At 71.4% G+C, this 115,343-nt stretch carries 92 protein-coding genes and 1 pseudogene (2 of these 93 cut by a window edge); 42 read left to right on the forward strand and 51 right to left on the reverse strand.

Features of this window, described 5'->3' with window-relative positions; genetic code table 11:
• On the forward strand, positions 1-77 hold the final stretch of the coding sequence (locus CcI49_RS25380) for a bifunctional lytic transglycosylase/C40 family peptidase (RefSeq protein ID WP_054568799.1). Its footprint begins 922 nt before the window's first position; only the last 77 of its 999 coding nucleotides appear in the window; its start codon lies beyond the left edge, outside the window; the stop codon is at positions 75-77.
• A gap of 64 nt (positions 78-141) precedes the next feature.
• On the opposite strand, the gene CcI49_RS42675 is transcribed toward CcI49_RS25380, so the two are convergent.
• From CcI49_RS42675 to CcI49_RS25395, 4 genes are all read right to left on the reverse strand, one after another.
• A complete protein-coding gene (locus CcI49_RS42675) occupies positions 142-300 on the reverse strand; it encodes a hypothetical protein (protein WP_165615683.1) in 159 nt (52 codons plus the stop codon).
• Positions 301-787: 487 nt separating this feature from the next.
• Positions 788-2,545, reverse strand: coding sequence for an FAD-binding oxidoreductase (locus CcI49_RS25385; protein WP_054568798.1), 1,758 nt, complete (start codon positions 2,543-2,545; stop codon positions 788-790).
• A 31-nt stretch (positions 2,546-2,576) separates the two neighbouring features.
• A complete protein-coding gene (locus tag CcI49_RS25390) occupies positions 2,577-4,991 on the reverse strand; it encodes a serine/threonine-protein kinase (protein ID WP_076829979.1) in 2,415 nt (804 codons plus the stop codon).
• A gap of 57 nt (positions 4,992-5,048) precedes the next feature.
• Positions 5,049-7,715, reverse strand: a complete 2,667-nt coding sequence (locus CcI49_RS25395; protein WP_076829983.1) for a serine/threonine-protein kinase — start codon at positions 7,713-7,715, stop codon at positions 5,049-5,051.
• Positions 7,716-8,099: 384 nt separating this feature from the next.
• On the opposite strand from CcI49_RS25395, the gene pgi reads away from it, so the two are divergent.
• The 3 genes from pgi (at position 8,100) to CcI49_RS25415 (ending at position 11,106) form a co-directional block, all read left to right on the forward strand.
• Entirely contained in the window at positions 8,100-9,752 is a 1,653-nt protein-coding gene (gene pgi / locus CcI49_RS25400; RefSeq protein WP_054568795.1) for a glucose-6-phosphate isomerase, read from the forward strand.
• 163 nt (positions 9,753-9,915) lie between these two features.
• Complete coding sequence (locus tag CcI49_RS25405; protein ID WP_076829986.1) at positions 9,916-10,263, forward strand: STAS domain-containing protein; 348 nt, start codon at positions 9,916-9,918, stop codon at positions 10,261-10,263.
• Positions 10,264-10,863: 600 nt separating this feature from the next.
• The gene (locus CcI49_RS25415) at positions 10,864-11,106 is read left to right on the forward strand and encodes a hypothetical protein (RefSeq protein WP_054568793.1); all 243 of its coding nucleotides are present in this window, start codon (positions 10,864-10,866) and stop codon (positions 11,104-11,106) included.
• Positions 11,107-11,168: 62 nt separating this feature from the next.
• Here the strand turns inward: CcI49_RS25415 and CcI49_RS25420 are convergent, their stop codons facing one another.
• Genes CcI49_RS25420 through CcI49_RS25430 form a run of 3 tightly spaced genes read right to left on the reverse strand, consistent with a single transcriptional unit; the run spans position 11,169 to position 15,453 of the window.
• Positions 11,169-12,284, reverse strand: a complete 1,116-nt coding sequence (locus tag CcI49_RS25420; RefSeq protein WP_076830223.1) for a hypothetical protein — start codon at positions 12,282-12,284, stop codon at positions 11,169-11,171.
• Positions 12,285-12,331: 47 nt separating this feature from the next.
• A complete protein-coding gene (locus CcI49_RS25425; RefSeq protein WP_054568791.1) occupies positions 12,332-14,182 on the reverse strand; it encodes a right-handed parallel beta-helix repeat-containing protein in 1,851 nt (616 codons plus the stop codon).
• Positions 14,179-15,453: a glycosyltransferase gene (locus CcI49_RS25430; protein ID WP_054568790.1), complete on the reverse strand. Its 1,275-nt coding sequence runs from the start codon at positions 15,451-15,453 to the stop codon at positions 14,179-14,181. The genes CcI49_RS25425 and CcI49_RS25430 overlap by 4 nt, the downstream gene beginning before the upstream one ends.
• Positions 15,454-15,834: 381 nt before the next feature.
• Between CcI49_RS25430 and CcI49_RS25435 the strand changes: the two genes are divergently transcribed.
• Together CcI49_RS25435 and CcI49_RS25440 are read left to right on the forward strand one after the other, a co-directional pair.
• Positions 15,835-17,247, forward strand: coding sequence for a UDP-glucose/GDP-mannose dehydrogenase family protein (locus CcI49_RS25435; RefSeq protein ID WP_054568789.1), 1,413 nt, complete (start codon positions 15,835-15,837; stop codon positions 17,245-17,247).
• Complete coding sequence (locus CcI49_RS25440) at positions 17,244-18,188, forward strand: polysaccharide lyase (protein ID WP_054568788.1); 945 nt, start codon at positions 17,244-17,246, stop codon at positions 18,186-18,188. The genes CcI49_RS25435 and CcI49_RS25440 overlap by 4 nt, the downstream gene beginning before the upstream one ends.
• A 60-nt stretch (positions 18,189-18,248) precedes the next feature.
• On the opposite strand, the gene CcI49_RS25445 is transcribed toward CcI49_RS25440, so the two are convergent.
• The 4 genes from CcI49_RS25445 to CcI49_RS25460 form a co-directional block, all read right to left on the reverse strand.
• Positions 18,249-21,452: an adenylate/guanylate cyclase domain-containing protein gene (locus tag CcI49_RS25445; RefSeq protein WP_054568787.1), complete on the reverse strand. Its 3,204-nt coding sequence runs from the start codon at positions 21,450-21,452 to the stop codon at positions 18,249-18,251.
• A 104-nt stretch (positions 21,453-21,556) separates the two neighbouring features.
• Positions 21,557-22,282, reverse strand: coding sequence for an ABC transporter permease (locus tag CcI49_RS25450; protein ID WP_076829992.1), 726 nt, complete (start codon positions 22,280-22,282; stop codon positions 21,557-21,559).
• Positions 22,279-23,214: an ATP-binding cassette domain-containing protein gene (locus CcI49_RS25455; RefSeq protein WP_076829995.1), complete on the reverse strand. Its 936-nt coding sequence runs from the start codon at positions 23,212-23,214 to the stop codon at positions 22,279-22,281. The genes CcI49_RS25450 and CcI49_RS25455 overlap by 4 nt, the downstream gene beginning before the upstream one ends.
• Before the next feature lie 52 nt (positions 23,215-23,266).
• Positions 23,267-23,722 (reverse strand): MarR family winged helix-turn-helix transcriptional regulator, encoded by a 456-nt coding sequence (locus tag CcI49_RS25460; protein ID WP_076829997.1) that lies wholly within the window; start codon positions 23,720-23,722, stop codon positions 23,267-23,269.
• Between the two features lie 167 nt (positions 23,723-23,889).
• Between CcI49_RS25460 and CcI49_RS25465 the strand changes: the two genes are divergently transcribed.
• Together CcI49_RS25465 and CcI49_RS25470 are read left to right on the forward strand one after the other, a co-directional pair.
• Positions 23,890-24,516 (forward strand): nitroreductase, encoded by a 627-nt coding sequence (locus CcI49_RS25465; protein WP_076830000.1) that lies wholly within the window; start codon positions 23,890-23,892, stop codon positions 24,514-24,516.
• Positions 24,517-24,808: 292 nt separating this feature from the next.
• On the forward strand, positions 24,809-25,423 hold the full coding sequence (locus tag CcI49_RS25470) for a hypothetical protein (protein ID WP_076830003.1): 615 nt from the start codon (positions 24,809-24,811) through the stop codon (positions 25,421-25,423).
• A 27-nt stretch (positions 25,424-25,450) separates the two neighbouring features.
• Here the strand turns inward: CcI49_RS25470 and CcI49_RS25475 are convergent, their stop codons facing one another.
• Positions 25,451-28,597 (reverse strand): patatin-like protein, encoded by a 3,147-nt coding sequence (locus CcI49_RS25475; RefSeq protein ID WP_076830006.1) that lies wholly within the window; start codon positions 28,595-28,597, stop codon positions 25,451-25,453.
• Between the two features lie 204 nt (positions 28,598-28,801).
• Here CcI49_RS25475 and CcI49_RS25480 point away from each other — a divergent pair, with 204 nt between their 5' ends.
• Positions 28,802-30,631 (forward strand): acyl-CoA dehydrogenase, encoded by a 1,830-nt coding sequence (locus CcI49_RS25480; RefSeq protein ID WP_054568780.1) that lies wholly within the window; start codon positions 28,802-28,804, stop codon positions 30,629-30,631.
• Positions 30,632-30,911: 280 nt separating this feature from the next.
• Positions 30,912-32,426, forward strand: a complete 1,515-nt coding sequence (locus CcI49_RS25485; protein WP_076830009.1) for an HNH endonuclease signature motif containing protein — start codon at positions 30,912-30,914, stop codon at positions 32,424-32,426.
• A gap of 13 nt (positions 32,427-32,439) precedes the next feature.
• Here the strand turns inward: CcI49_RS25485 and CcI49_RS25490 are convergent, their stop codons facing one another.
• The 4 genes from CcI49_RS25490 to CcI49_RS25505 form a co-directional block, all read right to left on the reverse strand.
• On the reverse strand, positions 32,440-32,676 hold the full coding sequence (locus CcI49_RS25490; protein ID WP_006541825.1) for a hypothetical protein: 237 nt from the start codon (positions 32,674-32,676) through the stop codon (positions 32,440-32,442).
• A gap of 147 nt (positions 32,677-32,823) precedes the next feature.
• Positions 32,824-34,359: a dihydrolipoamide acetyltransferase family protein gene (locus CcI49_RS25495; protein ID WP_076830012.1), complete on the reverse strand. Its 1,536-nt coding sequence runs from the start codon at positions 34,357-34,359 to the stop codon at positions 32,824-32,826.
• 12 nt (positions 34,360-34,371) lie between these two features.
• The gene (locus CcI49_RS25500; RefSeq protein ID WP_076830226.1) at positions 34,372-35,397 is read right to left on the reverse strand and encodes an alpha-ketoacid dehydrogenase subunit beta; all 1,026 of its coding nucleotides are present in this window, start codon (positions 35,395-35,397) and stop codon (positions 34,372-34,374) included.
• Positions 35,398-35,474: 77 nt separating this feature from the next.
• Positions 35,475-36,554 carry a thiamine pyrophosphate-dependent dehydrogenase E1 component subunit alpha gene (locus tag CcI49_RS25505; RefSeq protein ID WP_054568778.1) on the reverse strand — a complete coding sequence of 360 codons (1,080 nt, stop codon included), beginning with the start codon at positions 36,552-36,554 and terminating at the stop codon, positions 35,475-35,477.
• 108 nt (positions 36,555-36,662) lie between these two features.
• Here CcI49_RS25505 and CcI49_RS25510 point away from each other — a divergent pair, with 108 nt between their 5' ends.
• The 3 genes from CcI49_RS25510 to CcI49_RS25520 all read left to right on the forward strand — a co-directional run bounded on the left by CcI49_RS25510 (position 36,663) and on the right by CcI49_RS25520 (position 40,135).
• Positions 36,663-37,622 carry an LLM class F420-dependent oxidoreductase gene (locus CcI49_RS25510; RefSeq protein WP_076830015.1) on the forward strand — a complete coding sequence of 320 codons (960 nt, stop codon included), beginning with the start codon at positions 36,663-36,665 and terminating at the stop codon, positions 37,620-37,622.
• 145 nt (positions 37,623-37,767) lie between these two features.
• Positions 37,768-38,928 carry a CapA family protein gene (locus CcI49_RS25515; protein WP_235498177.1) on the forward strand — a complete coding sequence of 387 codons (1,161 nt, stop codon included), beginning with the start codon at positions 37,768-37,770 and terminating at the stop codon, positions 38,926-38,928.
• A gap of 232 nt (positions 38,929-39,160) precedes the next feature.
• The gene (locus CcI49_RS25520; protein ID WP_054568775.1) at positions 39,161-40,135 is read left to right on the forward strand and encodes a hypothetical protein; all 975 of its coding nucleotides are present in this window, start codon (positions 39,161-39,163) and stop codon (positions 40,133-40,135) included.
• Between the two features lie 45 nt (positions 40,136-40,180).
• Here CcI49_RS25520 and CcI49_RS44530 read toward each other — a convergent pair.
• Positions 40,181-40,594, reverse strand: a pseudogene (locus CcI49_RS44530) (Fur family transcriptional regulator); the annotation flags it as partial.
• A 359-nt stretch (positions 40,595-40,953) separates the two neighbouring features.
• Here CcI49_RS44530 and CcI49_RS25530 point away from each other — a divergent pair.
• Together CcI49_RS25530 and CcI49_RS25535 are read left to right on the forward strand one after the other, a co-directional pair.
• A complete protein-coding gene (locus tag CcI49_RS25530; protein ID WP_054568774.1) occupies positions 40,954-41,388 on the forward strand; it encodes an SCO5389 family protein in 435 nt (144 codons plus the stop codon).
• A gap of 161 nt (positions 41,389-41,549) precedes the next feature.
• Positions 41,550-42,182 carry a hypothetical protein gene (locus CcI49_RS25535; protein WP_054568773.1) on the forward strand — a complete coding sequence of 211 codons (633 nt, stop codon included), beginning with the start codon at positions 41,550-41,552 and terminating at the stop codon, positions 42,180-42,182.
• On the opposite strand, the gene CcI49_RS25540 is transcribed toward CcI49_RS25535, so the two are convergent.
• The 11 genes from CcI49_RS25540 to CcI49_RS25590 form a co-directional block, all read right to left on the reverse strand.
• The gene (locus tag CcI49_RS25540; RefSeq protein WP_054568772.1) at positions 42,179-42,826 is read right to left on the reverse strand and encodes a dihydrofolate reductase family protein; all 648 of its coding nucleotides are present in this window, start codon (positions 42,824-42,826) and stop codon (positions 42,179-42,181) included. The two genes, CcI49_RS25535 and CcI49_RS25540, sit on opposite strands and share 4 nt — an antisense overlap.
• 30 nt (positions 42,827-42,856) lie before the next feature.
• Positions 42,857-44,575, reverse strand: a complete 1,719-nt coding sequence (locus CcI49_RS25545; protein ID WP_083473553.1) for a hypothetical protein — start codon at positions 44,573-44,575, stop codon at positions 42,857-42,859.
• A gap of 296 nt (positions 44,576-44,871) precedes the next feature.
• Complete coding sequence (locus tag CcI49_RS25550; protein ID WP_054568771.1) at positions 44,872-46,086, reverse strand: pyridoxal phosphate-dependent aminotransferase; 1,215 nt, start codon at positions 46,084-46,086, stop codon at positions 44,872-44,874.
• Positions 46,087-46,119: 33 nt separating this feature from the next.
• On the reverse strand, positions 46,120-47,112 hold the full coding sequence (locus CcI49_RS25555) for a metal ABC transporter permease (protein ID WP_076830018.1): 993 nt from the start codon (positions 47,110-47,112) through the stop codon (positions 46,120-46,122).
• Entirely contained in the window at positions 47,112-48,077 is a 966-nt protein-coding gene (locus CcI49_RS25560) for a metal ABC transporter permease (RefSeq protein WP_076830021.1), read from the reverse strand. The genes CcI49_RS25555 and CcI49_RS25560 overlap by 1 nt, the downstream gene beginning before the upstream one ends.
• Positions 48,078-48,093: 16 nt before the next feature.
• Complete coding sequence (locus tag CcI49_RS25565) at positions 48,094-49,005, reverse strand: ATP-binding cassette domain-containing protein (RefSeq protein WP_054568768.1); 912 nt, start codon at positions 49,003-49,005, stop codon at positions 48,094-48,096.
• On the reverse strand, positions 49,002-50,036 hold the full coding sequence (locus CcI49_RS25570; protein WP_076830024.1) for a metal ABC transporter substrate-binding protein: 1,035 nt from the start codon (positions 50,034-50,036) through the stop codon (positions 49,002-49,004). Before CcI49_RS25570 ends, CcI49_RS25565 begins: the two co-directional genes overlap by 4 nt.
• A 315-nt stretch (positions 50,037-50,351) precedes the next feature.
• Positions 50,352-50,987: an OmpA family protein gene (locus CcI49_RS25575; RefSeq protein ID WP_076830027.1), complete on the reverse strand. Its 636-nt coding sequence runs from the start codon at positions 50,985-50,987 to the stop codon at positions 50,352-50,354.
• Entirely contained in the window at positions 50,968-51,648 is a 681-nt protein-coding gene (locus tag CcI49_RS40810; protein WP_076830030.1) for a hypothetical protein, read from the reverse strand. The genes CcI49_RS25575 and CcI49_RS40810 overlap by 20 nt, the downstream gene beginning before the upstream one ends.
• Positions 51,649-51,688: 40 nt before the next feature.
• Positions 51,689-51,898: a hypothetical protein gene (locus CcI49_RS25585; protein ID WP_158230811.1), complete on the reverse strand. Its 210-nt coding sequence runs from the start codon at positions 51,896-51,898 to the stop codon at positions 51,689-51,691.
• A gap of 52 nt (positions 51,899-51,950) precedes the next feature.
• Positions 51,951-52,922 carry a DUF2470 domain-containing protein gene (locus tag CcI49_RS25590; protein WP_076830033.1) on the reverse strand — a complete coding sequence of 324 codons (972 nt, stop codon included), beginning with the start codon at positions 52,920-52,922 and terminating at the stop codon, positions 51,951-51,953.
• Positions 52,923-53,144: 222 nt separating this feature from the next.
• On the opposite strand from CcI49_RS25590, the gene CcI49_RS25595 reads away from it, so the two are divergent.
• Entirely contained in the window at positions 53,145-53,471 is a 327-nt protein-coding gene (locus CcI49_RS25595; protein WP_006541846.1) for a type II toxin-antitoxin system VapB family antitoxin, read from the forward strand.
• A gap of 85 nt (positions 53,472-53,556) precedes the next feature.
• Here the strand turns inward: CcI49_RS25595 and CcI49_RS25600 are convergent, their stop codons facing one another.
• From CcI49_RS25600 to CcI49_RS25615, 4 genes are all read right to left on the reverse strand, one after another.
• Positions 53,557-53,913 (reverse strand): hypothetical protein, encoded by a 357-nt coding sequence (locus CcI49_RS25600; RefSeq protein ID WP_006541847.1) that lies wholly within the window; start codon positions 53,911-53,913, stop codon positions 53,557-53,559.
• A gap of 98 nt (positions 53,914-54,011) precedes the next feature.
• Positions 54,012-56,177, reverse strand: a complete 2,166-nt coding sequence (locus CcI49_RS25605; RefSeq protein ID WP_076830232.1) for a primary-amine oxidase — start codon at positions 56,175-56,177, stop codon at positions 54,012-54,014.
• Positions 56,178-56,202: 25 nt separating this feature from the next.
• Complete coding sequence (locus CcI49_RS25610; protein ID WP_006541849.1) at positions 56,203-56,850, reverse strand: response regulator transcription factor; 648 nt, start codon at positions 56,848-56,850, stop codon at positions 56,203-56,205.
• The gene (locus CcI49_RS25615) at positions 56,838-57,722 is read right to left on the reverse strand and encodes an MOSC domain-containing protein (protein WP_076830036.1); all 885 of its coding nucleotides are present in this window, start codon (positions 57,720-57,722) and stop codon (positions 56,838-56,840) included. The genes CcI49_RS25610 and CcI49_RS25615 overlap by 13 nt, the downstream gene beginning before the upstream one ends.
• A 332-nt stretch (positions 57,723-58,054) precedes the next feature.
• Between CcI49_RS25615 and CcI49_RS42680 the strand changes: the two genes are divergently transcribed.
• The 3 genes from CcI49_RS42680 to CcI49_RS25630 all read left to right on the forward strand — a co-directional run bounded on the left by CcI49_RS42680 (position 58,055) and on the right by CcI49_RS25630 (position 61,902).
• The gene (locus CcI49_RS42680) at positions 58,055-58,771 is read left to right on the forward strand and encodes a hypothetical protein (protein ID WP_241840239.1); all 717 of its coding nucleotides are present in this window, start codon (positions 58,055-58,057) and stop codon (positions 58,769-58,771) included.
• Positions 58,772-58,952: 181 nt separating this feature from the next.
• Entirely contained in the window at positions 58,953-59,717 is a 765-nt protein-coding gene (locus tag CcI49_RS25625) for a YcnI family protein (protein WP_054568760.1), read from the forward strand.
• A gap of 85 nt (positions 59,718-59,802) precedes the next feature.
• Positions 59,803-61,902 (forward strand): copper resistance protein CopC, encoded by a 2,100-nt coding sequence (locus tag CcI49_RS25630; protein WP_054568759.1) that lies wholly within the window; start codon positions 59,803-59,805, stop codon positions 61,900-61,902.
• A gap of 450 nt (positions 61,903-62,352) precedes the next feature.
• On the opposite strand, the gene CcI49_RS25635 is transcribed toward CcI49_RS25630, so the two are convergent.
• The 3 genes from CcI49_RS25635 to CcI49_RS41640 form a co-directional block, all read right to left on the reverse strand.
• Complete coding sequence (locus CcI49_RS25635) at positions 62,353-63,804, reverse strand: hypothetical protein (RefSeq protein WP_054568758.1); 1,452 nt, start codon at positions 63,802-63,804, stop codon at positions 62,353-62,355.
• A 338-nt stretch (positions 63,805-64,142) separates the two neighbouring features.
• A complete protein-coding gene (locus CcI49_RS25640; protein WP_235498175.1) occupies positions 64,143-65,888 on the reverse strand; it encodes a trypsin-like peptidase domain-containing protein in 1,746 nt (581 codons plus the stop codon).
• Between the two features lie 966 nt (positions 65,889-66,854).
• Positions 66,855-67,244, reverse strand: coding sequence for a hypothetical protein (locus CcI49_RS41640; RefSeq protein ID WP_131831180.1), 390 nt, complete (start codon positions 67,242-67,244; stop codon positions 66,855-66,857).
• A 51-nt stretch (positions 67,245-67,295) separates the two neighbouring features.
• Here CcI49_RS41640 and CcI49_RS25645 point away from each other — a divergent pair, with 51 nt between their 5' ends.
• Positions 67,296-68,678 (forward strand): hypothetical protein, encoded by a 1,383-nt coding sequence (locus CcI49_RS25645; RefSeq protein ID WP_076830042.1) that lies wholly within the window; start codon positions 67,296-67,298, stop codon positions 68,676-68,678.
• Positions 68,679-68,940: 262 nt separating this feature from the next.
• On the opposite strand, the gene CcI49_RS25650 is transcribed toward CcI49_RS25645, so the two are convergent.
• The 3 genes from CcI49_RS25650 to CcI49_RS25660 all read right to left on the reverse strand — a co-directional run bounded on the left by CcI49_RS25650 (position 68,941) and on the right by CcI49_RS25660 (position 72,156).
• Positions 68,941-70,128: a PHB depolymerase family esterase gene (locus CcI49_RS25650; RefSeq protein ID WP_076830045.1), complete on the reverse strand. Its 1,188-nt coding sequence runs from the start codon at positions 70,126-70,128 to the stop codon at positions 68,941-68,943.
• Between the two features lie 37 nt (positions 70,129-70,165).
• Complete coding sequence (locus CcI49_RS25655; RefSeq protein WP_076830048.1) at positions 70,166-70,828, reverse strand: hypothetical protein; 663 nt, start codon at positions 70,826-70,828, stop codon at positions 70,166-70,168.
• 248 nt (positions 70,829-71,076) lie between these two features.
• Positions 71,077-72,156 carry a hypothetical protein gene (locus tag CcI49_RS25660; protein ID WP_235498173.1) on the reverse strand — a complete coding sequence of 360 codons (1,080 nt, stop codon included), beginning with the start codon at positions 72,154-72,156 and terminating at the stop codon, positions 71,077-71,079.
• A 152-nt stretch (positions 72,157-72,308) separates the two neighbouring features.
• Here CcI49_RS25660 and CcI49_RS25665 point away from each other — a divergent pair, with 152 nt between their 5' ends.
• A complete protein-coding gene (locus CcI49_RS25665) occupies positions 72,309-73,727 on the forward strand; it encodes a deoxyribodipyrimidine photo-lyase (protein WP_198955627.1) in 1,419 nt (472 codons plus the stop codon).
• Between the two features lie 535 nt (positions 73,728-74,262).
• Here CcI49_RS25665 and CcI49_RS25670 read toward each other — a convergent pair.
• From CcI49_RS25670 to pdxH, 3 genes are all read right to left on the reverse strand, one after another.
• Positions 74,263-75,060, reverse strand: a complete 798-nt coding sequence (locus tag CcI49_RS25670; RefSeq protein ID WP_054568752.1) for a L,D-transpeptidase family protein — start codon at positions 75,058-75,060, stop codon at positions 74,263-74,265.
• Complete coding sequence (locus CcI49_RS25675) at positions 75,057-75,821, reverse strand: hypothetical protein (protein ID WP_076830054.1); 765 nt, start codon at positions 75,819-75,821, stop codon at positions 75,057-75,059. The genes CcI49_RS25670 and CcI49_RS25675 overlap by 4 nt, the downstream gene beginning before the upstream one ends.
• 358 nt (positions 75,822-76,179) lie before the next feature.
• A complete protein-coding gene (gene pdxH, locus CcI49_RS25680; protein WP_076830058.1) occupies positions 76,180-76,923 on the reverse strand; it encodes a pyridoxamine 5'-phosphate oxidase in 744 nt (247 codons plus the stop codon).
• Between the two features lie 569 nt (positions 76,924-77,492).
• Between pdxH and CcI49_RS25685 the strand changes: the two genes are divergently transcribed.
• Positions 77,493-78,587, forward strand: coding sequence for a citrate synthase 2 (locus CcI49_RS25685; protein ID WP_076830238.1), 1,095 nt, complete (start codon positions 77,493-77,495; stop codon positions 78,585-78,587).
• Positions 78,580-79,704: a phosphoserine transaminase gene (gene serC / locus CcI49_RS25690; protein ID WP_076830235.1), complete on the forward strand. Its 1,125-nt coding sequence runs from the start codon at positions 78,580-78,582 to the stop codon at positions 79,702-79,704. The genes CcI49_RS25685 and serC overlap by 8 nt, the downstream gene beginning before the upstream one ends.
• 262 nt (positions 79,705-79,966) lie before the next feature.
• On the opposite strand, the gene CcI49_RS25695 is transcribed toward serC, so the two are convergent.
• The 3 genes from CcI49_RS25695 to CcI49_RS25705 form a co-directional block, all read right to left on the reverse strand.
• A complete protein-coding gene (locus CcI49_RS25695) occupies positions 79,967-81,334 on the reverse strand; it encodes a citrate synthase (RefSeq protein WP_076830061.1) in 1,368 nt (455 codons plus the stop codon).
• Positions 81,335-82,007: 673 nt separating this feature from the next.
• Positions 82,008-82,715 (reverse strand): response regulator transcription factor, encoded by a 708-nt coding sequence (locus CcI49_RS25700; RefSeq protein ID WP_054569137.1) that lies wholly within the window; start codon positions 82,713-82,715, stop codon positions 82,008-82,010.
• Positions 82,716-82,824: 109 nt separating this feature from the next.
• Entirely contained in the window at positions 82,825-84,660 is a 1,836-nt protein-coding gene (locus tag CcI49_RS25705) for a histidine kinase (RefSeq protein ID WP_116437498.1), read from the reverse strand.
• A gap of 331 nt (positions 84,661-84,991) precedes the next feature.
• Between CcI49_RS25705 and CcI49_RS25710 the strand changes: the two genes are divergently transcribed.
• Complete coding sequence (locus CcI49_RS25710; RefSeq protein WP_006543719.1) at positions 84,992-85,417, forward strand: MarR family transcriptional regulator; 426 nt, start codon at positions 84,992-84,994, stop codon at positions 85,415-85,417.
• A gap of 6 nt (positions 85,418-85,423) precedes the next feature.
• Here the strand turns inward: CcI49_RS25710 and CcI49_RS25715 are convergent, their stop codons facing one another.
• A complete protein-coding gene (locus CcI49_RS25715) occupies positions 85,424-86,437 on the reverse strand; it encodes a Gfo/Idh/MocA family oxidoreductase (protein WP_054568749.1) in 1,014 nt (337 codons plus the stop codon).
• A gap of 214 nt (positions 86,438-86,651) precedes the next feature.
• Here CcI49_RS25715 and thpR point away from each other — a divergent pair, with 214 nt between their 5' ends.
• Positions 86,652-87,209 carry an RNA 2',3'-cyclic phosphodiesterase gene (thpR, locus tag CcI49_RS25720; RefSeq protein WP_054569135.1) on the forward strand — a complete coding sequence of 186 codons (558 nt, stop codon included), beginning with the start codon at positions 86,652-86,654 and terminating at the stop codon, positions 87,207-87,209.
• On the opposite strand, the gene CcI49_RS25725 is transcribed toward thpR, so the two are convergent.
• Positions 87,158-87,529: a winged helix-turn-helix domain-containing protein gene (locus CcI49_RS25725; RefSeq protein ID WP_054569134.1), complete on the reverse strand. Its 372-nt coding sequence runs from the start codon at positions 87,527-87,529 to the stop codon at positions 87,158-87,160. The genes thpR and CcI49_RS25725 overlap by 52 nt on opposite strands.
• A 934-nt stretch (positions 87,530-88,463) precedes the next feature.
• Here CcI49_RS25725 and CcI49_RS39925 point away from each other — a divergent pair.
• The 4 genes from CcI49_RS39925 to CcI49_RS43565 all read left to right on the forward strand — a co-directional run bounded on the left by CcI49_RS39925 (position 88,464) and on the right by CcI49_RS43565 (position 91,729).
• Positions 88,464-89,366: an NAD(P)H-dependent oxidoreductase gene (locus CcI49_RS39925; protein ID WP_083749702.1), complete on the forward strand. Its 903-nt coding sequence runs from the start codon at positions 88,464-88,466 to the stop codon at positions 89,364-89,366.
• Positions 89,363-89,896 (forward strand): flavin reductase family protein, encoded by a 534-nt coding sequence (locus CcI49_RS25735; RefSeq protein WP_054568748.1) that lies wholly within the window; start codon positions 89,363-89,365, stop codon positions 89,894-89,896. Before CcI49_RS39925 ends, CcI49_RS25735 begins: the two co-directional genes overlap by 4 nt.
• Before the next feature lie 399 nt (positions 89,897-90,295).
• Positions 90,296-91,219 carry a sulfotransferase gene (locus tag CcI49_RS25740; protein ID WP_076830064.1) on the forward strand — a complete coding sequence of 308 codons (924 nt, stop codon included), beginning with the start codon at positions 90,296-90,298 and terminating at the stop codon, positions 91,217-91,219.
• Positions 91,220-91,336: 117 nt separating this feature from the next.
• Complete coding sequence (locus CcI49_RS43565) at positions 91,337-91,729, forward strand: DUF2530 domain-containing protein (RefSeq protein ID WP_235498172.1); 393 nt, start codon at positions 91,337-91,339, stop codon at positions 91,727-91,729.
• Between the two features lie 203 nt (positions 91,730-91,932).
• Here the strand turns inward: CcI49_RS43565 and CcI49_RS25750 are convergent, their stop codons facing one another.
• Complete coding sequence (locus CcI49_RS25750; RefSeq protein ID WP_076830068.1) at positions 91,933-95,667, reverse strand: molecular chaperone Hsp90; 3,735 nt, start codon at positions 95,665-95,667, stop codon at positions 91,933-91,935.
• 174 nt (positions 95,668-95,841) lie between these two features.
• Between CcI49_RS25750 and CcI49_RS25755 the strand changes: the two genes are divergently transcribed.
• The 3 genes from CcI49_RS25755 (at position 95,842) to purM (ending at position 99,887) form a co-directional block, all read left to right on the forward strand.
• Positions 95,842-96,615 carry a sterol carrier family protein gene (locus tag CcI49_RS25755; protein WP_076830071.1) on the forward strand — a complete coding sequence of 258 codons (774 nt, stop codon included), beginning with the start codon at positions 95,842-95,844 and terminating at the stop codon, positions 96,613-96,615.
• 375 nt (positions 96,616-96,990) lie between these two features.
• Complete coding sequence (gene purF, locus CcI49_RS25760; RefSeq protein WP_054568744.1) at positions 96,991-98,754, forward strand: amidophosphoribosyltransferase; 1,764 nt, start codon at positions 96,991-96,993, stop codon at positions 98,752-98,754.
• Positions 98,751-99,887: a phosphoribosylformylglycinamidine cyclo-ligase gene (purM, locus tag CcI49_RS25765; RefSeq protein ID WP_054568743.1), complete on the forward strand. Its 1,137-nt coding sequence runs from the start codon at positions 98,751-98,753 to the stop codon at positions 99,885-99,887. Before purF ends, purM begins: the two co-directional genes overlap by 4 nt.
• A 672-nt stretch (positions 99,888-100,559) precedes the next feature.
• Here the strand turns inward: purM and CcI49_RS25770 are convergent.
• Both CcI49_RS25770 and CcI49_RS25775 read right to left on the reverse strand, forming a co-directional pair.
• Complete coding sequence (locus CcI49_RS25770) at positions 100,560-100,754, reverse strand: DUF3073 domain-containing protein (protein ID WP_006540947.1); 195 nt, start codon at positions 100,752-100,754, stop codon at positions 100,560-100,562.
• 370 nt (positions 100,755-101,124) lie between these two features.
• Positions 101,125-102,252, reverse strand: coding sequence for a Glu/Leu/Phe/Val dehydrogenase dimerization domain-containing protein (locus CcI49_RS25775; RefSeq protein WP_054568742.1), 1,128 nt, complete (start codon positions 102,250-102,252; stop codon positions 101,125-101,127).
• Between the two features lie 528 nt (positions 102,253-102,780).
• Between CcI49_RS25775 and CcI49_RS25780 the strand changes: the two genes are divergently transcribed.
• The 3 genes from CcI49_RS25780 (at position 102,781) to CcI49_RS25790 (ending at position 106,085) form a co-directional block, all read left to right on the forward strand.
• A complete protein-coding gene (locus tag CcI49_RS25780) occupies positions 102,781-103,617 on the forward strand; it encodes a hypothetical protein (protein WP_054568741.1) in 837 nt (278 codons plus the stop codon).
• Positions 103,618-103,769: 152 nt separating this feature from the next.
• Positions 103,770-103,976: a developmental transcriptional regulator BldC gene (gene bldC, locus CcI49_RS25785; RefSeq protein ID WP_006540950.1), complete on the forward strand. Its 207-nt coding sequence runs from the start codon at positions 103,770-103,772 to the stop codon at positions 103,974-103,976.
• A gap of 291 nt (positions 103,977-104,267) precedes the next feature.
• Positions 104,268-106,085, forward strand: a complete 1,818-nt coding sequence (locus CcI49_RS25790) for a carboxylesterase family protein (protein WP_054569132.1) — start codon at positions 104,268-104,270, stop codon at positions 106,083-106,085.
• Positions 106,086-106,134: 49 nt separating this feature from the next.
• Here the strand turns inward: CcI49_RS25790 and CcI49_RS25795 are convergent, their stop codons facing one another.
• Together CcI49_RS25795 and CcI49_RS25800 are read right to left on the reverse strand one after the other, a co-directional pair.
• Positions 106,135-106,560: a VOC family protein gene (locus CcI49_RS25795; RefSeq protein ID WP_054568740.1), complete on the reverse strand. Its 426-nt coding sequence runs from the start codon at positions 106,558-106,560 to the stop codon at positions 106,135-106,137.
• Between the two features lie 34 nt (positions 106,561-106,594).
• A complete protein-coding gene (locus tag CcI49_RS25800) occupies positions 106,595-107,551 on the reverse strand; it encodes a helix-turn-helix domain-containing protein (RefSeq protein ID WP_235498171.1) in 957 nt (318 codons plus the stop codon).
• A gap of 144 nt (positions 107,552-107,695) precedes the next feature.
• Here CcI49_RS25800 and CcI49_RS25805 point away from each other — a divergent pair, with 144 nt between their 5' ends.
• The 7 genes from CcI49_RS25805 to CcI49_RS25835 form a co-directional block, all read left to right on the forward strand.
• Positions 107,696-108,850: an acyl-CoA dehydrogenase family protein gene (locus CcI49_RS25805; protein WP_054569131.1), complete on the forward strand. Its 1,155-nt coding sequence runs from the start codon at positions 107,696-107,698 to the stop codon at positions 108,848-108,850.
• Positions 108,851-109,173: 323 nt separating this feature from the next.
• Positions 109,174-110,322, forward strand: coding sequence for a thiolase family protein (locus CcI49_RS25810; protein ID WP_054568738.1), 1,149 nt, complete (start codon positions 109,174-109,176; stop codon positions 110,320-110,322).
• Between the two features lie 50 nt (positions 110,323-110,372).
• The gene (gene bluB / locus CcI49_RS25815; protein WP_235498170.1) at positions 110,373-111,104 is read left to right on the forward strand and encodes a 5,6-dimethylbenzimidazole synthase; all 732 of its coding nucleotides are present in this window, start codon (positions 110,373-110,375) and stop codon (positions 111,102-111,104) included.
• A gap of 523 nt (positions 111,105-111,627) precedes the next feature.
• Positions 111,628-111,969: a 4Fe-4S binding protein gene (locus CcI49_RS25820; RefSeq protein ID WP_054568737.1), complete on the forward strand. Its 342-nt coding sequence runs from the start codon at positions 111,628-111,630 to the stop codon at positions 111,967-111,969.
• Between the two features lie 503 nt (positions 111,970-112,472).
• The gene (locus CcI49_RS25825) at positions 112,473-113,186 is read left to right on the forward strand and encodes a TetR family transcriptional regulator (RefSeq protein WP_241840240.1); all 714 of its coding nucleotides are present in this window, start codon (positions 112,473-112,475) and stop codon (positions 113,184-113,186) included.
• Between the two features lie 85 nt (positions 113,187-113,271).
• On the forward strand, positions 113,272-114,477 hold the full coding sequence (locus CcI49_RS25830) for an amidohydrolase family protein (RefSeq protein ID WP_076830074.1): 1,206 nt from the start codon (positions 113,272-113,274) through the stop codon (positions 114,475-114,477).
• 163 nt (positions 114,478-114,640) lie between these two features.
• On the forward strand, positions 114,641-115,343 hold the 5' portion of the coding sequence (locus tag CcI49_RS25835) for a Rieske 2Fe-2S domain-containing protein (RefSeq protein WP_083749705.1). 383 nt of this gene lie beyond the right edge of the window; the window shows 703 of its 1,086 coding nt (coding positions 1-703); the start codon lies at positions 114,641-114,643; its stop codon lies off the right edge, out of view.

Raw genomic sequence — 115,343 nt, forward strand, 5'->3', positions numbered from 1 at the left:
GGGGGGTCGTGCTCTCGGAGCTCTCCGACTGGACGACTGTCGTCGCGGTGACCCGACCGCTGGCTCGAAGCTTCTGATCGATGATTGTCGGTGTCGGTGTCGGTGTCGGTGCCGTTGGCGGTGTCGGTCGTCGCGCCGCTGTCAGACGGCGACGTCGGAGACGAAGCTGCTGAGCCCGTCGGCCACCGTGCCCAGCGCACCGAAGGCGCTGTGGACCACATCGGCGGCGTCTCCCGGCGAGGTGACCATGAAGAAGATGATGAAGATGGTCACTCCCCACGGCCAGATCAACTGCTTCATGTGGACCTCCTGAACTGCGATTGGCGAGCCGGTGCCTGCCGGGACCGGCGCCGGTGGTGACTGTCGGTGGTTGCCGACAGCACGTGTGTACTGACTTTGAGTAGTGGTCGCAAGGGGAACCGCCGTGCCACAACCGGGTCCACGCGCGGCCTTCCGGTGGTCCTCGTGATGCCGCAGGGAACCACGCGGCCGCGCTGTCGCCTCCCTGACCGGCCAGCGCGGGGAGGTGTTCGCCCTCGCCGGGCGATCAGTGCCGCTCGGGCCGGGAACGCCTGCTATCGCGGAGACATCGCCAGGTGTCGGCGGACATGGAACGGACAGTGGTTGGACTAGAAGCAGCCAGTAGTCGGAGGTGGGGATCAACCGATGTACTGATCCACACCGCTCCGGGCAGGTGACGTCGACTCCCTGTCCGGAGCGGCGACAGCCTGTAGTTGTCGCTACTGTCGGTGATTTCGATCTGTGCTGGCGGGCGGGTGAGAATGCGTCACGCGGGGCGGATGCTCTGGGCGAAGGCGAAGACGTTGTCCGGGTCGTAGGCGCGCTTCACCGAGCGCAGGCGCGCCAGATTCGAGCCGTAGTAGGCCTTCTCCCAGCTTCTGAGCTCCGGGTCGATGTAGTTCTGGTACGCCGACTCCGCCACGTACGGGCTCATCCGGACTGTGGTCGCCCGCAGCCACTCGGCGTTGCGGGCCTTGAGCTCCGCGCTGTCCCCGATGTCGTAGCCGGCGACGTACTGGGCGCTCGCCAGCACGTCGCGGTGCACGAACGCGGTGTCCTGCGGGCCGACCTGCCCGATGGCACCGCCCCAGCTGTCGAGAATGACACCGCCGGACCGAAGCCCGGTCTCGCGTTGCCTGGCCTCGACGGCGGCGAGCACGGCCTCGGTCCCGGCGGCCGGCAGCCGCGCGGTGAGGAAGTTCGAGGCCGCCAGCTGGGCGGCCCGCTGCAGGGTTCCGTCTGGATGGCGCCCGGCGAGGTGGCACTGCGCCACGCTCCGCCCCGAGCAGCCGCCTTCGATCAGCATGGCCTCCAGCGGCCCACGCTGGGCCGCGAAGGTGGACGCCGGCCGGCTGCCCACCGCGTCGACCAGGTGGGCGAGCAGGTCCCGCGCCGGCGCGGCCACGGTGCTGCCCGCGCTGCCGCCGAGCGCGGTCCGCGAACCGGCCCCGCCGCCGGTGCCGGTGGCGCCACTGCTGGTGCCGGTGCCGGTGGTCGAGCCGCCCGGCTCGCTGAGCACCCCGCTGACCCGGATCGCGGGTGTGCCCTTCCCATCGGAGCCGGTGGTCGTCGTGACGACACACGTGGACCACAGCTCGTCAGGCGCGTCGGCGCCGAGATTCCAGTCCTGCCAGGCGGCCACCACCTCGGCGGCGACGTCCCAGGGCCAGCGGTAGCTGAACACCGTCAGCGGTGTGGCCGGATGCGTGGCGAACGTGAAGGAGGTGACGACCCCGAAGTTGCCGCCGCCACCACCACGCAGCGCCCAGAAGAGGTCGGCGTCCCGTTCGGCGTCCACCTGGACGATCTCCCCCGACGCCAGGACGACCTCGGCGGCCAGCAGCTGGTCGCAGGTCAGCCCGTGGCGCCGGCCGAGGACGCCGATGCCGCCGCCGAGGGTCAGCCCGGCGATGCCGACGGTCGGGCAGGAGCCGGCCGCGATCATCGCGCCGGCCTGGATGAGCTGGTCGTAGACATCGACGAGCGGGGCCCCGGCGCCGACGGTGGCGACCCCCGATCCCGCGGTGGCCCCGCCGCTCGCGGCGACACCGAGGCCCGACCGGTTGCCCGGACGCACCTCGTTCAGCGTCGAGACGTCGATGACCAGGCCGGTCGTCGTCGAATAGCCGCCATAGCTGTGCCCGCCGGAGCGAGCGGCGAGGGCGATGCCCGCGGAACGCGCGAAGCCCACGGCGAGGGCCACATCCGAGGCAGACGCGCAGTAGGCGACCGCCTGCGGCTGGATCCTGTCGAAGGCGGGGTCGAACAGCTGGAGCGCGGTGCTGTACTCGTCGGATCCAGGCCGGACCAGGCGGCCCGAGAGCTGCTCCGACAGCCGCTGCCAGTCGCGCTCGCTCGGCGTTCCCTCGTCGACTCCGCCCGGCCGGCCGGGGCCGTCGTCGTCATCGCCACCGCAGCCGGCGAGACCACCGGCGGCGAGCCCGCCGGCACCGAGCACGGCCAGCCCCCTGCCGGCCAGGCGAAGCACCTCGCGACGGTCGAAGGACTCCCGCCGATCGAACATGCAGCTCCTCGCTCGGTGCCTGCGGTGTGATCTAGTCGGCCGCCTTTCGCAGGACGGTCGTCACGAACTTGTCCGGACCAATCCGTCGGACGGTACCCCGGTCGGGCTCACTCACGTACACCGCGCCGGAGGCGTCGATCGCGAGCCCGGAGGGATAACTGAACTCGGTCTCGGTCGCGATGGCACCGTCAGCGGTGTTCGCGTTGACGTCATCCGTGCCGGCGAACGTGTTGATCTTACCGTCCGTGGTGACCACGCGAATCACGTCGTTGTAGGTGTCGGCGATGTAGAGCTCGCCCTCCGGCCCGACCGCGAGGCCGTGCGGGTTGTAGAGCTTCGCCGACGTCGCGGCGCCACCGTCACCGGAGTAGCCGTAGGCGCCGGGCGTACCGGCGACCAGCGTGATCTTCCCGTCGGTCGAGATCTTGCGAACCGTGTGCGCGCTGCTGTCCGCGACATAGAGAGTTCCGTCGTCGGCGAGAGCAAGCCCGGACGGGCTGGTGAGCGTCGCCTCCACCGCCGGGCCGTTGTCGCCGGTGGTGCCGGAGTCGCTGGTGCCGGCGATCACCCTGATGATGCCGTCCGACGTCACCTTGCGGACGCGGTAGCCGGAGGCGATGTAGAGGTCGCCCTCATCGGAGACGGCCAATGCTCGGGGGTCGGAAAGCTTGGCACCGACGGCCTTGCCGGAGGTTCCGCTGAACCCCTCACCCGGCCCGGCGCCGGCGGCGGTGGTGATCTTCCCGTTGGCGACGCGGCGGATCCGGCCGTCGTCGCTGTCCGCGACGTAGACGTCGTCGTCGGGGCCAACGGCGACCGCGACCGGGGCGATCAGGTCCGCACGTGTGGCCGGCCCCCCCTCGCCGAGCACCGGCGTCGGTGACGGGGTCGGTGACGGTGAGCTCGACGGGGACGAGGCCGCTGCGTCTGTGCTTTCGGCGGTGGGGCTCGGCGTGGTCGCGGGCGGGCCGACCCCGGCGAGGTGGGTGAGCGTCCCGTCGGGGCTCAGTCGCAGGACCTGGCCCTGCCATTGCCCGGACGAGCCGCTGTCGGCGAGGTACAGCGAACCGTCGGGGCCGATGCCGATCCCGTCCGCTCTGTAGAGGCCGCTGACCTCGACCGCCTCACTGCCCGCATAGGCCGGTCCCTCGGGGTCGGAGCCGCCGGCGGTGAGCCAGATCCCCAGCCCGAGTGCCACCGCGAGCACGGCCGCGGCCGTCGCCGACGCAGTGATGATCTTCGCGCGCCGCGAACGGCCTCCCGGGCCGGTCGACTGGCGATGCCCGTGGGGGCCGCTGGGCCCGTTGGGCCCGCGGTGCCCGGTCGATGGGCCGACGGTCTCATCCGCGTAGCCCTCGACCCTGGTCGGGGCTAACCCCGCGGTACCCGCGTACGGAGCGGTACCCGCGTACGGAGCGGCACCCGCGTACGGAGCGGCACCCGCGTATGGAACGGCGCCCGCGTACGGCGGGCGGCCGGCGGATCCGTCGCCCCCGAGCTGCCTGGCGATCTCGGCGGGCCTCGGCGTGGTGCCCTGGGTGTGGCCGGCGGCGGCGAGCACGTCGTCGGCCAACCGCACCGGGACGCCGCTGGCGGCGAGCCAGCCGGGTCCGAACACGGAGGTGGCCGCGGAGGCGAGGGACAGGGCGAAGTCGTGCGCCGTCGGCGGGCGCCAGGCCGGCTCCTTCGCGAGCGCGGTGAGGAGCACCGCCGCCAGCGGCGGCGGAGCCTCGTCGAGCGGCAGCGGCGGCACCGACATGTGGTGGTGCAGCAGCGCCGGGACGGTCAGGCCGGCGGGGAACGGGGTCCGCCCCGCGAGCAGCTCGTACAGGACGACACCGAGGGAGTACAGGTCGGTGCCCGGCCCGAGCCGGGAGCCGGTGATCTGCTCCGGGGCCATGTACCGCGGAGTGCCGACGAGGCCGGTGGTGGTCGCCGCCGTCGTCTCAAGGATCTTGGCGATGCCGAAGTCGGTGACCTTGGGCATGCCGTCTCCGGCGAACATCAGGTTGTCGGGCTTGACGTCCCGGTGCAGGACACCGCGATCATGGGCGGCGGCCAGCGCCGCCGCGGCGGCCAGCCCGACGGCGCAGGCGGCGCGCGGGTCGCGCAGGCCCGGCCCGCGCGTCTTCAGGCTGCCGCCGGTGAGCTGCTCCATGACCAGCAGGCACAGGCCGTCCTGCTCGACGTAGTCGTAGATGCGCACGACATGCGGGTGGTCCAGGCCGGCCAGGACGCGGGCCTCGGAGAGGAACCGGTCCCGCAGGTCGCTGTCGCCCCCGCCGTGGGCGCCGGCCGGCTCCAGCAGGACCTTGACCGCGACATCCCGGTCAATCAGGCGATGGCGCCCGGCCAGCACGGCGCCGAAACCGCCGCGCCCGAGCTCCGCTCCGAGCTCGTAGCCGGTCAGCGCGCCGGCGACTCGCCCCAGGTCGATGGAAGTCACCGGGCCATTCTCCGCACGCTGCTGTTCCGATTCGTTCGGGGCATGTCCTTTTCCGGCTTACTCGGCGATCGTCGTGATCGTGCCGTCGGGGGCTATGCGTCGGATCCGGTTGTTGCCCGAATCGGCGATGTAGAGCGCCCCGGTGGAGTCCTCGACCACCGAGCTCGGATCGGTGAACTTGGCCTCCGTCGCCGGGCCGCCGTCACCGGAGCTGCCTTCGGATCCGGTGCCGGCGATGGTGGTGATCGTGCCGTTCGCGTCCACCTTGCGGATCCGGTTGTTGCCGTAGTCGGCGATGTAGAGCGTGCCGTTGCTGCCGAGGGAGACCGACGGAATGGAGAGCTGGGCCTTGGTCGCCGGGCCGCCGTCGCCGGAATAGCCCTGCTCGCCGGTTCCGGCCACGGTGTGGATGGTTCCGTCCGTGTTGATCTTCTGGACGGTGTCGCTGCCGAGATTGGCGATGTAGAGGGTGCCGTCGCTGGCCACCTCGACATCGTTCGGGCCGTTCAGCGTGGCGGCCGTGGCCAGGCCACCCTCTCCGGAGTAGCCGTCGACGCCCGTGCCGGCGATCGTGGTGATGATTCCGTCCGTGCCGATCTTCCGGATGCGGTGGTTCTCGTAGTCCGCGACGTAGATCGATCCGTCCGGGGCGACAGCCAGCTTTTCCGCGCTTTTGAGCTGCGCGGCGGTCGCCGGGCCGCCGTCACCCGAATAGCCGGCGACGCCGGTGCCCGCGATCGTGCTGATGGTCCCGTCCGAGGCGATCTTCCGGATGCGGTAGTTCCGCGCGTCGGGAATGTAGATGTTGCCTTTCCCGTCGGTCACCGCGGAACCCGGACCGTCGAGTTTCGCGGCGGTCGCGGGCCCGCCGTCGCCGCTGAACCCGCCCGAGCCGGTGCCGGCGAGGTCGGACACCGCACCGGTGGCGGAGATCTTCTGCAGCCGGTCGGTCGCGAGGCTGGTGATCAGCAGCGCGCCCTGGTCGTCGATCGAGAGGCTGTAGGGGCTCAGACCCTGCACCGTGACAGCCGCTCCGCTGTAGGCGACTGCGTTCGCCGGGCTGGAGCGGACCTCGTCGCCGCCGTCGTCCTTGCCGCCGCCGGACAGGGCCACGACGAGGCCAACCGTCAGCGCGACGACCAGAACGAAGACGACCGCCGCGATGATCAGGGTACGGCTGTTGTCGTTGCTGTCCTGGTTGCGGTGGCCGGGCGGCCGCTGGCTCCCCGGCGGAACGTTCTGCGCCGGGGGGCGGTGAGTCGGCGCTGCGTTCGCGCCGCCCCAGCCCTGGCCGCCGAAGTTCGACCCGCCCTGGCCCGGCTGGCCGGGGAAGGGACGGGTCGGCCCGGGACGCCCCAGCGGCGCCGGCTGTGGTGTCGAGCCTGGTGGCGGCCCCACCGGGCGTGGCTGTGGTGTCGAGCCTGGCGGCGTGAGCGGGCCGGGCGCGGGCGTCGTGCTCGGTGGGCCCTGCAGTGGCCGTGGGTGCGGAGTGCTGCCGCCGGGCTGGCCGTAACCCGGCTGGCCGTAGCCCGGCTGGTTATGGCCCGGCTGGTTGTAGCCGGGCTGGTTGAAGCCGGTCTGGCTGTAGCCGGGCTGGCCGGGGCGGCTCATACCGGGCAGCTGGGAGCCTGTGCCCGGGTAGCCCGGGTGCGGCTGGCCCGGTGGCCCGCCCTGCGGCTGGCCGCGGTAGCCGCCGCCCGCGGGCTGGCCGGGTCCCTGCTGGCCCGGTCCCGGCGGGTAGCTCGGGCCGCCCACGCCGCCGGGGCCACCGGCCGGGAAGCCGCCACTGGCGCGAACCGTCGGGGCGGCGCCCGACTGCATGCCCGTGCCGGAGCCGCCCAGCGCGGCGCGGATGTCGTCATCCACCCGCACCTTCACCTCGGAGCGGGCGAACCAGCCTGGGCCGAACGAGCGGGTGCCCGCGGCGGCGAGCTCCTGGGCGAGCTCCGACGCGTCCGAGAAGCGGGCGCCGGGCTCCTTGGCGAGGGTTCGCATGATGACCGCGGAGATCGGCGCGGGCACCATGGTGAGCGGTTCGGGCATCACGCTCAGGTGGTGATGTGTCAGTGGCTGCACGGCCATCTGCCGGCCGAACAGCGGCCTGTCGGCGAGCATCTCGTAGAGGACGCCGGCCAGCGCGTACAGGTCGGTGGCGGGGAACAGCCGCCCGCCCATGATCTGCTCGGGGGCCATGTAACGCGGCGTGCCGAGAATGGCGCTGGCGGTCGTCTCGGCGCCGTCGAAGATCTTCGCGATGCCGAAGTCGGTGACCTTGAGCAGGCCGGCGCCGTCGAACATCATGTTGTCGGGCTTGACGTCCCGGTGGAGCACGCCGTGGCTGTGCGCGGTCGCGAGTGCGGCTGACGCGGCGATGCCGATGGCGCAGATGGTCTCCGGGGAGAGCTTCCCGGTGGCCATCCGCTGCTTCAGCGTGCCGCCGGAGAGCAGCTCCATCACCAGCAGGCAGGTTCCCTGGTGCTCGACGTAGTCGTGGATGCGCACGATGTGCGGATGGTCGAGCTCGGCGAGGACGCGGGCTTCGGAAAGGAAACGCGCACGTAGATCGGGGTCGTCGCTCGTGTCAAGGAGGATCTTGATGGCGACCTTGCGGCCGATGAGCCGGTGCTGGCCGGCGAGCACGAGGCCGTAGCCTCCCTTGCCGAGGTCCCCCTCGACCGCGTAGCCAGGGAGCGCCGCCTCTACGAGAGATCTGTCGATAAGCAAGGTCGGTTCCGTCCGTCACCGGCTGCCGGGTCGTCACCATGATCACCACACGGTGGTGACACCCGAGGGCCACATCGTGCGGGATTGTGCCTGCGCAGCCCCGCGGTTGGTTCGCATCTGTTGCCGTGTTGGATGGTGCTGGTTCCGCCTCGGTCGCCCGCGTCACGCGCGACCGCGGGACGCCTGCTGCCAATGCGGGGCCATCAGCGCTTTCCCGGCGATACTACGGCCTCATACCCCCCATTCCGCCCCTGGTAGCGACCCGGCGGGCGCGTCAGATGGGCGACTGCAGCATGCTGGTCATCGTCGACAGGTGTTCGGCCGTGCGGGCGCGCGGGGACGCGGCCGTACGGGAGCACTGCCATCGAGGAAGGGCCCCACGTCATGGCGAACACCGAGACCACCGCCCGCGCGGCGGGAACGGCCGTGGAACGGACCCCCCAGTGGGCGGCGCTCGCCGCGCACCACACGGAGATCTCCGGGGTGACGCTGCGCCAGCTTTTTGCCGATGACCAGAAGCGGGCCGAGTCATTCACCGTGCAGGCGGATGGCCTTTATCTGGACTATTCCAAGAACATCGTCACATCTCGGACGATCGAGCTGCTCGTGGCGCTCGCCGAAGCGGCCGGGCTGCGGTCGGGCATCGAGGCGATGTTCGGCGGCGAGCGGATCAACGTGACCGAGAACCGGCCGGTCCTGCACGTCGCGCTGCGTGCCCCGGCGGGCGTCAGCATCCGGGTGGACGGGGTCGACGTCGTGCCCGAGGTGCACGCGGTGCTCGACCGGATGTCGGCCTTCGCGGACCGGGTCCGATCCGGGGTGTGGACGGGTGCGACCGGCGAGCACATCACCACCATCGTGAACATCGGCATCGGTGGTTCCGACCTCGGCCCGGCCATGGCCTACGAGGCGCTGAGGGACTACACCGACCGCTCGATCGCGGTCCGGTTCGTCTCCAACGTCGATCCGACCGACGTCTGGGAGGCGACCCACGATCTGGACCCGGCGAAGACCCTCTTCATCGTCGCGTCCAAGACCTTCACGACCCTGGAGACCCTCGCGAACGCCCGGGCCGCCCGTTCCTGGCTGACCGCGGCGCTCGGGGAGAAGGCCGTCTCGGCCCATTTCGTCGCGGTCTCGACCAACGCGGAGAAGGTCGCCGAGTTCGGTATCGACACCGCCAACATGTTCGAGTTCTGGGACTGGGTGGGCGGGCGTTACTCCATGGACTCCGCGATCGGCCTGTCGCTGATGGTCGCGATCGGCCCGGCGCACTTCCGGGAGATGCTCGCCGGTTTCCACGCGATGGACGTCCATTTTCGGACCGCTCCGTTCGAACGGAACATTCCGGTTCTGCTCGGCCTGCTCGGCCTGTGGTACCGGGACTTCTTCGGCGCCCAGACGCACGCGGTGCTGCCCTACAGCCAGTACCTGGCCCGTTTCCCGGCGTACCTGCAGCAGCTCGACATGGAGAGTAACGGCAAGTCAGTTGATCTCGAGGGACGGCCCGTACAGGTGCCCACCGGCCCGGTGGTGTGGGGCACTCCCGGAACCAACGGTCAGCATGCCTATTTCCAGCTCCTGCATCAGGGAACGACCGTGGTCCCGGCCGACTTCATCGGCTTTGTGCGGCCGAACCACCCCGGTGTCGGCGAGGTCGACCAGCACATCCTGCTGATGGCCAACTTCCTGGCCCAGACCGAGGCGCTCGCGTTCGGCAAACCGGCCGCGGAGGTGGCCGCCGAGGGGGTCGCGCCGGAGCTCGTGGCGCACCGCACGTTCGCCGGGAACCGGCCGACGAACACGTTGCTGGCGTCCAGGCTGGATCCGTTCACGCTGGGGCAGCTGGTGGCCCTCTATGAACACAAGGTCTTCACCCAGGGCGTGATCTGGGGGGTGAACAGCTTCGACCAGTGGGGTGTGGAGCTGGGCAAGGTGCTCGCCGGGCGGATCATCCCCGAGCTGACCGATCACTCGGTTCCGCTGCGCCACGACAGCTCCACCAACGCGCTGATCAGTCTGCTCCGCTCCGCCTGAGGCTGATCCCGCTCCGGTCCGATCCGCGTCGGGCCGGCACGGCCCCGCGGTGGCGGCAATCAGTAACAGTAGTTCAACGATTACCGCGCTCATGTTACTCTCTGTGACCAGCCCACGGGATGGTTGCCCGTGCTGCGACGGACGGACATCCCGGGGGCCACAGGTGCGGGTCGACGCGACAGCGACGCGAATGACGGTGCGGCGGACCGGCGACGAGGTCGTCATCGAGCTCGGTGGCGAGTTCGACACCGTCGGCAGGCTACGTTTCCGCGAGCAGATCGGCGAGCTGCTGGGCCGGGGCGGCGGTGTGGTGACGGTGGATGTCGGCGATCYTGCGTCGGTGGACATCGCGGGCCTTGCCGCCCTCCTCCGGGCGGAGCTTCTGCTGCGCCGGGTCCACACCGAGCTGCGCATCCGTGCGGCCCTGCCCGCCTTCGCCGAACTTGTCCGCGAGACCGGTCTCGCCGGTCGCCTGCGGGTCGAGGAGGCCGCTCGACGGCCCGCCGGGTGAGCCCTCGACCAGCTCGACCACCTCGATCCCGGCCTGGCTGAGCCCGGTCTGGCTCACCGGGTCCCGACCTGGTTCGTTGCCGGCTTCGTGGGGCGCGCCGTCCGCCGAACCTGCCGAAGCCGAGCGGGTTGGAGCCGGTTCGTCCGCGATCGACCGTTTGCGTGGTCCTACCGCCGAAAGGCTCCTTTCGATCCTGCTCATCATCAGCATTCCGATCATCGCGATGAGCGGAAAGCTGAGCATGATCAGGATTACTGGTGACGTCAGATCCACCGGTCCCCCCCTGGTGATCGGGCTGGAAGGGTGCCGGTTTGGCCCCCGCAGGTCCGCTTACCCGACCTGGAGGTCACCTCACATACTCACCGGCCCGGGCCCCTCGCTCACCCCCGTCGGGTAATCACCCACCCGGTGCCGGCTCGCCGAAGTGTGGGCAATCCCGTGCTGTGCGCGCCGCCCGAATGCTCGTACGATTCCGGAGAGGATGTCCGGCGGCCCATGATGATTTCGGCCCCGCCGAACTCCTGATCCCCTGATCTCCCAGGGTGGTCGACGGTAGGGAGGTTTCCCATCAGCGCCGAGGACCTGCGTGCCCGCCTCGCGATGGTGACCGAGCAGGTCGACTTCGCGCTGGCCGAGGTCGCCCTGCTCGGGGCTGCCTACCGGCGCGCGGCTCATGATGACGCCGACTGGCGTTGGCCGCCCGAGTCGTTGCAGAATCTCACCCGGCCCGAGGTCGCCCGGGCGCTGGCGGCGCAGCTGGCGGCGGTGGCCCGACTGCGCCTGTGGGCGCAGGAGCTGTACTGGCTGCAGGAGCAGGTACGGCTGCGCGCCATGGTCCCCTGAGAGACATGGTCCCCTGAGAGTCGTGGTCCCCTGAGCGCACACCCGCCCTGACCCGAGCCGTGTCAGCTGTCTGTGCAGTCGATGTTCGACGGCCCGGACTGCGCACCGGTGACCTGGTTGTCACATCCCACGACGTTCTGGGTCTTGTCGCCGTCGTGGATGTAAACGCCGAAGCCCTTCGCGTTAACAGTCAGCGTGTTATGGCGGATGGTGTTCTGCCGCCCCCAGTCCTTTTTGATGACGTGGGTCTGGATTCCGTCCTCCAGGGTTCCGCCACCCGTACCGATGTTGTCCTCGACGAGCCAGCCGTTGCCCTTCACGTCGATCCAGGAGTCGGCCTCGACCAGAGCGTCCGAGGAGAGGGTGTTCCCGCGGACCACGCCTCCGGTCGTGCCCTCCTTGATATCGATGTTCTCGGAGGTCGTACCGGCGATGTCGTTGCCGATGACGGAGTTGCGGTCGCTGCGGTCGGGCTCACAGTCCGTATAGGTGCACCAGTTGCTCTCGGCGCTGCCGATGTAGACGCCCTCGCCGAACTTCTCCCGCCGGTTTCCGGTGTCCCGGATGACGTTGCCGACGACCGTGTTGTCGGAGCTTGCGGTCCGCAGGTGGATCGCCTCGTCGCCGATGGTGTTGACCCTGAGCTGGGCGATGATCGAATGCTGGAGACGGTCCCCGATCACTCCCTTCTGCCCGTTGCGCACGGTGAAGCCGACCACCCGGACCCAGGATGCGCCGTCCAGATGCAGGACGTAGTTCACCTGGTCGTCGTCCTCGGTGCCGTCGAGGATCGCGTCCTTCGAGCCGCACAGCCAGATCGGCGCGGCCTCGGTGCCTGTCGCGCTGAGCTTGAACTTCCCCTTGTAGACGCCGTCGGCGATCCGGATGACGGTGCCCGGTTTCGCCGTGGCCAGCGCGCTGCGCAGGTCGCCCGCGTCACTGACGGTGGTGCCACCGGCCGGGCAGGTGATGCCGCCGGCGGTGGACGACGTGGCGGTGGCCGTCGCGAACGGGTCCGGGCCGGGGCTGACCCACGCCGTGGCGGTGTCTGTGGGCTCCGCTCGCGGACGAGCGGTCGATCCCGGTGTCTCTTTGTCCGTGGCGGGGCTCGACCCGTTCTCCGACCCGCAGGAGGTCACTGCGACCGCGACTCCGGCGAGAATGCTGGTCGCGGCCATGCTCATGGTCCGCCGGCGGCGGTGTGAACGGACCGGGCGACGGCTCATCACGCGCTGGACTCTCCCTCGGACCGTTGGCTGCGAAGCTTGTGCGGGTCGTCGCTCGGCGGACCGACGGTCTCCAGTTGTCTGGTCTCCGGCTGTCCGGTTCCCGGCTGCCCGGCGTGGCCGGTGACATCATCCGCCGGCTCGGCGGTGCCGAACAGGTCGAACGGGGCATCGCGCTGCCCGGGGATGCCGGAGAAGGCGGGGGCGGGGCGCATCGTGCCGCCGGTCAGCCGCCGGACCAGCAGTTCCGACTCCGGGTATGGATGGCTTGGCGGCCGGCGGCGGGCCCGATGGCGGGTCCAGGCGCCGGCGATCGGGAACAGCGCCACGGCACCCCACACCACGAGCGCCGGGTGCCGGCGGATCAGCGTGTACCAGTGCTGCGGCTCACGCTCCACCCAGGCCTGCGTGTCGTTGTTGTGGACGTCGTGCCCGTCGACCCCGGTGGACTGCCGGGTGTCGACCGCACGCCAGCCCTCACCGCCCAGGTTGTTCCACTGGATGACCGAGTCGTCCGCCATCCCGCGGACGGTGATCGCGAAATCGGTGGCCCCGCGTACCAGGTTGCGGCTGATGATGGTCGTCGTGGCGTCCTGGGTGATCACACCCAGCCGGCCGTCCGCCATCGAGTTCTCGGTGATCGCGGTGCGGCGCGCGTCCGGGCCGATCTGGATGCCGGCCTCCGCGGCGCCGTTGATCGAGTTGGCCGTGACCTGGGTTCCGTTGGCGCCGCTCTTGACCAGGATGCCGAGCTGCCCTCCGCTGATCTTGTTCTTCCGGACGATGGTGTTCTCACCGCCGACGACCCGGATCCCGTACCGGCCGTTGCCGGAGATGGTGTTCTCCTCGATGAGGGTGTCCTTGATCTGGTTGACCGTCACACCGGTCGCCGTGGCGACCACACCGAGGCCACGGCCGTCCAGGGAGATGCCGTCACCGCTGTTGTCGGTCACCGTGCTGCGCATGACCCGGGAGGAGGACGCCCGGTCGATGGTCATGCCGTCGCCGTGGTTGCGCGACGACGTGACCCCGGACACCAGGGTGGTGATGGCGTCCCGGTGGACGGCCAGGCCGGAGCGCTCGTTGTCGACCAGCCGCACGCCGACCATCTGGATGCCCTCGCTGCCCGAGATGTAGGCACCGTAGATGTTGTCGCTGAACGTCGAGTTGGCCGCGCCGCCGGTGCTCGGCTCGCCCTTGCTTCCCGTCCAGGCGATCCCACCGGTCCGGCCGTTCCAGAAGCCCAGGTGGTTGGCACTGGTGTTGCGCACGATCAGCTCACCGCCCATGGTGCGCAGGTAGGCCCGCCCATCGTTGGTGAGGGAGTCCGGCTCGAGGTTCTGGACGTCCCAGCCGACGATCGTGAGCGGGTCCTGCGGTGAGGCGCCGGCGAACTCCAGCCCCCCGCGCCAGGCTGCGACGGAGGCGAATCCGGACGCCCCGCTGGCCAGCCGCAGGGTGTGCACACTGGCGTCGATCACGAGCCTGGCCTGCGGGCCGACCAGCACGTGGGTGGTGAACATCACCGCCCCGTCCACCTCGTGCCGCCCGCCGCCGGCCGCGATGACGTCCTCCGCGCTGTAGGGCTCCTTGCGCGCCGGCAACAGCAGCGTGGGCAGGCTGCCGGTGGTCTCGACCAGTGTCGGCTCGGTGAGCACGCCGAACCGCGCGAACATGGACCGCAGCCGGATGTCCTCCGCGTCGACCAGCTCGGACTGCTTCTTCGCGTCCGCGGAGCTGACTGGCGGCAGGGGCGCCACGGGGGAAGCCTGGGCGGGCGCCGCCGGCAGCAGGATCGCGCCGGTGACGACGGCGAGGACGGCGAAGACGAAGGAGACGGCGGCCTTCACCGGGCACCGCCCGCTGCCGGAGCGGCCGCCGGGCGTGCCGCGGCTCCGGTGCGGGTCGAGGCGTCGGTCTGCCCCTCCCCGCCGATGAGGTCGGATCTCCGGGTGAGCCAGCCCTGCTTGTTCATCGACACCAAGGCCCAGGTCTTGATCGGCAGAGCGACCACGATGATCATCAGTACGGTCAGCGGGAGGATGAAGATGTCGCGCGGGTGCTCCCGTAGGTGTGAGAGCCCGCGGATGAGACGGCCGAGCAGCAGCCAGCAGATCGCGATGATGGGTGCGTTGGCCTCGGGCCGGAACATCCACAGCACGAAGTAGGTCATCGCGACGCCCATCGTCACGGGCGTGAGGACGATCTGCAGCACACTGACCTGGGTGACCAGCGGCTGCCGCCACAGCCATCCCTTGTAGATGGCCGTGAGGTAGGTGCGGTAGGAGTTCCGGCTCCAGCGCACCCGCTGCTTGATGAAGGCCCGGAGGTTGTCGGGGAACATCGACATCGCATGGGCTGTGTGCTGGTGCATCGTCTTGTAGCCGGACGCGAGCACCAGCCAGGTGAGCCGGCCGTCGTCGCCGGCGATACACCGCCGGCCGAGGAAGAACTCGTGCTCCAGGTTGTGCAGCACCGGCAGGATCGCGGAGCGCCGGTAGGCCGCGGTTCGCCCGGAAAGGCAGGCGACGGCGCCGACCCGTCCCTGGGCGGGCACGTAGTCCAGGTAGCGGATGTCGACCAGCCAGTTCGCGACCCGTCGCCAGACGCTGCTGCGTGGCTCGTAGACGTTCTGCCGGGTGCCCACCCCACCGACCTGCGGATCGATGAAGGGCATCTGGACCGCGGCGAGGAGCCCGGGCTCCCACGCGGTGTCGGAGTCGCAGAGGACGACGATCTCCATCGTCGCCGCGGACAGGCCGACGCCGAGCGCGGACCGCTTGCCCTCGTGGACGAAGGGGATCACCCGAACGGTCGGATCGGCGCGCATCGCGAGCCGGGCGATGAGCTCCGCGTCCTCGATGTCGGGGATGATGATGATCTCGTCCGGCTCCTGGGCGAGCCACGTTTCCAGGCACCGCATCAGGACGTCTGGATCCTCCCGGAAGGAGGGAACCACAACGGACGTCGTCGTCCGGAAATTATTTCGTATAGGTCGGTATCTGGTCGAGAGTATCCGGCGTGTGAGCCAGACCACCCAGGACACGACGCCGGCGATTCCGAGCGGTACCAGAGAGCGATGATCGCGGATGAACTGCACCGCATCGCCGAGCCACTCCATGCGAAATTCCGCTCCCCCCGAGCGTGGGTAACCGAGATCACAGAGTTCGTCGGCGAGGAGCTGGAGAGTGTGCGTGAACCGTCGGGCGCGCCAGCCCTTGGGTTACCCCCTGCAACCCGCCGCTTCCCTTTGTGGGTGGCGTTGTCAATACCTTGACCTGAAGCAACGCGACGGCACGCAGGACGGTAGCAGTCGCCACAACCTTCCTGAATGGGTGTCACTCATTTGTAACCCGGACGTACCCAACTACTACTGTTGGTAGTTGACTAGTCGCGGGCCGGGGTGCGCCCTTCTCTCCGGTACCCCGCTCACCCCAACGAAACGTGGACGAGTCACAATGCGCTCCGCGGCCTGACGGCAGAACTAGGTGGGGGGAACACCATGGGGACCGATACGGCGGGCACCGAGCCGGTGACTGCACCACTTCGGATCAGCGTCATTGGCACCGGGTATCTGGGCGCCACGCACGCGATCTGCATGAGCGAGCTCGGTTTCGACGTGGTGGGTGTCGACGTCGATCCCGACAAGGCGCGCCGGCTGTCCGAAGGCGAGGTGCCCTTCTTCGAGCCCGGCCTGGAAGCGCTGCTGCGCAAGAACCTGGAGACCGGCCGGCTGGCGTTCACCACGTCGTTCGCCGACGCGGCCGACGCCGACGTGCACTTCCTGTGCGTGGGCACCCCGCAGCGTCCGGACTCGGGCGCCGCCGACATGACCTACGTGGACGGTGCGGTCGAGGCGCTGCTCGCCGCCGGGCCGAAGGCCGGCTCCCTGCTGGTGGGCAAGTCGACGGTCCCGGCCGGCACGGCGGTGCGCCTCGCCGGCTGGCTGGCCCGTGAGGCCCCCGAGGTCGATCTCGCGTGGAACCCGGAGTTCCTGCGGGAGGGTTTCGCGGTCGAGGACACGCTGCGCCCGGACCGCCTGGTCTTCGGCCTGCCCGCCGACGACGAGTGGTACGGCGTGGCGGACCGCACCGACCTCGGGGTCCAGACCGGGCGCCGGGAGCGGGTGGAGGCCACGCTGCGGGCGGTCTACGCCACCGCGCTGGCCGCGGGCACGCCTGCCGTCGTCGCCGACTTCGCCACGGCCGAGCTGGTGAAGGTCGCCGCGAACGCCTTCCTCGCCACGAAGATCTCCTTCATCAACGCGATGTCCGAGGTCTGCGAGGTCGCCGGTGCCGATGTGAAGACCCTCGCCTCGGCCCTGTCGTACGACACCCGGATCGGCGGGCGTTTCCTCGGGGCCGGCCTCGGCTTCGGTGGCGGCTGCCTGCCCAAGGACATCCGCGCGTTCCAGGCCCGGGCGGCGGAGATCGGCGCCGGTGACGCGCTGCGCTTCCTGGACGAGGTCGACACCGTCAACCTGCGTCGCCGCACGCGGACGGTGGAGCTCGCCATCCATCTGCTCGGTGGTGGCGCGGCCGGGCGGCGGGTCGCCGTGCTCGGCGCCGCGTTCAAGCCGAACAGCGACGACATCCGCGACTCGCCCGCGCTCGACGTGGCCGACACGCTGCGTCGCTCCGGTGCCCGGGTGACGGTCTACGACCCGGCCGCCATGGTGAACGCCGCCCGCAAGTTTCCCGACCTGCGTTACGCCGCTGGGGTCTCGGAGGCCGTCGCCGACGCCGACATCGTCCTGCACCTGACCGAGTGGGCGGACTTCCGGGAGATCGAGCCGTCCCTGCTGACCTCGCTCGTGCGCCGGCCAGTGATCATCGATGGCCGTAACACCCTCGACCCGCAGCGGTGGCGTGACGCGGGCTGGATCTACCACGCGCTCGGTCGTCCGAACGTATGAGCAGCGGCGGGTCGAGGCGGGCGCTGCTCGCCTCGACCGTCGGCTCGCTGGCCCTGGCGGCGGCCACCGGATGCGGGATCCTCCCGGCTGATCGCCGCTTCGACCCGGCGAGTGAGGTGCTTCCGCCCGACACCACCGCGAGCCCGGCTGCGGCCGCGGCACCCGTGGCGGCGCGCGGGCGGACCCTCGCCGACCCGGCGGCGTCGCGTGAGTTCTTCGGCAAGGCGCTGGTCCCCACCAACCGGATGACCTTCGGGCTGGACCGAGCCGAGATCATGCGCTCGGACGACCCCCGCTTTCCGTCGTTCCTGCGTGTCTCGCTTCCGGTGGACGCCGCGAACCCGGACGACCGGCGGATCTACCGCGACGGGACGACCTACGGCGGGACGCAGCTGTTCGTCGACCACACGCTGCGGTCGCCGTACGAGCTGTACCTGCGCTACTACCTCCGGTTTCCGGAGGCGTTCGACTTCGGCAAGGGCGGCCGGCTGCCCGGCTTCTTCGGCACCATCGTGAAGAACCGTGAGCGCACCGAGACCCTGCGCAGCGGGCTGGCGACGAGATTCGCCTGGCGGGAGGGCGGCGCGGGCCTGGTCTACGCGAACACCGCCCGCCCGGACCATCCGTTGAACGTGATCGGGAAGGCCTCCTGGTACTGGCCCACCGGCCGGTGGGTGTGCGTCGAACAGGGGGTGAAGCTCAACTTCGAGGGCTTCGCCGACGGGGTGATCCTGATCTGGCTGGACGGTGCGCTGGCCCACAAGGAGAAGTTCAACCCGCGGATCTCGAACGATCTGCGGATCGGTGGGTTCCTCCTGCAGGCGGCCTTCGGCGACGGTGGGTCGGCGTTCGCGCCGACCGCACCTCAGACGCTCGATCTGGCCGGCTTCACCTACGGCACCGCCCGGCTCAACCCACTGCCCCGGCCGGAGAAGACCTAGCCAGGTGCTGTCCAGCTGAGGTGCTGGGCCAGCCGAGGTGCTGTTCAGCTGAGGTGCTCTTCAGCCGAGATGCTCCGCGTTGAGGCGTTCGAACAGCCGCCGCCCCATCGTCGCGGCGGCGCGGTTCCCCCGACGGAGGAAGCGCGCCGCGGCGGCCTCCAGGCACTCCGCGGCGTCCTCCTTGCGCCCGGCCCGGTAGAGCACCTCGGCGCGGGCCAGCAGGGCGGTGCCCTGCCCGTCGATGTCATCGGTGCGGCTGGCGAGATCGCAGGCCGTGTCGGCGAACCGCAGGGCCTCGGCGTCCCGGCCGGAGATCGCCAGCAGCCGGGCGTGCACCGAGCACCAGCCGGCCTGGGCCGGCAGCTGGTCACCCGCGGCGGCGTCCCGGCAGCGGTTCACGTACTTGGTCGCCTCCTCCAGCTTGCCCAGCCGGACCAGGACGTCGGCGAGCAGGGCGGCCCGGGTCGCCAGATGCGCGCGCTCGCCCATCCGCGACAGCTGGCGGCAGCTGCGGCGGAGCTCGCGCTCGGCGATCTCCGGCTCGTCGGCGAGCAGCGCGACCCGGGCGACGACGAAACCGCTGTGGAACGGGTCCGTCCGGGCGCCGCGGATGTCCCCGATCAGCTCGTCGGCGTCCTTGAGGTGGGTGCGGGCGGCCTCCATGTCGCCGGACATGGCGTTGAGCAGCGCGAGCTGGGCGAGAACCGCCCGGCGCAGGCCGCGGTCGTCACCGGCCGCCTCCAGCATCGCGGTGCCCTTCACGATCGAGAAGGGCACCGGGCTCGGCACGAGGCTCAGCAGGAGGACGAGCTCGCGGCGCAACGAGTGCGCGGCCCTCGGCACCCCGGACTCCTCGGCGTGCCGCACCGCGTTCTCCAGGGCCTTCTCGGCGGCGGCGAACTGCCCGGCGGCGCCGTACGCGGCACTCTGGCTGCGGCAGGCGAGCGCCGCCCCGACGTCGTCGCCGTCGCGGACGAAGGAGGCGAGTGCCGCCGTGGCCTCGGTGAGGGTGCTCGCCACCAGGCCCTCCGGATCGGTGGCGAACAGCACGCGCAGGTGCGCGAGCCGGGCGTGGGCGCGCAGCCCGTCCTCGCCGGCGCGCCGGGCCCGCTCACTGACCTGGCGCAGGATGCGCTCGGCATCGGAGAGCCGGCCGAACGAGTACAGCGCCCAGCCGAGGTCGATCTCCGCGCGCAGCCGCAGCGGGTCGGTCTCCGGCAGGAGCGTGATCGCGCGCTTCAGCAGCTGCGCGGCGCCCGTCTCGTCACCCTGGCGAACTCGGTCGGCAGCCTCGATCAGGCAGGTGGCGGCGGACCGGCCGAGCTCCACCATCTCGCTGTCGCGCTGGCCGAGCTCCACCCGGTAGCGGTACGCCTGCTCCAGGTGGTAGCCGACCAGCTCGTCGTGCTCACCCGGGCCGCCGACCATCCGGGCCTGCAGCCAGCCGGCGAACCGCTGGTGCAGGTCGGCGCGCTGACGCTTGGACGTCGTCTGGTAGGCGCAGTCACGCAGCAGGACGTGCAGGAACCGGTACGCCTCCACTCCCGGCAGGTCCGAGCGGTCGGGATGCACCAGCTCCTTGCGGACGAGTGACAGGCAGTGATCCAGAACGTAGGGCCGCTCCGCCGGCTCGGAGAGCTCCACCACGGCGTCCAGGTAGAAGCGCTCGCCGACGACCGCGGCCCGTTCGAGGACCTGGCGCTCCGCCGGCTCGAGCCGGTCGAGACGGGCCGCGAGCAGGGCCGAGATGGTCGGCGGCACGGTGACGCCGCGCAGGTTGCCGGCGGCGATCCACCGGTTGCCCTCCCGGCGCAGCAGGCCGTCGTCGACGAGGGCGGCGACCATCTGCTCGACGAACAGCGGGTTGCCCGCCGCCGAGGTGGTGATCCGGGAGACCAGGGCTGGATCCAGGTCGTCCGAACCCATCAGGGTACGGATCAGCCGGTGGCAGCGGTCCTCCGTGAGCGGCGCCAGCAGCATCGAGGTGGCGTTGAGCTTGCCGCCGCCCCACTGGCGCCGGTCCTCCAGCAGCTCGGGCCGGGACAGGCACAGCAGCAGGATGGGAGCGTCGCGGGACCAGTCGGCGACGTGCTCGATCAGATCCAGCAGGGTCGGCTCGGCCCAGTGGACGTCGTCGAACCACAGCACCAGCGGCCGCTGCTCGGCCAGCGCCTGGAAGAAGGTGCGCACCGCCCAGAAGCTCTCCTGGGTTCCCAGCTCCGCGCCACCCAGCCCGACCAGCGGGGCGAGTGCGTCCACCACCTCGGCGGCCTGCGGGACGCCGGCGAGCAGCCTCTTGAGGCGCAGGCGGCCGTCCGGCGCGCTCTCGTCGGCGGACATGCCGGTGGCCTGGCGCACCATCTCCATCAGCGGCCAGTAGGCGATGCCCTCGCCATAGGACAGGCAACGGCCGGAGAGCACGGTCGCGCGGCCGGTGATGGACTGGCAGAACTCGCCGACCATCCGGGACTTGCCGATGCCGGCGGGCCCCAGCACGGTGAACAGGTGGCAGGTCCGCTCCTCCACGACCGCCTCGAAGGCGTCCTGGATGCGGCGGCGCTCGCGGTTGCGGCCGATCACCGGCGCCGCGAACCCCTGCACGGGCTCCCGCAGGCCGGGGCCGGCCGTCGGGTTGCGCAGCCCGATCAGCCGGTGCGCCCGCACCGGTTCCCGCTTGCCCTGCACCACCAGCGGCCCGACCGGGTTGACCGTGACACTGTGGCGGACGAACCGGTAGGTGCTGTCGCCGATGAAGATCTCGTCCGGCGGGGCGGCCTCCTCCAGCCGGGAGGCCACGTTGACCGGGTCACCCGTCGCGCCGCCACCGGCGACGGTCACCTCGCCGGTGTTGATACCGATCCGCACCCGCAGCCGAAGGCCCAGATCACGATGGAACTCGGCGTTGAGCTCCTCCATCGCGGTGCGGATGTCCAGCGCGGCCCGGACGGCGCGCAGCGCGTCGTCCTCGTGCAGCACCGGGATGCCGAAGACGGCGAACACCGCGTCCCCGATGAACTTCTCGACGGATCCGCCGTGGGCGTAGATGACCTCGCGGACGGTGGTGAAGAACCGCCACATGACCTGCTGCAGCTGTTCGGAGTCGATCTTCTCGCCCATGTCCGTCGACCCGGTGATGTCGACGAACATGATTGTGACGATCTTGCGTGCGCCGCTGCCGGCGACGGGCAGCGGGTTCCCGCACTCGGAGCAGAAGCGCGCTCGATCGGGGTTCCCCTGCTCCCCGCATGTCGGGCACAGCGCCATGTGCGGGATCGTAGGCCGATCGTGGTGCCGAGCGGAAAGGGATGTGGAGACGCGCCGTGCCGGCAGTGACCTATGCCACATCACGGAATCGGGCGGAGGGCTGTTCAGGATGGCAGATCCCGTCGCAGTGAGGCGCTCGCGACGGCGGTCAGAATGACGGCCCACGCGATCGCGGCGGACAGGGAGGTGGCGTTCGTCTCGGTGGTGGGCCAGAGCAGAACACCTGATGGTGCCGTGACCGGACCGTGGAACCGGCCCCCGTCGGACACGGCCTCGACCAGGCCGCACATGGCGATGGTCGCGGCGGCGAGGCCGAGGCTGCGGGTGATGGCGCCCAGCGCCGCGCCGGTGACCCCTGTCGCGCACACGACGACGACCACGATGAGATACGCCGACAGCACCTCGGCCGGACGGCCCGCGCGCATCGCGGCCGCACCGTGCCGGCCGGCGCCGCGTAGCCACCAGGCCGTGAAGACGGCGGTGGTGAGGAGCGCTCCGATCAGGGCCACGACCGTGACCTGGGCGACCAGCACCCGCACCCGGCCGGGGGTGATGAGCCAGGAGTGGGTGACCGTGCGGAACCGGAACTCGCTGGAGGTCAGGACCACACCGAAGAACATCATCGCGTAGGCGAGCAGCCAGCCCGAGCGGGAACGCAGGCCGTTCCACTCGAGCGCCGGCTCCGCCTGGGCACCCCACAGCAACAGTGGCAGGGCGTGGACGGCGAGGACCGCCATGAGCCCGACGAGCTGCCACYGGCCAGTGAGGATCTTGAGGAGCTCGGTGGCCACCAGGTGCTGCCGCGTTTTCGCGGTGCCGCCGGCTCTCATGCGGCGCCACCGGCTGCCCGACCGGTCAGCTCGAAGAAGGCCCGCTCAAGGTCCGGCCCGGTGGTGTGCAGCTCGACCAGGGGGATCCCGTGCAGCGCGCACAGCTGCCCCACCCGCTCGGCCCAGCCGTACGGCAGCCGCAGCGAGTCATGACCGGTGCGCACCGCACCTGCGCCGCCGAGCAGCTCGGCGAGCTGGTCCGCCTGCGGCGTGCGGACCTCGACCCGGCCCGCGCCCACCGCGGCGGCCTCCGCGGCCAGCACCACCCGGCCCCGGTCGATGATCACGACGTGGTCGACCGTCTGTGCGACCTCCGCCAGCACATGGCTGGACACCAGCGCGCTGCGCCCCTGCGCGGCCCAGTCCCGCAGGAAGCGCCGCAGCCAGCGGATTCCCTCCGGGTCGAGGCCGTTCGCGGGCTCGTCGAGGACGAGCAGCTCGGGATCGCCGAGCAGGGCACACGCGATGGCGAGGCGCCCGCGCATGCCCAGTGAGTAGGCCCCCACCGGCCGAGCCGCCGCCGCGGTGAGCTCGACCGTGCCGAGCACCTCGTCGRCGGCGTGCCGGCGGCTCCGGCGCGGCAGGCCTAGCGCGAGCGCGAGGCAGCGCAGATGATCCAGCCCGCTGCGGGCAGGGTGAGCGGTCGGTTCCAGCACGGCGCCCACTGTCCTCGCCGGGTCCGACATTTCCCGGTAGGGGCGGCCATGGATCAGGGCGCTTCCGCTGGTGGGCGCGACCAGACCGAGCAGGATGCGCAGGGTCGTGGTCTTGCCCGACCCGTTCGCGCCGAGGAAACCCGTCACCGCCCCCGCGGGGACGGCGAACGAGACGTCCTGCAGGGCCGCCACCCGCCCGTACCGCTTGGTGAGGCCGCGCACATCGACGATCGCGGCAGCGGTTTCGCGGCCGGATCGGGTGCGCTCACCCACCATGGCGGAGCTGGATACGGTGGCCTCCTCGGTCGGAACGGCCCCTGTGATCGTCTCACGGTAACGGTCGTGTGTTACCAGCGGACGCGTTGTCGAGCAGGAGCCGGAGCAAACGGCCCAGAGTGGCCCGTTCGTCCGCGGACAGCGCGCCGGTGAAGTGCGCGACGGCACCCGCGGCGTGCGTCTGCGCGCGGTCGAGCGTGGTGCGGCCCAGCGGCGTCAGCTCCAGCAGGATCGCCCGCCGGTCGGTGGGATCCACCCGGCGGCACACCAGGCCGTCGGCCTCCAGCCCGTCGACGGTCTCGGTCATCGTCCGCGGCGCGACGGCGACGGCCTGGGCCAGGTCGCGAGGTCGGACGGGCCCCCGATCCGCGACGAGGCGCAGCACCTTCAGGCGGGCGAGCGTGAGGCCGGCGCCCGTGCGCAGGGCCTCGTTGACCGCGCGCCTGACCTGATGGCCCACGGCGAGGACAAGGTCGATGACCGGGTCGCCGGTGTCGGGTGGGGGCATCGCCCGAGGTCCGCCTTTCGCTGCGATCTGTGAAGTAGCTGCGATCTGTGAAGCAAGGGACTCTTGCGAGGCACGAAGCATGGAGCCTGCCATATTATGAGGGAACCTCATTGAAATGGGAAGCGCGAGCCTCGCCAGTGCTCGGATCCCGAGTCGAACGGAGCAACGTGGACGCCCTGACCTGCCTGATGACCCGCCGCACCGCCACCCGCCTGGTGGAGCCGGGCCCGACCACCGAACAGCTCGCGGTCATGCTTGCGGCCGCGACCACCGCACCCGATCACAAGACGCTGCGCCCGTGGCGGTTTGTCGTGGTACGCGGCGAGGCGCGCGCCGCGCTCGCCGACGCGATCCGCCAGGCGGCCGAGGCCGTCGGCGATCTGGCCGAGCCGGTGGTCCGCAAGGCCGCCGGCAAGGCGACCCGCTCGCCGGCCCTCATCGCCGTGATCGCCTCACGGGTGCCGGGCGCCCGGGTTCCCCGCGCCGAACAGGACGCCTCCGCAGCCGCGGCGGCGCAGAACATCTGCCTCGCCGCCCACGCCCAGGGTGTCGCGTCCGCGTGGAAGTCCGTGCCGCTACCCGAAAGCGACCAGGTCCGCGCCGTTTTCGGCCTGACCGGCGCCGAGGAGCTGATGGGCTGGATCGAACTCGGCACGCTGTCCGACGCGGTGCCGATCCCGCCCCGTGAGCCGGCCGATCTGGCCGCGTTCACCTCCGAGCTCACCGCGACCGGTGAGCTCGCGATGCTGGAACTGGCGGGCACCACCGTCGCGGTGCCCGCGCAGACCCACTGACCGCGCAGACCCACTGACCGCGCCGGTGCCCCCGTCGGACGTTCACGGACCGCATCGGGCCTGATGGTGGCGATGGGCGTGTCGCGGGGTAGAGAGACACCTGCGGACGGCGTTCTCGCGCTGTCACGGAGCCATCGACCAGCGCCGGAGGAGGCAGCGACGACGACAGCCCGGCACCGGCCGGGGCCGGTCCGTTTGGGTACTGGTCCCGGAAAGTAGCGACATCCGGCGCCTGGAGCTACCTAAGCTGGATCTGAGGCCGAGAGCCAGGGCCTGCGAGGGGAGTGGCGCGGTGACCAGCACTCGCCCGTCCGGTAGGGCCTGTCATGCCGCGATCGTCGGCGTGCTGTTCGCGGGGGCGCTGGTGGGGTGCGCGCAGTCGGGCGCCGACACCTCGAGCACGGGCGCCCGGCCGGCCGCCGCGGCCGCCGCCGCTGGCCCGTCGCCGACGGCGCCGGCACCGGCGTCAACGCCTGCTCCGACCGGCGGGACCGGCACGACCGGCGGGACCGGGGCGGGCTCGGCGGCCACGCCCGGAACCGCCGCCACCGGGCCGGCCGCAGCGTCGACGGGGCTGCCCGTCTCCGGTCTGCCTTCGGTGGCGCCGTCCCCGGTCTTCCTGGGCGAGGCGTGCATCCCGGATCTCGATGTCAAGCCCGCAGTGGCCGTCAACGGCCTGCTCCTCTACTGCGTTCCGGCACCGGAGCCGAAGGTCGCGGGAGCACAGGTGGGCAGTGCCGGTCGTTGGTCCCCCGAGACGCCTTCGCAGTCGGCGCAGGCCGGGCCCCAGCCCGGCAGCGAGTGCGACCCCGACGACGTCGGGAAGATCGTCCAGGGTGCGGGCGGGCGGCCGGTGTCCTGCCTGCGCGAGTCCGACGGCGGAATGCGCTGGGCGGACGTCTCCTGAGGGACGTCTCCTGACGGGCGTGGGTGCTCAGCTCCGGCGCCGGCGACCCACGACCGTGCGCCAGTTCGTCAGGCCGACCAGCGCCAGCCCCGCCGCGGTGGCCAGCACTCCGAGCCCGCCGACCACGCTGCCCTGGGTGACGGCGACCGCCGGACCACCGACGAGCATGATCACCCCCAGGCCGGTGGTCACCCGGTGGCGGTGGCGGGCGGCGTCGTCGACAGCGGCATAGAGCAGCCGGGTGACGGTGCGCACCACGAAGGCGGCCGGGCGGAAGGGCCACGGCAGCGCGTGCAACGACGCCAGCCACGCGGTCAGTACGGCCAGGGTCTGGGCGACCAGGGAGACGAGAATCCGGCTGTTCGGCCGGTCGGTCAGCCGCTCGTCCGCGACGTGGCAGAGCCGCAGCACCTGGTCGGTGTCGGCGGGATCCACCCGGTCGACGGCCGGTTCCGCGGAACCGGCAGAGCCGGCAGCACCGGCAGCACCGGCAGAGCCGGCGGCTTTCGTGGGCACCGCGTCGAGGAACTCCCGGTTCCGGCCCACCGCCGCGCCCGTCTCCCTGATGTCCGCGCGGACCGCGGTTGCGACGCTCACCAGCTCACCGGCGGCGATCTCGCGCTGGATGCCGGCGGCCACCCACGCCGCGGTCTCCGGCAGGACGGGCGGTACCGGGGCAGCCGGGTCGTCGAGCCAGGCCAGCTCGGCCAGCACCGGCTCGGTCACCGGCGTCGACGCGATCGTCGACAGCGCCGCGACGAACCCGGCCAGCCAGCTCTCGCCGGCGGCGGGGTCGCCATCCGCGCGCTCCACCGCCAGGTCGCGTAACCAGACAAGCCGCCGCGGGTCGAGCAGGATGCGGACCAGCCAGGCAGCGCCGTCCAGGCGACCCCACATCCAGTCGTTCGCGCGCCAGGACGACTTCGCGAACGCTCCGAAGGAGCCGAGCGCGAGACCGGTGAGCTTGCGATGCGCGTCGGAGCGGGCCGGATCGAGATCGCATCGGATGTCCGAGCTGACCTGGACCAGCTCGACCGGCTGGTCGATGACGTCGGCACCGGTCAGCGTGCGGGTGACGAGGTGGAGGTCGAGCAGCGCGATCGCGGCCCGCTCCCGGTCGGCCGGGAGGTACCTGATGAAGTCCCGCAGCCCCTGAGCGGCTCGCTGACGCCGGGCTGCCAGGCTCAGGCCGGTCCGACGGCCGCGTGGCGGTGGTGGCGCGAGCAGCGCGGCCGACACCAGCCGGCCGTCGGCCACCGCGGTCCGCGGCCGGTCGCCCGGAGCGTCGCCGTCGCTGTTGCCGTCGCCGTCGCTGTTGCCGGAGCGGGCCACGATCCGGTCCAGCAGGCCGCGCAGGCTTTCGGCGAGCGAGCTCAGCGTGCTCCAGGCGAGGGTCAGATCGGTTCTGCTGGTCTGCGCGTCGCCGGCGCCGCGCAGCCAGCGCCTGGCCGCCTCGGCGACAACCGCGTCCGATGACGCCCCGGCGAGGTCGCGCAGGGTGTGCCGGACCACCGTGAACGCGCCCCTGTTCGCGGGCGTCGACGGAAGCGGGAGCAGCTGGGCTCCGGCCTGTTCCCGCGGCGCGACGACGGCGCCGTGCACTCCCCGGGCGATGGCGCTCAGCGCCCGGCGTTCGTCCGGATCGGTCGTCAGGACGTAGCCCTCGTTGATCATTGAGATCAGCGTGCCCTTGACGGCGTCCACCGCGGGGCGGCCCAGCCGCCACAGCTCGCCGAGGTCGCGCGCCCCCGGCAGTCGGTCGGGGAACTCCGCGGTCGCCGCGTTGACGGCCGCCAGCCGGAGCTCGGCGCGTCCGCGAGCGTCGGCGAGCCGCCGGGCCGCGTCGGCGGGTACGGCGTCCGGCGGGGTCGGGGCCGTGAGCGAGTCGATGACGATCCGGTCGAACGTGTCGATGACGAGGTCGGCCGCGCGGTCGGCGATCTGCGCCCGGTAGGTGGTGTAGACGTCCTGGTCGGCGAGCCGTGGCCCGCCGGCCGGGGCGAGCCGGGCGAGCCGGCGCCGGCTTGTCCGCAGCCCCCGCACCGCCTCGTTGTGCGCCCTGATGCGGCGCAGGTCCGTCGAGATGGACTGGTTCAGCGCCGCGCTCAACGCACCGAGCAGGGTGTCGACGGCGGACGGGGGGGATCTGTCGGCTGGTTCGTCGGCGGCGTCGGCGGCGTTCGCCCCGTCGGCCCCGTCGGCCCCGTCGGCCGGCGGGTTCGGCGCCGGCACCACATACGTGAGCACGCGGCGGACCTGCCGCCCCCGCGTGGGCCGGTCGAAGATCTCCTGCAGTGCCGGCCCGAGCGGACGGTTCACGAGGATGCCGCCGTCCGAGCCGTGGAAGTCGCCGGCCGCGTTCACATGGTCGGCCATGTCGGGATGAGCGCTGTCCGGCGAGTTCCGGACCGGGATGTAGGCCGGTTCGAAGGCACCGGGGAAGGCCGCGCTGGCCCGGGCCGCAAGCGCGAGGCGGGCCGCGCCCTCGGGATCGGCGAGGTCGTCCTCCCCGAAGACGAACAGGCCACGGTGGTCGCGGTCGCGGACGAGACCGCCGAGATCGTCCGGCCAGCGGCTGGTCTCGCCGCGAAGGATCGTGGTGGTGATGAACACCGAGGTCGGCCGGATCGTTCGCGCCGAGTGGGCCCGTGGTCCGTGGTTCGAGACCGGCGTGCCGGTCCCCGGGCGCGGGTCGAGGCTCTGCAACGCGCTGCGCAGCGCCGGCAGCATGACCTCGTCACCGCGCAGCAGGGACGGGAAGCTGTGTGCGTCGGGCCGCCGCATCAGCTCACGCAGCGAGCCGAGCTGGATCCACAGGTCGCGCAGCGGGCCGAGGTCGGTGTCCTGCACGTTCGCGTAGCCCAGCAGTGCCACGTTGATGCCACCCGCCGAGGCGCCGGCCAGGACGTCCACCGAGACCTCGAGGTCGAGGGCCGCCAGCAGGGCGGCCCAGCGGGTGGCGACCGCCGTGTCGGTGACAGACCAGCCACGGGCGCCGGCGACGGCCGGGTCATCCTGGTGGGCCCGTGCGGCGGTGAGGAGATTGATCTCGCGCGCGACACCGCCCATCCACACGGCCAGGCTCGCCCCGCCGGTCATCACGACCGCGAGCCGGATCTCCTGCGTGGTCCCTTCGTCGAACTCGTCCGTGTGCTCTGCGTTGCCCCCCGTCATGGTCGCAAGAGTAGACGTACCGGAAATGGGTGACACGGTGTGCTTTCGCAGATCTGCGGCCGACTGTGGGCCCCCTGGCTGTTTCGTCCTGGGATCTTCTTCCCGTGATGGTTACTCGCGGGTAGCATGGGCATCACCTACCAGCGAGTAACTACGTCCGCGCCGCTCACGATCAGGCGGTGAGGTCGAGGGGAGGAACCGTCCATGGGTCACTACCGGAGCAACCTTCGGGACATCGAGTTCAACCTGTTCGAGGTGTTCGGCGTGGACCGGGCGCTCGGGACCGGGCCCTTCGCGGAGATGGACCGCGACACCGCCCACGAGGTCCTGGCCGAGATGGAGCGGGTCGCCTCCGGCCCGATCGCGGAGTCGTTCGCGGACGCCGACCGGCACCCCCCGGTGCTGGACGCCGCCACCGGCGAGATCAGCCTGCCCGAGTCGTTCCGCAAGTCCTACCAGGCGATCCTCGATGGCGAGTGGTTCCGGCTCTTCCTCCCGCCGCACCTTGGTGGCATGGGCGCCCCGCCCACCATCGCCTGGGCGTCCGCCGAGCTGATCCTCGGCGCGAACCCGGCCGTGTTCATGTACATGGCAGGCCCGACCTTCGCCGCGATCCTGGAAAGCATCGGCACCGATTGGCAGAAGAAGTTCGCGCGGTGGGCGATCGAGCGGCACTGGGGCGCGACCATGGTGCTTACCGAGCCGGACGCCGGCTCCGACGTCGGTGCCGGGCGGGCGAAGGCCATCGCGCAGCCGGACGGGACCTGGCACATCGAGGGTGTGAAGCGATTCATCACCAGCGGTGACTGGGACGTCCCGGAGAACATCTTCCACCTGGTGCTCGCCCGTCCCGAAGGGCACGGCCCCGGCACCAAGGGCCTGTCGATGTTCCTGGTCCCCAAGTTCATGCCGGATCCGGAGACCGGTGAGCTCGGCGCCCGCAACGGCGCCTACGTCACCAACCTCGAGAAGAAGATGGGCCTGAAGGTCTCCGCAACCTGCGAGCTGCGCTTCGGTGAGCGGGAGCCGGCGGTCGGCTGGCTGGTCGGCGACGTGCACGAGGGCATCGCCCAGATGTTCCGGGTGATCGAGTACGCCCGGATGATGGTCGGGACGAAGGCCATCGCCACCCTGTCCACCGGCTACCTCAACGCGCTGGAGTTCGCCCGCGAGCGGGTGCAGGGTGCGGACCTGCCCCGGTCGACGGACAAGAGCGCGCCGCGCGTCACGATCATCCACCACCCGGACGTCCGCCGGATGCTCATGCTGCAGAAGGCCTACGCCGAGGGCATGCGCTCCCTGGTCCTGTTCACCGCGACGTACCAGGACGCGGTGGCGCTCGCCGCGGCCCGCGGCGAGGCGAACGAGGCCGCCGAGCGGATGAACGACCTGCTGCTCCCGATCGTCAAGGGCGTCGGCTCGGAACGCTCCTACGAGCTGCTGGCAACCTCGCTGCAGGTGTTCGGCGGCTCCGGCTACCTGCAGGACTACCCGATCGAGCAGTACATCCGGGATGCGAAGATCGACACCCTCTACGAGGGGACGACCTCCATCCAGGGCCAGGACCTGTTCTTCCGCAAGATCGTTCGGGATCAGGGGCAGGCGCTGACCTCGCTGTTCGGCCAGATCCAGGAGTTCGTGAAGGGCGACGCGGGCAACGGCGCCCTGCGCTCCGAGCGGGAGGCGCTCGGAGCCGCGCTGGAGGACGTCCAGGCGATGGTGACGAAGCTGGTCGGCTTCCTCACCAAGGGCGCCGAGGACCCGGCCCAGGTCTACCGGGTCGGCCTGAACACCACCCGGCTGCTGATGAGCCTGGGCGACCTCATCATCGGCTGGCTGCTGCTGCGCGGCGCGGAGGCCGCTCTGGTCGGCCTGGCGGGCTCCTCGTCCGAACGGGACCGTGCCTTCTACGAGGGCAAGGTCGCGGCCGCTCGCTGGTTCGCGGCGGACGTCCTGCCCGAGCTGCACACCCGCCGGACGACGCTGGAGAAGACTGGCCTCGGGCTGATGGAACTGGCCGAAGAGGCCTTCTGATCCGCTTCCGCCGGTTCGTCTGATCGCCGATCCGCCCGTGGTGGCCTGATGCCACTGCGGGCGGATCTTTTTGTCCCTGGTGCGGGGGCCGAGCCCGGGGTGGTTCCGCGGAACCGCACCCACCCGTCGGGGCGGTACTGGCTGGCGCCGCCATCCCAGTCCGGCGCCGCGATCCCGGTCGGAGTGGGCTGTGGTCGTGTCGGAGTTGTGAAAACTGTCGGTGGTCGGGGTGACGATGCGTGGGTCCTAGAGCGACGACACCCCTGGCCCGGTGATCCCCATGATCGACGCTTCTGCTGCTGTCACCCCCGACGCTCCCCCCGACCCCGCTCCCACCGACCCCGCCCCGACCGACCCCGCCCCSACCGACCCCGCCCCGACCGACCCCGCCCCGACCGGCCCTGGCACGGCAGCGCGTCTGCCGCCCGCCGGTCTCCCGACGGACCCGCAGGCCGCCCCGATCGGCGAGTTGGAGACCGCGATCTGTCAGTGGGCGGGTCGGATCGCTGCCGCGACCTGCACCTGGCTGGGCCTGCTTGCCGCGTTCGACCGGCGTACCGGCTGGTCAGGCATCGGGATGCGGTCCTGCGCCCACTGGCTGTCCTGGCGATGCGGCCTGAACCCGAGAACCGCCCGTGAGCACCTCGCGACCGCGCACGCTCTCGAGCGGCTTCCCGCGATCCGGGCCGCGTTCGCCGCGGGAACGCTGTCGTACTCGAAGGTCCGCGCGATCACCCGGGTCGCCCGCCCCGAGACGGAACAGACCTGGCTCAACCACGCCGTGCACTGCACCGCCGGCGCCCTGGAAAATCTGGTCCGTGCCTACCGGCAACGCAGCGCCGATCCCGACGACCGGGCCCGCACCCGGGCCGCCCGCCGGGTGTCCTGGCGCACCGATGAGGACGGCGTGGTGCACCTGACCGCGGTCCTCCCGGCAGATGAGGGCGCCCAGCTGATCGCCGCTATCGAAGCCGCCCGCGACAGCCTCACCACCACCACGAAACCAGCCACCACGAAACCAGCCACCACACCCGGCACCGCGGAACCGCGCACCGCGGAGGAACAGCCCCACCCGAAACCACCACCGGAGCCGGAATCGGAGTCGGATCGGCAGCGTGACGCCGACGGCCTCGTCGCCCTCGCGGAAAGCTTCCTGCACCACGGCGCACCCGGGCTTGTCCACCCCGCGCACGCCCTCGTCCTGCACCTGCGCCCCGCCGACCTGCAACCCATCACCGGCCATGGCGTCAGCAGCACCGGCGGCGGAGGCGCCCCGGCCACGCTGCCCCCGGCGGTCCTGCAACGCCTCGGCTGCGACAGCCTCGTCCAGGCGATGCTCGTCGATCCGCATGGCAACCCCCTGCGCCTCGGCCGCCGCCACCGTTTCCCCACCAGCCGGCTACGCACCGCCGTCCAGGCCCGTGACCGCGGCACGTGTCAGTACCCGGGCTGCGACCACACCCGATGGCTGAACATCCACCACCTCACCGGCTGGGCCGACGGTGGCCGCACCGATCTCGACAACCTCACCCTCGTCTGTGGCACCCACCACCGTCACCTCCACGAGGAGGGCGTCGTGCTCTGCAGAACCCCCGACGGAACGATCATCGCGCTGCTCTCCGACGGCCGTACCCTCCTGCCGGCGCCATCCGTCACGCCCGGGGAACACCCCGCCGCCACGCTCGCCGGTGAAACCGGGCACGTCGCACCAGACGCCGTCACCACCCGCAACGGCGGCCGGCTCAACCTCGGTGAATCCCTCTTCGTACTCCTCCAGAACCACCCCGCCGCCTAGCGGCGTGGCTGGCTCAGGTGGTGCGCAGCGGCGGGAAGGCCTGGTCGAGCTCGTTGCGCATGTCCCGCTTGAGAATGTCGTCAGCTTCGGAGGATGACTGCCCCTCCAGCAGGAACCGGGCCACTCGAAGCGTCAGGTCCACCCGCTCGGCCAGGTTGAGCGCCCCGTTGAACCGGCCGCTGGTGCTGGCGGAGGTCAGTACCTTCGCGACGAACTCGTCGGCGGCCTGCAGAGCCTCCACGCGCGTCATGCGTTCACCTCTTCGTGGCGGAAGTCGAGCCGGATGCCGGGTGTGAGGCGCAACCGTACCAGGAGGGATACCTGTCTCCGTTGTGCACCCCTATGCGTCCGTTGTTCCCGAGGGGGTGTATGAGGCGATGCGCGAAGTTCAGGGCCCTCAGCTCCAGGCCAGGGCGACCACGGGATCGGCGAGCATCGCGCCGACATCGGCCAGCACGGCCGACCCGAGCTCGCCGTCCACCACCCGGTGGTCGAAGGTGAGGGCGAGCTGCGCCACCGTGCGTACGGCCAGTTCGCCGCGGTGCACCCAGGGCGTGGGCCTGATCGCGCCGAGCGCGAGGATCGCGGCCTCACCCGGGTTGAGGACCGGCGTGCCGGTGTCCACACCGAAGACACCGATGTTGGTGATGGTGATGGTGCCGCCGGAGAGGTCGGCCGGGCGCAGCCGGTCCGCCCGGGCGGCCTCGGTGAGCGACTGCAGGGCACGGGCCAGCCCGGGGAGGTCCAACGACCCGGCGTCGGGGATGTTCGGGACCACCAGACCGCGCGGCCCGGCGACCGCGATGCCGAGGTTGATCTCCGGCCGCACCCGGATCTCCGCGTCCTCGCCGGCCGCCCCGTCAACCCAGGTCGCGTTGATGAGCGGGTGGCGCCGGACGGCCGTGATCAGCGCCTTCGCCACGAGCAGCAGCGGGGTGACCCGAACTCCGGCGAAGTCGGGCAGCGCCGTGATGCGCTCCCTCGCCGCCACGGCCTCCGTGACGTCGACGCTGAGGAACTCGGTGGCGTGCGGCGCCGTGAACACGCTGGCGGCCATTGCCCGTGCCATGGTGCGTCGGATGCCGGTGACCGGGATCCGCCAGGCACCGGTGGCCGGGTCGAAGCTGGCGTCGTCCGGGATCGCGCCCGGCACGCGTCGTGTGGTCTCTTTGTGTCCGTTCGGCGCCGGGGGCGCGGCGGGTACCAGGGGTGTCGAGGGTGCCGGGGGTGCCGCGGAGACGAGGCCGACCGCGGCAGCCGCTGTGCCCCGCGCCGCTGCCGATTCGACGTCCGCCCGGCTGATCGAACCCGCGGGGCCGGTGCCGATGATGAGGGAGAGGTCCACACCCAGATCACGAGCGAGCTTGCGCACGGGTGGTTTCGCGGCCGCCCGGCCCGAGCGCGCCGGCGATGCGGCTGCCGCAGGCGCGGCTGCCGTTGACGCCGCGGGCGCGCCGCCGTTCGCGGACTCGTCGCGCTGGCGACGCCGACGGCGGCGCTCCGGCTCGGAGCTGCGCGGACCATAGCCGACCAGCATCGGGGTGCGGCCCGTGGCCATCGACGCTCGGCCTGCGGCGCTGCCCGGCCCGGCGCTGCCCGGCGCGGTGGTGGCGTCCCCGGCCTCCCCGGAGCGGGACTCCGGCAGGGACGCCGCCGGTGGCCCGGCCAGCGCCCCGGCCGACGGCTCGTCGCCCGGGGCGTCGATGGTCAGCAGCGGTGCGCCGACGGCGAGCTCGCGGCCGGCCTCGCAGTGCCGCTCGACCAGCACACCGGCGAACGGGGAGGGGATCTCGACGACGGCCTTCGCCGTCTCGACCTCGACCAGGGGCTGGTTGACGGTCACGGTCTCGCCGACGTCGACCAGCCAGCGGACGATCTCCGCCTCGGTGAGGCCCTCACCGAGGTCGGGAAGACGAAACTGTCGATGGGGCACCGGCGATCTCCCTCAGTAGCCGAACGTCCGGTCCACGGCATCGAGGATGCGGTCGACGTCGGGCAGGTAGTGGTCCTCCAGCCGGGCGGGAGGATAGGGGGTGTCGAACCCGGTCACCCGTAGCACCGGTGATTCCAGGTGGTAGAAGGCCTGTTCGGTGACCCGGGCCGCGATCTCGGACGAGAGTGACACGTTGGACGGCGCCTCGTGCACCGCCACCAGCCGCCCGGTGCGGCGGGTCGATTCGATCACCGGGTCGAGGTCGAGCGGTGACAGCGAGCGGAGATCGATGACCTCCAGCGAGCGCCCGTCCTCCTCGGCGGCGACGTCGGCGGCGTCCAGGCAGGTGCGGACCATCGGCCCGTAGGCGACCAGGGTGGCGTCCTGGCCGGAACGGACCACACGTGAGGTACCCAGATCAGTGCGCAGATCTGCCGGGAGGTCGGCCAGCGGTGTGGTGTCGACCTCGCCCTTCTCCCAGTACCGGCGCTTGGGCTCCAGGAAGATCACCGGATCGTCCGAGGCCACCGCCTGTTGGATCATCAGATGGGCGTCCGCCGGGTTGGAGCAGGTGACGACCCGCAGCCCGGCGGTGTGGCAGAAGTACGCCTCAGGTGACTCGCTGTGATGCTCGACCGCGCCGATGCCGCCGCCGTAGGGGATGCGGATCGTGACCGGCAGCCTGATCCGGCCGCCCGAGCGGTAGTGCAGCTTCGCGAGCTGGCTGACGATCTGGTCGAAGGCCGGGTAGACGAACCCGTCGAACTGGATCTCGCAGACCGGGCGGAAACCGCGCATCGCCAGCCCGATCGCCGTGCCGACGATGGCCGACTCGGCCAGCGGCGTGTCGATCACCCGCTCCTCACCGAAGAGCTCCTGCAGCCCGTCGGTGATCCGGAAGACGCCGCCCAGCTTGCCGACATCCTCCCCCATGATCACGGTCTTCGGGTCGGCCTTCATAGCCTCCAGCAGACCGGTGTTCAGGGCCTTCGCCAGGGTCAGCGTGCGGCGGACGCTGGCGCTGGCCGTGGGCGCCACAGGGGGAGGCTCCTGGGGACTGTCGTCAGGGCGGTCGGCGTGACCGTCGTCCGAGGTCCGCATGGTCAGGTCGGTCGTCAAAGCAGCGCTCCCCGAAGACTCACGAACGCGGCGCGCTCGGCGGCAACCAGATTGTTCTCCTCAACCTGCACATGATCGAAAACGGCGTCGCCGGGCGGGTCGGGCAGCGCGAGGCACCGGGCCCGCAGGTCGGCGGCGGTGGAGTCCGCCTCCGCGGCGATGCTCGCCTCCAGGTCGTCGGTCAGGACGCCCCTGGCACGCAGATGCGTCCGCAGCCGGTCGATGGGGTCGCGTCGACGCCAGGTGGAGAGCTCGTCCGCCGGCCGGTAGCGGGACGGGTCGTCAGCGGTGGTGTGCGGATTGATCCGGTAGGTCAGTGCCTCGACCAGCACCGGACCGGCTCCCGACCGGGCCTGGCGCAGGGCCCACCGGGTGACGGCCAGGGTGGCGAGCACATCGTTGCCGTCCACCCGCACGCTCGGAAAGCCGAAGCCGCGGGCGCGCTGGTAGATCGGCACCCGGCTCTGCCGCCGGTACGGCTCGGAGATCGCCCACTGGTTGTTCTGGCAGAAGAAGACCAACGGCGCGCCGAACACGCTCGCCCAGCCGAAGGCCTCGTTCACGTCGCCCTCGCTGGACGCACCGTCGCCGAAGTAGGAGATGACCGCGCCCTCGCCGCCGTCGCGGGCGACGCCCATCGCGTACCCGGTGGCATGCAGCGTCTGCGAGCCGACGACGATCGCGTAGAGCGCGAAGCCGTGCTCGGCCGGATCCCAGGCGCCGAGCGAGGTGCCCCGGAACAGCCCGAACAGCTTGAGCGGGTCGACGCCCCGGCACCAGGCGACGCCGTGTTCCCGATAGGACGGGAAGGCCATGTCGGCGGGTTCCAGGGCTCGCCCGGAGCCGACCTGGGCGGCCTCCTGGCCACGCAGGCTCGCCCACAGTGAGAGCTCGCCCTGACGCTGCAGGGCCGTTCCCTCGTCGTCGAGGCGACGCACCACGGTCATGTCCCGCAGGAGGCCGACCAGGTCATCGTCGGTCACCTCGGCGACGAATGCCTGGTACTCGGCCTCGGGACCGGATCCCGAGGTGGTACGCCGGCCGTCCGGGGTGAGCAGCTGCACCAGCTCCGTCACAACGGCAAACGATAGCCCTCGTTCGGGCGCTGGCAACCCGGCGCGGCGCCGCGGGCGTACCGGCCGGTCGCTACGGGTGACCGCGGATGGCCTCGATACGGTGACCGCGTGAGTGACCACGCGAGCGCCGCCTCCGCCCCCACCCCCGTCTCCGCCGCTGCCCGGCCGCCGGTCGAGGCGAGGCTTGGCAAGGTCGGCGTCTGGAGCGGCCAGTTCGACTTCTCGCCGGCCGGCACCGTCCGCGAGGCCGTCGCGGAGCTGGACGACCTGGGCTACTCCACGCTGTGGACGGGCGAGGTCAAGGGCCGCGAGGTGCTGGTGACCGCAGGTCTCATGCTCGCCGCGACGCGCCGGATGACGATCGCGACCGGCATCGCGCAGATCCTCGCCCGCAACCCGCTGACGATGACCGCCGGCCAGCTCGCGCTCGCCGAGGCCCACCCGGGGCGGTTCCTGCTCGGGCTCGGTGTCTCGCACGCGGAGCTGATGAGCATCCGCGGCGCGACCTACTCCAGGCCGCTCGGCCAGATGCGGGCCTACCTCGACGAGATGGACCGGATGGCCGCCGAGCAGTACCGGGCCGTGCCGCCGGAGGGCACCCAGCCGCGGGTGCTGGCCGCGCTCGGCCCGAAGATGCTGGAGCTCGCCCGGGACCGCGCGGACGGCGCGCACACCTACTTCGTGCCGCCGGAGCACACGGCGGCGGCCCGGGCCGTCCTCGGGCCCGGCAAGCTGCTGGTGCCGGAGCAGGCGTTCGTCCTGCACCCGGACGCGACCGAGGCGCGGGAGCTGGCCCGCCGCCACACCGGGTCCTACCTGCGCCTGCCGAACTACACCAACAACCTGCGCCGCTACGGCTTCACCGACGGAGATTTCACCGATGGCGGGTCAGACCGCCTGGTGGACACGATCGTTCCCTGGGGGGACGTCGACGTCCTGCTCGGGCGGGTCAAGGAGCATCTGGACGCCGGCGCCGACCAGGTGGCCGTCCAGGTGCTCGACTTCGACCGCCGTGGGCTGCCGCGGCGGCAGTGGCGCGAGCTGGCCCCGGCGCTGCTGTCGCTTTAGCCGGCGGCCGCCCGCTCCCCAGGTAGTGTGGCTTCCGCTCGGGAATTCTCGTGGGGCGGGAGTCACGAAGATGGTCGGTGGTCGGGGGCGCGACCGACCCAGACCGATCTCCGGTCGTGGTCGACGATTCAGGGAAAGCTGGGGTGTGCCCCTCCTGGGCGGCTCCGTTCTCGCCGCCGTCACCTGCGTGGTCATGGCCACCTTTGGCCTGCTGGGCGCGGGTGACGGCAATGGATCCTCGGTTGCCGGTGATGGCTCGGTGCGGGCCGGCGCGGTGATCCCGCCGGCCAGCCTGCCCGCCACCCCCGAATCATCCAAGCCGGCCGAACCGGCCGTGGTCGGAAACGGCCCGCGGCAGCCCACCGGAAATCCGGTGCGTATCGCCTTCGGTGGCGATGTGCATTTCGAGGGGTCCTCGCGGCAGCGACTCACGCAGAATCCGGAAACAGCGGTCGGCCCGATGGCGCAGAATCTCGCCGGCGCCGATCTCGCCATGGTCAATCTGGAGACGGCGGTGACGACGGGCGGCACACCGGCGGCCAAGACCTACGTCTTCCGGGCGCCGCCGACAGCGTTCACCGCATTGCGCGGCGCCGGCATCGACGTCGTGAACATGGCCAACAACCACGGCATGGACTACGGGCAGGACGGCCTCGCGGACACGCTGCGCAGCGCCGGTGAGGCGCGCTTTCCGACCGTCGGGATCGGCACCGACGACACGTCGGCCTACGCCCCGTACCTGACCACGGTGAACGGCCAGCGAATCGCGATCTTCGGCGCCACCCAGGTTCTGGACGACGAGCTCGCCACGGCGTGGACGGCCGGTCCCGGCAAGCCTGGCCTCGCCTCGGCGAAGAACGTCGAACGCCTCGCCGCGGCCATCCGCGCGGTTCGACCCACCGTCGACACCCTGATTGTCTATCTGCACTGGGGAACGGAACGGGAGACCTGCCCCAACCAGGCCCAGCGCAGCCTGGTCGCCCCGCTCGTCGCGGCCGGCGCGGACGCGCTGATCGGCGGGCACGCGCATGTCCTGCAGGGCGCGGGGTGGAGCAGCGACGGTGCCTATGTCGCGTACGGCCTCGGTAACTTCGTCTTCTACGCGTCGGGAACCGGGCCGAACACCGAGACCGGGGTTCTCGAGCTGACGTTCCGGGGCCGGGCGGTGACCGCGGCGAACTGGGTTCCCGGTCGGATTGTCGACGGGGCGCCGAGCCCGCTGACCGGAACCGCCGGTACCCAGGCCCTCGACAAGTGGAACAGCCTGCGTGGCTGCGCCGGGCTCACGGGCACCGCGCCCTGGTGATCCCGTACCGCCCATTGGGGTAATTCTCCGCTCCTGGACGGCCGACTTTCACACGCTCTCCGGTAACTTGGCCGGCGGGAAGCCATGAAACGTGCTGGATTTTGTTTCTCCGCCGTTTCCGCCGTTTCCGCCGAAGGTCCGCTCCACGGATATCTGCGAACTTTCTCGCTGATGTCCGCCGGCTGTCGGCCGCCGGTTTCCCGCGCCCAGTCCAGGTAGCTACGGGAGCGTCGTGTCGCGAACCGCGCAGCAGCAAAGGCACCGTCACCGTCACCATCACCGCCGCCGGGCGACCGGCCCGCGCCGGAGATTCCTGGCCGTACTCGTCCTTCTCGCCGGCAGTGGCCTGCTGACCCTGGGGGGATCCACCCCCGCGTGGGCGGCGGACACCACCCAGTACGCCGGCGACACCACCCGGGGCCTGGGCGTCGCCGTCCCCTTCGAGGGGCTCACGGACCAGAACGGAAACCCCGTGCCGATCTCGGGCGCCGTCGGCGTCGACCTGGTTCTCGGCTCGACCCAGCAGCCCTACCTGCCCTGCCAGAACTACAACCGGGCCACCGGCACCGGCGACACCTACGTCAACGCCTGTCAGGAGCGCGGCAGCTACGCGACCTACACGCGCTTCGCGACCGGCAAGGGCCTCATGTTCCCGCACGGCTACTTCATGGGTGACAGCCAGCCCGACCTCGTCCACGGCGGCACGCTCAACACCAGCTGGGGCAGTCGCACGGCCGGCCTTTCCTTCGAGTTCTACCCGCAGCTCGACCGGGACCCGGAGTTCGTCCACTCGCGGTTCTACATCGACGCATTCGGTCACCATGCAAACGGCTGGACGTATTCGGCCTGGGTTGGCCGCATCAAACTGGCAACCCTGAACGATCCGGGTACGGCCCGTGTCGGTGGGCGGCTTACGGACGGCGGCCGTGCGCCGGCGAAGGACCGGGTCAAGTTCCTTATCTTCGGAGGTAACGCCGAGTCCTCGAGCGGCTATCCGATCTCGTCGTTCGCCGTCTTCACGAGCTCCGGCGCGTCAACCTGGGACAGCGGCGCCATGTACGCCGGCCCGCAGCGCATAACGGTTACCGACACCGCGACCAACCGTGAGTGCGTCATCGATCTCAAGGGAATCAGCGGGCGCAACAACACCCTCGATCTCGACCTGTCCCAGCCGGGATTCGGCGCCCCGGGCGCCGTCTGTCACTGACCTCACGGACCTCACTGGCCAGACCGACCTGACCGCGGGCCGGGCTCACAGCGTCTCGGTGGGCCCGGCCGCGGTGCATTCCGCGCAGGTTCCGTAGATCTCGACGGTGTGCACGACCTCGGTGAAACCCTCCGCGCTCGCCACCGACGACGTCCAGGCCTCGATCTCGGGGCCGGCGATCTCCACGGTGTGACCGCAGTGCCGGCAGACCAGGTGATGGTGGTGCGCTTCGGTGGTGCAGCGCCGGTAGACCGTCTCCCCGTCGTCCCGGCGTAGGACGTCCACCTCGCCGCGCTCGGCGAGCACCTGCAGATGCCGGTAGACCGTTGTCAGGCCGACGGACTGGCCTGACAGGCGCAGGCGGGCATGCAGGTCCTGCGCGCTGGTGAAGGCATTCGTCGCCGCGAGCGCGGAGGACACGGCGTCACCCTGCCGGGTCGCCCGGACGGAGGCGCGCCCCTGGGCGGTGCGCCTGCCCGCGGAGCCCCCGGGCGCACCGGAGCCGGATCCGTTCGCACGCTGCTCTGACGCGCGCGGCTCTACCGCGCCCTGGTCGGACGCTGCTGACGTGCCGCCTGAGCCGCTCGGGTCGCCTACGCCGCTCGTGCCGCTCGTGTCGTCTGTGGCGCCCACCCGGTCGCCTTCCACCTTCGCCACGACATCCACTCTCTCATCTACCCGGCTCGGCTGGAGTGCGCGCGAACCACCCAGTCGCGACCGAGCGCGTGACATTGACAACGGTTTTCATTTTGTGCGACCGTGGGTGACGTTGTTGGCGCGATCAGTCGCCGTACCGTGCGTCTCACCGGAGGTCCCAGATGTCGTTGACCGTCACGCCCGAACTTGTCGAGGCCGCGAACGCGGACCAGCTGACGGACGAGGAGTTCCTCGCCTGTGTGCGGGCCTCCCTTCCCTTCGCGTACGAGCTGGTCGAGACGCTGGCCGCCGAGCTGTCGGCACAGGGCACGGCACAGGGGCCGGCGCAGGTCCCGACGCAGGCTCCCGCCCGCGTGTTCGTCGACAACCAGGTACCGCCGCCGGACGATGCCGCCAGTGGGCAGCTGCTGCGGGCGATGGCAAGTACGTCCATCCGCACCGCGCTCGAGCGGCACTTCGGCGTGGCGTTGGCGTTCCAGAACTGCCACCGGGTCGCCGTCTTCCCGCCGAATGCGGTCGGTAGCCCGCAGCACCAGGCGTTTGTCTCGTCGCGCGCCCAGGTGCTCAACCAGCGCCCGGAATTCGTCAACTGCTGAGGCCAGCCCCCGCTGTGCCGAGCTGACCGTGACAGGCGCTGAACGCGCAGGTGAGGACAGACGCGGGGCCCTGCCCACGCTCCCGTAGTCTTTCCGTACTGTTTGCGTTCAGTCTGTGCCGATCATGGTTCCGGCACGCCATCGGGTGGCGGGGGTGGAAGTTGGCGGGACGTCCGGTCTGGCTACGGACGGGGTTCCGGCCGATCGCGGAACCGCCGCTGTCGCCGGCGGCGACCGGCGCGGCACTGGTCGGTGCTCTCACGCTTGTCGTCGGATGTGTGCTGGTCGGCGGCTCGGAGGAGCACGAGGTCATGGCGACCGCGGCTCCGGCGGAGGCCGCGGTCGACACCTCGGAGCTGACCAGCTGGTATCAGTCCACCCAGGGGCTGCGGGCAAGCATCGTCACGACCGTCGCGGCGGCCCGGGGCTACCTGGAGGCCCAGGACGGCGCCGGGCTTCAGCCGCGGTGCACCCAGCTGGCAGCGGAGACCAAGGCCGCGAACAGGCTGCCTGCCGGCCCGGACCCGCAGGCCAACGGAATGTTCACCGGCGGGATCGAGCGCTACGCGGCCGCGGCGCAGACCTGTGCCCACCTCTTCGACGGGACCCAGGTTCCCCTGGCGGAGCTGCAGTCCCAGCTGAGGACGGCGTTGGCGGACGGCGACACGTCCTGGGAGTCGCTGTCACTGCACACAGGTCTGCCCTTGGCCCAGGCCGGGAGCTCGTCGGTGACGTCCGCCGGCTCGGGTGGTGGCACCGCGGCCGCGGGCGGCGCTCCGGCGACGTTGCGCTAGCGGCTCTCGCGACCGGTGCCGCGATCGGGTGCGGCCATGTCGCCCGTTCCGGGCGTGCCGTCGGCGAGGCCGTAGCGCAGGTACACAGTGCCGGTCGGGCTGGCCACGGGCGGTTCGAGGAGGGTGACGTTCGTGGGCACTGCGCCACCGTCGAACACCTTCTTCCCGACGCCGAGCATGACCGGGTGCACCCAGAGGTCGAGCCGGTCGAAGAGCTTCTCGCGCAGGAGGGTCTGCACCAGGTTCAGGCTTCCGACGACCTTCACGTGCTCGTGCCGGTCCCGGATCTCCCGCACCGCGCCGGCCAGATCCGGGCCGAGCCGCGTGGACCCGGCCCACGAGAGGTCGGGCCGGCCGCGGGAGGCCACGTACTTCGGGACGCTGTTGAAGAGCGTGGCGATCCCGCCGTCCACGCCGCTCTCCTGATGCGGCCAGTAGGCGGCGAAGATCTCGTACGTCCGCCGGCCGAGCAGGAGGGCGTCGGTGCCCTCGTACGCGGCCATGACCTGAGCCCCGGCGACCTCGTCCAGCAGGGGCGCCTGCCAGCCGCCGAACGGGAACCCCACCGGGTCCTCGTCGGGGCCGCCGGGAGCCTGCCCGACGAGGTCGAGGGTGGCGAACAGCTCGATGTGGATGAGGCCCATGCCCAGCTCCTGATGAATCCGATGTCTCCGTCAGGAGGTAGACCCGCGGCGGCCGGCAGACTCATCGCTGGCGGCGGGCTGGCAGCGGGCCAGGACCCGTAGCGTGCCGGTCAGCTCGAAGTCCTGGGTCTGGGTGGGGCACCACCCGCGCTGGCGGGCCTCGTCCAACGCACGCTCGGTGCCCCGCCGGTCGTAGGCGAGGACGAACATCAGGACGTGGCTGTTCGGTCCGGGAGCCTGGCGGCTCAGGGCACGGTCGACGCCCCCGTCCCCGATCGCGGTCAGGAAGACCGTGGCGGAGAGCGGAATCCGCGGTTGGGCGGAACCGGCGGTGCCCGCGGTGGTGACGGCACCGTCCTGGCTGAGCTCCATGCCGTAGAGCCAGCCGGCGCGGGCCAGCCTGCCGCCGACCAGCACCAGATCGCCCGGCCGGTACAGGCTGCGGGCGGTCAGAGTGGCGTCGACCATCAGGTCGATCGGGCGGCGGTCGGCGCGCTCCACCCACATCGGCTTCAGCCCGGTCGCCCCGGCCACCGGGACGGTGAGCGCGGCCAGCAGGATCACCAGGTTCGCCGGGATCAGCAGCTTCGCCACGGCCGACGTCCGGTTCCACCGGGCACGGGCCGGCGACCGGGCGAGAAGCGAGCGGGCGGGAAGCGAGCGGGCGAGAGCGGCCGCGCCGACCGCCGAGACGATCGTGAGCAGGGGAACGAGGAACGTGTTCGGCCGCACGGCGCCGAAGGGCCAGTACCGCCAGGCACTCGCCGCGAGGACCATCAGCTCCGCGCCGCCGACCGCGACGAGCAGGACCCGGCCGTCCGCGCGCCGGGCCAGCGTGATCGCGCCGGTCACGAAGGTGATCGCGACAGCGCAGCCGAGAACGACGACCAGCGCGTCGGTTGAGTCGGTCAGCGGGTGAACGAGGTTCGGGTCGTAGCGATCGCTCCCGGGCGGCGCGCCTGCCGCCGTCGCGGCGAGCTGGCCGATGACGAAACGCGCCGCCTCCAGCGGGCCCCGGTCGGCGAGGAAGTGGTCGTTCCAGAAGGTGCTCGCCCGCTGGCCGGACTGGTGCGTCACGAACAGCAGCGCGTGGGCGCCGCTGATCGCCACCGCCGGAGCGGCCCGACCGGCCGCACGCACCGTCTCCCCCAGAAGCGCCCGTGGGCCGCGTGACCTGAGCTGGCCGCGGTTGGTCCACAGCGGCCGGGCGGCGTCGTGGACGAACAGCGGAACGATCAGGAACAGGGCGGGGAGCGAGAACACCGCGAGGACGCCCGCGACCACCCGCCGCAGGATCAGCCGCCGGGTGGGCAGCGTGGAATCCATCCACAGGCCGACCACGGCGACCGCGCAGGCGGCGTCCAGGGTGTAGGGCTTGATCTGGGAGGCGAGGTCGACCATGGTGCCGGCGAGGGTGACTGCCAGCGTCGCCCCGAGGGCCGCGGGCCGGGAGGTGAGGCGGCAGGCCAGTAGCCAGGTGCCCACGGCGAGCGCCACCAGCGGGACGGCCGAGGGCAGCCGCAGCGCCCAGGCGTGCCAGCCGAACACCTCGCCGCACAGCCGGACCAGCGCGAGCGACCCGAGCGAGGACGGTGCGTTCGCCACCCCGAGCTCGGACCAGAAGCTCCCGACGGGCTCGCCGGCGAAGTGCGGGCGCCACAGCTCGTCGTACCAGAGGGGCAGGCGGAAGCGCTGCCACAGCACGGCCTGCACCGCGACGGCGATCGCGGCGACCCCGACCCCGACCACGGCCAGCGGTCGATTACGTTCTGTTACTGCCGCAGGTTGTTGATCGGGGGCTCGATGGCCCGATCGTGCCGTTGTTTCACGTGTGTCCGTGCGCTCCAGCGCCGGGCCGGCCGACGCCTGTGTCTGTTCCACCGGTTGTCCACAGGTTCTATCCACAGGGCGTGGTCCCTTGTGGACACCGCCGCGATCCGCTGCCGCCTCGCCAGCCCGACCCAGCCTGGTCCGGCCTGGTCCAGCCCGACCCAGCCTGGTCCAGTCCGGTCCAGCCCCGTCCAGCCCGGGTAGGCCGGAGGTGCTCAGGTGCGAGCGTAGGCGCCCAGGAATCGCTCGATCCGACCGATGGCATCGGTCAGGTCGTCAACGCAGGGCAGCGTCACGATCCGTACATGATCTGGATCCGGCCAGTTGAATCCGGTGCCCTGTACCAGCAGGATTCTCTCGGTGCGCAACAGATCCAGAACGAAACGCTCGTCATCCCGGATCGGGTACATCTGCGGGTCGAGCCGGGGGAACGCGTAGAGCGCCCCGCGCGGCGGAACGCAGGAAACGCCCGGAATGTCGTTGAGCAGCTTCACGACCGTGTCGCGTTGTTCGTGCAGCCGGCCGCCCGGCAGCACGAGATCGCCGGCACCGCCGCCTTCGGTGAGTGCGGCCTGCAGTGCGAACTGGCCGGGAACGTTCGCGCACAGGCGCATGTTCGCCAGGATGTTCAGGCCCTCGATATAGCTGGTGGCGTGCTCGCGGGGCCCGGAGAGCACCATCCAGCCGGAGCGGAAGCCCGCCAGCCGGTAGGACTTGGACAGGCCGTTGAAGGTCACGCAGAACAGGTCCGGGGCGAGCGCGGCGAGCGAGTGGTGCTCGGCGTCGTCGTAGAGGATCCGGTCGTAGATCTCGTCGGCGAACAGCATCAGGTTGTGCCGGCGGGCGACCTCGATGATCTCCTCGAGCACCGGGCGGTCGTACACCGCACCCGTGGGGTTGTTCGGGTTGATGATCACGATGGCGCGGGTGCGAGATGTGATCTTGCTGGTGAGATCGTCGATGTCCGGGTTCCACCCGGCGGACTCGTCGCAGCGGTAGTGGACCGCACGCCCACCGGAGAGGCAGACCACCGCCGTCCACAGCGGGTAGTCGGGCGCCGGCAGGAGCACCTCGTCGCCGTCGTTCAACAGCGCCTGCAGCGACATCATGATCAGCTCGGACACGCCGTTGCCGAGGTAGACGTCGTCAGGTCCGATGCCGGTCAGGCCCTTGCCGACCGAATACCGGACGACGGCCTCGCGTGCGGGGAGAAGGCCCTTCGAGTCGCTGTAGCCCTGTGCGGCTGCCAGGTTGTCGGCGACCGCGGCGAGCACCGAAGGCGGCGCGGAAAAGCCGAACGGACCGGGGTTGCCGATGTTCAGCTTCAGGATGCGCTGGCCTGCGGCCTCCAGCCGGATCGCTTCTTCGAGGACGGGGCCTCGGACGTCATAGCAGACGTCAGCGAGCTTGTCGGACTGGGCGAACTCCATAGTGACCAGCGTAGATGCCCTGTCGAAGGATTTTCAGACGGCTACCTTCCGGGCGAGCTCGTTCACCTCCCGCGGGTGGCCGCGGCGATCACTTCGGTCGGTGCGTCCGGTGCGTCCGGTCCGTCCGGTCAGGGTGGCGCTCAGCGGGACGGAGGCGACCAGCACCGCCACGACGGTCAGGACGATGGCGCCGCCGGCGGCGACGTCCCACTGCTCGCTGACGGCTAGGCCGGTCACACCGCAGAAGATGGCCACCGCGATCGAGACCGCCGTCATCGTCGAGGTGGACGAGCACCACAGGCGGGCTGTGGACGCCGGCCCGACGATCAGTGCCACCGCCATGATCGTGCCGACCGCGGGCAGTGAGGTGACGACGGCCGCTTCGACGAGCAGCAGGAGGACCAGGCCCAGCGTTCGCTGCGGGTACCCGGCGGCGGACAGCGCGGTCGGGTCGAAGGCGGCGAGCACCAGCTCCTTGCGCAGCGCCACCAGCACGGTGAGAACGGCGAGCGCGGTGACCGCGCTGACCGCGAGATCGCTGGTCTGGACGGTGAGGACGGACCCGACCAGGAAGGCGCTGAGGTCGCGGTTCGATCCGTCCTCGGCCGACATCAGCGCGACGCCGAGCGCGAACCCGGCGGAGAGAACGACCCCGGTCACGGTGCTGATGTCCCGGCCGCCCCCGGAGCCGCCCCGGTCGGCCGCCGCGCCGCCCCCGGAGCCGGTGCCGGTGCCGCCGCCCGCCGTTGCGCCGGTGCCGGCCGCGCCGCCCGCCGCCCCGACGACCATGACCACCGCGAGGACGACCAGCACGCCGAACAGGCCGGCGCCGAGCACCAGATTCATCCCGATCAGCGAGGCGAGGACCACCCCGGGAAACGTCGCGTGGGTCAACGCCATGGTCAGGAAGCTGAGCCGGCGCAGCACGACATGAACACCGACCGCACCGCAGAGCACTCCGACGATCACGACCTCGGCGAGGGCCCGTCGGATGTAGTCATCCCCCAACGACTCCAGCAGGGCCATCAGGCACCTCCGGACGCGACAGTCGACGTCGCCGAGGCCTGCCGGTCAGGGGGCGACTGTGACCGCGGCGACTGCGATCGCTGGGACGGCCGGGACCGCTGGGACCGGGCCCGTCCCGTGAACTGGCGCAGCGCGCTCCCGGCGAAGGCGAGCGCATAGGCCGCGACCAGCACGAGCACGACCGTCGCGCCCGCCGCGAGCCGCACGTCATGGTTCACCGAGGCCTCGTAGCTGGCGACCAGCCCGAGCCAGCCGCACAGCGGGCCCAGCAGGACGGAGATCACCAGGATGGCGGTGAGCCGGCCGGTGATCAGCCGGGCCGCCGCCGCCGGGATCACCACCAGCGCGATGACCAGAACCGTCCCGACGGCGCGGACCGCGGCGACGACCACCAGCGCGATCACGAGGTTCAGGAGGAGGTCGAGCAGCCACACCGGATAGCCCGCAGCGCGCGCGCCCTCGGGGTCGAACGCACGCAGCAGCAGCTCCTTGCGAGCCAGCGCGAGCACCGCGGCGGCCACCGCGGCGGTCACCGCCGTGACGGTGATGTCCGTGGTGTCGACGGTGAGCAGACGGCCGAAGAGGAAGCCGGTCAGGTCCGAGGTGTACGACTCCCGGCGCGAGACGAGGACGACACCGACCGCGAAGGAGCCGGTGAGCAGCATCGCCATCGCCGCGTCCTCGCTGATCCTCCGGGTTGAGGCCAGCGCGGTGAAGCCCGCCGCGGCCACGGCCGCCACCACCAGCGCACCCGGGACGATTCCGGAGGTGCCACCGATCATGAACCCGACGACGACACCGGGAAAGACCGCGTGGGTCAGCACATCGGTGAGGAAGGCCAGCCTCCGCAGCATCACCAGCACCCCGACCCCGGCGCTCACGGCGCCGAGCAGCAGGATCTCGATCAGCGCGCGGAACATGAACGGCAGCTCGAACGGCGCGATGAACAGATCGGTACCGATCATGCCCGGGTCACGCCGATCATGTCCGGGTCACGATGACGCCTGCCCCGCCGATCTCCACTGCGGCACCGCCGTAGGCCTCGCGCAGCTGGTCGGGGGCCAGCGCCCGGGTGGCCGGGCCGAACGCGATCTGGCGGCCGTTCAACAGGCACACCTGGTCGCTGATGGTCTGGGCGAGTGCCAGGTCATGGGTCGAGACGACCGTCGCCGTGCCGGTGCCGGCCAAGGTCGCCAGCGCGGTGAGCAGGGCCTCCTGGGAGACGACGTCCACCCCGTTGAAAGGCTCGTCGAGCAGCAGCAGGCGTGGCTCGGCCGCGATGGCGCGGGCGAGCAGGACGCGCTGGCGCTGCCCGCCGGAGAGCAGGCCGAAGCGGTCCCGGCTGCGGTCGGCCAGCCCGACGGCCTCCAGCGCGGCCTGGGCCGCCGCGCGGTCCGCTCGGCCCGGCCGGCGGATCCAACCGATTCCGCGGTAACGGCCCATCAGGACGACCTGGCCGACCGAGATCGGGAAGTCCCGGTCGAGGGTGTCGGCCTGGGGCACGTAGGAGACCTCGCGGCGCGCGGCCGCCGGTGCCCGGCCCAGCACGGTGATCGATCCGGAGCTCACGGGGAGCAGCCCGAGCACGGCCTTGATCAGGGTCGACTTGCCGGCGCCGTTGGGCCCGATGAGCGCCAGCGTCCGGCCCTGGTGCAGGGCGCCGTGCACGCTGTGGAGCACCGTGGAACGGCCGTAGGCGATCGCCGCGTCATCGAAGGCGAGCGCGGCGCCGGCGGAAGCGTGGTCGCCGACGGGAAGCCGGTCGCCGGCGGGCGTCTGTTCGCCTGTGGGTGGTTGTTCGCCTGCGGGCGTCAGGTCGCCGGGCGAGGGCGGGACATCCGTGCCCGCCTGCTCAGGTACCGCGACGACGGGAGCGCTGGTCGGGCCGCTCACCGGAGTGCGTCGACGATCGTGTCGGTGTTGTGGCGCTGAGCTTCCAGATAGGTGGCGCCGGCGGAACCGGACGGCCCGAGGGTGTCCGCGTACAGCGCGTCCTCGCCCGAGATCACGCGGACGCCTGCCTCGCTACCGATCGTCTGCGCGGTTCGCGGCGGAAGTGACGATTCGGAGAAGACGGCGACGGCGCCCGAGGCCCGGATCTTCCCGACGATGTCGTCGATGGACCGGCCGGAGAGCTCGGCGGAGGTGTCGAAGCTGGGAATGATCGAGCCGACGAACTCCAGGCCGTACCGCTGCACGTAGTAGCCGAAGGAGTCGTGGTTGGTCACGAGCTTGCGGTGGGCCACCGGAATGCTGTCGATCTCGCGCTGGGTCTCGCTGTCCAGCGCGTCGAGCTTGGCACGGTATGCCGCGAGATTGGCCTGGTACTCCGCCGAGCTCTCGGGATCAATGGCGGTGAGGCCCTTCTCGATGTTGCCAACCATGATCTTCACGTTGCGGGGGTCGTGCCAGATATGTGGATCGCCCTCTTCGTGGTCCTCATGCTCGTCGTGCGCCTCGGCCGCGGCGGCCTCTTCGGAGTCGTCCGGATGGCGGATCGTGACCCCGTCGGCCATGACGACCTCGGTACCGTCGAAACCGCTCGCCGAGATCGCGTCGTCCAGCCAGCTCTCCAGCCCCACCCCGTTCTCGATCAGGAGATCCGCGTCGGCGATCGCCGCGAGATCGGCTGGGGAGGGCTCGTAGTCGTGCGGGTCCACCCCTGGCCGGAGGATCTGCGTGACCTGGATACCGTCGCCTCCGATGGCCCGCGCGAAATCGGCCGCATAGGTCGTGGTCGCCACGACGCGTGGAGCCGACTCCCCTCCGCCCGCGGAGGACCCCGCGCCGGAACCGCCGCAGGCCGCCAGGCCCGCGGTGAGTGCCGTGGCGACCACGGAGGCGGTGAGGCGCGCCCGCCGGGCGGTCGCGGGGCGACGCTTCGATCGTCTTCCGACCGCGGCACGGAGTGAGGCGGGGCGCATGGGAAAATGAAAACGGTTGTCGATCCGGATGTCAAATCAGCGTGGATCGCCGGATCACCCGGAATCTCGCGCGAATGCCGCGGGCTGGCTCTGACCCGCGAGCAGAACCGGCACCAGCGGGAGGCCGCCGCTCCGGTTCCGCGGCACCGCGGCACCGCGGCACCGCGGAACCGTGGTGCCGCCGAGCCGTGGTGCCGCCGAGCCGTGGTGCCGCCGAGCCGCGGTGCCGCGGTTGGAACGGCTGGCCCCGCTTGGCCCCGGCCCAGGTCAGGTCGTCAAACAGCCCGGGGAGAGTAAAGCCGAGGGCGCGCGAGGTCAGCTGGCGGGAAAGCTGATCTGTACTCGCCTGTTCAGCGCGCGGCCGTCGGGGTCATCCGATCCGTCCGGATGGCTGTTCGGAGCGACCGGGTCGGCGCCGCCGCGGCCGGTCGCCGAGACCCTCGTCCCGCCCGGCAGCAGGCCGCGGAGCACGCGGGCGACCGCGTCGGCGCGACGTTGGGAGAGCATCACGTTGTAGGCCGGGGTGCCGAGCTTGTCGGTGTGACCCAGCACGGTGACCGTCTCGGTGCCGGGCCTGACCCGTGGGGCGAGTTTCGTGATCTCGGCGCGGGCGACGTCCGTCAGGTCGGCGGAGTCGAAGGCGAACAGGACATCCGCGCTGATCGTGACGATCAGCTGGTCATCCCGGCGTTCCTCGGTGTGCAGTGGGCTGACGGCGTCGGCCAGATCGATCGTCAGCACCGACCCGGCGGTGTCGAGGCCGCGCACCGACGCGGTGAGATGTTCGTCGGGCACGTCCGCGGATCGCGTCGGGCCGGCGGCCGACGGGCCGGCCGTGGCGCCCAGCGCGCGCGGGCTGCCGGGACCGACGAGAACACAGGCAAGGGCACAGACGGCGAGCGCCGACCCGACGGCCGGCCCGGCGCTCCGGTCAGCGGCTGATCGGGGCATCGTCGACGATCAGCTGGTCGTTGAGATAGACGTCCAGAGCTGTCACGCTCGCCGGCGGCGCGGCGAAGGTGTACGTGCCGGAGACAGCCTCGTTGTTGCGGGCCCGGGTGGTGCCTGCGGCCGGGGCCAGGGCCACTCCGCCGGAATCCTCCACCACCGTGTAGCGGAGCAGGTTCGTGGTGTCGATCAGGGTCACGCTGGCATCGCGCCGGCCGGCCATCTCGTAGAGCGAGATCTCGGTGCCGGGATCGTCTGCGTAGCGGGGGGTGAAGAGCAGATCCAGCTGCAGGAGCCTGCCGTCCACCCGCAGGTCGACGAATCCGACATCGACGTTCCCACCGGCACCCTTGATGCGCGTGGTCTGCGCGGCCGCCGGACTGCCCGGTGCCCCGCCGGGCTGGGCGGAGGCCACCGCCGGCGAGCGGTCGTCGGCCACCGACCCGGTCTGGGTAGCAGGCGTGGCCTTCCTGTCGCCTTCGGCGCCGGCGCCGGCGCCGGCGCCGGCGCCGGCGCCCGAGCCCGAGCCGGAGCCGGACGAGCAGCCCGTGGCAGCGAGGCCGGCGAGCAGCAGACCGCTCAGAACGACGGACGTTCTCCGAGCCGGCTGGGCTCGCCGGGTCGGCTGGTTCGGCCGGGCGCGTCGGAACGGCGGGTGCGGCATCGGACCTCCGGACGGGAGGGGCAGGTGCGTCCGCCGATGATTATGAGCCTGGCGCAGCCCCTCTGGGGCCCGGTATGGACAGTGCCCGTGCCCAGCCGGCGACCCGTGAGTCGAACGGCGAAAGCGCATCCGGTGCGCCGGCGCTGGTGATCTTCGGGTGGGCGGGGCCGCCCTCGGGCGTGCCGTCGACCGGGAACAGCTGGTCGATCACGCTGTCGGTGCTGGCCAAAGCTGCTCCCATGGTCGCCATCGGTCATCGTCCATCGTTCATCGGCGAGGGGCTGCGGCCCGGCTTTGCCGCGTTAGTCGGTTCCGCATGTCGTCTCGTCGGCTCCGTGTGCTGTCCCGTCGAGGAGCAGGCGCAGCTCACGCCCGAGCGAACGCGGCTCGACCAGCGGCGCGCTGAAGGCCACCCGGACCTGGCGTGCGCCGTCGGGGTCGATGCGCCACAGGTCGAGCCCACGGCGGTCCAGTGAGGTCACCGACGCGCCGATGACCTCGAGCGGCCGCACAGGCGCACCGGCCACCTCCTGCGGGGCCCCGGCGGGCGCGACACCGTGTGCCGCGAGCAGCCGCACCTGGGTCGCGTGCTCATCGTTGAGGTGCCGGACCAGATCCGGGGCGTAGGCGGCGATCAGGTCGGGCTCGGTGAGGGCGTACGAGCTGAGATCGACCCGGCGCGCGGGGCCGAGTGCCGACCAGCGGCCGTCCAGCCGAACGGTGTTCGCACGACGTGATCCGCGCCCTGACCGCCCCATCCGGGACCCGCGGGACGACGAGGCCGCCGCGGGACCGGCCGGCCTGAAGCGTGACGTCGCCGTGTTCTGGGCCGCCCGGCCCGAACCGAGCCCGCGATCTGCGCGTTCCGCGCGGTCCGGCAGGCAGATCAGGACGTCGTCCACTGAGAGGGACAGGACGCGGAGATCACTGACATCACCGGCGGTCACCGATATGGTGCGGCCCAGGTCGGCCAGGCGATCGACGAGATCTTCGGTGCTCTCCGGTGCCAGCCGCAACACGCCGGCGAGGACCAGGCGTTCGCCGTTGTGGCCGCAGACGTCGACGCGGGCCCGGCGACCCGCGCCGGCGCAGTGGACCGGAGGGCTGTCCGCCCCGACGATCAGTAGCGGCTCGCCACCGTCGTCGATGAGTCCGGCCCAGCCGCGCACGTTGGCGCAGGGCAGGGTGAGCAGCGCGCGCCGGCCGCCGGYGAGGATCGTCCTCGCCTGTTCGGCCAGCACCGGCATGTCGACGTCCGTGCTGGGACTCGTCACCGGACCTCCTCTGGCATCAGGTAAGGCTTACTTAAGTGGCAGATGCGGAGTTGGTCAAGTCATTCGTCTGGTTACAGGTCCGCATCTCAGATCAACTTCGGCCAGAATTCCCAAGGTCTGCGCAACGCGCGGCTGGAAGGACACCGGGATCCGGCGCGCGGGCGGAGGATTCTAGGCTGTTGTGGTCGGGCAGTCTCACGCCCCCGAGTAAGGAGGTGCCGGGTGATCTTCAAGTTGGTCGGTGACGGTCGCCCGTATCCCGACCATGGCCTGGGCCAGCGGGACTGGGCCGCGATTCCGCCGCGGCAGGTGCGGCTCGACCAGCTCGTGACGACGAAGCGGGTGCTCGCGCTCGACGTCCTGCTGGACGACGACTCGACCTTCTACGGCGACCTGTTCCCGCACGTCGTCGAATGGGACGGGACGCTCTATCTGGAGGACGGGCTGCACCGCGCCGTGCGGGCGGCCCTGGCGCAGCGGACCTCCATCCACGCCCGGGTCCACGTGCACGCCGCCGCGCGGCACGCGAACAAGCTCAGCCACCGCTGACCTGCCACGCCGACCTGCCGCCGGGCGGTGCGGGCGGTTGTGCGGTGCGGGCGGTTGTGCGGTGGCACGGTTGCGTGGGCGCCGGTCAGTCGTCGGTGATCTCGTACTGCACGTACGTGTCGGAGGCGACCTTCGCGAAGATGTACCGAGGGCAGGCCGATCCGGGCCGGTAGGCCGTGATGGGCCGCAGCACCGGTGACCGCATGACCTGCTTGAGCCGGCCACCGGCGCGCTTGCGGGCCTCGGCCCCGGTGAGGTCAGGGGTCTCGCTTCGCTCGTACCACCCGCCGCAGTACTGGACGTCGTGCGGCCGGGACGTCCAGGCCGGCGTGTGGAAGACCCAGAGCAGGTACGCCGTGCGCATGATCAGGACCAGGATGGCGATGATGATCAGAGCACGGACGAGGTTCCCGGCCCGATTCGAGGCGAGAACAGGGCTCACATCTTCCGGAGCCTAGGGCAGGTACCCCCGTTCTGGGGCAAGACATGACCTTCCGGGGCGCGCGTGTCGCGTGGGCCCCGTGTCGCCGGGCCCGCCCGTCAGCAACCGCATGCCCCCTCGGCGGTGCCCCCACCCAGGTGGGATCGCCCGGTGCCCGCGGCCGGCCGGTGCGCTTCGCGGTCCGCTCCGCCGCCCGTTGTGTGGCTCGTTCCGTGGTCCGTTCCTCGGCGTGCGCCGTCGTGCGCGGTCGGAGGGAGGTCCAGCGCGGGGTTGCCGTCGAAGAAGCCGTCCGGGCGCAGCTCGAAGCCGATCCGGCTCACCGGCATGACGGGCCAGTCCTCCGGCCGGACGACGTGATGGGCGCCGAAGCTGTACCAGACGACGATGTCGGTGTCGGCCACCGGCCGGTCGGCGGCGGCGTACCGCGGGAGCCCCGCACCGCCCGCGCTCTGGTTCGGGTAGGCGCCGGCGGCGAAGCGCTCGCTCTCGTCGAAGGCGGTGACCCACAGATTGCGTGCGGCGAACCTGCCCCGAGCGGCCTGATGGGACGCCGGATGCGCCAGCAGCGGGGCCGTGTGGCCGGGGACGAGCCGGTAGGCGACCGGGCGGCCCAGCGGACCGTGCCGGCGGGGATTGGTGATCCGCCAGAAGCGTGCGGCGGCCGGGTCGACCACGCGCTGGGCCTCGCTCTCGGTGAGCAGCGGCGTCTCCTTCGTGCGCCAGGCGACGCCGGTCGGGTTGCCCGGGCCCGGGGGCTCGGGCTCCGAGTCGACCTCGACGACCGAGTTCGGGCCGCCGTCGAGCTCCATGTCCAGGCGCACGTTGAAGAAGTGCTGGTGGTTCGGTCCGTAGAGGCAGGGTGCGACCAGCACACCGTGGGTCGGCGACGCTCCCGGCCGGACCGCGCCGGAGGAGATCACGCCGGTCAGCTTCACCTCGAACTCCAGCGAGCCGTCCAGGTGGAGGTACCAGAAGAACCCGTACTCGTAGTTACCCACCGTACTGATCATCGAGATCACCAGTCGGCGCATCCGCCGGACCTCGACGTGGTCTGTCCGGAAGTCGGTGTGCTTCCAGGCGATGCCGGTGTCCTCCTCGTGGATGCACACCGCGTTCGGGATGGTCACCGGCTCACCCGCGGAGTCGTTCACGACCGCGTCCAGGTAGGTGATCTCGCCGAGGCAGTCGCAGCCCAGCCGCAGCGAGTTCGCGAGCCGGCCGACCCCGTACTCACCCATGTCGAAGACGTTCTTGACGCGGTGCGTCGGCGCCGGGTCCCCGTACGGGACGAACATCTCCGACACCGAGGCCCGCTGGATGAGGGGCCGGCGCCGTCCCCGGTCCACGTAGGCGATCTGGTGCAGGACGAGCCCTTCGCGGGGCGTGAACCCGACCCGGAGCTCCCAGCGCTGCCAGCGCAGAGCATGCCCGTCGAGGGTGAAGGACGCTCCCTGCGGCTGGCTGACCTCGATCGGGCGCAGATCGTCGCGTAGCCGGTCGAACGCCGGAACGTTGTCCGGATCGGCGGTCATCAGCCCCGGGATGTAGTTGCCGGGCCGGGGCGGCAACGGCACGATTCCGTGGCCTGTCGTTCCGTGGCCTGTCGTTGCGTGGCCAGTCGTTGCGTCGCCGGCCGGTCCATCGGTGCCCGCCTCAGTCGTCGCCGCCGCCGCGTGGTCGACGACCTCGACCACGGCCATCGCGTCGAGGTCGACGACCACGGTGAGCCCTTCCACAGGCCGGGCGTAACCGTTCTCCCCAGGGGCCGCCCGGACGAACGTGAGCGGGCGGGCGATCCGGCGCCGCGCGGGATCGTCGTCGCTTCCGGTGTACCCGGCGGACCAGATGTCGATCATGGCGAGCGAAAGGTCGGTGACCCCGCGGCTGGCCATGGCGGCCTGCCAGGCGCCGTCGGCACGGACGGCGTCCTCGCAGGCCAGGACCTCGTCCATCATGATCGACGGCTGCACCCCGGGCACCACGCGCAGGTCGACCACGGTGCCCGCGGTGAGTGAGACGACCGCTTCGTGCGTCCGCCGTGTTCCGCGCTCGTACAGGACGCAGAACGCCTGCCGGTCCGGCGGCGCGAGCGCGTCGGCGACCTCGCGCTCGGACTCGCGGGCCACCAGCGCGGCTTTTGGTGGCTCCTGAAGCTCAACGGAAACGAAACGAAACTCCGGCCCCAGTTGCGCAAACGCACGCAGCAGCGCCGAAGCCCGGCTGATCTCGGCAGCCGAGAGCGGGTCGAGGGGATGCGGCGCCATGGCGACCTCCACCGGCGGGGCTGGCTCAGGAACGTCGCAGATAGGCGAGGACGGCGAGGACCCGGCGGTGGTCGTTGCCCGACGACTCCAGCCCGAGCTTGGTGAACACGTTCGAGATGTGCTTCTCCACCGCTCCGCCGCTGACCACGAGGGCCGCCGCGATCGCCGTGTTCGAACGCCCCTCGGCCATCAGCCCGAGAACCTCGCGCTCGCGTGGCGTGAGCGAGGTCAGCGGGTCGTTGCGGCGGCTGCTCGCCAGCAGCTGGGCCACCACCTCGGGATCCATCACCGTCCCGCCGGCGGCCACCCGCCGCACCGCCTCGACGAACTCGCGGACGTCCGCCACCCGGTCCTTGAGCAGGTAGCCGACCGCCCCCACGCCGTCGGCCAGCAGCTCGCCGGCGTACTGCTTCTCCACGTACTGGCTCAGGACGAGAACAGGGGAGCCGGGGACCTTCTCCCGGGCGGAGATCGCGGCGCGCAGCCCCTCGTCCCGGTGCGACGGCGGCATCCGGACGTCCACCACCGAGACGTCGGGCCGGTGCGCCGCGACCGCGTCGACGAGGCCCGGGCCGTCGCCCACCGCCGCCACCACCTCGCAGCCCGCTTCGGTGAGCAGCCGGCGCAGGCCTTCGCGCAGCAGCACCGAGTCCTCCGCGATCACGACTCGCACGGCAGAGCCTCCTCGTATMCGCCCGGCGGCGTGAGGGAGGTGCCGGGCCGCAGTGTCGCGCCGGTCAGGACGGTGACGTAGATCCCGCAGTCCGTATGCCCGTAGTGACTGGACAGCTCCTTGAGTATCCGGATGTCACGGTCGCCTGTGTCCGGATTGACCGTGGTCGCCGCACAGCGTGGCGTACGGGCCAGGACCCGCACCCGGGCCGCGCCCAGAGTGAACTCCTGGCCGGTCCAGTCGAGCTCGGCCCAGGGCCGGATTCCGTCCACGTAGATGTTGCCGCGGAAGCGCAGCGGGTCGACCGGCTGGCCGATCCGCTCGGCGAGGTCGCGCACCGACGCGAGATTGATGACCGAGACGGCGTGCATGAAGGCCTCCCCGGCGCCACCGGCGTCGGTGAAGCGGTGGTGCCGGCGGGCGGCGACCAGCCGCGGTCGGCCCCCGAGGCCCGGCCCGAGCTGCGACTGGACGAACTCCTCGAACACGGCGCGCCCGGCCGGGCTGGTCAGATCGGCGCGGACCTGCCCGCCGGGGGTGCCGAGGCCGAAGGCGAGCGTTCCGGCCGCAGGGTCGTAGCAGGTGCGGATCCGGGCGATCGCCTCGTCCTTCTGCAGCATGACGAAGCGGGTCTTCGGCAGGAACACGGGCTCGTCCTCGGTGAACTCCGTGCCCGGGCGGGCCAGCGCGAACATCCGGTCGCCGGGCACGCCGCCGCCGGGGGTGAGCGACACCTCGGCCAGTTCCTCCGGGCTGAAGCCCTTCACCGGATATCGGTAGAGGCGCACGACCCGCCCCGGGGGCGGACTCCCGGCGCGGCCCGCCTCGTCACCCGCCTCACTGCCCGCGCCCAGGCCCGCAGCTGTACCCATCAGCGCTCGCTTTCGGTTACCAACACAACGGCGGCCGGGTGCGGCTGGTCGTCACCGCCGGCTCCCCGGTCGTGGTCGAGGGGGTACGAGAACGAACCCTATCTGCGCCTCGGACGAGAGCGACGGGCTGGGAGATCCGGCGCTCCGTGGCTGCCTGAAGTCCGTAATGCCGGGAATCTTTCGTGATTCCGGAGTGCGGTCGGTGTCAGCTACGTCCACCCGCTGATGTCGTGATGTGGTCTTTGCGGACCGCGACGTCCGCACGTGGCAGGCTTGCACCGATGACCGGTGCACGGGGGACAGGCAGGCTCGCGCGAGCGGCCGTGTTCGGCGTGTCCTCGACGTGCCTCGCACTCGCGGCGCACGTCGCCGCCGGCGACCCCCGTCCACCGGTCGTGCTGCTCGCCGTCGCCACCGCGCTGCTGATCCGGGTGGCCTTCGGGTTCGCCGACCGGGAGCGGGCACTGCCCGCCCTGGTGGCGGCCGTCGTGACCGCCCAGGTGCTCCTGCACACGGCGTTCGCGCTCCAGGCGCATCACCACCAGGCAGCCGGGGCGGCCCGCCCGCGGCCGGGCGCCGGTGCCCATCTGCTCGCCGAGCTGGTCCCGGCCGGGCCCATGATCGCTGCTCATGCTCTCGCGGCCGGCTGCGTGGCCGTGTCACTGCGCCGCTGCGAGCGGCGGCTGTGGGCGACGGCGGCACTGCGCGTGGCCGTCGAACGGGTCGTCGCCGTTGTCGCGTTCGTGCTCATGGACGTCCTGGCTCGCCTGCGGGCGGCGGCACGGCTGATGGCATCGGGCGCGGGCACGTGGGCCCGGCTGCGCAACGCCGCTGCCGGCATGGCCGCCGCGCTGGGCCGGGTCGGCGGCAGCGGTGGTGGTGGTGGCGGTGGCCGCGGCATTGGTGGTGGCGGTGGGGGCGCGGGTGCGCGCTGGTGTGCGCACCTTCTCCTGCTGGGAACCGACGCTGGTTGGCGCGGCCCGCCGGCGCGCCGGCCGGGGTCGTGTCCCCGCGCCGGTGTGTCCGCAGTGATGGCGACAGCCCGGTAGCGGGTTCCGCGCGTCCGCCTGGACGGAGGCGCCGCGGCGGTCCGTCCGTGATCAGCAGCTCGATGATCAGCAGCTCGATCGCGCTGCACGGGCCGGTCTGTCGCGCCGTGCCACGGCCCTGGTGCTCGGGTCAACCAGTCCGATCACCCGTGAGGACCAGCCCGGTCCTCGAGGAGGTCCCATGTCTCGCACCACCCGCGCAGTTCGCCTCCGTCGGGGCGCACTGTGCACGCTCGCCGCGGCGGCGGGCAGCATCGCGCTGGCCCTTCCGGCGTCCGCGCACGTCACCGTCGCTCCGGCCGAGGCGGCCAAGGGTGCCTACACCACCCTGACGTTCAAGGTTCCGACCGAGAGCGACACCGCGTCGACCACGGCGCTCGACGTGCAGTTCCCAGCCGACGCGCCGATCGCCTCGGTGACGGTCCAGCCCAAGCCCGGCTGGACCTACAAGGTGACCAAGGGCGCGCCGGCGAAGCCGCTCACCGCGCACGGAACGCAGATCACCGAGGTCGTCACGCAGATCACCTGGACAGCCGAGAACGGTGCCGGGATCAGGCCCGGCGAGTTCGACACCTTCAACGTCTCGGCCGGCCCGCTGCCGGACGACGCCGACCAGGTGGTCTTCAAGACGTTGCAGACCTACTCCGACGGCGAGATCGTCCGCTGGATCGACGTGGCCAAGCCTGGCACGGACGAGCCGGACCACCCGGCACCGGCCGTCACCCTGACCGCGGCCGCGGCTTCGGACAGCGACCATGACGACGGTGCCGCCGACGAGCACGCGGATGCCGGCACCGGGGACTCCGCGTCGGCGGGCGACGAATCTGCGTCGGCATCGGCATCGGATGGCACGGCACGCGCGCTCGGGATCACCGGCCTCGTGCTGGGAGTGCTCGGTCTGGCCGCAGGCGCGTTCGCGCTGATCAGCACCCGTCGGCGGGCCTGATCACCTGGGGTGCCCCCGGCCACCGGCGCCAGGGGCACCCGCTTCGGGGGCACCCGCCCCGGAGATCACTCAGAACGGAAACCTCATGACCGGACCCGATCGATGCGCCAGCGACCACCGCACGCACCCGCGCCGTAGCCCCCGCCCGGGCGGGGGCGGGGGCGGGTTGTCTGGCGGGCTTCGGCGGGTGCTCACGGTCGTGGGGATCGTCGCCGTCGCCCTGCTGGGCACGGCGCTGCCGGCGTCGGCCCATGCCGTGCTGGAGCGCAGCGACCCGGTCGGCGGAGCGGCCCTCGATCAGGCCCCGGCCAGGGTGACGTTGACCTTCAGCGAAGCCGTGTCGGTCAAGTCCGACGCGATTCGCGTCCTCGACGCCACCGGCGCCCGGGCTGACGAGGGCGAGGCGAAGAACGGATCCTCGGCGTCGGAGGTGACGATCGCGCTGCGCTCGGGCCTCGGCACGGGAACCTACGTTGTGAGCTGGCGTGTGGTCTCCGCGGACAGTCATCCGGTCGGTGGTGCGTTCGCCTTCGGCGTCGGCGGGCCGCCCGACGCCGGGGCGGCCGCGGCGCTGCCCTCGGGCGGCGGCGGATCACGAGTGGTCGGCGTGGCGCTGGGCGCGGCCCGGCTGGTGACCTTCGCCGGCGCGGCCCTGCTGATCGGTGCCACCTTCTTCGTGACGGTGCTCTGGCCGGCCGGTGCGCGCCGCCGCGGCCCGGTCCGGCTGATCGCCGCAGGCTGGCTGCTCAGCCTGATCGGCGCGATCGGCATGCTGCTGCTTCAGGGGCCGTATTCGTCGGGTGAGGGAATCACCTCCGTCCTGGACGCCGATCAGATCGCGGTGACCCTGGAGGATCGTTACGGCCAGCTCCTGGCGATCCGCATGTTGGCGCTGCTGCTCGCTGTCCCGCTGCTGCGCCGGGTGCGGCAGCCCGCCGGTGAGGGCGGCGTCGAGGGCGGCGGCGCTGGCCATCAGCCGACCGGGCCGGGTCGGCGAGGGCTGGTCGAGCTTGCCGGGCTGGGGCTGGTGCTCGCGACCACCATGGCGATGATCGGCCACGCGAGCGCTGGCGGGCTGGTCTGGCTGGCGACCGCCTCGATGACGCTGCACACCGCGGCGATGGCGATCTGGCTGGGCGGCCTGTGCGTTCTCGGGCTGTCGCTGCTCGGCCGGCCCAGGCCGCGTCACACCGCCACCGCCGCCACCGGCGGCGGCGCCGAGGGTTCCCCACGCGGTCCCGGCTCGTTCGCCAGCCCCGCGGATCCGGCCGCGGTCTCGTCCGGCCGGGGCGCGGGCGCCGTCGCGGGCACGAGTGCGAGTGCGAGCGCGAGTGCGGAGGCCGTTTCGGCGGCCGGTTCCATGGAGCTACCGGGCCTCAACAAGCTCTACGGCCTCGATGGGCTGGGCGACGGCGAGCCCGTCGAGCCCGGCTGGGCCGACGAGATGACCCGGGTTCTGCCCCGATGGTCCAGGACCGCGATGGTCGCGGTCGCCGTGATCGTGCTGACCGGGATCTTCCAGACCCTGCGGGAGATCGGTGCCTTCGGAGCACTGTTCGGCACAACGTACGGGCGTCTTCTGCTGTACAAGCTCTGGTTCGTTCTCGGTGCGCTGGGCCTGGGCCTGCTGGCCCAGCGCTGGGTGCAGCGCCACTTCCCGGCTGGTTCGGAAGAGCCGGCTTCGGAACATTCGGCCTCGGAACAGCCGGCTTCGAGTCAGGTGGCGCCGAATCAGGCTGTCACGTCGCTTGCCATCGCCGGGCTGCGCCGAGGCGTGCTCTTCGAGATGATCGTCGGCGTCGCCGTTCTCACCGTCACCGCGATCCTCGTGAACACCATTCCCGGTCGGGAGTCCTACGCGCCGCCGTTCTCCAGGACGGCGATCGCCGGCCCGATGACCGTCGACGTCGAGATCGCGCCCACCAGGACCGGCCTGGAAACCATCCGCATCCATACCTATGACCCGCAGGGCCGGCCGCAGCGGCTGGTCGAGGTCAAGGGCGAGCTGAGCCTGCCGGCGGCGGGCGTCGGGCCTCTGGACGTTCCACTGGTGAGGGTCGCGGACGGCCAGGCCGTCGCCGAAGGGGTCGGAGTGCCTCTGCCGGGCCAGTGGCAGCTGCGCCTCTACCTGCGCGTCAACGATTTCGACCAGTACGTGACGACGGTCTTCTACAAGGTGCGCTGAAGCCTTCTGCAGGGTGCGCTGAGGCAGGCCGGGCCGCGGGCCGGCGGTCGAGTTCCAGCTCCGGGCTGCCGCTGCTGCTGCTGAGCAGGATCTCAGGATCGTGGTCGCCGGAGGAGCCCGTAGCAGAATCCTGAGACGCGGCGGATCTGGGCCACCAGCGGATCTGGGCCACCAGCATGGGCCTGGCGGATCCGTGCTGACGGAATGCGAACCCCACCCGCACAGCCGCCCACCAAGGATCCCGCACAGCCGCGCGGCACCGGTAATTCACCTCAAGAGGGGCAAACGGGGCGAAGAGTCGCCTGGTGACCCGCAAAGGTGAAGGATTTTGGTCGTTCCGACGACCAAAATCCTTCACTCTTGCGACTTGCCAAACCGGGCTACCGGGCTACCGGGCGTTCGGAGGTCCGGCGCCCGCGAGGAGACCGGACCGGACCTCGACCGGATGGGTCAGACGGGGACCGGATTGGTCGCCCAGGGCAGGGGGAACGGGAACCGGTTCGTATCGCTGCTCGTGGGCGACGACGACGGCGCCGCAGTCGTCGGTGCCCCGGTCGTCGGCGTGGACGGATCCGAGGTCGGTGGGGCCGTCGGCGTGGTGTGCGTCGTCGTCGGTGGCACCGTCGTGGGCGTCGGCGCGTTGCCGTCAGGCGGCGTGGTCGACGACGGGCCGGTGGGTGTCTGCGCCGGCGGTGTCGTCGGCACCACGGTGGCCGGCGTGGTCGGCTGGCTGGTGGGCGGCGGGGTGGGCGCCGGTGGCTGAACCGTGGCCGGCGGCGTGGGCGCGGGTACGGGCCTCGACGGCGGCGGGGTGTAGGGCTTCGGCGCGTCGACCTCACGGACGATCTGCGTCGGGCGTGAGGTGGCGGGGCGGCTCGTGTAGGCGCCTGCCACCGTCGGCGAGGGCGGCGCGTCCACCGGCACGACCGGCGGTTGGGCCGCGGTCGGCAGGGTGCCTGCGCCGGCCGGGAGCGTCGGAGTGATCGCGACCATGCCGGTGCCCGCGTCGGCCACCAGCTCGGCGCGCCCGGTGGGCCAGGAGATGACGGCGGTGAGCCCGGCCACGGCCACTGCCAGCGCGGCCGCCACCGCGATGGTCGGCCGAGCCCGGAAGTCGGAGAATCCGTTGCCGCGGGCGTTCGAGCCTGCCAGGGCCCGGTCGAGGGCCAGCAGCGGCAGGCCGGTCGCCGACCCGTCGTCGGGATGGTCGCCTGGCGGCGTGACCTGCTCGTCGAGCTGCCCCGCCGGCAGCCCGGTGGAGGGGGAGACGATTGTGACGGCGTCCTCGGGCCCGACGGCGCGCACGCCGGCGCCGTTCCCGCCGCCCGAGGCGGTGAAGGCGACCCGAGGATCAGGGGGCGCACCTGCCGGCGCGCCGCCGAAGGCCGGGGCGTTTCCGGGGATGGCCGCGCCGGGGAGCGGGGTGACGGTGGCTTCGTAGCCTCGGGCGGAACCAGCAGGACCAGCGGAACCGGCGCGCTCCGCGGCCCGCCGGTTCGCGGCGGCCGCGGCGGCGACAGCCGCGCGGTCGAAGGTGCGTTGCAGGCCGGTTCGCAGGCTGGTCGGCGCCGGCACGATGGCACCGTCCAGCAGTTCCTCCGGCGAGACGCCGTGCGGAACCGGGACGCTGCGGGCCTGCGGCGAGCCGGACCAGGCCAGCGCGCTGCCGCGCGCGAGCTCGAGGAGCCAGGGGCGCAGGCGGGTCGGATCGGAGAGGGGATTCAACCGCGTTCGCGCCACCAGGGCGAACGCGGTTCCGGCCGCCGCCCTGGCGACCGTCGGGTCGCCGAGGATCAGCAGGCACATCGAGAAGACGTCGTCGGCGTAGCGGTTGTAGAGATCGTTGAAAGCCTGACGATCACCACGCCGAACACGGGCCACCAGGTCCGCGTCGTCGTTCATCAGCTGCAACTCCCCGGGACGACGTTCCTGGTCTCGGCGCCGGGACCAGGTTTGGCGACCAATGTGGCGCCAGGCCTGGTCACCGGTCAGGCAGGCTCAATAGTAGGAGGTGCCTGATCTGGCCGGGGTGAAGGTTGTGAAGATTTTTTGTCGTCACCTCGACACCATGGTCAGCTTGACGCTGAACATGGTGCCGTATCCCCCTTCATCGGACACCGAAGCAAGCTTATACGAAGGCATCTTCGACACATCCGTTCCAGCATCGCCGGCGTGGCGTGGTCCCGGTGGCTGGTGCGGAAACCGCCGGGTGTTTCCTAAAACCGTCGCCCGGCCGGTGCTCAGGAATTGGGTGGTTGTTCCAGCAGTGTCACGGTCACCGTGTTGGTCTGGCCGTCGCGCAGGTACGTCACCTGGACCTGGTTTCCGATGTCGTGGGACCTGACCGCCGCGATGAGCGAATCGATGTCCGTGATGGCCCGATCACCCACCTTGGTGATGACATCGCCCGAACGGAGGCCCGCTTTGTCTGCGGGGCCGCCGTCGACCAGCGACTGGATCTTTGCTCCGGTGCCGCTTGCCGCCGTGGACCGGGTGTTCTCACCTGCGGTGTTGGCGCTGACTCCCAAATAGGGGTGCCGGGCGGTGCCGGTGTCGATGAGCTGCGCCGCAACTTTCTGTGCGTAGCTGCCCGGAATCGCGAAACCGACCCCGATGTTGCCGGACTGCTGGCTCTCACCGAAGGGCGAGGAACTGCCGCCAACCGTCGCGATGGCGGTGTTCACCCCGATGATCTGGCCCTTGCTGTTGACCAGCGGACCGCCCGAGTTGCCGGGGTTGATGGGCGCGTCGGTCTGGATTGCGTCCAGCACGGTGTTCGTCTGGTCCTGAACAGTTGAGTCGCCGGTACGCACGGGGCGGTGCAGTGCACTGACGATTCCCGAGGTGACCGTGCCGTTGAGGCCCAGCGGGCTGCCCACGGCGACAACCAGCTCGCCGACCTGCAGCGCGTCGGACTGCCCGAAGGTGGCGGCCGGCAGGTCAGTGGCGTTGATCTTGATGACGGCGAGGTCCGCGCTCGGGTCGGTGGCCTTGATCGTCGCGTCGAAGGTCCGGCCGTCCTGCATGGTGACCGTGAGGGTGCCGCCGTTCGCCGCCCCGGAGACGACGTGGTTGTTCGTGAGGATGTAGCCGTCCGAGCGGATGATCGTGCCGGACCCGGTTCCGGCCTCCTGGCTGGATTCCTCCGCGATGGTCACGACGCTCGGGAGGATGGTCTGCGCGGCGGAGGAGACCGTGTTGTCGGCGGCCTCGGAGACCCCGCTGGAGCTGCCGGTCGCCTGCTGCAGGCCCGAATCGGTCGACACGACCGCGGCCGGCGAGTCGTCGCCCGCGACCAGTGCGCCGACACCACCACCGATTCCGGCGGACACCAGCGCGAGTGCCACGGCTGCCGCGATCAGGCGGCGACGCCGCATAGGCGCCGGTGTCGGCGTGGCGGGGGTGAACCGACCGTATCCGTCAGGTCCGTCGGGAGATCCGGGCCCCTGCCCACCGGGTGCGGGCGGCGTGACCGGTGATCCCCAGGAGGAGCTCCACCAGGCACTCTGCTGCCCCGGACCGCCAGGGCCGCCGGGTGTTGCGCCGGAGCCGTATCCCGGCCGCTGCTCGCCTTGGCCCTGGCTCGTGGAGGCCTGCTGTGCGGCCCATGGCGAGGGCTGGCGGTAGGAGGCCTCCGGGTGCACCGGTGGCCGCTCCCCCGACTGCGGGTAGGGGTTGCTCCGCTGGTCGCCGGGCGGGTAGTAGCCACCTGGGACGCCCGGGCCGGGGCGCGGACCGGTCGGATGCGGAGCTGGAACCGGAGCCGGAGCCGGAGTGTGGACGGCGGGGAAGGCACCTGTCTGCTCAGGCCCGGCGGGGCTGGGCGTCGAGGCGGGCGCGCCGGACGACGGCCCGCCCGGAGGCTGCTGGTTGTCGTGCGACCGCGGCTCCATCGGCCCCTCCGAACTAGCCGCCTCGGGCCTGGTCCGCTCCGGCAGGTTGTCGGGCGGTGCCCAGGGAGACCGAGCGTCGTGCGTGGCTGTCATGGTAGGCACTTTCCCCCGGCACCCTGAGCGATTCCTGAATTCCGACCAACGTTCCGCTTAGCCAGGCACCGCGGCGCGTGTCCGATCCACGACATACTGCCCGATGCGTGGGTCAGGCCGGCATGAACCCACCAGGACGGATCGCGCTGTGGCGGCCGCCCGGCACGCAGTCGCCGCAGGTTGGGGGCTGGCCCGGGTGAGGGCTGGGGCGCGTGGCCTCCGTGGTGCCGGCGCGTCGTCGTCGTCCGCCGCCGCTCGGATCCGTCGGCTGCGGCCGGACATCGCTCGCCGCCCGCCGGGATCCCGCCCCCAGTCGCCCGATCTGATCCGCGTGCGTTGCATCGTCTCGCGATGTGGCCCGCCGGATGGTGGTCGCTCATTGATGCGGTGGTTGTGAAGGCCTACTCACAAATGCCTCGGCCGGCGGCCGCGAAGGGGAGGGGCACGGGCCTGGCGGAGGAAGATCTGCCGGCGTGATCGGCTGGCATCCCGGCACGTTTGTGCCACGCTGTGACGGTCCCGTCTAGTTCGTGCTGCTTTCGGGCGAAGGCGGCATGATGTGAGTGCCGGAGCAAGATGTCGTGACATGTCGACCGTTGGATGTGGTCATGATGTCGCTGGGCGGTCATGACCGCGTCGCCCGCCGCGTTGAGCCGGCACGGCTGAGTTGCGTGCCGCGCACGGTGAGCCGCGTTCGGCGTAGGTCGCATCCGGGGAAGGGGGCCCGGCTGTTCGCCGGGATTTCGACTCCGGCTGGCCCGAATGTCAAGGGGGCTCGCGCAACGCACTCGCAACGGCGTGGTACACCGGTATACCGCGCGGGTTTTTCCTGCATGTCCCGGAATCGGAGGTTGTCTGGTGACGGACGGTGCATGGAGGGGAGGCCCTGGAGATCCAGGTCGCCCCGGCTATCGGGGGCACCCGCAGGGCGGCGCGGAACCCGAGGGGTACTGGGGCGAACCCGGCTCACGTGAGCCGCAGCCGCACCCGAACGATTCGCAGCCTGGAGATCCCTATGGCGGCGCTGCGCCGTATCCGGGTGGGCGTCCCGCGGGCGGTGGATATCAGGACGGCGGCTACCCGCCGGGCGGTTATCCGCCTGGGGGGTATCGACAGCCGGTTCAGTCGCAGCCGGGCTACCCACAGCCGGGTTACCCGCAGCAGGGACAGCCGCAGCCGGGCTACCCGCAGCAGGGACAGCCGCAGCCGGGCTACCCGCAGCCGGGCCAGCCGCCGCAGGCCTATCCGTCGGATGGCCTGGACCCCCTGACCGGACAGTTCGCGTCTGCCCAGCCCGCGGGGCCCGGTTATGCCGCGACGGCCGGCTACGCACCTGGCGCGGCCGCCGGTGGCCATCCGTCACCAGGCCCGGCCGCCGCGGATCCGGCGGGAGGCCGGTTCCCCGCCATGGGCCAGCCCCCGACCGGCCCCACCGCCGGTGGCTACCCGCCCGGCAACGGCTGGGACGAACCGACCGACACCCGCTCCGGCGGGACGTCCGTGCGGGGGGCTCTTGTGCCGCGGGCAGGCGCGGCGCGCACGTCACCCCGCCCCCAGGGCGCCACCGGTTCTCAGGGGGCTCTCGGCGCGGCGGGTGCCGCTGGTGCGACGGGTGCGATGGGCGCTGTGGGCACGGGGCAGTGGCCCGTGCCGGCGAACACCGCCGGGACGGATCCGCGATATGGCACCGGCCCCCGTGGGGATCTTCACCAGCAGGGATCGGCGCGTTCCGCGACGGCACCACCGCGCGTCGAACCGGTGGGCGGCGCCGCTCGTTCCTACCGGGACGCGGATCCGGATGGCCCAGGCCGCCGGGATCGCGACCTTGACCGGGCAGGCCAGGAGCGCGGCCTGTCCGGCCGTGGTGCGGATGCGGGCCGTGGCGCCGACCCGGATGGCCGGGATCTCGATGGCCGGGATCTCGATGGCCGGGATGCCCTGGGCGGCGCGGAGCGTGCCGGCACCGGGCCACGCCGTCGCCCGGCGGCCCGTCGGCGCGGTTTCGGCGACGCGGACCTGGGCGACGAACCGGACTTCCCGGCCGAGGTCGGAGACGACGACTTCGAGGACGACTATCCCGGCGGCGAGGACACCGGGCTGGGGCCCTTCCTGCGCCGCCTGGTGATCGCTCTGGTCGTGCTGGGCGTGGCGCTCGGGGTCGGGGTGGGAGCAGGAGTCGTCTGGGAGAAGGTGCGGCCCAGCGGCGACGACACGACGTCCGCGACGGGCGCGACGGGCACCGAACCGTCCGCGACTCCCACCACGGCGGCGGCGGCGACCACCCCGGCTCCCAGCGCCGCTGCGAGTGCCCAGCCTCAGGTGACGGTGCCGGCCGACTGGGTGGCCTACACGGACGCCGTTCAGAAGGCCACGTTCTCCCATCCGGGGTCCTGGAAGCAGCGCCAGGACAACACCGGTGTCTTCTTCGGTGAGCCGGGTGCCGGTGCCGCCGGGACCTCGGCCGAGTACGGCCCGCAGATGATCGGAGTGGCCCGGGTGGCCGGGGCCGACGCCGCCACCGCCCTCAGCAAGGTGCAGGCCGGTGAGTTCGGCAGCGTCAGCGGCCTGAGCCAGGATCGTTCCGGCGCCGCCACCGACTCGTCCGGCGCGCCGACCCAGGAACTCGCCGGCTCATACGACCGGGATGGTCAGCGCGTGTCCTACCTCATGCGCACGGTCGACGGTTCGGGCGCGGTCTACGTGCTCATCGCCCGGGTGCCCGCCGAGGCCTCGGGGACGCTCAACACCCTCATGGCCGCGCTCCGGGCGTCCTTCCAGCCCGTGACCTGACCGGCCGGCGGGCGGGCGGGGAGGTCCGCGCTCCACGAACACGGCCGGACCTCCAAGAGCCCGAGAGCCCGAGAGCCCGGTGGCCCGGTGGCCCGGGTTGGCGGGTCGCAAGAGTGAACGATTTTGGTCGTTCCAACGACCAAAATCCTCACTTCTTGCGGGTCGCCAGGTGAATTGGTGCCCCTTTTGCCCCTTTTGGGGCAATCGCCGGTGCGGCGTGGGGCTGCGGAATCCTCGAAGGGTGGCCGCGTGAGCCAGGGATCTACATGCGCGGCCCGGCGGTGGCCGACCGAGCGTCCTTCAGCAGGTCCCACAGCACCGCGGCGGTGTTGAACGCGGTCGGGCCGGTCAGCGCCGGCCACCCGTGCCCCAGCGTCGGCAGGACGTACTGGACGAGGTGGGCCGACGTCGAGCAGAGCGTCTCGTGCCGGATCGCGACCGGCGTGGTCGTGGAAGTGGCCCGCTGCGATGGGCCAGCTGCCCCCGCCGCCGTCCCGGAGCCGGCCGTCCCGGAGCCGGCCAGCTGGCCGTCGGGTCCCGCGGCCGAGATGATCGCGGATGCGGCTCCGTCGCCGGTGGGTGTGCCGGCGGAGCCGGAGGACGCCGCCGTGGGGCTCGTGCTGGCACCGATGGGGCGGCCGTCCGCGCCGGTGTAGCTCGTGTCGCCGGGCTGGGTGGGCGCCGGGCAGCCGTCGACCGCGCGGAACGGCGCGAGGCTGACGTCCACCGGCGTGATCCCGGTCTGCAACGGTTCCGACCACAGTGTCCCGGCGTAGGGGACGTGCCCGTCCAGGCTGCCGTGGATCTCCACTGTGGTCAGTGGCGCCGGTGGGGCGCAGCTGAGCGTCTGCAGGCTGGCCGCGACGGCGGCGAAGCCTGCGAGCTCGTCGCCGTGCTCGCAGGCGTAGCGGTAGGCGAGCATTCCGCCGTTCGACAGTCCGATGATGCTGACTCGCCGGGGGTCGATGGGGTACTCGGTCTCCAGATGCGCGATGAGTGAACGCAGCCAGCCGACGTCGTCGACGCCTGCCGCGCCGGAGGCGCCGCAGCAGGTACCCGCGTTCCAGGACAGGTTCAGGCCGTCGGGGTRGACGACCGCGAAGCCCGACGAGCGGGCCAGCTCGTCCAGGCCCCAGCCGAGCTGCGGCTCGCTGCCGTCGTGGTAGAGGCTGTGCAAAGCCACGACCAGGGGATACGGCTCGACCGTGCCGCTGTCCGGGAGCGTCAGCCGGATCTGACTACCGCGTCCACTCCGCTCGAAGGCGTCCGGGCCCGATGTGGGCGACGGTGATGGCGAGGTTGTCGCGGTTACCGGACTACCCGTGGCGCTCGCCTGCGGGGAGGAACCCTTGGCACCGATGAGTCCACAGCCGGTGACGACCATCATCGTCGCGAGCAGCGAGGTAAGAAGCCGGACCGCGACGACGCGGCGGCGGTGGGCGGCCGACACGACGGGTATTCTGACGCGCCGCCAACCTGGCCGCGCATCAACGGTGTCGTTGATTACTCTTTGTATTTGAACTGCTGCGCGCGAGATCGCCCTCGCGCACGACGTTCAGTCGCGGGCGCTCACGTGGCGCCCAACGATCCGCCGCGGGGTCGGCTCCGGACTGCTCCCGACCGGCTGGGGTCATGCTGCGGGAGTGCATTGGTAGTGGCATGACGTTTCGCGTCTCGGCGTCGAACGCGCGGGCCTCGCCGTTCTGCGCCGCACCGCTCTGGGCCGTCTGCGCCGCGCTGCTCTGGGCCGTCTGGGCCGCGCTGCTCTGGGCCGCACCGATCCCGCGGTCGACCGGGCCACCGCGCTCGACCGGGCCGATTCTGCCCACGGTGCTGCGCGGGCCGCGACCCGTCTCGCTGTTCCTGCTGTTCTGGCCGTCCTCGGCTCCGTCCGCGCCGGCAGCTGGCGCGGCGCCGGCCAGCCAGATCTGGGGCGGCTCGGTACCTGGCATCTCCGTTTCGGCCGACCCGGCCGCGCTGCGATAGCGATCGAATGCCACCTGGGCGCGTGTCTCCAGGTCATCGACCCTCGCGAGCGACTCGCGGACCCTGCGTTCACCGGCGGGGCCGGCGGCCAGCAGGTCGGACAGGCAGTGATCCACTGCCCGACGGGCTGCCAGCCAGCCAAGGAGCAGCCGTGAACGTTCCATGTCCGATGGCTCGTTCACCCGGAAGTCCCTTCGCTCGCAATCTCGTGACGCCACTGTGGCGTCGCCCTCCGCGAGGTGCTGATCGTCCGCTGTTCGTCCTGGCGTAGGGGGCTCCCCCCGTCGTGCGGAGCGGCGTCGGCGCCGCGCCGCGACCCGAAGTAGTTCTCGTCTTCCCAGAGTGCCCCACCCGGCGTCGTGGCGCGTCGTAGTTTGCCGAACGCGCCCCTACTGGTCGGTCAGAAGCGTGGTCAGAGACCGGGCTGATCCCCCCGAACAGGGGGTGTGGGCGGTGGAGCAGGCTGCCCGGACCGTGGCGCGGTGCCCGTCGGTGGGGGCGGGACGGTGCGGTCCGCAGACGGTACCGGTCCCCGGGGATCGGCCGTCCGGCGGGTCGCCGTCGACGGACGCGGCGGCAGTGCCGGCATCGGCCGTTCGCCTGGCGGTGGGATGGGCGGGCGCCGCGGGACGGGGGGCCGCGGCCCAGGCGCCGGGCGGGTCTCGCGGCGGACCTGCTCGGCTGCGGACCCCTGGCTGGCGGAGGCTGCCTGGCCGACGGGGGACGCCTTGCTGGCGGAGGCTGCCTGGCCGGCGGGGGACGCCTGTTCGGTGGATGAGGGTGGCGGGGTGTTGGGTGCCGCCGGCGAGTGGCTGGTGCGCCAGGCGGCACGAGCGTCCTCGGCGGCGTCCTCGGCGCGATCGAGAATCTCCTCCCAGCGGCTCTGCATCGGACGGATCAGCCCGCCGCCCACTCCGACCACGAGCACTCCGGTGCCGGCGGTGAGTACCGCGTACAGCAGCGGGGTCGTGACGGAGGTTCCGATGCCGAGCTCGTCCAGGGCGGCCTTTCCGAAGAGGAGGCAGGCGGCCGCGGCGACGACCCGGCTCACGGCGCGCCCGTGCGGCAGCCCGCTGAAGGAGTCGGTGAGGAACTGGCGCGCGATGCCGGCCAGCGCCAGGCCGACCAGCACGATCGCGATCGCCAGCAGGAGCCGCACCAGCACTCCCAGGACCGCGCCGGCCATCCGGTCGGCCGGGCTGGGACCGAAGACGCCGAGCGCGACGCGCAGGACGGCCAGCAGACCTGCCACGGCGGCGAGCCGGAACAGCCCGTCGCGGACCATGGTGTCCCGACAGCGGAGCAGCCGGCCGATGCCGCTGCGGGCCAGCAGACGGTCGAAACCGTTGTCCTCCAGGGCCCGGTCCGCGAGGCGGAGCAGGGCCCGGACGACGACCGTGCCGATCGCGAGGATCAGAACGAAGACGATCACTTTGGGGCCGGTCTGCGCCATTCGCGACCAGGCGTCCGAGATGCCCTGATCCCATTGCACGGCCTGCGTCACCCCGACAGCACAACAGTGCGTGGCTGGGGATGAAGTGATGCCACGCCGTGGACCTGCGTGGCACTGGAGTGGTCCACAGGGCGTTGCGGTGTGTGGGTCGTTACCTTCTGCGGATGCGATCGTCCACATCGAGTCGGACCGTGTGGTGGCTGCGCCGGGACCTGCGCCTCGACGACAACCCGGCCCTGCTCGCCGCGGCCGGGCAGGGCCCGGTGCTGGCACTGTTCGTCCTCGACGAGGCGCTCCGCCGCCCGGCCGGGCCGGTGCGGCTCGCGTTCCTCTACCGCTGCCTGCGGGATCTCGACCGCAGGCTCGCCGGCCGGCTGTGCGTGCGCACCGGCGACCCCGAACAGGTCGTCCCCGCCGTGGCGGGCGAGATCGGTGCCGACGTCGTCCACATCGCGGCCGACCACGGGCCGTACGGGCGTCGCCGCGACGAACGGGTCGCCCGGGCACTGCTCGCGGGCGGACGGGAGCTGCGGCGCACCGGCTCGGCCTACGCTGTCGAGCCCGGCCGGCTGGTCAAGCCGGACGGCTCGCCCTACCGGGTCTTCACCCCCTTCTACCGGGCCTGGAAGGCGCACGGGTGGCCTGCGCCGGCCGCACCCGCGCCCACGGAGCCGGACTGGCTTGATCCGGCCTCGCTGAGCGGGGGTAGCGAGGAGATTCCCCCGGACCCCGACCTCGACGGCGTCACATTGCCCCCGCCGGGTGAGCAGGCCGCACACGACCGCCTGCACGCCTTCCTGCGTGGGCCGCTCGGCGACTACGCGCGGCACCGCGACGAGCCGGCGGCCGACGCCACCTCGCGCCTGTCGCCCTACCTGAAATGGGGCTGCATACATCCGAGAACGGTGCTGGACGGCGTGCGCGCGGCGACGGCCCCCGCGACCAGCGGCGCCACCGACGGCACCACGGAGGCGGCGGAGAAGTTCCGTAGCGAGATCGCGTGGCGGGAGTTCTACGCGGATGTCCTCGCGGCGAATCCATCCTCAGCACGGAGCGACCTCTCCGAAGCCCTGGCCCGGATGTCCTATGAACCACCCGGCGAGAGCTTCGAGGCGTGGAAGTGGGGGCGAACCGGATATCCCATCGTCGATGCCGGGATGCGCCAGCTGCTGGCCGAGGGCTGGGTACACAACCGGGTACGGATGATCGAGGCGTCGTTCGTCTGCAAGGACCTCCACGTCCACTGGACGCACGGGGCCCGCTGGTACCTGGAACGGCTGGTGGACGGCGACCTCGCCTCGAACAACCACGGGTGGCAGTGGACGGCAGGCACCGGCACCGACGCGGCGCCGTACTTCCGCGTCTTCAACCCCGTCTCCCAGGGCCGCAGGTTCGATCCCGACGGGGAGTACATCCGGCGCTGGGTGCCCGAGCTGCGCGGTCTGCCCGCCGAGCTGGCCCACGAGCCGTGGAGGTGCCCGGGCGGCCCGCCGAACGGCTACCCGGGCCCGATCGTGGACCACGCGGCGGAGCGCCGTGACGCCCTCGCACGGCATGCCCAGGCCCGGAACGCGTCGGCCGGTGGGGCGTCGGCGCCGACGCGGATCTGAATCGCCCGGCGCGGCCCGGTGCGGCGGATCGTCGGATGTCTCCCTTATCGGGTTGTTTGGTCTAGCCGCAAGTGGTGGTCGTGTCGGCTATCCGACACCAACTGATTCCCCTGTCCGCGGGTTCACTCGGCCGCGATTGGCCACCCTTGAGATGGGCAGGGAGGCGGCGGGCTCGACTCCTCGCCCGTCCATCCGGTGGGGAAGTGACGGGCTCCATYGGACGTGGCCGCGTCGGTGCGGGATGTGGAGGGCAGCTCGTGCCGACGCGCCACGGGCACGTTCACGTGCCACACGGGCACCGTCGAGGCTGACAGGCTGACGTAGGCGCGCACAGCAGGCCGTGCCGGCCGCTGACGCGCACGCCCACGGCGAGGCAGCCAGGTGACCGAAGCGCATCCAGACCAGACAGGGTCAAGGCCTTCGAGGCCAGACAGCGTCGCCGTCGAGGCCAGACAGCGTCAAGGCCAGACGCGGCTGCCCCGGTAACGGGTGTGCGGCCGCGTCTGGCCCTGACTGACGCAGGATCAGCGCAGGATCAGGCGACGATCTCCACTGGCGTCCCCAGCGGGACGGTCTGTGCCAGCCGGGTGATCGAATCGTTGCTCAGCCGGATGCAGCCGTGGCTGACGTCGCGGCCCAGCGAACTCGGATCGTTCGTGCCGTGGATCCCGATGACGGGCTCGCGGCCACCGAAGTCCTCCAGGCTGGTGGAGAACCCGCTCAGGCCGAACGCGTACGGCCCGTAGGCACCGTTCGGGTTGCTCGGCCGCAGCAACTCCATCAGGAAGAACCGGCCGCCGGGCGTCGGGGTGTCCGAGGTGCCGATGGCCACCTTCTCCTCGGCGATCTTCTGGTCGCCGTTGAAGAGGCGCAGCACGTGCGCGCCACGCGCCACCTCGATGCGGTAGGGCGTCTGGCTCGCGGTGACCTGCTCGGCCTTCACCCAGCCGGTGCTTCCGTTGGGCTCGACGGGCAGCAGGACCTGCCACCATCCCGGCATCTTCGCCTGCACGAGGAAGACCCGCGGGGCGCCGTTCTCGTTCGGGTTCGACAGGCTGCGTGTCGGCTTGGCGGCGGTGGGGGCCTGGTAGATGTCGACACTGGCGCCGCTGGCGGTCAGCACGGTGCTGGTGCCCTGGTTGAGCCCGGCGACGGCGGCGAGCTGGCTTTGGACCGCCGCGGGCACCGCGGCCGGCCCGGAGGCCCCGTCATCGCCGCCACAGCCGCTGAGGATCACGCCGCCCAGCACAACGGCCAGTGCCGCCGCCCCTGTCCGTGACAGGGCGCGGCGGCCGGTCGAGCGCTCGGCGAGCGCTTCGTGGTGACGTGTCATCCCGTGTAGTACGGCTCGGTGGACACCGCGCTCGTGGCAGCGGGGGCAGCGATGGGCAGCACGGCGGGCACGGCCGCCGGCGGGTCGGTGCCCTCGCAGTCGGACACCCCGACGGTGGGCAGGGTCACCAGCAGGTAGCCGGTCTCCGCGTCCCACGGGGCCGCGACCACGGCCCCGCCGTGTGAGTCGAGGGTCAGGGTCTCACCCGGGCCGATCTCGGAGATGCCGGCACCGAGACTGGTGTCGAACCAGCCGAACCCGAAGGCCCTGTCCTGGGTGTTCTGCAGCGTCCAGGTGGGCCCGTCGGCGCCGCACTTGAAGGTGAGGACGAACGGGTTGGCCTCGAAGTCCTCGATCCCGTCGATTTCCTTGTCCAGCGGCACCTTGAACGGGAGCAGGGACAGGAAGCCGTCGAGGACCGGGTCACCGGTGCCCTCGGTCGGGGTCGACGTGGGTGACGCGCTTTCCGTCGCCGTGGSGCTGGCCGTGGCGTCCGCCGTTGTCTGCGGGGTGTCTGTCGCCGTGGGAGTCGCGGAAACGTCCGGGTCCGGCGTGGCCGACTCGTCAGCCGACGGCGTCTCGGTCGTCTCCGGCGAGGTCAGGCGTACCTCCGGCTCCGTGGTGGTGGTGGCTTCCACCGTCGGGGAGGCGCTGGGGCTGGTGGACGTCGTCGTCGTGGCTGCCGAGGCCGGTGGGGCGACCGCTATCAGGGCCGCTCCGAGAACGCCGGCCGCCACGGCCCGCATTCTGGTGATCCGCATGAATCCGTCTCCCTATGTTGTGACGGGTCGCCCTTGACACGCGCTGCCGGCGGCCCGTCAAGGTGCCCGACCAGCCGGAGGGCGGCGAGTCGGCGCGGGACGCGGATCAGCGTTTGCTGATCAGGTACGGCTGCAGGCAGAAAGGTACCAATGCCCGCATCGTCACGGGGTGGGCGGGTCCGACGTAGCGGAAACGTTGGGTGTTCATCTGTGTTAAACGCGTCGCGGTGGCAGGGTGTGGGGTCGGTCGTGAAGTGTCGATCCGGTGGGTCGGCTCACCTGCCGTTCACCTGCCGGAATCATGTTGTGCATCGGTGGCCACCGGTGGTCGGATTCTTCGGCCTGGATCGGTTCGGCGTCAGGGCGCCAACCGTTCGATGATCCAGGTGGGAGCCCTGTCCGGCGCCTGGCTGTGGGTCGTGCCGGGCCCGGCCGCCGGCTCACCCGCAACCGCGGATGCCCCACTTTCTGTGATCAGCCGATAGCGCAGGCGGTCATGGAGGCGGTCCGGGCGGCCCTGCCAGAACTCGACCGAGTTCGGTACCAACCGAAGGCCTCCCCAGAACGGGGGGGTCGGCACCGATTCGTTCCCGGGCCATCGGATCTCGAGCTCGGCCAGCCGGTCGGTCAGCACCTCGCGGGAGGAGATCACCTCCGACTGGTGACTCGCCCAGGCGCCGAGCTGGGATCTGCGTGGCCGGGAACGGAAATAGGCCTCGCTCTCCGCGCGCGGAACCCGTTCGACGGAGCCTGTCACGATCACCTGTCGTTCCAGTGGATACCACGGGAAGAGGAGGGATCCGTAGGGGTTCGCAGCGGCCTGGCGGGCTTTCGCCGAATGGTAGTTCGTAAAGAGCACGAATCCCTGCTGATCGAATCCCTTCATCAGCACCGTGCGGGAACCGGGACGACCGTCGGCGTCGGCGGTACCGAAGATCATCGCATTTGGCTCGCTGATTCCGGATTCTGGGGCGGAGGCCTCCGCGAACCATTTCCGGAACTGCTCGGTCCAGGTCGCGGCGAGCATTGCCTCGTCGAACCGCCCTGGACGGTAGCTGCGGCGCAGCACCGCGGGATCGGGTGTCGGCGGGTGGAGGTTCACGGTTCGGATCCTGGCAGGCCCTCGGCAATGTGACTGGCATCACCTCGGATGGGCGGGTGGTGGCAGCGGACGCCCCCGCACGCTTGATGACGAAGTGCGGGTGATGTGCGGGCGCGGCACCGGTGCGTAACGCGACTCATCACTTCCCGCCCAGTGGCGAAACGGCTCTCGACAGGGCAGGATGCAGACGGACGATTACGTCCTTAACGCAGGACCGATGTGGCCACGGACCGATGTGGTGACAGCGCGACCAGTCATCACCAGCGACCACTCGTCAGAGCGACCGCGCTCGGCGCGACCATCGGCCGGGCGGCCACTCGCCGAGCGACCGCGGGTCTGGCGACCACATGGTCTGGCGACGGCAGGGAACAACCGCAGGGAACAACCACAGCACCGACGAACTCGACGAGTCGCCGACGGCGGCGGCAACGGGGCCGCGCTGGAACCGGGACGATGCGACGACCGCCAGGTCGGCGCGCGCCGGATCCGGCGATGCGCAGCCGCGGCTGACCGGTCCCGGCAGGGCCCGTCCCACTGTCGGCCGAGACAGAAGCGGAGATCCGGACTCGATGGCCGAGAAGACAAGCGATTTCAAGCCGGGCCTGGAAGGCGTGATCGCCTTTGAGACGGAGATCGCCGAGCCGGACAAGGAAGGCAGCGCGCTGCGCTACCGCGGCGTCGACATCGAGGACCTGGTGGGCAAGGTCGACTACGGCCACGTCTGGGGTCTGCTCGTGGACGGGGCGTTCGAGCCAGGCCTGCCGCCGGCCGAGCCCTTCCCGGTACCGGTGCATTCTGGCGATATAAGAGTCGATGTCCAGAGCGCGCTGGCGATGCTCGCGCCCTACTGGGGCTTCGGCCAGCTGATCGACATCACCCCGGCGCAGGCGCGGGACGACCTGGCGCGGGCCTCGGTGGTGGCGCTGTCCTTCGTCGCCCAGTCGGCCCGTGGGCTCGGCCAGCCGGCCGTTCCGCAGCGCGAGGTGGACCGCGCCCGCACGATAACGGAACGGTTCATGATCCGTTGGCGCGGTGAGCCCGACCCCAAGCATGTGCAGGCCGTCGACGCCTACTGGGTGTCCGCCGCCGAGCACGGCATGAACGCCTCCACCTTCACCTCCCGCGTGGTCGCCTCCACCGGCGCTGACGCCGCCGCGGCGCTCTCGGCGGCCGTGGGCGCGCTGTCCGGGCCGCTGCACGGCGGGGCGCCCTCGCGCGTCCTGGCGATGCTGGACGAGGTGGAACGGACGGGTGACCCCGCCGGCTACGTCCGGGCGGCCCTGGACCGCAAGGAGCGCCTGATGGGCTTCGGGCACCGGGTCTACCGGGCCGAGGACCCGCGCGCCCGGGTGCTTCGCCGCACCGCCCGTGACCTGGGCTCGGAGCGCTACGAGGTGGCCGAGGCGCTGGAGGCCGCGGCCATCGAGGAGCTGACCAACCGCTACCCCGACCGCCCACTGCGGACGAACGTCGAGTTCTGGTCGGCCGTGGTGCTGGACTTCGCCGAGGTCCCGGCCMATATGTTCACGTCCATGTTCACCTGCGCCCGTACCGCGGGCTGGAGCGCTCACATCCTGGAGCAGATGCGGACCGGCCGGCTCATCCGCCCGTCCGCCCGCTATGTCGGCCCCGCGCCGAGGCCGCTGGGGGACGTCCATGCCTGACGCCCCGACGATCGTCCTGCCCGACTCGCTGCGTCCGGTCGACGGCCGCTTCGGGTGCGGGCCGTCCAAGGTCCGCACCGAGGCCGTGGACGCCCTCGCGGCGAGCGGGACCTCGCTGCTCGGCACGTCGCACCGGCAGAAGCCGGTGAAGAACCTGGTCGGCCGGGTCCGGTCCGGGCTCGCCGACCTTTTCTCGCTGCCCGAGGGCTACGAGGTCGTCCTTGGTATCGGCGGCGCCACCGCCTTCTGGGACGCCGCCGCGTTCAACCTGGTGCGGGAACGGTCCCAGCACCTCGTCTTCGGCGAGTTCGGCGGCAAGTTCGCCGACACGACGAAGGGCGCGCCGTTCCTGGGCGACCCGTCGATCGTGAAGTCGGAGCCGGGCACCCACCCCGACTGGGCGCCCGAGGCGGATATCGACGTCTACGCGACGCCGCACAACGAGACGTCGACCGGTGTCGCCCGGCCGGTGCGGCGCCCGGTGGGCACCGACGCGGGCGCGCTGCACCTGGTGGACGCGACCTCCGGCGCCGGCGGCCTGCCCGTCGACCTGACCGAGGTGGACGTCTACTACTTCGCGCCGCAGAAGTGCTTCGCCTCCGATGGTGGTCTCTGGGTGGCTCTCATGTCGCCCGCGGCGCTGGGCCGGCTCGGCGAGATCGCGGCCACCGACCGCTGGATCCCGCCGTTCCTGGACCTGACCACGGCGCTGGACAACAGCACCAAGGACCAGACGTACAACACCCCGGCCGTGGCCACCCTGTTCCTGTTCGCGAACCAGCTCGACTGGATGAACGGGCAGGGCGGGCTCGACTGGTGCGTCCGGCGGACCGGGGAGTCCTCCTCGATCCTCTACAACTGGGCCGAGAAGACCGCCTACACGACGCCGTTCGTCGCCGACCCGGCGCAGCGCTCCCAGGTCGTCGTCACGATCGACTTCGAGGGCGTCGACGCCGCCGCGGTGGCCAAGGTGCTGCGCGCCAACGGCATCGTGGACGTCGAGCCCTACCGCAAGCTGGGCCGCAACCAGTTGCGGGTGGCCTGCTTCCCGGCCATCGAGCCCTCGGACGTCGAAGCCCTCACCGGCGCCATCGACCACGTGGTCGAGCGTCTCTGACCAACATGCGACTCGGGCCGGGAGGACGACCTGTCCTCCCGGCCCGATCGGTTGGGACGCACACCCACGCCCAGCTCGGAAGTACTCGGAAGTCGAGCGCTTCAGAGCTCACTTCAGAGCTTCATCTCGGTCCGCCCGCCGGCCAGCGGCCGAATGCTGGAAACACGACGACCGCCGGTCGGCGGCAGGCCGGCGGCGGTCGTCTCAGGTGGGTGTCTCAGGCCCGCCGCGGATCGGTGCGGCGGGCGGACTCCCTGGGGGCTCAGCGCAGCGGGCGCACCGGGGCGGCCTGCGCGGCCTGGGCGGCGATCGGGTCCGTCTCGGCGGCGGCCGCGGCCGACCGGACGTCCATCGGAACGTAGGGACGCTGGTCGTAGCCGACGTACAGCTGACGCGGGCGGGCGATCTTCTGCTCGGGGTCGAGCAGGCCCTCCTCCCACTGGGCCAGCCAGCCCGGCATCCGGCCGATCGCGAACAGCACCGGGAACATCTCCACCGGGATACCCATGGCCTGGTAGATGATGCCGGTGTAGAAGTCGACGTTCGGGTAGAGCTTGCGGGAGATGAAGTACTCGTCCTCCAGCGCCACCCGCTCGAGCTCCATCGCGAGGTCGAGCAGCGGGTTGGTGCCGGTGACCTTGAAGACCTCGTCGGCGACCTGGCGGATCACCCGGGCCCGCGGGTCGTAGTTCTTGTAGACGCGGTGGCCGAAGCCCATGAGCTTCTTCTTGCCGTCCTTCACCTGGGCGATGAAGGCGGGGATGTTCTCCACCGAGCCGATGTCGGCGAGCATGCGCAGCACCTGCTCGTTGGCGCCACCGTGCAGCGGGCCGTAGAGCGCGGCGATCGCCGCGGCGGCGGCGGAGAACGGGTCGGCCTGGGAGCTGCCGACGGCACGCATCGCGTTCGCGGAGCAGTTCTGCTCGTGGTCGGCGTGCAGGATGAACAGCACGTCGAGCGCGTGCTCGAGGTTCGGGTCCGGCTCGTACTTGAGCTCGGTGGCCTTCCACATCATGTTGAGGAAGTTGCCGGCGTACGAAAGATCGTTGTCCGGGTAGACATACGGGAAGCCCACGGAGTGCCGGTAGGAGAACGCCGCCAGCGTGGTGATCTTCGCGATGAGCCGGACGATCTGCAGCCGCCGCAGACCGGGGTCGTCGATCGTCTTGGCGTCCGGGTAGAAGGTCGACAGCGCGCCGACGGTCGATACCAGCATGCCCATCGGGTGGGCGTCGTGGTGGAAGCCGTCGATGAACTTTTTGATCGACTCATGCACCAGGGTGTGGTGCGTGATCTCGTCTTCCCAGGTGTAGAGCTCATCCGAGGTCGGAAGCTCGCCCGCGAGAAGCAGGTAGGCGACCTCGAGGAAGCTGCTCTTCTCGGCCAGTTCCTGGATCGGGTATCCGCGGTAGCGCAGGATGCCGGCGTCACCGTCGATATAGGTGATCGCGCTGCGGCAGCTCGCCGTGTTGGTGAACGCGGGGTCGTATGCCATCAGGCCGAAGTCGTCGTCGTCGACCTTGATGGTACGGAACGCACTTGAGCGGATCGTGCCGTCGGTAATCGGCACCTCGTACGTCCGACCGGTGCGGTTGTCAGTGACGGTCAGGGTACTGACCTGCTCGGACACGCCGGGCTCCTCTCGCCATGGCACTGCCGGGTGACGGCGTCGGCCACCTCCGGGCGCGCGCCCGGTTCGGAGCGCTCTCGCCGGTTCACTGGTTCGGTTGTCCCCAAGTCTCGCGGTTCGAGCCACCACATGCGCGTGATCGGTGGCGTCTATCCCACGTGTGCTCTGCCACCCTGTATGCCGCCGAGCTGCGGGTGGCGCCAGGGCTGGTGCAGCTGGTAACGAACTGCCCGATTTGGGCGTCTACGGGCGGTTGGGTCGTCACGCCTTGCGGCTGTGTGGGGTGCGCGTCGTTCTGCCTGAATCCGCAGGTGGCCGGGATCAAGCGAGATAACTCACACGGCCGGGTGTGGTGCGCAGCGCACTGTCTGGTCAACGGTGTGCTATCGAAAGTTCACAATGCGGCGTGTACGTCAGGTCCGTGGTTGTGGTTGTGGGTGCCGTGGTTCTGGCGCGTCGCCGTTGCCGCTCCGGCCGGACTGTGGGACGGCGGGCCCGTGGGGTGGGCTGGCGCCGAGCGGGGCCACCCCCACGCCGGAGCCACCCCACATGTCGGCCTCACCCGCATGTCGGCCTCACCCGCATGTCGGCCTCACCCGCATGTCGGCCTCACCCGCCACCACCCGTACGCCGGTTCGACCCGTCCGGCGGTGTCTCCTGCTCTGCCGGGTGCCTACCGGCTGGACGATCCGCCCGGTGCGGCGGTGGAGGCGGTGTCACCCGCCGACCGGAGCCAGGCGAGGACGGCCAGGACTCGCCGGTTGTCGTCGCCGGACGCGGGCATCCCGAGTTTCGAGAACACACTGGCGACGTGGTTTTCGACTGTTTTGGGGGCAAGGTGCAGTTTTCCGGCAATACCGGCATTGGAGCGGCCTTCTGCCATTTCCCGCATGACAGCGCGCTCCCTCTCGGTAAGCCGGTCGAGCGCCTCGGCACGCCGCCGGTGCGCCAGCAGCCCCGCGATGATGTCCTCGTCGACGACGAGACGGCCGGCCGCGATGCGGCGCACGCCGTCCAGCAGCCCGTTGAGATCGGCGACCCGGTCCTTGAGCAGGTAGCCCATCCCGCCCCGGCCGTCGCCTAGCAGCCGCACCGCGTAATGGACGTCCGAGTAGGTGGACAGGACGAGCACGCCGACCGCCGGATGCTGGGTGCGGATCAGCTCCGCGCAGACGAGGCCCTCGTCGGTGAACGTCGGCGGCATCCGCATGTCGAGGATGACCACATCGGGCTGCGTGTCCGTGAGCTGGGCGTCCTTGAGGTGGGCGAGGATCCCGCGCGGCTCGGAGGCCTGTGCCGTCACCTCGACACCGGCTGAGGCCAGCAGCATCGCGAGGCCCTCCCGGAACAGTGTTGAGTCGTCCGCGATCGCTACCCGCATGTCGCCCCCGATCAAGGTCGCGCCTGGTTACCCGTGGGCCTGGTTGTCCGTGGTCCTGGTCATCGCATCAGTGGCATTACAGCAGTGGCATTAGGGCGGTGGCATCACATCAGTGGGTTGTGGCCGGGATTACCGCGGTCAGCCGGGTGCCGGAATGCGGCGGGCTGGACAGCATGATTTCCCCGCCGAGCGCGCGGACGCGCTCACCCAGGCCGGCGATGCCGCCGCTTTCGCTTATCACGGCTCCGCCTTTGCCGTCGTCGGCGACCTGAACCAGGAGCCGGTCACCGGACATTCGCACCGTAACCTGCACATGGGTGGCCTCGGCGTGTTTGACGGTATTCGCCAGCGCCTCRCTCACGGTGTAGTACGCAGTGGTCTCCAACGTGGTGTCGAAACGCTGGTCCGGGACTCGAAGATCGACCACCAGGGGCAGCGGGCCCGCGATGTCCTCCAACGCGGCCTTCAGCCCTCGTTCCCGCAGGATCGGCGGATGGATTCCGCGGGCCAGTCCGCGCAGTTCCTCCAACGCGGCCCGGAGATCGGCGGAGGCGGCTGCCAGCGCGGTGGCCGTGGCCTCGTCTGTTGCCTGGGCCTGGGCGAGCCCCAGGCGGGCGGCGAGGGCCAGCAGGCGCTGTTGGGCGCCGTCGTGCAGGTCCCGCTCGATCCGGCGGCGCTCGGCCAGACCGACCTCGATGAGCTGCGTTCGGGTGGTCCGCACCGCGTCGAGCTGGGAGGCGACCATGGCGTGAAGTCGTGCGTTCTCCAGCACGATGGCGCTGGCGTTCAGCGCGACGTCCACCAGGTCGCGGTCGCGCTCCAGCGATGACCGGGCGGACAGCACCGCCAGCGGCGCGCCCGAGGTGGTGCGGACGGGCAGCGTGAGCAGCGTGTCGTCGGTGGCCGGCGGGATGGCCGGCCGGCCGTCGCTGTCGATGTGCACACCTCGCTCGGGTACCCACAGGTAGATCTGCGCGCTCTCGTCGCCCAGCGCCGCGCGCAGCACCTCACGCACCGCCCGCGGTGTCGGTGGGGTACTCAGTGTGCTCAGGAGCTGGGCGATGCGGCCACGGGCCAGGTGACGGCGCGCCGCGGCGGCGGCGAACGACGCCGGAATGGCGAACAGGGTCGCGGCCATCGGTATGAAGATCGGGTCGATGGCCCCGCCCTGGGGGTAGTAGACGAACAGGTTCACCACGGAGGCCATCACGAAGGCGGTGAGCAGGCCCAGCGAGACCGGGCCGAGGGTGCGCCGCTCGAGCGCCGACGCCCGTCGGTGGCGGCGGCCGATGACCAGCCCGAAGGCGACGACGACGGCGATGGTCAGGCCGTCGAGGATGTTGACGACCACCTCGAAGACGCCCGGGTCGATCGCGGACCCGTACCACCACACGTCCGGCCGGTAGCCCAGGGTCTCCGGCCGGCACAGCCCGATCAGCACCAGGTTGCCGACGGGGATGACCGCGACGGCGACGGCCACCATCAGATGGTCGACGGCCCCGACGAGGCGCCCGTGCGGGTAGCGGAGCACACCCCAGCCGAGGCAGACCCAGAAATGGGTGTAGGCGAACGAGGAGATCACGGCGCTCGGGCCGTGTTCCCAGGTGGCGGTCCAACTCACCGCCCACAGCAGGCCGCCCAGGACGAACGCCCAGCTCACGCTGCTGAGTGCGTCCTCGTCGAGGAGCAGCAGGCCGGTGAGGACGAAGGTGAGGACGACGAGCACGTTCAGCGTCGCCGGAAACGGCGTCCTGGCCCAGGCGGGCCATTGCGCCGCGATCGCCAGCAACGACGTCACCAGGCCGGCCGTCACCAGGGAAACGAGCCGGTGCCGGGTGACGGCGCTGGTCAGCGACCGGGCAAGCCGCTGGCCGGGTGCCTGGGACGCCGGAGTGCCGGCGGTGGCTGTGGACGTCCTACCTGGCGACAGGTTGGGGGCCGGCACGTCAACGTCTCGCCGGGCGTGACGATCTCACCCGGTAAGGGTGACACACCGGTCATGTCCGGCTGGGTGTTACCCCCCAGAAGCTGGGGTGGAAAGTACCCCGAAAACGTGGAGCTGTCCCGGAAGCGAGGAACGACGGCTCCGGTGAATAGTGGATGCGGCCCTCCCGCGCCGAAGGCTTGGTCGCGGGCAGCTGGCCCGGGTCGGTCGGGAGCCGGACGCTACCGGGGGGTGGCCGGCTCCCGGCGCCCGTCACGGACCCGCTCCAGCCGCGCTGCGACGGGTCCCGCAGTTCTTGAACATTAGCGACGCTAACCAGTACTTTCGGGGAATGGACAACGTAGGCGTGGCAGAGCTTGCCTCCACCCTGCGTATGTCCGTGATGCGGTTGTCGCGGCGAATGCGCCAGGAACGTTCGAGCACCCTGACGCCGACCCAGGTCGCGACCCTCGCCACGCTCGCGCGGCACGGCCCGATGACGCTCGGCGAGATCGCCGCATACGAGCGCGTGCAGCCACCGTCGATGACCCGGGTGATCACGCTCCTGGCCGAGGCCGGGCTCGTCAACCGGGGCCAGCACCCCTCCGACGGACGTCAGGTGATCGCCGAGGTCACCGAGGCGGGCCGGGAACTGCTCGCCGCGGACCGCCGCCGCCGGGACGAGTGGCTGGCCGAGCACCTCGAGGACCTCGCACCGGACGAGGTCGACGCGCTGAAGGCCGCCGCTCCCATCCTTGACCGCCTCGCCGGCCTCTGAAGCAGCTCAAAGCTCCACCCATCCGCCACGCTTGCGGGACGCGGAGGCCGCCACCTGAAGCCGGCTGGCGGTGAGCAGATCGTGGAAGGTGGCGCCGCGCACCAGCGCCGGATCGTTGAGCTCCGCGGCACGCACGACGTCATAGGTCGCCTCGACCAGGCCGGGCCGCTCGGCGGGAACCGTCGGCATCCACAGGTCCCGGACGCCGGTGCTGTCCTGGCGGCGCACCCGCCGGCCCTGCACGACCATCCGCCCCACATCGCCGCACACCGTGACGACCGCGGTGGCGATCTCGCCGCTCATGCGCTCGTTGATGAGGATCGTCGTCCCGCTGGCCGCGAGCAGCGCCAGGGTCACCGGGGCGTCCGGGGTGAGGGCGGTCGCGGGCATGCTGCCCGGATCCGCGCACACGGCGACGATCTCGCCGCACCAGCGCAGGGCGAGATCGATCATCTCGGCGCGACCGACCGGGCCGGCGGGTGCCCCGACCACCGTGATCTGGCTGAGCCGGCCGAGCGAGTGGACGGATGCCTGGACGTGCCACGCCGCCGGCCAGGCCCGGCCGTCCAAGGCGACGACGTGTGCCAGATCGGCGTCCTCCGCGATGTCGGCGACGGCGCGCAGCGACTCCGCCTCGGCGGTGGCCGGCTTGGCGAGCAGGACATGCAGGCCTGCTTCGGCGGCCCGGCGGGCCACGATGTCCGACGCCGGCGGGGCCATCTCGACGCAGACCGCCTCGATGTCGTCCGACAGCAGGGCGATCAGATCGCTGTAGGCGCGGGGCGCTCCGGCCTCGGCCGCCCAGGCCAGTGATTCCAACGGTTCCGGGGCCAGCAGACCGACGACGTCGACGCCCGCGTCGCGCAGGACATCCGCCGTGGAGAGCTCCGAACCGTCAGTAACAAGGGCCATCGCGACCGGGAGATCGGGCTCGTCGCGCCGTGCGGCGCGACGGTCGGAACGCCAGGCCCGGGACAGACCGGGATCGCGGGGTGCCACCAGTTCGGGGACCGTCGTCACAGCTCCGATAGTGCATCCGAACACCACCCGAGGGTGGGCGGTCGGGCCGATCCCGTCGTCAGACCACCCAGTCGAACCAGCCCGCCGTGACCAGACCTCGTCACGCCCTACGGGGGTGCCCGATCGGGCCGGGCGCGGCGGGTACGGGCTGGCTGCGCGGCGGCGCGGGCTGGTGGTGCGGGCTGGTGGCGCGGCGCGGTGTTGAGTGTTCCCGATGAGGTACTTCGTCGCGCTGCTGCCACCACCGGAGGTCGTCGACGGCCTGGCGGCGGCGATCGCCAGGGTGAGCGGGCGGCCGGAGCCGCGGCTGCGCTGGAGCAGCCCGCCGCAGTGGCACGTGACGCTGGCGTTCCTCGGCCCCGTCGACCCGGCCGTGCGTCCGGCGCTCGCCGAGCGGCTCGGGCGCGTCGCCCGTCGTCACCCACCGGTCGAGGTGCGGCTGGGCGGCGCTGGCCACTTCGGCGGGCGGGTGCTCTGGGCCCGCGTCAATGGTGATCTCGGGCCGTTGGCCACCGGGGTGCGCCGGGCGGCGGCCAGAGCCGGTGCGGACCACGGTGATGACCGCCCGTTCCGGGCCCACCTCACCCTGGCCCGGGTACCGGCCGGCACCAGCCCGGACCTGCGGGAGGTGGTGCGGGAGCTCGACGAGGCCATCGCGGGATCGTCCTGGTCCGCGGGAGCGATCACGCTGATGAGCAGCGACGGTGGGCCGGCCCCCACCTACCGGGTCGAGAGCGAATGGGAGCTGAGGGGCTCCGCGGCGTCCCGGTAGCGGTAGCCGACTCGCCGGACTGTCTCGATGCGGTCCCGGTGGCCCCGGCCGAGCTTGCGCCGCAGCCGGGTGATCATGACGTCGACGGTGCGCGGCGCGGAGGCGCCGAGCGCGTCCGGATCCTGGTGCCACACCTCGCGCAGGAGCTTCTCGCGGCTGTGCACCCGCCCCGGATGGCGCACGAGGTAGTCGAGGACCTCGAACTCCAGGTAGGTGAGGTCGATCGGCTGCCCGTCGACCAGGACCTGCCAGGCGACGCGGTCGATGTCCACGTCACCTCCCACGGTCGTTCTCTCGACGAAACCGGCGTAGGCAGTCACGGACGCCTCCAGGGAGATCAGCGAAACACAACGAACGGCACGGTCGGGAGCATGGTGGGCTCCTGCCCGGGTGCGCGCCCGGGCGAAGATCATCTATGTGGTCGGCGTCGGCCGGTGGGGATCCGTCCGCAGCCTCAGGGGGTGCGACCGGACGATCAGTTGCGGCCTGACGGCCAGGGGGCGCCTGCGGTGGCGGCGGGCATGGCTGGCCGCGCCTGCCGCGTGGCGTGCTGCCGCGGGGAGTGCCGGCCGGCGTCCGGTGTCCGGGGCCCGGCACGGCGATCGCGGGGCCGGGGCGCTCACCGCGCGACAGTCACCGCGCGCACCGCGCGCGGGATGTCGACTGCGGTGTCAGGTGGCCGAACAGGCGGCGGAGGCGACCCGCAACAGGTCGATGTGCCCCCGCTTGACGAGGTAGGTCGGCTTCAACACAGCAGCAACGGAAACACGTACAGCGATACTCGGCCAATGAAATTACAGTGTGATCTGACTCACTTTATCACTTCTTGACTGAACAAAGACCTGCTCGCACAGTTTTGGACGTGGCCGCTCGCGTACTCTCCAACGACCGAGCGCTGCCGGCCCACCGTGCGTGGTTGGCTTTCTGGTTCGTGTCCCGCCCGCTGCTCACGCGCCGGCGCTGTGTCGACTACGGCCGCGTCACCCGGTGCCGCTGTAGCCGGTGCGTCCGCTGACGGAGCGGATTCCGTGGGCCTGCCGCCGCGATGATCGCGGCACCGTGTCAGCACCAGGGCCCAGGTCCGAGCTTCGTCGTGCGTTCCCGTCTCACGTCAGTCCCTGCCTCGCCATAGCCGATCGGCCTCACCGTCGGTGCACGCGTCAAGGGGAATCCGTCAGGGCTCGTGGCCGCGAACGCGGTCTGAGCAGGTCCGAGGCCGCAGCGCCGGCGCTCGACCAGACCGGAAGGCCGATCATGATCCAGTCCTCACGCCCGGTGCCGCCGTCCACGTCGCACACGCTGCCGCGCACGCAGCCAGACACTCAGTCCGGGCTGCTCGTACGGCCCCGCCTGGTCGTCCTCAGCGGTAGTCCGCGCACGGGCTCCCGAACGCTCGCCGTCGCGCGCGGTCTCGTCGAGCGGATCACGGAGGATCTGCCGGCCGCCAGTGTCGAGATCATCGACCTGGCGGAGCTGGCCCGCCACCTCTTCGACGGTGACAGCCGGGTCGCCGCCGCGGCCAGGACGGTGGCCGCGGCCGACCTGCTGATCGTCGCCTCGCCCGTCTACAAGGGCAGCTACACGGGACTGCTCAAGGTCTTCCTGGACCTGCTGCCGGGCGGTGCGCTGCGGGGAGTCACCGCCATCCCGCTGGTCCTGTCGGCGGCGCCTGATCACTCCTTCGCGGGCGAGGCCTATCTGCGCCCGGTCCTCGTCGAGCTCGGCGCTGCGGTGCCGGCGCGTTCCTTCGCCGTGATCGAGGAGCAGATCCCCGACCTGGACGTCGTCTTCGACTCCTGGGTGGTCTCATACGTGTCCGCGCTGCGGGCCAGCGTGGCGGCGAACGCGGGGGCGGCCCGTCCAGCCCACGATGCCGAGGATGACCGCCCCGCCCACGCCGAGGCGGCGCCATCGCCCGTGCCGTCCGACGCGGTGCGGTCTGACGCCGTGCGGTCTGACGCCGTGCGGTCTGACGCCGTGCGGTCCGACACGACTCGGACGGAGCCGGCCAGGCCTGTTCCCGCCGTTCTCGCGCCGGCGGCGTCCGCGGTGCCGGTGACCGGATCCGGATCCGGGGCCTCGTCATCCGGTTCATCCGGGGTGGCGGTCGGGGTCAGGACCGCTCTGCGCGCCGGTCTGGCCGGGGCAGTCCTGTGACGTCCACCGCCCTCGGTGCCGAGCCCGAGCTGATCGACCCGGCCGCGCTGCGCCGTGTCTTCCGCGGGCACGCGGCCGGGGTGGCCATCGTGACGATGCCCGGCCCGCACGGGCCGGTCGGGTTCACCGCCACCTCGGTCGCGTCGCTCTCGGCGGACCCGCCGCTGCTGTCGTTCTCGGTGGCGATCACGTCGTCGTGCGCGCCGGCCCTGGCCGCTGCCACGGGTCTCGTGGTCCATTTGTTGTCCGACGATCAGGAGGAGCTGGCGGCCCGGTTCGCGACTCCCGGGATCGACCGTTTCGCGGAGCCGACTCGCTGGCGGACCCTTCCCACCGGCGAGCCGCTGCTCGCCGACGCGGCCGTCTGGCTGCGGACGCGGATCCGCTCCCGGCTGATCGCGGGCGACCATCATCTGGTGATCGCCGAGATCGCCGAGACGCGGGTCGACTCCGCGGCCGGCCTGCTCGCTCCGCTCGTCTATCACAACGGCCGCTACGGCACAGTGACGGTGGGACGACCGCGTACCTAGCCGGCGACGGGTAACGCGGGGCCTGGCAGCGGAAGTCGGTGGGTTTCAGTTCGAAGCTTCGGGCTGCCGCCGCATTGCCGCTGCTGCCGAGCAGGCGTTGAGGGCGTTGGTCGCCGGGATGACCAACGCCCTCACTGCTTCGTATGGTCGGCCCGGGCGCCAGCCGTGCTGTTCGCCGGTGGCCAGGTCGCGACGCGTCCCGAGGTGTACGACGTCGCCGCCCTCGTCCGCCTCGCCGGCCACCAGAAGTCGTGATCAGCGGAAACGATCGGTGGTGCGGAAGCGCCGAGGCGTCGTACCGGCATCGGGTCGTTCGACACTTTCCAAGTTCGTCAATGGGTAATAGGGAGATATGCTCCTGGTCTGCATGTGAAATCATGCTCCGGGGGAGGAGGCGGGGTGGGTCTGCCTGATTTCGCCGTCATCGGTGCCCCCGATGCCGGCACCTCCGGTCTGCACGCGGCGCTGGCCCGTCATCCCGGTCTGGTGATGTCCCGGCCGGCCGAACCTGGCTTCTTCCTTGCGGCCGGAGTGCGTCCCACCGCTGCCGGCCCGGCGACTTCGACGGCTGGGGATGTCCCTGATCCGATGGGTGAGGAACCGTTCGTCTGGTGCCGGTCGGACTATGAGGAGCTGTTTCCGGGAAGCGACCGCCGGCCCCGGGGAGAATGCACTCCCTACTACCTGGCGGACTTCCCGGCGCAGCGGCGCATGCACGAGCTGCTGCCCTACCTCCGGATGGTCGTCGTGCTGCGGGACCCGGTCGAGCGGGCCTACGCGAACTGGTCCGCGCAGCGCCGGGCCGGTCTGGAGCACCTGCCGACGCTGATCGAGGCGCTCGACGCGGAGGCGGCGCGCCGGGCCGCGGGGTGGCGGCGCCGGTGGTGGTACGCGGAACACGGCCGCTATGGCATCGCGTTGCAGCGCCTCTACACCCTGTTCCCGCCCAGCCAGGTTTTGCTGGTTCGATATCGGGACCTGGTCACCCAGCCCGAATCCGTGTTACGCGAGGTCTTTTCCTTCGTCGGCGCGGTCGACCCCGGCGCCCCGCCCCGCGGCGTCGACCGCATGTTTCCGCCGGCGGTGACCCGCGCCGGGGGAACCCGGATCCGGGCCGCCGGTCCCGCCACCGCCGATGCGATGGCCGCGGCGCTGACCACGCTGCGCGCGCAGTCGCTACCGGGCCCGCCGCTGCCACCCGGTCTGCGTGCGCGGGTCATCGACCGCTACGTCGACGACATCGCCCTGCTCGCCCGGGTGACGGGCCGATCCTTCGACGAGTGGCTTGAGCGTGGCGACTGCGCGCTGGAGACACACCGCTGACGCGCGGACGAAGGCAGGTCCACCGGCACTGCCTGACGCGCGGGTGGCGCGGCTGTCGGTCCCGCGGCTGCCACGGCGTGGCGGACGGGCACCGGCGCCCACGGTAGCGTCGTGGCGATGAGCACACCGAGGCCGGAGGGCGACGTGCCAGACGTCAACGTGCCAGAGGCCACCGTGTCGCGTGCCGACGCTCCGGACGTCGACGCTCCGAATGCCGACGTCCCGAATGCCGACGTCCCGGGTGGAGGCGGCTCGCGCCCGGCGGAGCTGCAGGCGCTTCCCTACGACGGGGTCCGTTCGGTCGCCGTGGGATCGGTCGTCTGGCTTGTCGCGTTCCTGGTCATGATTCCCTTCGCCGACGACCTGCGTGACGACGGCAGGCTGTGGTGGATCGCGACCGCCGCCGTCGGCTTCGGGCTGGGGCTGGCGGGGCTCTGGATCGTCATCCGCCGTCGAGATCGCCTGCGTGCGGCCGAGGAGCGTTCCGAGGCCGAGGCCGAAGCCGGCTGACCGCTGGCACGGCGCTGCTGGTCCGGTGGCACCGCGGAACCGCGGCGCTGTGGGTTCGGTGGCACCGCGGAACCGCGGCGCTGTGGGTTCGGTGGCACCGCGGAACCGCGGCGCTGTGGGTTCGGTGGCACCGCGGAACCGCGGCGCTGTGGGTCCGGCGACACCGTGGAACCGCAGGTCCGGCGGCGGCGCCGGTAGGCCGATCAGAGATCGTCGAGATCGTCCTCGGCCTGCCGCAGCGGCGCGCCGTCCGGATCGCGGAGGGCCGCGGCCAGGCCGTGCCGGCGTTCCCACTGACCGGCCTGCCAGGCCAGGGCCCGGGCGAGCGCGTCCGTGCCCGCCTGGGCATCGACGTGGATCACGCCGCCGATGCCACCGATGACGCGCCACGGAACCCGGGCCTGCCGCCCGCCGGGCACCGTGATCCACAGCTGCGGATGCAGGTGGTACCGCGCCACCAGCGGCCGGACGGCCCCCGGCGCGGCGGCGAGATCCGTCCCGTGCAGGTCCTCGGGCCCCGGCTCGGACTCGTCCGCGGCGAGGTGGTCGAGAACGACCCTGCTTGCGGAGACGACGACGGTTCGGCTCGTCGCCTCCCCGCCGCCGGCCGCGTCCGTGCCGGCGGGGACGTCCACCGGCTCGAAGTCGTCCAGGTCGGAGGCCAGCCGCAGGCCGAGAACATGCGCGGCCTCGGCCGCCCGGTCCAGCGGCAGCCGCAGCACGGGCCTGCCGTCCCCCACCACCGCGAGCAGGTCGGGCGCGTCGACCACGACGACCTCGTCCGCGGGGAAGACGCCGGCCGGGGTCCGGACCGTCAGCGGGGGGTCGAGCCGGGGTCCGACCACCCCGTCTGGGTCGGCACCGAGCAGTCCGGCGGCGCTCACCGCGGCCATGTAGAGCGTCCGTGCGGCCGGCCAGCCGATCTCGCGGTCGCTGTCGCCCAGCCGGTCGAGCAGGTCGATCACCGCGTCCGGGTCGGTGAGGACGTCGTCGAGGGTGCGGCGGGCGCCGAGCGCGCGCAGCAGCTCGTCGTCCACCCCGGGCAGCGGCGTGGCCGGTGCGAACAACCCGGTGAGCAGGGGATCGGCACCGGGCAGCACCAGTTCCCGCGGTGGCAGCCGGGCGCCGGACCCGTCGGCTGTCGGCAGCGTCGTGTGCCGGGCCAGCCACCAGCGGGTGTAGGAGGGCTCGCGGCCGAGCACCACCCGGCGCAGCGGCGGGCGGGCCAGCTCGGCGAGCGCCGCCGGCCAGGCCTCCTCGTCGACGAGCTCCAGGTCCCGCACGGCGGCGAACCGTTCGACCACCAGCGGGGCGCCCGGAACCTCGGGAGCCGCCCGTTCGGAGGACTCGTAGACCTCGTCCACCCAGATGTCGCTGTCGTCCAGCTCGAGCAGGACCGGCTCGTCCGGGTCGAGGGTCACCTCCACGGCGCGCAGGACGCCGAACGTGTGCAGGACGCCGACAGCCTCCAGGACATGGACCGGCCAGGCGTTGCTGACGTGCGGGTCGAGGGTTCCGAACGGGGCGTCGTCGGCCAGCAGGAGGTCGAGCGGACCGTCCGCGATGACGAGCTCGGCGGCGGGCGCGAAACCACCGTCCAGCTCGGGGAGCAGCAGCGCGGTGAGCCAGCCGGGCATCGCCGGCCGGCCAGACCCGGTGGGCGAGCCGGCATCCTCGTGCGCGTCAGCGGAGTCGGCGTGCTGATCGGCGGTCAGGCCGCCGTCGGTGTCGGTGTCCTGTCCGGGCACGGGGCCGGTGGCGGAACCGCCCGCCCGGGCGTGGCCGTGCTCCACAATCGCGTCGCGCACCAGTGCCAGCACCCCGTTGGCCAGTGCGTCCAGGTCGTCGGGATCATCCTCGGGATCGGCCTGGACGACGGCCTCCCGCACCGCCGGGTCCCGCAGCACGCCGGCCGGGGTGCCCTCCAGCGCGCCCAGGGTGCGCAGTGCGTCCCGGGCAGTGCCCGTGCACGCGTCGGGATGGACGACCCGCAGCGGCAGGCCCGAACGGACCAGGGACACGACGTCCAGGTCGGGGGTGGGCAACAGCGCGCCACGTGGTCCGGTGACCATCCGGCTGGGCGGCGGCATCACCGGATCGGACCCGTCGGCGACCGGCTGCGCACCACCCTCCGGGCCGAAGGCCGACCACCGGTCGAGATCGTCGGTTTCGGGCACGACCACCACCGGGATGGGCAGCGCGCCGAGCGCGTCCCGATCCGGCACCGTCAGCAGGATCGGATACAGGTTCGCCCACCAGGACGGATCCCGGCGTACACCGCGCAGGAGCTCCACCACCCCACCGGTGTCCAGCCGGCGGACGCCGAGCAGGTCCAGGGCCGGCCGGCGACGCCGTGCGGCGAACCGGGCCGGCAGCAGACCGTCGATGATCGCGTCGTCCTCCGCGCCGTTCTCGGTGCCGTCGTCGTGAAGGCCGTCGTGACGAGCGTCGCCGTCGACAGCACCGCCGTCGACAGCACCGCCGTCGCCGGCGGTGCCGTCGCTCGTTGTGCTGCCGGCGCCGGTGGGCGCGGCGGTGGGAAGCAGCAGGTCGGTGACGGAGTCCGTGGCGGGGCCGAGGTCCAGAACCGCGCAGTCACGGCCGGTCCGGTCGCCCGGGAAGAGCGGTGCGTCGGGAAGGAGCGCCAGGAGGCGGTCACGCAGCCGGCCGTCCACCTCGCCGCGGGGCAGCCCGGTGGGAACGAGGTCCAGGGCGGCGARCCGCGCCGGACCGGGCGGCTGTCCGTCCGCGGGATCACCGAGGTGGATCGCCAGTGCCACCGTCGCCTCGGCAAGCCGGTCGGTCAGCCAGTCCCGCAGCGGTCCGGGGACGGTGTGCCGCCGCGACGGATCGAGCGGCAGATCGACACTGATCAGAGCGGGAATGCTGATCGGCTCGTCGGTTGGTTGAGGGGCGCGCACGACCCGTGTCACATCGCCGGGCCAGTCGCCGTCCGGCACCATCGCCCGCGCGGTGTAGCCGGTCCGGCCACGCTCCTCCACCGGGCGGTCCGCGAGCAGCTCGGGTGGGATCCCGCCCCGGTACACACATCCGCGCCAGCGGGTGCCGTCGATGGTCGCGACTTCGAGATCGGTTCCGTTCGGCCCGGGGCGGCTGGGCTCCCACTCGCAGCGGAGCGTGCGGACCTCCCCGTCCAGATCGATGACGATCTCTTCGAGGCCGCGCAGAACCAGAGGGAGAGTGGGGTCCAGCTCGCCGATCAGACCCCGCGCCGTCGCCACCGCGGCCTCGTCCCGCAGTGGCAGCCGGACCACGGTGTCGTAGCCGGCGGGCCCGGCCGGCGGGTCGTCGAGTGTGAACGGCAGGCGCAACACGGGAACCTGCCCTGCCCGCCGGTCGAGCTCGTGGACGAGGGCGTCCACCCCGGACGCGCGCACCAGCTCCGCGGTGCGGCTCCGTGACCAGCCCACGCCGCGCCAGCCGTCCGCCGCGCCGCCGCCGTGACCGTCGCCGGACGGCAGTGTTCTGGAGACGATCGACGGTGTCTGGGTCACCGCGAGGACCGCGGCGAAGCCGGCACCGAAACGCCCGACCGCCTGGACGTCGCGCTTCGCCGAGGCACGCAGCGTCGACAGCGCCTCGACACCAGCAGCGGTGAGCGGCGCTCCGGTGTTGGCGATCTCCAGCAGGCCGCCTGACTCCGTCGTGCCCAGCTCCGTCGTGCCTGGATCCGGCCTGCCCGGCCCGGTCGGAGCGGGCTTCGAGCGCAGCCGGACGAGAACCCGCGCCGGCACACCGGCGGCGGTGGCCGCGTCGACCGCGTTCTGGAGCAGCTCCACCAGGAGGCGGTCCCGGTAGGCACCGAGGGCGGCGTCCTCCTCCGCGTTCGCGTCCTCCCGGAACCGGCTCGGGGACGCGGCCCAGGCCTCGGTCACGCGGGTTCGCAACGTCTCGGTGTCAAACGGGGTGACATCCACAGCCTCATCCTTCTCTGTGGCCGGAGTGTTGCGTAGCGAGGGTGGTTAGCATCGCCTTCCGGGACGGGGGAACGCGCAAACCAGGCAGGAGGGTCGTCGGTGGCCGCTGGTGGTCGCGCGCGGGGAGGCGGCCGAGCTGGTGCGACTCGGCCAGCCCGGGATCGCCCCACCCGGGTGGACCTGACATTGCCGAGCTCGCTGGTCGAGCAGTGGGAGCTGCTTGCCGAGCACGTCGAGCGCCTTTCCGACCTGGAGCTCGCCACGCCGTCGGCGCGGCCCGGCCTGACCGTCGGCGACCTGGTAGTCCGGGCCGCTCGAAGTGCGCTCGCCCTGCACACCGCCCTGGCCTCCGAACCCGCGTCGCCTGCGCTGCCCGCGTCGCCTGCGCTGCCCGCGTCGCCCGCGGTGGTCTCCGGGGCCGCTGCGCCGGGGGCGGCCGTTTCGGACCAGACCCGGCCGCGGGCGATGGTGCGGGCCGCCGTGTCGGCCGCAACCGCTGATCTGACCGCGCTGCGCCTGGAACAGCGCGACGCCCAGGATCAGCTTGTGAGCCGCGCTGCGCTCACCCCGGACGGGCGGGCGGACCTGATCCCGTTGCTGACCGATGCCGTCGCCGAGGCGGTCCTGCACGGCCTGGATCTCGGTGTCCCACCGGTGCGTTCCGCACTCAGGGTGACCGTGCGGCTGTTCACGACCAGTCTCGCCGAGCGTGCCCCCGGGCGTTCGGTGGAGCTGCGGGTGCCGCCCTTCGCCGCGGTGCAGATCGTCGAGGGCCCCCGGCACACCCGCGGCACGCCGCCGAACGTCGTCGAGGCCGAGCCGGTGGCCTTCGTCATGGTCGCGACGGGCCGGCTCGACTGGGAGACGGCGGTGGCGGACGGCCGGGTCCGGGCAAGCGGAGAACGGGCCGATCTCCGCTCTCTGCTACCGCTGCCCAGCTGGCGGTGAGTGCGGGCGTGGCCGCCGACGCGGCCTGCTTCCCACCGCTACCCGGCGATTCACGGCTTGTGGCGCCGGTCGGCCCTGGCTGCGTGATATAGCGAACCGAAGGCGTCCGATGCGGTGTTTGTGGTGTTTCCGCTGTGATTTCACTGGCGCTGGGGTGGTGAGATCCGGCTCGGCCGGCTGATCGGCGTCGCCGCTGCTAGCGTGGTTATGTGGGGAGTCGGGGCCGGGCGTGAACGTCGGGTGGTCCGAGGTGCTTCTCGTGGCTGTCCGTTGATGTGAGCGTTGTCATGTGCGTCCCGGGAATTGCCATATCCACCCTGAACCCGATCCGTTTATCCCGACATCTCGGTCACCCTGACCTCTCTAGGAGACCTGGTGCCACACGTCGCAGGCAGCGACGACTCCGCGAACAGCCGGGAGTCGACCTCCGCTCGTCCACCGGAACACCACAACGGCCCCGGCCGTGACGGGTCCGCTCGCGGCGACCTGGCTGGGAGTGATCTGGCTGGGAGTGACCTCCTCGACGACGATCCGGGCCCTCGGGACGCCTGCGGGGTGTTCGGGGTCTGGGCGCCCGGCGAGGACGTGGCGAACCTCACCTATTACGGCCTCTACGCGCTACAGCACCGAGGCCAGGAAGCCGCCGGGATTGCGGTCGGTGACGGTCGCACCGTGGTGGTCTTCAAAGAGCTGGGCCTGGTCGCCCAGGTCTTCGACGAGATCACGCTGGGGAGCCTTTCCGGGCATGTCGCCGTCGGTCACACGCGGTATTCCACAACCGGCTCGTCCACCTGGGAAAACGCCCAGCCGTCGTACCGGACGGCCACGTTTGGCGGGCCGATCGCACTCGGTCACAACGGCAATCTGACGAATATCGTCGAGCTCGCCTCGGTGCTTGGGGAACGGGAGCGCGGCCTCGGGGCCACCACCGACTCCGACCTGATCACCGCGATGCTCGCGGCCCACCCGGGGCCGACCCTCGCCGAGGCCGCGATGGACGTCCTGCCGCAGCTGAAGGGCGCGTTCTCGCTCGCGTTCTCGGACGCGTCGACGCTGTATGCCGCCCGTGATCCCCATGGCATCCATCCGCTGGTGCTGGGGCAGCTCGACGGCCGCCCGGACGGMGCGTGGATCGTCGCGAGCGAAACCGCTGCCCTCGACATCGTGGGCGCCACCTTCGTCCGCGAGATCGAGCCGGGGGAACTGCTCGTCATCGACGCGGACGGCCCGCGCTCGCTGCGGTTCGCCGAGGCCGACCGGCATGTGTGCCTGTTCGAGTACGTGTACCTCGCCCGGCCCGACACGACGATCGGCGGCCGGTCGGTGCACGCCACCCGGGTCGAGGTGGGGCGGCGGCTGGCGCTGGAGGCTCCCGCCGAGGCGGACCTGGTGATCCCGGTGCCGCAGTCCGGCGTGCCGGCCGCGGTCGGTTTCGCCGAGGCCTCCGGCATCCCGTTCGGGGAGGGCCTGGTCAAGAACTCCTACGTCGGCCGGACGTTCATCCAGCCGTCGCAGACCATCCGGCAGCGGGGCATCCGGCTCAAGCTGAACCCGCTGCGGGACGTCATCGAGGGGCGCCGCCTGGTCGTCGTGGACGACTCGATCGTCCGCGGCAACACCCAGCGGGCCCTGATCCGGATGCTGCGCGAGGCCGGAGCGACCGAGGTGCATGTGCGCATCTCGTCGCCGCCGGTGCGGTGGCCCTGCTTCTACGGCATCGACTTCGCCACCCGGTCCGAGCTGATCGCCAGCGGCAGCGGTGTCGAGGAGATCAGGCAGTCGCTCGGCGCCGACTCGTTGGCCTACGTCTCTCTCGACGAGCTGATCGAGGCCTCCGAGCAGCCCGCCGACTCGTTGTGCCGGGCCTGCTTCGACGGGATCTATCCGGTACCGCTGGCAGACACCGACAAGCTGGGCAAGTACCGCCTGGAGTCGTTCGGCCCGCAGACGACGGAAGAGGTCATCGCCCAGGCGATACAGGCCCGGGTGACGCTGGGGATGAACGGCGCCGACCCGTCGCCGGACAACCACGACGCCGACCTCGAAGCCGATCTTGAGGCGGACCTCGGGACGGACCTCGGGGCCGACATCGCCGCCGTTCCGCTCGTGCCGACCCGAACCACTGGAGGTTCGCTTTGACGAACGGCGCAGGCCCGCCGAACGGGCGTTCGGTCTCGTACCGGGACGCCGGGGTCGATGTCGAGGCCGGCGACCGGGCCGTCGCGCTCATGCGCCAGCATGTCGCCCGGGCCACCCGACCCGAGGTGGTCGGCTCGCTCGGTGGGTTCGCCGGCCTGTTCGCGCTGGACGTGGCCCGCTATCGCCGCCCGCTGCTGGCGTCGTCGACGGACGGGGTCGGGACGAAGATCGCGGTCGCCAGGGCGCTGGACGTCCACGACACGGTGGGCATCGACCTGGTCGCGATGGTGGTCGACGACCTCGTCGTCTGCGGCGCGGAGCCGCTGTTCCTGCTGGACTACATCGCCTGCGGCTCCCTTGAGCCGGTGCGGATCGCCTCGATCGTCTCCGGTATCGCCACCGGCTGCGAGCAGGCGGGGTGCGCGCTCGTCGGCGGGGAGACCGCCGAGCACCCCGGGCTCATGGGAATCGACGACTACGACCTGGCCGCGACGGGGGTCGGGGTAGTCGAGGCCGACGCCGTGCTCGGGCCGGAGCTGGTCCGGCCGGGGGACGTGGTGGTCGCGATGGCGTCATCCGGTCTCCACTCCAACGGCTTCTCGCTGGTACGGCACATCCTGTTCGGTCCGGCCGTTCCTGACCAGCCCGCAGGCGTCTCCGAAGCGGGGAGGGCGGCTCTGGCCGGGTACGAGCAGGCGCTGGGCACCACTCTCGGGCAGGCGCTGCTGACCCCGACCCGCATCTATGCCCGGGACTGTCTCGCCGTGATCGAGGCGGCCGAGGTCCATGCCTTCGCCCACATCACCGGCGGCGGCCTCGCGGCGAACCTGGCCAGGGTCATCCCGGCCGGAGCGGTGGCCACCGTGGAACGGTCCACCTGGGCTCCGCCGGCCCTGTTCGGCATCCTCGCCGAGCGCGGGGGCGTCGGCGAAGCCGACATGGAAGCCACGTTCAACCAGGGCGTCGGCATGGTTGCGATCGTTGCCGCCGCGGATGCGGAGACGGCGGTGCGGACGCTGGAGGAGCGTGGCGTCCACGCCTGGATCGCCGGGCAGATCGAGGCGCTGCCCGAAGGGTCCGAAGGGGGAACCCAGGACGCCGGTGCGGCCCGCCTCGTCGGCGCGCATCGCTGATGCCTCCGGCGGTGGCGGTGGCGGTGTAAGCGGGGCACGGAGCCGCTTGGTGATCGGCAAGAAGTGAGGATCCTTGCTGCTGCAGGGCGTGGCGCGAACCCCTGAGCTACGGGCTGCGGCTGCCGCCTGACAAGAGCGGCGGATTTTGGTCGTTATAACGACCAAAATCCTCCACTCTTGCGAGTGGTCAGGCGACTCTGCGCGACTTTTGTCGTTTTTAAGGTGAATCGTCAACGCTGCGTGACGGCGTGGCATCCTTGGCGGACTGCCCTGCGGCGAGTGGGCGGGGATGGCCAGGCCAAAGTCGGTGTCGGTGACCCCGGATCCGCCGTTGCTCGAGATTTTCCCACGCGCGCTGCAGCTGCGGTCGCCGATCATGAAAAACTGCCAGGCCATCGCCGGGCGCGGAGCATCGCCGTGGCGATCCTCCCTGGCCGGGATGACGCTGCCCTTCGGAAACCCGGAAGACGACGCCGAAGCGCGCGGCACCGGCGGCTCTGCCCAACCTCAGCTCGGCGCCCGGTGTGCCCGCACAAGGCGGGCGTACCGGACACGATCTGATGCCGATGCCCATGGCTACCTGAGGCCAGGTGGCCATGCTCTGCTCTTCCAGAGCTTCCTGGACGAGCGGCATCGGCAGGGGCGGCCCCGGAGTCAGGGGGACGAGCGGTGCTAGCGCTCGTCCTCATCGTCCAGGTAAGAGTCGTAACCGTAGTCGTCATCCGAGTACGGTTCGTCGCTCTCGGTCTCCCGCGAGGTACCCGCGCCCAGATCCGCCTTCAATCGGTCGAGATCCATTGTGGGCGAGTTGTACTTGAGCTCGCGGGCGACTTTCGTCTGCTTGGCCTTCGCTCGGCCGCGCCCCATGGCTCGACCCCCTCGAACATGACGACGGGGACCCGCCCCGGTGCTCTCACTGTCTCGTGCTTCCCGAGACTACAGGGATCGCAGCCTACTCGGCACGCCAACCCGACAGTTACCTGTCGACGGACAGCGTCCGGGAGATCGTCGGCGGCCCTCCGGCGGTCCCCGGACCTCCCTGACAGTGGGCACGCGGGCCCGCTGCGGTGCTGGTAGGAGGCCTGTCGGATGTGGTCATCATCACGATTTCCCGCCCGTGGTGGCGTGTTCGGTGACAGGTGCAGCCATGACCGGCGAGCGCAGAACGCTTCGGCGTGGCGCGCACCACGGTGCTGGCGTCGGGCGCCGCGGACGTTCGGAGCCCGTGGGCCGCTGGTCAGGCGCGCGGGTCGGGGAGCAGGATGCCGCGCAGCCGGCCGATGTCGGCCATCCGCCGCTGTGCGAACCGCCCGGCGGCCACGGCCGGGGTGACCGCCTCGGCCGCGGCGAGGTCGAGGACGTCGCTGGTCGTGTCGAAGATCCGCGCGGCCCTGGCCCTGGCCCGTTCGGGGGAGTACCCCTCGATCTCGTCGGCGACCTGGATCAGGCCGCCGGCGTTGACCACGAAGTCGGGCGCGTAGAGCACGCCCGCGTCGGCGAGGACCTTGTCGACGCCCGCGTCCGCGAGCTGGTTGTTGGCGCCGCCGCAGATGATCTCCGCCCGCAGCTCGGGCACCAGGGGAGTCGTGATGACGCCGCCCAGCGCGCAGGGCGCGTACACGTCGACCTCCATCCGGATCAGCTCGTCGGGGTCGGCCACCGGCAGCACCTCGTCGTGGCGCTCCTGTACGCGCCGTACGGCGGCCGGATCGATGTCACTGACCAGAACGGTCGCGCCGTCGGCCAACAGGTGCTCCACGAGGCGCTGGCCGACCTTGCCGACTCCGCTGACGGCGACGCGGCGGCCGGCCAGTGACGGCGTCCCCCATCTGTGCCGGGCGCAGGCACGCATGCCCTCGAAGACGCCGTAGGCGGTCAGGACCCCCGAGTCGCCCGAGCCGCCGTGGACGGGGGATCGCCCGGTCACCCAGCGGGTCTCCCGCGCCACCACGTCCATGTCCTCGACGTAGGTGCCGACGTCACAGGCGGTGATGTAACGTCCGCCGAGGGAGGCGACGAAGCGCCCGTAGGCACGCAGCAGCGCCTCGGTCTTGTCCCGGGTCGGGTCGCCGAGGATGACCGCCTTGCCGCCGCCGAGGTCCAGGCCCGCGCAGGCGGCCTTGTAGGCCATCGCGCGGGAGAGCGCGAGCGCGTCGGTGAGCGCGGACGCCTCGTCCGGGTAGGCGTGGAACCGGGTGCCGCCCAGCGCCGGGCCGAGCGCGGTCGAGTAGACGGCGATGATCGCGCGCAGGCCGCTGGCCTGGTCGGAGCAGAACACCACCTGTTCGTGCTCGGCCGCGACGTCGAACACCGACGAGGCGACGGTGGACGTGCCGAGGTCCAGCCCGTGCGGATCTGATGACATGCCTGAGCCCTCCTGGTCCGGACGCTCCACGGGCCGGCGCCCCGACTGGGCCGGGGCCCACAGGCCGCCCGGGATGTTTCCGAGGGCCGCGGACCCCTACCGGCCGCTCTCGGCGAACACTACGACGCAGCCCGCCGCCGCACCGTCCGCCAGCAATTCACACCAAACAGCCGCAAGCGGGGCGGGTGGCCACTTGGTGATGTGCAAGGGGTGAAGATCCTGGTGGTTGTAGCAGCCGAAATCCTCGCTTCTTGCGCAGCAGTAGAGGCATCGGGCGGAAGGAGGCATCGGGCGGAAGTCCGACGCTCGGGGTTCCGCGACCGGCTCCCCCGCGACCACGGCCCTCGGGTCTTGCTCGACAGCAGTGGCAGCGCGGCGACAGAGATGCCGGACCTCTCATCGCCGTCGGGCCCGTGACCGCCGCGGTCCGTGTCAGGATCGGAGGCATGCCAGCATCCAGCGGCATGTCCGCACCCGRCCGGGTAGCCGCCATGCCGGTAGCCGCCTCCTCGGGCACCGGGATCTAGGGTGCCTGTCGTCTCGCCCGCCGCGTACCTGCGGATCTACGAGCCGTTGGCGGCCTTCCCGCCGCCGGACCGGGTCCGGTGGCAGCGCTATGCCGCCTCCGCCTCCGGTCCGCCCTCCTCGCGGGCCGGCGCCCGGCGCGAACGGGTGGTGGCGCTGGTCGCGACCGTGCGCCCGTCGCTGGACGTCGCCGACGAGTCCGCGTTCATCCAGTGGGTGGACGGGCTGATGTTCGTGTGCCCGTGGTCGACCCAGCTTCGGGTGTGGCAGGCCGCGAAGGAGTTCCGCGGCCTGATGCCGGAACGGGTCGCCGAGGCGTTTCTGCCGCGCCGGCTGGTCGATCCGGCCGAGACCGAGCTCGACCGGTGGAAGGCTCGCCGCCCCGAGATCAAGCTTCATGTGCAGAGCTGCACCTGGATGGTCCCGGCGACCTGGTTCGTGCTGTTCGACCCGACTGAGCGTTCGCTGATCACCGGTGACCGGTCGGATCGTTCGATGGTCTACCGGACCACGATGAGCCTCGCCCGCCGCCGGGTCGGTCGCGCGGTGGAGGCGATGGAGACGCTCCGCTCGGACAACGCGAACGCCCCCGCGATCGAGGGCGTCGCCGAGCTGGCCCGTTGGCTGGGGTCCTTCCATCCACAGAGCAGGGTCGAACTGGACTACGACGGACTAGTTGACCTGCTGGACGATGACATGCTCAGGAGCGACAGCTCGGTCGAGGACATCGTCGAGGCGGTCAGCGCGTTACGCCGAGGGCGAACAGACCTTGCGGTCGAGGCGTACGAACGCGTGCTGATCAGGTGGAGACCCCTGCAGTCACGGGAATCCGCCAGTTGATCGGAGCCTCCTGTTAGCGCAGCGTTGCCCTCCGCTTCGGACGAGCTGTGACTAGTCAGCAGATGGTCCTGACGTGCCATGTCCGAAATGCCCCCGAAGGATGCACGATCTGTATGGGACGGAGCGACGCTCTGTGACGGGAGGCCAACGCAATGACGACGAGAACGCCGGATGCCGAGCCGCTGCTGACACCCGCCGAGGTAGCCACGATGTTTCGGGTGGACCCGAAGACCGTGACCAGGTGGGCGAAGGCCGGAAAGCTGACCTCGATCCGGACTCTGGGCGGTCACCGCCGGTACCGCGAGGCGGAGGTGCGCGCCCTGCTGAAGGGAGTTCCGAGCATCGGAAGTGACATCTGAGCGCGCCACGATGCCGGCGCTGATGGAGGCGTCCTGGTAGATCCAGGCGTTCGGTGGTCGCCCGGTCGAGCTCTCGAACACAGGACCGGACCCGCCACCTGAGCGGACGTCCCATAACGGTGAATTCTCCACCGCTCCGGGAGGGCGGTGGCGATTCGCATTGTCGAAACCGACGGATGGCAGCCCTGTCATCCGTCGGTTTCGTACGTTTCTCGGCGGACAAAGCCGCATATACCGTGTCGCACGTTAGTGATCTTGCGTTCGACGTCTGTGCCGGTGAGGCTGTCCGTCATGACGGGGGGATCGAACGCGTCGTGCGCGCCGGACCAGGTGCACCGGCGGTCGCGGCCGGTCCGCACCGGCTGGCTGCCCCTGCTGCCCGTGCCGCAGCGGTCGCAGCGGCCGCGCTCGCTACTGCTCCTGGTGCTGGTCGCGTTCCTCGCGCTGCTCTGCCCAGCCTGCGGTGACGGTTCCCAGGAGCACACCGTGCCGGGAACGAAACGCGGCGGTGCGGGTTCGAGCTCCGCGCCGGTCGTCGTGACGACCACGGGCGGCCGGGTGCGCGGAGTCCACGGCGGCGACGTCGTCTCCTTCTTCGGCCTGCCCTACGCGGCCGCGCCGGTGGGCGACCTGCGGTGGCGCGCGCCCGCCGCGCCGCAGCCCTGGCAGGGCACCCGGGACGGGTCGGTGCGCGGCCGACCCTGCCCGCAGTCCGGCGAGCTGGCCGTCGGCGGTGCCGCGGAGGACTGCCTGTTCGTGAACGTGACCACCACGCCCGGCGCCGTTGCGCGGGCACCGCAGACAGCGCAGCGGACCTCGGGCTCGAGCGGGGCCCCCGAGGCCGGTGCGGGCCGCCCGGTACTCGTGTGGATCCATGGCGGTGGCTTCACGACCGGCACCGCGAACCAACTGGACACCTCGGCGCTCGCGGCGGCCGGCCCGGCGGTGATCGTCAGCGTGAACTACCGTCTCGGCGCGCTCGGGCAGCTCGCCTTGCCGGCGTTGAACACCGAGTCCGGCGGTGACGCGGGCTCCTACGCCGTGGCGGATCTCATCGCCGCGTTGCGCTGGGTCCGGGACAACGCCGCCGCCTTCGGCGGTGACCCGGGCAATGTGACGATCTTCGGAGAGTCGGCGGGTTCGGTGAACGCCTGTACGCTGCTGGCCGCACCGTCCGCACGCGGTCTGTTCCAACACGCTCTGCTGCAGAGCGGACCCTGCCTGTGGCCGCTGCCGACCATGGCCACCGCGGAGCGGACCGGCGCGGAGTTCGCCGCGCAGGTGGGCTGCACCGATGCCGCCACCGTCCTGAGCTGCCTGCGGGCCGTCCCCGTCGACCGGCTGATGGCCGCCGGTGGGCAGGTCGACGTCCTGACCGGCCCGAGATGGGCACCCGTTACCGGAAGCCGCACGCTCCCCCGCCCGCCCGAGCAGGCACTCGCGGCCGGCTCGGCGGCCCGGGTACCGGTCCTGCTCGGGACGGTGCGGGACGAGGGGCGTGCCTTCACGGTCAGCTACGACCCGGGCCAGAAGCTCACCGCCGAGCGGTACGCCGAGATCATCCGCCAGCAGCTGCCGGACCGGGCGGACGCCGTGCTCGCGGCCTACCCGGCCGGCGCCGTCTCGGCCCGGGAGCGCCTGGCCCAGGTGATGACCGACCGGTCGTTCGCCTGCCCGACCGCCCGCACGGCGGATCTGCTGGTCGGGTCGGGCTCCCGGGCGTTCCTGTACGAGTTCGACGTCCCCGGCCTCGCCCCGTTCCTGAGTGACAACGGCACCGGCGCCACTCATTCCGGCGAGATGACCTATCTGTTCCCAGACCGTGCGTCATCGTCGACGTCGACGATGACGACGGCGGCTGAGCGCGAGCTGTCCGCGGCGATGCTCACCTACTGGACGCGCTTCGCCGCCACCGGTGATCCGAACGTGGCCTCCCGGGCCGGTTCGTCCGGAGGCCAGGGGGAAGGCGCCCTCCGGACGCTGCCGACCTGGCCCGCCTGGCCGGTGCCGCGAACCGCGACGACCCCGGACCGGCTGGTGCTGGAACCAGGCACGATCGAGGCCCGCCCCGGCTACGAGGCCGAGCACCACTGCGACTTCTGGAAATAGGGCGCGGGACGGTCAGGCTCTGCGGGACGGTCAGGCTCTGCGCGGGACGTCAGGCCTTGCGGGCGGCGCCGCGGTAGGTCCCGAAGGACCACAGGTTGCCTTCGGGATCGCGGGCGGCGAAGTCGCGCGACCCGTAGTCGGTGTCGTGCGGCTCGGCGGTGATCTGCGCACCCGCGGCCCGAGCCCGCTCACACAGGGCGTCCGGGTCCGAGGTGACCACATAGGCGCCGAACGCTCCCGGCGGCAGGGCGAACGTGTCGGCGTCGTCGCGGATCGAGCCGAGCATGATCCCGCCACCCTCCGGCCAGGCGAGCTCGGCGTGGTCGACGCGGCCGTCGGCACCGTCGGGGCCGTAGCAGACGACCTCCTCGAAACCGAAGGCCGCGGCGAGAAAGTCGATCAGCGCCCGGGCGTCACGGGCACGCAGGCAGGGCCAGACCTGGGGAGACGGCGCGGTGTCGCGGGTGTCGCTCATGTGCGTGGGATGTCCTTCCGTGCGGTGGTGGTGGTCAGCCGGTTCCGGTTCCGGTCCCAGGACTGGACCGACCGGGCCCGTCCAAGGATTCGTCGAACCCGTAGCCGTCGGCTTGGACGTTTCGGAACTCCGTGGCGAGCCATCCGCTCGGCGAGCACCCGGTGAGGGCACGGAAGTCACGAGCGAGATGCGCCTGGTCGAAATAGCCGCATTCGGCGGCCAGATCCGCGAGCCGCCAGCGACGGTCCCGGCTGACGAGCAGCCTCCTGGCCCGGTCGAACCTGATCACCCGAGCGGCGGCCTTCGGGGTGAGGCCGAGCTCGACGCGGAAGCGGTCGCTCAGATGCCGGGTGCTCCAGCCGACCTCGGCGGCGATCACCGCGATCGGGACATTGCCGTGACCCCGCCGGAGCAGGTTCCAGGCGTGGCGCAGCTCGGCAGGCACCTCCCGCTCGATCTGCCCGACCCGTCCGACCTCTCCGAACCGTCCGGCACGTGGTCGGTCGGCCCGCACGAGGCCGGTGAGCTCCTGGTCGAGAACGGCGAACCGCCCGGGCCATCCGCGGGCCTCCCGCAGGCGATCCGACATCCGGCGGCCGGCGCCACCGAGAACGGCATCAGCTGGCAGGTCGAGCGCGGCCAGCTCGCCGGCGGGCAGCCCGAGCAGCGCCCGCGCGCCGAGGGGGCGCAGCGCGAGCTGGACGCCGGACTGGGCTCCCTGGTGGGTGATCAGCGCGGGCGCCGTGTGCAGCCCGGCGATCAGGGAGTCGAAGCTGCGCCGCCGCGCGCCGGCACCGGGCGGATCGAGCAGCACCAGCGGCTCGTCCAGCGTGAAGATCAGGGTCAGGGCCGGCGACGGCAGGCCGCGGTGCACCGCGGGGGGAAGCCCGCGCTGGCGGTAGCCGCTGTACCAGGCCACATAGGGACGCAGGCCCGGTGCCGGGGCGACCCGGACATGCTCGTCGACCTGCTCCACAGGGTCCTGTTCCACAGGCTCCTGCTCCACAGGCTCCTGCCCGACCCGCTCCTGCGCCACCGCCTCAGTGTCGACGTCCGGTCGGCCCGGGACCGGCACATCTGTCGCATCGGTCGCGTGGCGGCGCGGCGCGGCGCGATGGTGCGAAAGACTTGCCGGATGGAGCTGTCGTCCGAAGAGCAGGCGATCGTCGCCACCGTTCGTGACTTCGTCGACCGCGAGGTGCGGCCGGTGGTGCGGGAGCTGGAGCACGCCAACACCTACCCCGAGCGGCTCATCGAGCAGATGAAGGAGCTCGGGGTGTTCGGCCTGGCGGTTCCCGAGCCGTACGGCTTCGGCAAGGTCTCCACACCCTGCTACGCGATGGTCACCGAGGAGCTCGCCCGCGGCTGGATGAGCCTGGCAGGGGCGATGGGCGGGCACAGCGTCGTCGCCAAGCTGATCTCGACGTTCGGCACCGACGAGCAGAAGGAGCGCTACCTGCCGTCGATGGCGACCGGGGCGCTGCGGGCGACCATGGCACTCACCGAGCCCGGCGGTGGCTCCGACCTGCAGGCGATGCGGACCGTCGCGCGGGCCGACGGCGACGGCTATCTGATCAACGGCTCGAAGACCTGGATCACCAACGCGCGCCGGTCCGGCCTCGTGGCACTGCTGTGCCGGACGGATCCCGCCGCGACCCCGACGCACCGCGGGATGAGCATCCTGCTGGTCGAGCGGGTGGAGGGCTACTCGGTGTCGCGAGACCTCCCCAAACTGGGCTACAAGGGCGTCGAGAGCTGCGAGCTGGTCTTCGACGACGCACGGGTGCCGGCCACCGCCCTGTTGGGCGGTGTCGAAGGGCGCGGGTTCACCCAGATGATGACCGGGCTGGAGATCGGGCGAATCCAGGTCGCAGCGCGGGCCACCGGCGTCGCGCGGGCCGCCTTCGACGACGCGCTGCGATACGCGCAGGCACGGGAGAGCTTCGGCCAGCCGATCTGGCGGCACCAGTCGATCGGCAACTACCTCGCCGACATGGGCACGAAGATCACCGCGGCCCGTCAGCTGCTCCTGTACGCGGCCCGCCGCCATGACAGCGGCGAACGCTGTGACATGGAGGCCGGCATGGCCAAGCTCTTCGCGTCCGAGACCGCGATGGAGGTGGCACTGAACGCGGTGCGCATCCACGGCGGCTACGGCTATTCGACCGAGTTCGACGTCGAGCGGTACTTCCGGGACGCGCCTTTGATGATCGTCGGCGAGGGAACGAACGAGATCCAGCGCAACGTCATCGTCGGCCAGCTCATCCGGCGTGGCGGCCTCGACACCTGACCGCGGGCCGGCACCCCGAGCGAGACCGGGCCGGAGCCCGAGCGCCGCGGTGCGCCGTGATGTGCCTCTTGTCACCGTGGGCGCCGGGACGGGCCGTGCAACCGGGACATCGGACGTCGAACTGTGGCACCGTTGGCATGCCGGCGGAACAGGTGGAACGGGCAGAATGTCGACAAGCCGATCGGCCGGCAAGCCGACACATCGATCGAACGATGGAACGATCAGGTCGATCAGTCGACCAACCGATCGTTCGACATGGCGCGGGCTCGGCGCCGATCGCCACGGGCGCGCCGACGCACCGGGACGAGAAATGAGGGACGGCCGTGCGGGAAGCAGTGATCGTCGAGGCGGTGCGTACGCCGATTGGCAAGCGCAACGGTTCCCTGGCCGGCGTGCACCCGGTGGATCTTGCGGCGATGGTGCTCAACGAGCTGATCAGCCGGACCGGGATCGACCCCGTTCTCGTCGACGACGTCCAGTGGGGGTGTGTCACCCAGCTGGGTGACCAGTCCAGCAACGTCGGCCGGTACGCGGTGCTTGCGGCCGGGTGGCCCGAGTCCGTCCCCGCGGTGACGGTGAACCGGGCCTGTGGCTCCAGCCAGCAGGCGCTCGACCAGGCCGTGTTCGCCGTCATGGCCGGCCAGCAGGATCTGGTCGTGGCCGGCGGTGTCGAGTCGATGAGCCGGGTGCCGCTCGGTGCGTCCCGCCAGATGGGTGAGCCGTACGGGCCGGCGGCGAAGGCGCGGTACGACGGTTCGGACTTCAACCAGATCATCGGCGCTGAGCGGATCGCCGAACAGTGGGGCTTCACCCGCTGGCAGCTGGACGAGTACTCGTCGCTGAGCCACGAGCGGGCCGCCGCGGCGATCGACGCCGGCGCCTTCGAGCAGCAGACGTTCGCGGTTCCCACCGAGTCCGGGCCGTTCACCGTCGACGAGGGGCTGCGCCGCGGCACCACCCCGGAGAAGCTCGCCAAGCTCAAGCCGGTCGCGCGTGAGGACGGCCTGATCCACGCGGGCAACTCCTCGCAGATCTCCGACGGTGCGGCGGCGCTGCTGGTCACGACCCCCGAGCGGGCACGTGAGCTGGGTCTTAAGCCGATCGTGCGCTACCACAGCGCCGCGGTCGCCGGCTCCGACCCGCTGCTGGTGCTCACCGGCCCGATCCCGGCGACGGAGAAGGTGCTCGCCCGCGCGGGCCTGTCGATCGGCGACATCGGCGCGTTCGAGGTCAACGAGGCCTTCGCCTCGGTTCCGCTCGCCTGGCTCGCCGAGACCGGCGCCGACCCGAAGCTGGTCAACCCGCTGGGCGGGGCAATCGCGGTCGGGCACCCGCTCGGCGGCTCGGGCGCGATCCTGATGACCCGGCTCGCCCACCACATGCGGGACAACGGCATCCGCTACGGCCTGCAGACCATGTGCGAAGGGGGCGGTACCGCCAACGCGGCGATCGTGGAGCTCGTCGCGAACTGAGCCCCCTCGCGAATCCCTGACCCGATTCGCCGGAGTGGAGCTGAACTGCCGTGATCTCGTCGTCTTCGATGTGGTCCGATTCGCCTTCGGATTCGCCATCCGATCTGCTGTCGGATGCGTCGTCGGACCTGGGAGCCCCAGGTCCGCCTGCCGTCCCGTCCGCTGCCGCCGGCCTCTACCAGGTCATTTGGCGGCGGCGGGACGTCCGCGGGCAGTTCACCGGTGAGCCGATGCCGCCGGGCGCGCTGCACCGCATCCTCGGCGCCGCGCACAGCGCGCCCAGTGTGGGGCTCACTCAGCCCTGGGATTTCATCCTGGTCGAGGACCGGGAGACCCGGGCTGCCATGCACGCGCATGTCAGCGACGAGCGGGCGTGTTTCGCCGCGACGCTCACCGGCGAGCGTGCGGAGCGGTTCGCGCCGATCAAGATCGACGGAGTGCTGGAGTCGACGCTCTCCGTGGTCGTGGCGTATGACCAGGACCGCGGGGCGCCGGCAGTGCTCGGCCGCAACACGATCGCGGACGCCGGCCTGTACTCGGTGTGCCTGGCGATCGAGAATCTGTGGCTGGCCGCGACCGCGGAGGGCCTCGGGGTCGGCTGGGTCTCGTTCTACCGGGAGCAGTTCGTGCGCGACCTGCTCGGCATACCCGAGCGGGTGCGCCCGGTGGCCTGGCTGTGTCTCGGTCCGGTGAGCCACCTGGAGACCACGCCGGACCTCGAACGACACGGTTGGGCGGTCCGCCGTCCACTGGACGTCGTGATCCGCCGCGAGCGCTGGTAGCCGCGCGGGGCGGGCGCCTGGCGCCGCTCGGCTCCGACGAGGTCGGTGCCGCAGGCGCGTGGGCAAGCGCGAGGGCCAGGTGGGGGCCGGTGCCAGGGCCGCGTGGGCCGGTTCCGCCGGGCCTGTCGGCACCGGGGCGGCACCCGATATGGCACCCGACGGCGGATTCGCGCCGCCTTCCCAGGGCCGTTCGGGTACCGTGGCGACGGGCTGATCTTCCCGGTCGCCGCACCCGGCCTAGCCGATTCAGGCGAGGATAACTTTAACCGAGCCGAAATCCGAAATTCTTTCCCGTGGGCGCCGAACAAAGAAATCATCTGCGTGGCACGACTGTTTTTCTTCGTTACCCGCCGTTAACCGTGGGAAGCGTCGGTGTGACAAGCGCCCGCCAATAATCTATGCGGGTTCGCCGGAGTCGATCCCATTTCGGTCGGGGCGGCCGAGGTGCGTTGGCAGTGGGTCGCGGATCCGCCGTGGCCCGGCCTGCCGACGCATTGTTCGGCTGATTGGAGACGATTCTGTCATGCCATTTGTGATCACCTCCGCGTGCATCGACGTCAAGGATGGCGCCTGCCTCGACGGCGGATGCCCCGCCGACTGCATCTACACCGGCGGGCGCAAGATGTACATCAACCCCGACGAATGCACCGAGTGCGGGGCGTGCGCGCTGCGGTGTCCGGTCGGAGCGGCGATGCTCGACGAGATGGTGTCCGAGGAGGAGCAGGAGTTCATCCGGAGCGAGGAGCTCTTCTTCTCCGAGATCCTGCCCGGGCGCGACGAGCCGATCGGTGACGACCCGGGCGGCGCGGCCGTGGTCGGAAAGATCGACGCCGACTCGGAATTCGTCGCCAACTTCAAGAAGTGACCAGGCGGGCAGCGGGAGCCTGGTCCAGCCTGCCGTAGCCGCTGAGCGTGTGTTCGGCTGTTCGTGTCCCCGGGTCGCTTCGTGCGCTCGTGTCCCGGGCCGTGCGCGGCCCGCTCGCGTTCGGCCCGATCACACACGGCCCGATCACGCATCCGTCCCGCTGCCCGTCTTCACCGGTACGGCCATTCTCGCCCTGGCCTGCTGTACCCAAACCAGCTCAGCCTGACCACCGCCAGCCGCTGGTCGGCTTACATCGCCCAGCTTGAGCCGGCATTTCGTGGTGGCCTGCGGATCAGCCGGCCGGCCGTGCTCCCCTGCCCGGGCCAGCGGGGCGTCCGGGCTGACTTCCTCGCCGAGTCAACCGAACTCGCCCGCGCCGTCTCGTCGGCGGTCGCCGAGGTAGCTGGCATGCCCGGCTTTCCCCGCGCCCGGCGCTGCCCTCGGGCGGTCAGTTGGCACCTCAACCCAGTTGACACAAATTCTCATGTGAGACAGAGTCCCACATGAGACGTGCGGGTGGAGGTGCCACGCTGAGCGGCAGCGATCAGGGGCTCATGACGAGCGGGCAGGGCGTGGCGACCGAGGCGGCGGCCCCGGGAACGACGTTCGTGCCGAGAAAATCGCTGCGCGCCCTGAAAAAGGAACGCTCCGTCGAGCACGTCGCCCGAGTGGCGGTCGACCTCGTCAGGGAGCGCGGCCTCGCGGCCGTCCGGGTCGAGGACATCTGCGCGCGGGCGGAGATCGGCCGGTCGACCTTCTTCCGCTATTTCGACTCGAAGGAAGCCTGCTTCGTCACCGGAGCGCACCACGGGCACCTCCAGAACGCGCTGGCCGCGATCAGGGCGCGCCCAGCGGAGGAGGGGCCCTTCGCCGCGCTGTGCAACGCCTTCCTGGCGACCCAGGAGGGCTGGGAGGCGCAGCGCGACATCCTGGTCCTCGATGGCCAGTTGCGTGCGGAGTTCCCAGCGGTGCTGGCACATGCCAGCGCCAGATATGTGGACTGGGAGACCACCATCGCGCGGGAGATCGCGCCGCGTTTCACCGCGCCGGACGACGGCCTCTTCCGTTCGCRCATCGTGGTCGGGAGCGTGCTGTGCGCCCTCCGGCTGGGCACCGACAGATGGCTGGCCGCGGGAGCCAACCGTTCCCCCGCAGAAGACGTACGGGCGGCCTTCGCCGTCCTCCGACAGGATTGTCCGTCCCTGGCGGAGAATTGATTTAAAATCCGAAGCGATGTTGTGTTCCGTTCGGGGGATTTTCGGCCACTCCGTCATCAACGGAGCAGAAGAAGGGAGGCCTGGAATGACTGTGGTCGACGACGTGACGGCCACCGGAAGGGCTGTCGACCGTGACGCCTATGTGCTGGATGTCGATACTCATTTCGAAGTCGCGTTCACTGCTGAAGACCATCCCTTACGTGCCTACGCGGACCAGTTCCCGACCGCGCGGCGGTATGTAGCCGAGGCGCTCACCCACGATCTGCGCGAGGCGACTCCGGCCGATTCGCGGCCGAGTGACGAGGCGCTTCTGCTGTACAGCCCGCCAGCGAACCGTTCGTACACGTCCGCCGCGGTTGATCCGGCCGCGTCGGTCGACCCGAGGTTCCCGTCCGCGAGTGCCGCGGAACGGCTCACCTGGATGGACCAGGTCGGGATCGACGCGGCGCTTGTCAACCCGGGCGTCTACGCCAGCCTCCCCAGATACCTGGACGGCGACCGGTCCCAGCTGGTGCGCCTGCTCAACGACTTTCTCGCTGACCGGCTCTCCGGCCACACCGATCGGCTCATGCCGGTGACAATGCTGAACTGGAACGACCTCGACGGCGCCGTCGCCGAGCTGACCCGGATGCGCGCTCGGGGTAGCAGAGCGTTCTGGGTACGCGCGGAGCCGGTGAACGGAATGTCGCCGGCCCATCCGGAGTGGGACCGCGTCTGGTCGGCAGCGACCGACCTCGGAATGATCGCCGTTCTTCATATCGGCAACTCCCCGACCGCCTTCTCCGGATGGGGGAACGCGGGCTGGGCGGAAAGCGGTGTCGGCGTCGGCGGGTTCTTCCGCTACGCCAACTGCATGAACCACCAGGCCGCGGAGCTGTTCATCACCGCGATGCTGTACGGCGGGGCGCTCGGCCGCCACCCGAACCTCACCATCCTGACGGAGGAGTTGCAGGTCGGCTGGCTTCCGTTCCTGCTCGCCCGGTGTGAGGGCCTCGGCTCCGCCGGCCCGTGGCCGTTCGACCGCTCGCCCGTCGAGATGCTGCGCCACCACATCCGCGCCTCACCCCTCATCGGCGTCGGCGACCGGGACGTGCTCGGCCGCTGGATGCCGCAGCTACCCGGCATGCTCGTCTTCTCATCGGACTACCCGCACGGCGAGGGCAACGCCGACCCGATCGGCCTGTACGGCCCGGCCCTGGGCGAACTGGACGAGGCGACCCGCCGGTCCTTCCTCGGCGGAAACATCGCCGACTGTTTCGCCCGGATGGGCGACCCGCTACCCGGCACCTGATCAGAATCCGCCGGTCACCCACACCCACACCGACCCGGCGAGCGTGGGTGACGGCAGTCCCGGTCCTGAGCACGGGGATCACGAACCGCCTTTGATCCGGTATCGAATACATTATCCAAACCCCATTCCAGTCTCMTTGCGTGACCTCTTCGGGAGGCAGTACATGACGCTCTCCAGCGCGGGCGGGGTCAACCGATCCGGCCTGAGCGGTGCCTACGCACTCTCCGCGGAACTGACGACGGCGGCGGAGAATCTGATCGGCCTGCCGATGCCGCTGCGGCCGGACACTCTCTACGACCAGTCCCGGCGCACCGTGGTCCGCCGGGAACGTGGGCCGCGTTTCCCGTTCCCCATACCCAACGGCTGGTTCATCGTGGCCCGGGCCGACGAGATCGAGCCGGGCCGGACGAAGACACTGTTCTACTTCGGCAAGGACCTGGTGCTTTTTCGCGGCACGGACGGCACGCCGTATCTGTTCGACGCCTACTGCCCGCATCTGGGCGCGCACCTCGGTGTCGGCGGCAAGGTCGTCGACGGCAGCCTGCAGTGCCCGTTCCACGGCTGGCGGTTCGACGGTGCGAGCGGCGCGTGCGTCGAGGTGCCCTACGACGACAACCCCTACATCCCGAGGACGGCCACCGCGCGCTCGTATCCGGTGGTCGAACGTAACCGGATGATCTGGGCCTGGCACCACCTGGAGGGCAAGGAGCCCTTCTACGAGGTGCCCGAGGTACCCGAGGTGCACGACCCGGACTGGCTGCCGGTCGTCGTCAAGGACATCACTGTCGCCACCTGCTGCCAGGAGATGGCCGAGAACAACGTCGACACCCCGCATTTCCTGTACGTGCACGGCATGCAGGCGATTC

Source organism: Frankia sp. CcI49, from assembly GCF_001983215.1.
Taxonomy (GTDB): Bacteria; Actinomycetota; Actinomycetes; order Frankiales; family Frankiaceae; genus Parafrankia; species Parafrankia irregularis.

What these genes read in the sequence shown, in the direction of transcription:
- CcI49_RS42675 (WP_165615683.1), bottom strand. Translation starts at nt 300, where the DNA reads ATGAAGCAGTTGATCTGGCCGTGGGGAGTGACCATCTTCATCATCTTC.
- CcI49_RS25385 (WP_054568798.1), bottom strand. Translation starts at nt 2,545, where the DNA reads ATGTTCGATCGGCGGGAGTCCTTCGACCGTCGCGAGGTGCTTCGCCTG.
- pgi (WP_054568795.1), top strand. Translation starts at nt 8,100, where the DNA reads ATGGCGAACACCGAGACCACCGCCCGCGCGGCGGGAACGGCCGTGGAA.
- CcI49_RS25415 (WP_054568793.1), top strand. Translation starts at nt 10,864, where the DNA reads ATGGTGACCGAGCAGGTCGACTTCGCGCTGGCCGAGGTCGCCCTGCTC.
- CcI49_RS25420 (WP_076830223.1), bottom strand. Translation starts at nt 12,284, where the DNA reads ATGGCCGCGACCAGCATTCTCGCCGGAGTCGCGGTCGCAGTGACCTCC.
- CcI49_RS25430 (WP_054568790.1), bottom strand. Translation starts at nt 15,453, where the DNA reads ATGGAGTGGCTCGGCGATGCGGTGCAGTTCATCCGCGATCATCGCTCT.
- CcI49_RS25435 (WP_054568789.1), top strand. Translation starts at nt 15,835, where the DNA reads ATGGGGACCGATACGGCGGGCACCGAGCCGGTGACTGCACCACTTCGG.
- CcI49_RS25440 (WP_054568788.1), top strand. Translation starts at nt 17,244, where the DNA reads ATGAGCAGCGGCGGGTCGAGGCGGGCGCTGCTCGCCTCGACCGTCGGC.
- CcI49_RS25445 (WP_054568787.1), bottom strand. Translation starts at nt 21,452, where the DNA reads ATGGCGCTGTGCCCGACATGCGGGGAGCAGGGGAACCCCGATCGAGCG.
- CcI49_RS25460 (WP_076829997.1), bottom strand. Translation starts at nt 23,722, where the DNA reads ATGCCCCCACCCGACACCGGCGACCCGGTCATCGACCTTGTCCTCGCC.
- CcI49_RS25475 (WP_076830006.1), bottom strand. Translation starts at nt 28,597, where the DNA reads ATGACGGGGGGCAACGCAGAGCACACGGACGAGTTCGACGAAGGGACC.
- CcI49_RS25480 (WP_054568780.1), top strand. Translation starts at nt 28,802, where the DNA reads ATGGGTCACTACCGGAGCAACCTTCGGGACATCGAGTTCAACCTGTTC.
- CcI49_RS25490 (WP_006541825.1), bottom strand. Translation starts at nt 32,676, where the DNA reads ATGACGCGCGTGGAGGCTCTGCAGGCCGCCGACGAGTTCGTCGCGAAG.
- CcI49_RS25530 (WP_054568774.1), top strand. Translation starts at nt 40,954, where the DNA reads ATGTCGTTGACCGTCACGCCCGAACTTGTCGAGGCCGCGAACGCGGAC.
- CcI49_RS25540 (WP_054568772.1), bottom strand. Translation starts at nt 42,826, where the DNA reads ATGGGCCTCATCCACATCGAGCTGTTCGCCACCCTCGACCTCGTCGGG.
- CcI49_RS25550 (WP_054568771.1), bottom strand. Translation starts at nt 46,086, where the DNA reads ATGGAGTTCGCCCAGTCCGACAAGCTCGCTGACGTCTGCTATGACGTC.
- CcI49_RS25555 (WP_076830018.1), bottom strand. Translation starts at nt 47,112, where the DNA reads ATGGCCCTGCTGGAGTCGTTGGGGGATGACTACATCCGACGGGCCCTC.
- CcI49_RS25560 (WP_076830021.1), bottom strand. Translation starts at nt 48,077, where the DNA reads ATGATCGGTACCGATCTGTTCATCGCGCCGTTCGAGCTGCCGTTCATG.
- CcI49_RS25570 (WP_076830024.1), bottom strand. Translation starts at nt 50,036, where the DNA reads ATGCGCCCCGCCTCACTCCGTGCCGCGGTCGGAAGACGATCGAAGCGT.
- CcI49_RS25575 (WP_076830027.1), bottom strand. Translation starts at nt 50,987, where the DNA reads ATGCCCCGATCAGCCGCTGACCGGAGCGCCGGGCCGGCCGTCGGGTCG.
- CcI49_RS40810 (WP_076830030.1), bottom strand. Translation starts at nt 51,648, where the DNA reads ATGCCGCACCCGCCGTTCCGACGCGCCCGGCCGAACCAGCCGACCCGG.
- CcI49_RS25585 (WP_158230811.1), bottom strand. Translation starts at nt 51,898, where the DNA reads ATGGCGACCATGGGAGCAGCTTTGGCCAGCACCGACAGCGTGATCGAC.
- CcI49_RS25605 (WP_076830232.1), bottom strand. Translation starts at nt 56,177, where the DNA reads ATGGCGCCGCATCCCCTCGACCCGCTCTCGGCTGCCGAGATCAGCCGG.
- CcI49_RS25625 (WP_054568760.1), top strand. Translation starts at nt 58,953, where the DNA reads ATGTCTCGCACCACCCGCGCAGTTCGCCTCCGTCGGGGCGCACTGTGC.
- CcI49_RS25630 (WP_054568759.1), top strand. Translation starts at nt 59,803, where the DNA reads ATGACCGGACCCGATCGATGCGCCAGCGACCACCGCACGCACCCGCGC.
- CcI49_RS25635 (WP_054568758.1), bottom strand. Translation starts at nt 63,804, where the DNA reads ATGAACGACGACGCGGACCTGGTGGCCCGTGTTCGGCGTGGTGATCGT.
- CcI49_RS25640 (WP_235498175.1), bottom strand. Translation starts at nt 65,888, where the DNA reads ATGACAGCCACGCACGACGCTCGGTCTCCCTGGGCACCGCCCGACAAC.
- CcI49_RS41640 (WP_131831180.1), bottom strand. Translation starts at nt 67,244, where the DNA reads ATGGCCACCGGCGGCCGCGCCAGGTGCGTAGCCGGCCGTCGCGGCATA.
- CcI49_RS25645 (WP_076830042.1), top strand. Translation starts at nt 67,296, where the DNA reads ATGGGCCAGCCCCCGACCGGCCCCACCGCCGGTGGCTACCCGCCCGGC.
- CcI49_RS25655 (WP_076830048.1), bottom strand. Translation starts at nt 70,828, where the DNA reads ATGGAACGTTCACGGCTGCTCCTTGGCTGGCTGGCAGCCCGTCGGGCA.
- CcI49_RS25670 (WP_054568752.1), bottom strand. Translation starts at nt 75,060, where the DNA reads ATGACACGTCACCACGAAGCGCTCGCCGAGCGCTCGACCGGCCGCCGC.
- serC (WP_076830235.1), top strand. Translation starts at nt 78,580, where the DNA reads ATGCCTGACGCCCCGACGATCGTCCTGCCCGACTCGCTGCGTCCGGTC.
- CcI49_RS25700 (WP_054569137.1), bottom strand. Translation starts at nt 82,715, where the DNA reads ATGCGGGTAGCGATCGCGGACGACTCAACACTGTTCCGGGAGGGCCTC.
- CcI49_RS25710 (WP_006543719.1), top strand. Translation starts at nt 84,992, where the DNA reads ATGGACAACGTAGGCGTGGCAGAGCTTGCCTCCACCCTGCGTATGTCC.
- thpR (WP_054569135.1), top strand. Translation starts at nt 86,652, where the DNA reads ATGAGGTACTTCGTCGCGCTGCTGCCACCACCGGAGGTCGTCGACGGC.
- CcI49_RS39925 (WP_083749702.1), top strand. Translation starts at nt 88,464, where the DNA reads ATGATCCAGTCCTCACGCCCGGTGCCGCCGTCCACGTCGCACACGCTG.
- CcI49_RS43565 (WP_235498172.1), top strand. Translation starts at nt 91,337, where the DNA reads ATGAGCACACCGAGGCCGGAGGGCGACGTGCCAGACGTCAACGTGCCA.
- CcI49_RS25770 (WP_006540947.1), bottom strand. Translation starts at nt 100,754, where the DNA reads ATGGGGCGCGGCCGAGCGAAGGCCAAGCAGACGAAAGTCGCCCGCGAG.
- CcI49_RS25775 (WP_054568742.1), bottom strand. Translation starts at nt 102,252, where the DNA reads ATGTCATCAGATCCGCACGGGCTGGACCTCGGCACGTCCACCGTCGCC.
- bldC (WP_006540950.1), top strand. Translation starts at nt 103,770, where the DNA reads ATGACGACGAGAACGCCGGATGCCGAGCCGCTGCTGACACCCGCCGAG.
- CcI49_RS25790 (WP_054569132.1), top strand. Translation starts at nt 104,268, where the DNA reads ATGACGGGGGGATCGAACGCGTCGTGCGCGCCGGACCAGGTGCACCGG.
- CcI49_RS25795 (WP_054568740.1), bottom strand. Translation starts at nt 106,560, where the DNA reads ATGAGCGACACCCGCGACACCGCGCCGTCTCCCCAGGTCTGGCCCTGC.
- CcI49_RS25805 (WP_054569131.1), top strand. Translation starts at nt 107,696, where the DNA reads ATGGAGCTGTCGTCCGAAGAGCAGGCGATCGTCGCCACCGTTCGTGAC.
- CcI49_RS25820 (WP_054568737.1), top strand. Translation starts at nt 111,628, where the DNA reads ATGCCATTTGTGATCACCTCCGCGTGCATCGACGTCAAGGATGGCGCC.
- CcI49_RS25830 (WP_076830074.1), top strand. Translation starts at nt 113,272, where the DNA reads ATGACTGTGGTCGACGACGTGACGGCCACCGGAAGGGCTGTCGACCGT.